105 protein-coding genes, 3 tRNA genes and 1 pseudogene (1 of these 109 cut by a window edge) are annotated in these 112111 nt (G+C 67.5%); 59 read left to right on the top strand and 50 right to left on the bottom strand.

All coding sequences use genetic code 11. The features are described from left to right. The 9 genes from DFS13_RS10625 to DFS13_RS10585 form a co-directional block, all read right to left on the bottom strand. Positions 1–76, bottom strand: the 5' end (the start) of a protein-coding gene (locus tag DFS13_RS10625) for an NAD(P)-dependent oxidoreductase (RefSeq protein WP_111441708.1). 809 nt of this gene lie to the left of the window's left edge; only the first 76 of its 885 coding nucleotides appear in the window; the start codon lies at positions 74–76; its stop codon lies beyond the left edge, outside the window. Positions 77–182: 106 nt separating this feature from the next. Beyond that, positions 183–461 (bottom strand): DUF971 domain-containing protein, encoded by a 279-nt coding sequence (locus tag DFS13_RS10620; RefSeq protein WP_048989274.1) that lies wholly within the window; start codon positions 459–461, stop codon positions 183–185. Further along, a complete protein-coding gene (locus DFS13_RS10615; RefSeq protein ID WP_060268551.1) occupies positions 458–1453 on the bottom strand; it encodes a HEAT repeat domain-containing protein in 996 nt (331 codons plus the stop codon). Before DFS13_RS10615 ends, DFS13_RS10620 begins: the two co-directional genes overlap by 4 nt. 36 nt (positions 1454–1489) lie before the next feature. After that, positions 1490–2278 (bottom strand): ABC transporter ATP-binding protein, encoded by a 789-nt coding sequence (locus tag DFS13_RS10610; protein ID WP_060211351.1) that lies wholly within the window; start codon positions 2276–2278, stop codon positions 1490–1492. Next, positions 2275–3150: an ABC transporter permease gene (locus tag DFS13_RS10605; RefSeq protein WP_006495577.1), complete on the bottom strand. Its 876-nt coding sequence runs from the start codon at positions 3148–3150 to the stop codon at positions 2275–2277. The genes DFS13_RS10610 and DFS13_RS10605 overlap by 4 nt, the downstream gene beginning before the upstream one ends. Positions 3151–3194: 44 nt before the next feature. After that, positions 3195–4619 carry an ABC transporter substrate-binding protein gene (locus DFS13_RS10600; RefSeq protein ID WP_034201595.1) on the bottom strand — a complete coding sequence of 475 codons (1425 nt, stop codon included), beginning with the start codon at positions 4617–4619 and terminating at the stop codon, positions 3195–3197. A 49-nt stretch (positions 4620–4668) separates the two neighbouring features. Next, positions 4669–4914, bottom strand: a complete 246-nt coding sequence (locus DFS13_RS10595; RefSeq protein ID WP_006490846.1) for a ferredoxin family protein — start codon at positions 4912–4914, stop codon at positions 4669–4671. An 11-nt stretch (positions 4915–4925) separates the two neighbouring features. Beyond that, positions 4926–6665, bottom strand: a complete 1740-nt coding sequence (locus DFS13_RS10590; protein WP_006490842.1) for a fumarate reductase/succinate dehydrogenase flavoprotein subunit — start codon at positions 6663–6665, stop codon at positions 4926–4928. Then, a complete protein-coding gene (locus DFS13_RS10585) occupies positions 6662–7432 on the bottom strand; it encodes a GntR family transcriptional regulator (protein WP_111441707.1) in 771 nt (256 codons plus the stop codon). Before DFS13_RS10585 ends, DFS13_RS10590 begins: the two co-directional genes overlap by 4 nt. A 316-nt stretch (positions 7433–7748) precedes the next feature. On the opposite strand from DFS13_RS10585, the gene DFS13_RS10580 reads away from it, so the two are divergent. The 11 genes from DFS13_RS10580 to DFS13_RS10530 all read left to right on the top strand — a co-directional run bounded on the left by DFS13_RS10580 (position 7749) and on the right by DFS13_RS10530 (position 17967). After that, entirely contained in the window at positions 7749–8966 is a 1218-nt protein-coding gene (locus tag DFS13_RS10580; protein WP_034201597.1) for an MFS transporter, read from the top strand. 300 nt (positions 8967–9266) lie between these two features. Continuing rightward, the gene (locus DFS13_RS10575; RefSeq protein WP_006490221.1) at positions 9267–9668 is read left to right on the top strand and encodes a DnaJ family domain-containing protein; all 402 of its coding nucleotides are present in this window, start codon (positions 9267–9269) and stop codon (positions 9666–9668) included. Beyond that, entirely contained in the window at positions 9665–10261 is a 597-nt protein-coding gene (tadA, locus tag DFS13_RS10570) for a tRNA adenosine(34) deaminase TadA (RefSeq protein ID WP_111441706.1), read from the top strand. The genes DFS13_RS10575 and tadA overlap by 4 nt, the downstream gene beginning before the upstream one ends. Before the next feature lie 101 nt (positions 10262–10362). Further along, complete coding sequence (gene ldcA / locus DFS13_RS10565) at positions 10363–11301, top strand: muramoyltetrapeptide carboxypeptidase (protein ID WP_006490211.1); 939 nt, start codon at positions 10363–10365, stop codon at positions 11299–11301. Positions 11302–11609: 308 nt separating this feature from the next. Beyond that, positions 11610–12314: a GntR family transcriptional regulator gene (locus tag DFS13_RS10560; protein WP_006490206.1), complete on the top strand. Its 705-nt coding sequence runs from the start codon at positions 11610–11612 to the stop codon at positions 12312–12314. A 149-nt stretch (positions 12315–12463) separates the two neighbouring features. Continuing rightward, positions 12464–13948 (top strand): NCS1 family nucleobase:cation symporter-1, encoded by a 1485-nt coding sequence (locus tag DFS13_RS10555; protein ID WP_006490228.1) that lies wholly within the window; start codon positions 12464–12466, stop codon positions 13946–13948. Between the two features lie 10 nt (positions 13949–13958). Then, the gene (locus DFS13_RS10550; RefSeq protein WP_006495586.1) at positions 13959–14750 is read left to right on the top strand and encodes an aspartate/glutamate racemase family protein; all 792 of its coding nucleotides are present in this window, start codon (positions 13959–13961) and stop codon (positions 14748–14750) included. Between the two features lie 160 nt (positions 14751–14910). Further along, positions 14911–15864, top strand: a complete 954-nt coding sequence (gene puuE, locus DFS13_RS10545; protein ID WP_006490231.1) for an allantoinase PuuE — start codon at positions 14911–14913, stop codon at positions 15862–15864. Next, positions 15861–16382 carry a 2-oxo-4-hydroxy-4-carboxy-5-ureidoimidazoline decarboxylase gene (gene uraD, locus DFS13_RS10540; RefSeq protein ID WP_006490235.1) on the top strand — a complete coding sequence of 174 codons (522 nt, stop codon included), beginning with the start codon at positions 15861–15863 and terminating at the stop codon, positions 16380–16382. The genes puuE and uraD overlap by 4 nt, the downstream gene beginning before the upstream one ends. Before the next feature lie 62 nt (positions 16383–16444). Then, positions 16445–17458 (top strand): allantoicase, encoded by a 1014-nt coding sequence (alc, locus tag DFS13_RS10535; protein ID WP_006490198.1) that lies wholly within the window; start codon positions 16445–16447, stop codon positions 17456–17458. Further along, on the top strand, positions 17455–17967 hold the full coding sequence (locus tag DFS13_RS10530; protein ID WP_006495587.1) for an ureidoglycolate lyase: 513 nt from the start codon (positions 17455–17457) through the stop codon (positions 17965–17967). The genes alc and DFS13_RS10530 overlap by 4 nt, the downstream gene beginning before the upstream one ends. 81 nt (positions 17968–18048) lie before the next feature. On the opposite strand, the gene DFS13_RS10525 is transcribed toward DFS13_RS10530, so the two are convergent. Beyond that, positions 18049–19014 (bottom strand): LysR family transcriptional regulator, encoded by a 966-nt coding sequence (locus DFS13_RS10525; protein WP_111441705.1) that lies wholly within the window; start codon positions 19012–19014, stop codon positions 18049–18051. Between the two features lie 150 nt (positions 19015–19164). Between DFS13_RS10525 and DFS13_RS10520 the strand changes: the two genes are divergently transcribed. Then, positions 19165–19569: a RidA family protein gene (locus tag DFS13_RS10520; RefSeq protein ID WP_111441704.1), complete on the top strand. Its 405-nt coding sequence runs from the start codon at positions 19165–19167 to the stop codon at positions 19567–19569. 33 nt (positions 19570–19602) lie between these two features. Here the strand turns inward: DFS13_RS10520 and DFS13_RS10515 are convergent, their stop codons facing one another. Further along, positions 19603–20418 carry an aminotransferase class IV family protein gene (locus DFS13_RS10515; protein ID WP_375667748.1) on the bottom strand — a complete coding sequence of 272 codons (816 nt, stop codon included), beginning with the start codon at positions 20416–20418 and terminating at the stop codon, positions 19603–19605. Between the two features lie 134 nt (positions 20419–20552). Here DFS13_RS10515 and DFS13_RS10510 point away from each other — a divergent pair, with 134 nt between their 5' ends. Next, positions 20553–21473, top strand: coding sequence for a LysR substrate-binding domain-containing protein (locus DFS13_RS10510; protein WP_006490229.1), 921 nt, complete (start codon positions 20553–20555; stop codon positions 21471–21473). 60 nt (positions 21474–21533) lie between these two features. Further along, a complete protein-coding gene (locus tag DFS13_RS10505) occupies positions 21534–21944 on the top strand; it encodes an ACT domain-containing protein (RefSeq protein ID WP_006495592.1) in 411 nt (136 codons plus the stop codon). Positions 21945–22045: 101 nt separating this feature from the next. Here DFS13_RS10505 and DFS13_RS10500 read toward each other — a convergent pair whose 3' ends face one another. Both DFS13_RS10500 and uraH read right to left on the bottom strand, forming a co-directional pair. Then, positions 22046–23239 (bottom strand): urate hydroxylase PuuD, encoded by a 1194-nt coding sequence (locus tag DFS13_RS10500; RefSeq protein ID WP_006490217.1) that lies wholly within the window; start codon positions 23237–23239, stop codon positions 22046–22048. A gap of 51 nt (positions 23240–23290) precedes the next feature. Next, positions 23291–23644 carry a hydroxyisourate hydrolase gene (gene uraH, locus DFS13_RS10495; protein ID WP_006490200.1) on the bottom strand — a complete coding sequence of 118 codons (354 nt, stop codon included), beginning with the start codon at positions 23642–23644 and terminating at the stop codon, positions 23291–23293. A gap of 507 nt (positions 23645–24151) precedes the next feature. Here uraH and DFS13_RS10485 point away from each other — a divergent pair. Further along, a complete protein-coding gene (locus DFS13_RS10485; protein WP_006490193.1) occupies positions 24152–25564 on the top strand; it encodes an 8-oxoguanine deaminase in 1413 nt (470 codons plus the stop codon). 95 nt (positions 25565–25659) lie between these two features. Here DFS13_RS10485 and DFS13_RS10480 read toward each other — a convergent pair whose 3' ends face one another. Further along, positions 25660–26589: a LysR substrate-binding domain-containing protein gene (locus DFS13_RS10480; protein ID WP_006490213.1), complete on the bottom strand. Its 930-nt coding sequence runs from the start codon at positions 26587–26589 to the stop codon at positions 25660–25662. Between the two features lie 221 nt (positions 26590–26810). Next, positions 26811–27020 (bottom strand): dodecin, encoded by a 210-nt coding sequence (locus DFS13_RS10475; RefSeq protein ID WP_006493215.1) that lies wholly within the window; start codon positions 27018–27020, stop codon positions 26811–26813. A 134-nt stretch (positions 27021–27154) separates the two neighbouring features. Between DFS13_RS10475 and DFS13_RS10470 the strand changes: the two genes are divergently transcribed. Then, positions 27155–28048 (top strand): NAD(P)-dependent oxidoreductase, encoded by an 894-nt coding sequence (locus DFS13_RS10470; RefSeq protein ID WP_006493213.1) that lies wholly within the window; start codon positions 27155–27157, stop codon positions 28046–28048. Positions 28049–28114: 66 nt separating this feature from the next. On the opposite strand, the gene DFS13_RS10465 is transcribed toward DFS13_RS10470, so the two are convergent. From DFS13_RS10465 to DFS13_RS10450, 4 genes are all read right to left on the bottom strand, one after another. Further along, complete coding sequence (locus tag DFS13_RS10465) at positions 28115–28561, bottom strand: hypothetical protein (RefSeq protein WP_006488003.1); 447 nt, start codon at positions 28559–28561, stop codon at positions 28115–28117. Positions 28562–28894: 333 nt separating this feature from the next. Next, on the bottom strand, positions 28895–29326 hold the full coding sequence (gene mscL, locus DFS13_RS10460; RefSeq protein ID WP_006487991.1) for a large conductance mechanosensitive channel protein MscL: 432 nt from the start codon (positions 29324–29326) through the stop codon (positions 28895–28897). 238 nt (positions 29327–29564) lie between these two features. Further along, entirely contained in the window at positions 29565–30743 is a 1179-nt protein-coding gene (locus DFS13_RS10455) for a M48 family metallopeptidase (RefSeq protein ID WP_006495595.1), read from the bottom strand. Positions 30744–30833: 90 nt separating this feature from the next. Further along, entirely contained in the window at positions 30834–31514 is a 681-nt protein-coding gene (locus tag DFS13_RS10450) for a PspA/IM30 family protein (protein ID WP_006487987.1), read from the bottom strand. A gap of 443 nt (positions 31515–31957) precedes the next feature. Between DFS13_RS10450 and DFS13_RS10445 the strand changes: the two genes are divergently transcribed. Beyond that, on the top strand, positions 31958–34480 hold the full coding sequence (locus DFS13_RS10445; RefSeq protein ID WP_006488026.1) for a penicillin-binding protein 1A: 2523 nt from the start codon (positions 31958–31960) through the stop codon (positions 34478–34480). 84 nt (positions 34481–34564) lie between these two features. On the opposite strand, the gene DFS13_RS10440 is transcribed toward DFS13_RS10445, so the two are convergent. The 4 genes from DFS13_RS10440 to mfd all read right to left on the bottom strand — a co-directional run bounded on the left by DFS13_RS10440 (position 34565) and on the right by mfd (position 41019). Continuing rightward, complete coding sequence (locus DFS13_RS10440; protein WP_060268532.1) at positions 34565–34999, bottom strand: DUF3574 domain-containing protein; 435 nt, start codon at positions 34997–34999, stop codon at positions 34565–34567. A 144-nt stretch (positions 35000–35143) separates the two neighbouring features. Continuing rightward, positions 35144–36163 carry a threonine/serine dehydratase gene (locus tag DFS13_RS10435; protein ID WP_006488009.1) on the bottom strand — a complete coding sequence of 340 codons (1020 nt, stop codon included), beginning with the start codon at positions 36161–36163 and terminating at the stop codon, positions 35144–35146. Positions 36164–36223: 60 nt separating this feature from the next. After that, complete coding sequence (gene argE / locus DFS13_RS10430) at positions 36224–37444, bottom strand: acetylornithine deacetylase (RefSeq protein WP_111441702.1); 1221 nt, start codon at positions 37442–37444, stop codon at positions 36224–36226. Positions 37445–37548: 104 nt separating this feature from the next. Next, positions 37549–41019 carry a transcription-repair coupling factor gene (mfd, locus tag DFS13_RS10425; protein WP_034201608.1) on the bottom strand — a complete coding sequence of 1157 codons (3471 nt, stop codon included), beginning with the start codon at positions 41017–41019 and terminating at the stop codon, positions 37549–37551. 107 nt (positions 41020–41126) lie between these two features. On the opposite strand from mfd, the gene ispD reads away from it, so the two are divergent. Together ispD and ispF are read left to right on the top strand one after the other, a co-directional pair. Then, the gene (gene ispD, locus DFS13_RS10420; RefSeq protein WP_034201609.1) at positions 41127–41837 is read left to right on the top strand and encodes a 2-C-methyl-D-erythritol 4-phosphate cytidylyltransferase; all 711 of its coding nucleotides are present in this window, start codon (positions 41127–41129) and stop codon (positions 41835–41837) included. Between the two features lie 28 nt (positions 41838–41865). After that, entirely contained in the window at positions 41866–42351 is a 486-nt protein-coding gene (gene ispF / locus DFS13_RS10415; RefSeq protein ID WP_006488015.1) for a 2-C-methyl-D-erythritol 2,4-cyclodiphosphate synthase, read from the top strand. Positions 42352–42476: 125 nt separating this feature from the next. Here the strand turns inward: ispF and DFS13_RS10410 are convergent, their stop codons facing one another. The 4 genes from DFS13_RS10410 to ompR form a co-directional block, all read right to left on the bottom strand. Then, positions 42477–43004 carry a carboxymuconolactone decarboxylase family protein gene (locus DFS13_RS10410; RefSeq protein WP_111441701.1) on the bottom strand — a complete coding sequence of 176 codons (528 nt, stop codon included), beginning with the start codon at positions 43002–43004 and terminating at the stop codon, positions 42477–42479. A gap of 76 nt (positions 43005–43080) precedes the next feature. Further along, positions 43081–43629: a peroxiredoxin gene (locus DFS13_RS10405; RefSeq protein WP_006478563.1), complete on the bottom strand. Its 549-nt coding sequence runs from the start codon at positions 43627–43629 to the stop codon at positions 43081–43083. A gap of 189 nt (positions 43630–43818) precedes the next feature. Further along, a complete protein-coding gene (locus DFS13_RS10400) occupies positions 43819–45180 on the bottom strand; it encodes an ATP-binding protein (RefSeq protein ID WP_006488007.1) in 1362 nt (453 codons plus the stop codon). Positions 45181–45221: 41 nt separating this feature from the next. Beyond that, positions 45222–45956 (bottom strand): two-component system response regulator OmpR, encoded by a 735-nt coding sequence (ompR, locus tag DFS13_RS10395; RefSeq protein ID WP_006478565.1) that lies wholly within the window; start codon positions 45954–45956, stop codon positions 45222–45224. 258 nt (positions 45957–46214) lie between these two features. On the opposite strand from ompR, the gene DFS13_RS10385 reads away from it, so the two are divergent. The 3 genes from DFS13_RS10385 to DFS13_RS10375 all read left to right on the top strand — a co-directional run bounded on the left by DFS13_RS10385 (position 46215) and on the right by DFS13_RS10375 (position 49418). Beyond that, the gene (locus DFS13_RS10385; RefSeq protein WP_012492681.1) at positions 46215–46493 is read left to right on the top strand and encodes a hypothetical protein; all 279 of its coding nucleotides are present in this window, start codon (positions 46215–46217) and stop codon (positions 46491–46493) included. A 134-nt stretch (positions 46494–46627) separates the two neighbouring features. Beyond that, positions 46628–48130 carry a DUF1800 family protein gene (locus tag DFS13_RS10380; RefSeq protein WP_111441718.1) on the top strand — a complete coding sequence of 501 codons (1503 nt, stop codon included), beginning with the start codon at positions 46628–46630 and terminating at the stop codon, positions 48128–48130. 67 nt (positions 48131–48197) lie between these two features. After that, positions 48198–49418 carry a DUF1501 domain-containing protein gene (locus tag DFS13_RS10375; RefSeq protein WP_034201610.1) on the top strand — a complete coding sequence of 407 codons (1221 nt, stop codon included), beginning with the start codon at positions 48198–48200 and terminating at the stop codon, positions 49416–49418. A 10-nt stretch (positions 49419–49428) separates the two neighbouring features. Here DFS13_RS10375 and hpnD read toward each other — a convergent pair whose 3' ends face one another. After that, complete coding sequence (hpnD, locus tag DFS13_RS10370; protein ID WP_006488013.1) at positions 49429–50262, bottom strand: presqualene diphosphate synthase HpnD; 834 nt, start codon at positions 50260–50262, stop codon at positions 49429–49431. Positions 50263–50497: 235 nt separating this feature from the next. Here hpnD and DFS13_RS10365 point away from each other — a divergent pair. Continuing rightward, positions 50498–50584 (top strand) — tRNA-Leu (locus tag DFS13_RS10365). A 191-nt stretch (positions 50585–50775) separates the two neighbouring features. Then, the gene (locus DFS13_RS10360) at positions 50776–51069 is read left to right on the top strand and encodes a hypothetical protein (protein ID WP_006496343.1); all 294 of its coding nucleotides are present in this window, start codon (positions 50776–50778) and stop codon (positions 51067–51069) included. Between the two features lie 107 nt (positions 51070–51176). Here the strand turns inward: DFS13_RS10360 and DFS13_RS10355 are convergent, their stop codons facing one another. The 5 genes from DFS13_RS10355 to DFS13_RS10335 all read right to left on the bottom strand — a co-directional run bounded on the left by DFS13_RS10355 (position 51177) and on the right by DFS13_RS10335 (position 55089). Next, positions 51177–51407, bottom strand: a complete 231-nt coding sequence (locus DFS13_RS10355; RefSeq protein WP_006487995.1) for a hypothetical protein — start codon at positions 51405–51407, stop codon at positions 51177–51179. Positions 51408–51518: 111 nt separating this feature from the next. Beyond that, the gene (locus tag DFS13_RS10350) at positions 51519–52628 is read right to left on the bottom strand and encodes a class II histone deacetylase (protein WP_111441700.1); all 1110 of its coding nucleotides are present in this window, start codon (positions 52626–52628) and stop codon (positions 51519–51521) included. A 14-nt stretch (positions 52629–52642) separates the two neighbouring features. Further along, positions 52643–53851 (bottom strand): MFS transporter, encoded by a 1209-nt coding sequence (locus DFS13_RS10345; RefSeq protein WP_006496344.1) that lies wholly within the window; start codon positions 53849–53851, stop codon positions 52643–52645. 21 nt (positions 53852–53872) lie between these two features. Next, on the bottom strand, positions 53873–54919 hold the full coding sequence (locus DFS13_RS10340; RefSeq protein WP_111441699.1) for a porin: 1047 nt from the start codon (positions 54917–54919) through the stop codon (positions 53873–53875). Next, positions 54916–55089 (bottom strand): hypothetical protein, encoded by a 174-nt coding sequence (locus tag DFS13_RS10335; protein WP_006496346.1) that lies wholly within the window; start codon positions 55087–55089, stop codon positions 54916–54918. Before DFS13_RS10335 ends, DFS13_RS10340 begins: the two co-directional genes overlap by 4 nt. Before the next feature lie 132 nt (positions 55090–55221). Here DFS13_RS10335 and DFS13_RS10330 point away from each other — a divergent pair, with 132 nt between their 5' ends. Next, on the top strand, positions 55222–56367 hold the full coding sequence (locus DFS13_RS10330; protein WP_048989286.1) for a helix-turn-helix transcriptional regulator: 1146 nt from the start codon (positions 55222–55224) through the stop codon (positions 56365–56367). A 107-nt stretch (positions 56368–56474) separates the two neighbouring features. Beyond that, positions 56475–57473: a 2-dehydropantoate 2-reductase gene (locus tag DFS13_RS10325; protein WP_006487983.1), complete on the top strand. Its 999-nt coding sequence runs from the start codon at positions 56475–56477 to the stop codon at positions 57471–57473. 190 nt (positions 57474–57663) lie between these two features. Here DFS13_RS10325 and DFS13_RS10320 read toward each other — a convergent pair whose 3' ends face one another. Further along, complete coding sequence (locus DFS13_RS10320; RefSeq protein ID WP_006478574.1) at positions 57664–58113, bottom strand: MarR family winged helix-turn-helix transcriptional regulator; 450 nt, start codon at positions 58111–58113, stop codon at positions 57664–57666. Positions 58114–58175: 62 nt separating this feature from the next. Continuing rightward, positions 58176–59321, bottom strand: coding sequence for a glycerate kinase (locus DFS13_RS10315; protein WP_111441698.1), 1146 nt, complete (start codon positions 59319–59321; stop codon positions 58176–58178). Positions 59322–59712: 391 nt separating this feature from the next. Between DFS13_RS10315 and tig the strand changes: the two genes are divergently transcribed. The 7 genes from tig (at position 59713) to DFS13_RS10275 (ending at position 68626) form a co-directional block, all read left to right on the top strand. Continuing rightward, positions 59713–61059, top strand: coding sequence for a trigger factor (gene tig, locus DFS13_RS10310; protein WP_006489335.1), 1347 nt, complete (start codon positions 59713–59715; stop codon positions 61057–61059). 140 nt (positions 61060–61199) lie between these two features. Next, positions 61200–61853, top strand: coding sequence for an ATP-dependent Clp endopeptidase proteolytic subunit ClpP (clpP, locus tag DFS13_RS10305; protein WP_006496351.1), 654 nt, complete (start codon positions 61200–61202; stop codon positions 61851–61853). A gap of 163 nt (positions 61854–62016) precedes the next feature. Continuing rightward, positions 62017–63288 carry an ATP-dependent Clp protease ATP-binding subunit ClpX gene (clpX, locus tag DFS13_RS10300; protein WP_006489345.1) on the top strand — a complete coding sequence of 424 codons (1272 nt, stop codon included), beginning with the start codon at positions 62017–62019 and terminating at the stop codon, positions 63286–63288. 197 nt (positions 63289–63485) lie between these two features. Beyond that, complete coding sequence (gene lon / locus DFS13_RS10295) at positions 63486–65909, top strand: endopeptidase La (RefSeq protein WP_006489349.1); 2424 nt, start codon at positions 63486–63488, stop codon at positions 65907–65909. 205 nt (positions 65910–66114) lie between these two features. Beyond that, positions 66115–66190 (top strand) — tRNA-Val (locus DFS13_RS10290). A 23-nt stretch (positions 66191–66213) separates the two neighbouring features. Next, positions 66214–66290, top strand: a tRNA-Asp gene (locus DFS13_RS10285). Positions 66291–66691: 401 nt separating this feature from the next. Beyond that, positions 66692–68626 (top strand): SurA N-terminal domain-containing protein, encoded by a 1935-nt coding sequence (locus tag DFS13_RS10275; protein ID WP_111441697.1) that lies wholly within the window; start codon positions 66692–66694, stop codon positions 68624–68626. Positions 68627–68698: 72 nt separating this feature from the next. Here the strand turns inward: DFS13_RS10275 and DFS13_RS10270 are convergent, their stop codons facing one another. Further along, positions 68699–69367 carry an arylesterase gene (locus DFS13_RS10270; RefSeq protein ID WP_111441696.1) on the bottom strand — a complete coding sequence of 223 codons (669 nt, stop codon included), beginning with the start codon at positions 69365–69367 and terminating at the stop codon, positions 68699–68701. On the opposite strand from DFS13_RS10270, the gene DFS13_RS10265 reads away from it, so the two are divergent. Continuing rightward, complete coding sequence (locus DFS13_RS10265; RefSeq protein ID WP_034201615.1) at positions 69366–70079, top strand: ABC transporter ATP-binding protein; 714 nt, start codon at positions 69366–69368, stop codon at positions 70077–70079. The genes DFS13_RS10270 and DFS13_RS10265 overlap by 2 nt on opposite strands. Before the next feature lie 68 nt (positions 70080–70147). On the opposite strand, the gene pgi is transcribed toward DFS13_RS10265, so the two are convergent. From pgi to DFS13_RS10250, 3 genes are all read right to left on the bottom strand, one after another. Then, complete coding sequence (gene pgi, locus DFS13_RS10260; RefSeq protein ID WP_034201616.1) at positions 70148–71770, bottom strand: glucose-6-phosphate isomerase; 1623 nt, start codon at positions 71768–71770, stop codon at positions 70148–70150. A 111-nt stretch (positions 71771–71881) separates the two neighbouring features. Then, positions 71882–73426, bottom strand: coding sequence for an NAD(P)H-hydrate dehydratase (locus DFS13_RS10255; protein WP_111441695.1), 1545 nt, complete (start codon positions 73424–73426; stop codon positions 71882–71884). 52 nt (positions 73427–73478) lie between these two features. Beyond that, positions 73479–74780, bottom strand: coding sequence for an FAD-dependent oxidoreductase (locus DFS13_RS10250; RefSeq protein WP_006492783.1), 1302 nt, complete (start codon positions 74778–74780; stop codon positions 73479–73481). Between the two features lie 328 nt (positions 74781–75108). On the opposite strand from DFS13_RS10250, the gene purL reads away from it, so the two are divergent. Beyond that, positions 75109–79173 (top strand): phosphoribosylformylglycinamidine synthase, encoded by a 4065-nt coding sequence (gene purL / locus DFS13_RS10245; RefSeq protein ID WP_006496355.1) that lies wholly within the window; start codon positions 75109–75111, stop codon positions 79171–79173. 5 nt (positions 79174–79178) lie between these two features. Then, positions 79179–79724, top strand: coding sequence for a GNAT family N-acetyltransferase (locus tag DFS13_RS10240; protein ID WP_043205355.1), 546 nt, complete (start codon positions 79179–79181; stop codon positions 79722–79724). A gap of 171 nt (positions 79725–79895) precedes the next feature. Here DFS13_RS10240 and DFS13_RS10235 read toward each other — a convergent pair whose 3' ends face one another. The 5 genes from DFS13_RS10235 to DFS13_RS10215 form a co-directional block, all read right to left on the bottom strand. After that, on the bottom strand, positions 79896–80678 hold the full coding sequence (locus DFS13_RS10235; protein WP_006483903.1) for a peptidylprolyl isomerase: 783 nt from the start codon (positions 80676–80678) through the stop codon (positions 79896–79898). An 18-nt stretch (positions 80679–80696) separates the two neighbouring features. Next, entirely contained in the window at positions 80697–81005 is a 309-nt protein-coding gene (locus tag DFS13_RS10230) for a BolA family transcriptional regulator (protein ID WP_006483904.1), read from the bottom strand. Between the two features lies 1 nt (position 81006). Beyond that, the gene (locus DFS13_RS10225; protein ID WP_006483893.1) at positions 81007–81537 is read right to left on the bottom strand and encodes a septation protein A; all 531 of its coding nucleotides are present in this window, start codon (positions 81535–81537) and stop codon (positions 81007–81009) included. 129 nt (positions 81538–81666) lie between these two features. Next, positions 81667–82098, bottom strand: coding sequence for a peptide-methionine (R)-S-oxide reductase MsrB (gene msrB, locus DFS13_RS10220; protein ID WP_006483891.1), 432 nt, complete (start codon positions 82096–82098; stop codon positions 81667–81669). A gap of 44 nt (positions 82099–82142) precedes the next feature. Then, complete coding sequence (locus DFS13_RS10215; RefSeq protein ID WP_111441694.1) at positions 82143–83711, bottom strand: YdiU family protein; 1569 nt, start codon at positions 83709–83711, stop codon at positions 82143–82145. 178 nt (positions 83712–83889) lie between these two features. Here DFS13_RS10215 and DFS13_RS10210 point away from each other — a divergent pair, with 178 nt between their 5' ends. The 5 genes from DFS13_RS10210 to DFS13_RS10190 all read left to right on the top strand — a co-directional run bounded on the left by DFS13_RS10210 (position 83890) and on the right by DFS13_RS10190 (position 91381). Then, positions 83890–85533 carry a 3-(methylthio)propionyl-CoA ligase gene (locus DFS13_RS10210; protein ID WP_111441693.1) on the top strand — a complete coding sequence of 548 codons (1644 nt, stop codon included), beginning with the start codon at positions 83890–83892 and terminating at the stop codon, positions 85531–85533. Positions 85534–85727: 194 nt separating this feature from the next. Then, positions 85728–87812, top strand: a complete 2085-nt coding sequence (locus DFS13_RS10205) for a 3-hydroxyacyl-CoA dehydrogenase NAD-binding domain-containing protein (RefSeq protein WP_111441692.1) — start codon at positions 85728–85730, stop codon at positions 87810–87812. Between the two features lie 44 nt (positions 87813–87856). After that, on the top strand, positions 87857–88489 hold the full coding sequence (pncA, locus tag DFS13_RS10200; RefSeq protein ID WP_006483895.1) for a bifunctional nicotinamidase/pyrazinamidase: 633 nt from the start codon (positions 87857–87859) through the stop codon (positions 88487–88489). Positions 88490–88539: 50 nt separating this feature from the next. Continuing rightward, complete coding sequence (locus DFS13_RS10195; protein WP_048985869.1) at positions 88540–89718, top strand: acetyl-CoA C-acyltransferase; 1179 nt, start codon at positions 88540–88542, stop codon at positions 89716–89718. Positions 89719–89980: 262 nt separating this feature from the next. Continuing rightward, a complete protein-coding gene (locus DFS13_RS10190; protein WP_006483889.1) occupies positions 89981–91381 on the top strand; it encodes a sensor domain-containing diguanylate cyclase in 1401 nt (466 codons plus the stop codon). Between the two features lie 91 nt (positions 91382–91472). On the opposite strand, the gene DFS13_RS10185 is transcribed toward DFS13_RS10190, so the two are convergent. Continuing rightward, positions 91473–93614, bottom strand: a complete 2142-nt coding sequence (locus DFS13_RS10185; RefSeq protein WP_034201622.1) for a hypothetical protein — start codon at positions 93612–93614, stop codon at positions 91473–91475. A 703-nt stretch (positions 93615–94317) separates the two neighbouring features. Between DFS13_RS10185 and DFS13_RS10180 the strand changes: the two genes are divergently transcribed. From DFS13_RS10180 to DFS13_RS39850, 5 genes and pseudogenes are all read left to right on the top strand, one after another. Further along, positions 94318–94713 carry a RidA family protein gene (locus tag DFS13_RS10180; RefSeq protein WP_034201623.1) on the top strand — a complete coding sequence of 132 codons (396 nt, stop codon included), beginning with the start codon at positions 94318–94320 and terminating at the stop codon, positions 94711–94713. 132 nt (positions 94714–94845) lie between these two features. Next, positions 94846–95199 carry a hypothetical protein gene (locus DFS13_RS39855; protein WP_134163136.1) on the top strand — a complete coding sequence of 118 codons (354 nt, stop codon included), beginning with the start codon at positions 94846–94848 and terminating at the stop codon, positions 95197–95199. Further along, on the top strand, positions 95196–95579 hold the full coding sequence (locus tag DFS13_RS10175; protein ID WP_111441691.1) for a hypothetical protein: 384 nt from the start codon (positions 95196–95198) through the stop codon (positions 95577–95579). The genes DFS13_RS39855 and DFS13_RS10175 overlap by 4 nt, the downstream gene beginning before the upstream one ends. 266 nt (positions 95580–95845) lie before the next feature. Further along, positions 95846–96264: pseudogene (locus DFS13_RS10170) on the top strand (phage baseplate assembly protein V); the annotation flags it as partial. A gap of 108 nt (positions 96265–96372) precedes the next feature. Further along, positions 96373–97188 carry a hypothetical protein gene (locus DFS13_RS39850; RefSeq protein ID WP_124674760.1) on the top strand — a complete coding sequence of 272 codons (816 nt, stop codon included), beginning with the start codon at positions 96373–96375 and terminating at the stop codon, positions 97186–97188. A gap of 169 nt (positions 97189–97357) precedes the next feature. On the opposite strand, the gene DFS13_RS39845 is transcribed toward DFS13_RS39850, so the two are convergent. Both DFS13_RS39845 and DFS13_RS39840 read right to left on the bottom strand, forming a co-directional pair. Then, positions 97358–97777, bottom strand: coding sequence for a hypothetical protein (locus DFS13_RS39845; RefSeq protein ID WP_006496364.1), 420 nt, complete (start codon positions 97775–97777; stop codon positions 97358–97360). Further along, a complete protein-coding gene (locus DFS13_RS39840; protein WP_077190694.1) occupies positions 97774–98166 on the bottom strand; it encodes an Arm DNA-binding domain-containing protein in 393 nt (130 codons plus the stop codon). The genes DFS13_RS39845 and DFS13_RS39840 overlap by 4 nt, the downstream gene beginning before the upstream one ends. Between DFS13_RS39840 and DFS13_RS10160 the strand changes: the two genes are divergently transcribed. The 4 genes from DFS13_RS10160 (at position 98155) to DFS13_RS10145 (ending at position 100565) form a co-directional block, all read left to right on the top strand. Next, complete coding sequence (locus DFS13_RS10160; protein WP_006483902.1) at positions 98155–98469, top strand: Dabb family protein; 315 nt, start codon at positions 98155–98157, stop codon at positions 98467–98469. The two genes, DFS13_RS39840 and DFS13_RS10160, sit on opposite strands and share 12 nt — an antisense overlap. Further along, a complete protein-coding gene (locus tag DFS13_RS10155) occupies positions 98466–98945 on the top strand; it encodes a PaaI family thioesterase (RefSeq protein WP_006483907.1) in 480 nt (159 codons plus the stop codon). The genes DFS13_RS10160 and DFS13_RS10155 overlap by 4 nt, the downstream gene beginning before the upstream one ends. A gap of 173 nt (positions 98946–99118) precedes the next feature. Continuing rightward, positions 99119–100078: an alpha/beta hydrolase gene (locus tag DFS13_RS10150; RefSeq protein ID WP_058901537.1), complete on the top strand. Its 960-nt coding sequence runs from the start codon at positions 99119–99121 to the stop codon at positions 100076–100078. Positions 100079–100118: 40 nt separating this feature from the next. After that, positions 100119–100565 (top strand): GNAT family N-acetyltransferase, encoded by a 447-nt coding sequence (locus DFS13_RS10145; RefSeq protein ID WP_006483905.1) that lies wholly within the window; start codon positions 100119–100121, stop codon positions 100563–100565. Between the two features lie 16 nt (positions 100566–100581). Here DFS13_RS10145 and DFS13_RS10140 read toward each other — a convergent pair whose 3' ends face one another. Then, positions 100582–101427, bottom strand: coding sequence for an NRDE family protein (locus DFS13_RS10140; RefSeq protein WP_034201626.1), 846 nt, complete (start codon positions 101425–101427; stop codon positions 100582–100584). 76 nt (positions 101428–101503) lie between these two features. Continuing rightward, positions 101504–102538, bottom strand: coding sequence for a folate-binding protein YgfZ (locus tag DFS13_RS10135; RefSeq protein ID WP_034201627.1), 1035 nt, complete (start codon positions 102536–102538; stop codon positions 101504–101506). 77 nt (positions 102539–102615) lie between these two features. On the opposite strand from DFS13_RS10135, the gene mltG reads away from it, so the two are divergent. The 9 genes from mltG to DFS13_RS10090 all read left to right on the top strand — a co-directional run bounded on the left by mltG (position 102616) and on the right by DFS13_RS10090 (position 111282). Next, entirely contained in the window at positions 102616–103635 is a 1020-nt protein-coding gene (gene mltG / locus DFS13_RS10130; RefSeq protein WP_006496368.1) for an endolytic transglycosylase MltG, read from the top strand. Continuing rightward, complete coding sequence (gene tmk, locus DFS13_RS10125; RefSeq protein ID WP_006483888.1) at positions 103635–104255, top strand: dTMP kinase; 621 nt, start codon at positions 103635–103637, stop codon at positions 104253–104255. The genes mltG and tmk overlap by 1 nt, the downstream gene beginning before the upstream one ends. An 18-nt stretch (positions 104256–104273) precedes the next feature. Continuing rightward, entirely contained in the window at positions 104274–105302 is a 1029-nt protein-coding gene (locus DFS13_RS10120; protein ID WP_006496369.1) for a DNA polymerase III subunit delta', read from the top strand. 141 nt (positions 105303–105443) lie between these two features. After that, positions 105444–106223 (top strand): TatD family hydrolase, encoded by a 780-nt coding sequence (locus DFS13_RS10115; RefSeq protein ID WP_059720652.1) that lies wholly within the window; start codon positions 105444–105446, stop codon positions 106221–106223. A gap of 43 nt (positions 106224–106266) precedes the next feature. Next, on the top strand, positions 106267–106977 hold the full coding sequence (locus DFS13_RS10110) for an ankyrin repeat domain-containing protein (RefSeq protein ID WP_006485954.1): 711 nt from the start codon (positions 106267–106269) through the stop codon (positions 106975–106977). Positions 106978–107095: 118 nt separating this feature from the next. Then, the gene (locus DFS13_RS10105) at positions 107096–107452 is read left to right on the top strand and encodes a Rap1a/Tai family immunity protein (protein ID WP_006485939.1); all 357 of its coding nucleotides are present in this window, start codon (positions 107096–107098) and stop codon (positions 107450–107452) included. Between the two features lie 89 nt (positions 107453–107541). Continuing rightward, positions 107542–108714, top strand: coding sequence for a mechanosensitive ion channel family protein (locus DFS13_RS10100; protein WP_006485950.1), 1173 nt, complete (start codon positions 107542–107544; stop codon positions 108712–108714). A gap of 43 nt (positions 108715–108757) precedes the next feature. Beyond that, entirely contained in the window at positions 108758–109933 is a 1176-nt protein-coding gene (locus DFS13_RS10095; RefSeq protein ID WP_006496371.1) for an AAA family ATPase, read from the top strand. A 284-nt stretch (positions 109934–110217) separates the two neighbouring features. After that, entirely contained in the window at positions 110218–111282 is a 1065-nt protein-coding gene (locus DFS13_RS10090) for a glycosyltransferase family 4 protein (RefSeq protein WP_006485945.1), read from the top strand. Between the two features lie 130 nt (positions 111283–111412). On the opposite strand, the gene DFS13_RS10085 is transcribed toward DFS13_RS10090, so the two are convergent. Continuing rightward, positions 111413–112000 (bottom strand): YSC84-related protein, encoded by a 588-nt coding sequence (locus DFS13_RS10085; RefSeq protein ID WP_006496373.1) that lies wholly within the window; start codon positions 111998–112000, stop codon positions 111413–111415. Positions 112001–112111: the final 111 nt, after the last annotated feature.

Raw genomic sequence — 112111 nt, 5'->3', positions numbered from 1 at the left:
TGCCGGCCCGCGCGAGATTGAGCGCCATCGGCGTGCCCATCACGCCAAGGCCGATGAATCCGACTGCGGTTTGCATGGTGCGGCTCCCACGGTAGGTGGCGACGATCGTGGGCGTCAGTATCGCAGCGTTTTCGCATGCCTGCCATCCGGCTCGCGCGAGCGCGCAAGCCGCGTCGTCGTCGCTACGCGAGGTCCGCCAGGTACGGCCACGGATAAATGCCGCGGGCATGGCCGTCGCCGAACACGAAGCGGATACCGTAGCCGAGCGCTTCCACGCCGTCGAGCGTCAGGTCGGGCCGCGCGTCGACGTGGCCGCCGTCGAGCCGGATCTTTCGGCATTCCGCGCATGGGCAACCGCCGCGCAATTGCGCATAGTCGATACGTTGCGACGCGCCGTCGGACCAGCGCAGCGTCAGTGTGCGCGCCGGGTGATCGAGTGCGATTTCGATCGGCGCGATCATCGCGACGCCTCGTCGACCTGGCCGATCGCTATCCGCACGGCCTTGCGGACTTCGGGGTCGCGATCGTCGAGCGCAGCGCTCAGCGCGGGCAGCGTCGCCCGGTCGCGCAATTCGCCGAGCGCGAGCGCGGCTTCCTTGCGCAGGTTGCTGATCGCATGCGAGAGCAGCGCGACGACGGCCGGCGCCGCAGCCGCATCGCGCAATTGCCCGAGTGCGCGCGCGGCGCGCAGGCGCACCTGCCAGTAGTCGTCGTCGAGCGCGGCGACGAGCGGCTCGCGTGCGGTCGCGATGCGCAGCTTGCCGAGCGTGGTCGCCGCTTCCTCGCGCACCTGCCATTCGGCGTCACGCAGCGCCGCGAGCAACGCGGTGACGACGGCGGCGTCGCCCGCCGCCGCAAACCCGATCGCGCCGACCGCGGCGCGCCGCACGTCCGCATCGGCGTCCGTGGTCGCGATGCGGGCGAGCGGCGCCAGCGCGCGGCCGTCCTTGAGCCAGCCGAGCACGACGACCGCCTCGGCGCGTACGGCCGCGGTGCACGCGTCGAGCGCACGCAGCGCGGGCGCGAACGCGCCGGGGTCGCGCAACTCGCGCAAGCCGCGCAGCACGGCGCCGCGTACGAACGGCTCGGGCCGGTCGGCCCATCGGCACAGCACGGCGCCCGATGCCGCGTCCTTCAGTTCGGACAGGCTTTGCGCGGCCGTCGCGCGCACGCTGTCGTCCGGATCGAGCAGCGCGTGGCACAGCGCGTCGACGACATCGGGCTGCTCCCACGCGTCGAGCACGCGCGCGGCCTCGCTGCGTACGTCGGCGGACGGATCGTCACGCAGCGCCGCGACGAACGACGGCACGAGTTCGGGCGTCTCGAGATCGGCGAGTTCGAGCAGCGCGATGCGGCGCACCGATGCATCGCCTGCGGCGAGGCGCGCGACGAGCGCGGCATGATCGGCGGCCGGCACGCCGGGCAGCGGGAAAGCGGAAGAAGAAGCGGTCATGGAAAAAGTCGGTACGGTGAATGGGCAGGCACGGGCTCAGGCGGCGTCGCGCAGCAGCGCGAGGCAGCGGCGCTTGATCTCGACGAACGCGGGCTCGGTCGTGCTGTCGTCGGTGCGGGGCCGCGCGAGCGGCACGCGGATGTCGGCGACGATGCGTGCGGGCCGCGGCGACAGCATCAGGATGCGGTCGCCGAGAAACAGCGCTTCCTCGATGTCGTGCGTGACGAACAGCACGGTCGTGCCGATGCGCGACCAGATGTCGAGCAGCAGCGTCTGCATCATCCGGCGCGTCTGCGCGTCGAGCGCACCGAACGGTTCGTCCATCAGCAGCACGCGCGGCCGGTTGATCAGCACGCGGGCGATCTCGACGCGCTGCTGCATGCCGCCGGACAGCTGCGAAGGGTAGTGCGCGCCGAAGTCGCCGAGCCCGACGAGTTCGAGCAGCTCGGCCGCCTCGCGGCGGCGCTCGTGCGCGGGCACGCCCTTCATCTTCAGGCCGAACGCGACGTTGTCGATCACGCGCTTCCACGGAAACAACGTGTGCTGCTGGAACACGAGCCCGCGATCGGGATGCGGGCGGTCGACCGGTTCGCCATCGACGACGATCTCGCCGTGCGTGGCCGCGACGTGGCCGGCGAGCGCGCCGAGCAGCGTCGATTTTCCGCAGCCGGACGGCCCGAGCACGCAGACGAATTCGCCGGGCGCGATATCGACGTCGAGCGCATCGAGCGCCGCGAAGCGCGCATGAGGCGGGCCGAGTTCGATCGTCAGCGCACGCACGCCGACACGGCCGGGAGCGGGTGCGGTAATCTCGGCGGTGCTCATGACCGGCCTCCACGCGGCGCGTACCACGGCGTGAGCACCGCGCCGATCCGCTTGACGAGCAGGCTGCTGCCCATCCCGAGCAGGCCGATCAGCGCCATGCCGACCACGATGTCCGGGTAGTTCTGCAGCGTATAGGACTCCCATGTGAAATAGCCGATGCCGTACTGGCCCGCGATCATCTCGGCCGTGACCAGGCAGAACCACGCGGTGCCCATCCCGATCGACAGGCCGGTGAAGATCGACGGCGCGGCGCCGGGCAGGATCACTTCCGCATAGAGCGCGAGGCCGCGCGTGCCGAGGCTGCGCGCGGTCGCGACGAGCCGCGGGTCGACGGCTTCGGCGCCGTGCACGGTATTGAGCAGGATCGGGAACAGCGCGCCGACGAACGTGATGAACATCATGCTCAGCTCGGACGATGGAAACATCAGGATCGCGAGCGGAATCCACGCGACGGCCGGAATCGGCCGCAGCATCTCGAGCGGCGGCAGCAGCGTGTCCTCGAGTGCGCGATAGCGGCCGATCGCGAGCCCGAGGCCGATGCCGGCGAACGCCGCCGCGACGAAGCCGGCCAGCACGCGCGTGATGCTCGCGAACAGATGCATCGGCAGCTTCGGCGATTGCAGGAACGAGGCCAGCGCGGGGCCCACGTCGGCCGGCGCGGGCACGTTCGCGAACGTGACGATGCCGAGCGACAGCCGCCAGTGGACGGCCGCCTGCCACAGCGCGATGCAGGCGGCGAGCGATGCGATGCGCCACGCGCGGCGGCGCATCGGTGTCGGGCGGCGGCGCGCGGCGGAATGCGGCGAGCGGGCGTCGGCGGCGCGCGGTGCGTCGGCGTGACGGCGTTTGACGAGGTCGAGGGTGGCAGCCATGCGGGAGTCCGGTGTCGACGAATGGAAAGAGAAGGGCGCGATGCTCAGCGCGCGGCGAGCGCCTGCGCGGTGACGGTCTTCGCGGCCGCGTAGTCGACCACCGCGCCCGATACCTGCTGCGCGTACGCATCGGCGCCCGACTTCAGCAGGAACGCGGTCAGCACGCCGTGTGCGTCTTTCACGTACCACGCCTGGTCGGCGAACAGCTTCAGGCCGCTGCCGTGGTCGTGCACGAACACCGCGCGCACCTTCGCGGACGGGCCGAGCTTGCCGAGCGCCGCAAAGGCGGCTGCGGGGCTCGCATAGTGACGCACGGCTTCGTCGCCGGCGAGCCAGACCTGCGCGACGTCGTTGAAATCGCGGATCGGCTTGCCGGTCGACGCATCGTTCGCGACGAGCGGCTGCTTGCCGTAGTGTTTCAGCGCCGCGTCGTAGTCGAGCCCGGACGCCTTGAACGCCGCGCGGATATAGCGATCGTCGACGAACGTCGCGGGGTCGGGCGCGGAGTCGGTCTTCTTCAGCAGCTTCAGCGTATCGATCGCCGTCGCGACCGCTTGCCGGTATTCGGGCTTCCACGTCAGGTCGCGGGTCTGGATGCCGAGCGGCCCGTGATACAGGTAGTCGACCGGCGCCTCGATGCCGGTGACTTTCTCGATCAGCAGGCTGTACTTTTCGGGATTCTGCGCGAGCAGGCGGTTCGCTTCGATCGCGGCGCGCAGATAGGCCACCACGATTTCCGGATAGCGCTGCGCGTAGTCCGCGTCAACGAGCGCGCCATGGAAAGTCGGCGCGTGGGTCTGCGCGCCATCGTAGACCTTGCGCGCGATGCCGCGGTACGGGAACAGGTCGGCGAACGGCACGAAGTCCGCATGCGCGTCGATCTTGTTCGCCTTCAGCGCGCTGCCGGCCACTTCCGGCGCCTGCGTGACGATGTTCACGTCGGTGTCGGGGTTCCAGCCCTGGGCCTTGATCGCGCGCAGCAGCATGCCGTGCGCGGTCGACGCGAACGGCACCGAGATCGTCTTGCCCTTCAGGTCGGCCAGCCCGCGCACCGTCGAATTCGTCGGCACGACGATCCCGTTGCCGCTGCCGTCGATGCTGCCGTCGAGCACCGTGATGAACACGCTCTTGCGGCCGGCCTTGCGAAACGCCGCGCCGTTCAGCGCGCCGGGGAAATCGGCCATCGCGCCGAAGTCGAGCTTGCCGGCGACCATCTCGTTGGTCAGCGGCGCGCCGGACGTGAAGTCCTTCCACTGCACGTCGTACTTCACGTCCTGGTACTTGCCGGTGCGCGGCAGGTACTTGTCGAGCAGATGCAGTTCGCGGATCAACAGGCCGCCGGTCGCGCAGTTGATCGTCGTGTCCTGCGTGCCGATCGCGACGCGGATCGTCTCCGCATGCGCGAAACCGGCGGTCGCGACCGCGAGCGACGCGGCGAGCAGGTGAAACATCCGTAGCGTGGTGTTCATGTGTCGTGAGTCCGGTAGGGGGAAGCGGGGCGCGGGTCGGCGCGCCGTGTCAGCGCAGCAGGTAAGGGATGTCGACCTTGACCGCGCCGGTCGGGCAGTCGCGTTCGCACGGCATGCAGTACCAGCATTCGTCGAACTGCATATAGGCCTTGCCCTTGGTGACGTCGATCGCGAGCAGGTCGAGCGGACACACGTCGACGCACACGGTGCAGCCCTTGTCGGCGATGCACAGCGACTCGTCGATCGTCACGGGCGCGCTGCTGCGCTGGAAGATGTCGTGCGGGGTATGGGGCATGGCAAGGTTCCTCAAAGGGCGGCCGCGAGCGGGGCCGGTTCGCGGATGCGCAACTGCGCATAGGCGCCGCGTTCGTCGTCGGCGAGTGGCACGACGTACGGTTCGACCGGCCGCTTCTCGCTGCGCATCGCGCCCGCGGCGTCCTTGCGCAGCCACGTGTGGCAGAACCATTCGGCATCGTTGCGGTGCGGAAAATCGACGCGGTGGTGGTACAGCCCCCAGCGGCTTTCGGTGCGGAACAACGACGCGCGTGCGGCCATTTCCGCGCAGTCGCGGATCGCGCGCACTTCGGCCGCGCGCATCAGCTCGTGCGGGTTGTCGGCCTTTATTTCTTCGATATCCTCAATAATTCCGTCAAAACGTTGCAGCCCGATTTCCATCTTGCGCGTCACTTTCGGCGGTTGCAGGTAGTCGTTCACCATGCGGCGCAGCTTGTACTCGACCTGCGCCGGCGCCAGCCCGCGCTCGCGCAGCAGCGGCGCGAGCACGCGGGTACGCTCGGCATCGACCTGTTGGTCGTCCACCGGCGCGTGGTCGCGGCCGGCCACGTCATCGGCCGCGTTTTGTCCGGCGAACCAGCCGTACGTGAATGCGCCGAGCATGTAGTTGTGCGGGACGGCCGCCATGTCGCCGGCTGCGTACAACCCCGGCACGGTCGTCTCCGCGCGTGCGTTCACGTACACGCCCGATGCGCTGTGGCCGCTGCAGAAGCCGATTTCGGAGATGTGCATCTCGACCATCTGGCTGCGGTAGTCGGTGCCGCGCCCGGCATGGAAGCGTCCACGGCTCGGCCGTTCGTTGGTATGCAGGATCTGCTCGATGGTTTGGATCGTTTCTTCCGCGAGATGGTCGAGCTTCAGGAACACGGGGCCGTTGCCGCTCTGCAGTTCCTGGTAGAACTCCCACATCATCTGGCCGCTCCAGTAGTCGCATTCGATGAAGCGCTCGCCCTTGCCGTTCGCGGTGAAGCCGCCGAGCGGGCCGGTCACGTACGCGCAGGCCGGGCCGTTGTAATCCTTGATCAGCGGATTGATCTGGAAGCATTCGAGGTTCGCGAGTGCGGCGCCCGCGTGATAGGCCATCGCATAGCCGTCGCCCGCGTTGGTCGGGTTCTCGTACGTGCCCATCAGGTAGCCCGATGCCGGCAGGCCGAGGCGGCCGGCCGCGCCGCAGCAGAGGATCACCGCCTTCGCGCGGATCACGTGGAAGTCGGCGGTGCGGCAGTCGAAGCCGAGCACGCCGCTCGCGCGGCCCTGCGCGTCGGTCAGCACGCGCGTCGCGACGATCCGGTTCGTGATCGCGATGCGGGCGCGCTTCAGTTGCCGGTACAGCACCTTCTTGATGTCGTGGCCTTCCGGCATCGGCAGCACGTACGAGCCCATGTGGTGAACCTTCTTCACCGCGTAATCGCCGGTGCCGTCCTTCTCGAACTTCACGCCCCAGCGGTCGAGCTGCTCGATCGTCGTGAAGCTGTGCGTCGCGTATGCGTACACGGCCTCTTGATCGACGATCCCGTCGTTGGCGATCGTGATCTCGCGCGTGTATTGCTCGGGCGTCGCATGACCGGGAATCACCGCGTTGTTCAGGCCGTCCATCCCCATCGAGATCGCGCCGCTGCGTTTCACGTTGGCCTTCTCGAGCAGCAGCACGCGCAGCGACGGATCGCGCTCCTTCGCCTTGATGGCCGCCATCGGGCCGGCCGTGCCGCCGCCGACCACGACGATGTCGTATTCATGCACATGGGTATTCATCGCGGGTTCCTTGCAGGTTTGCGCGCCTTCTGCCGGTCGACGCGCAACCGGTACTGGAAGGCGTCGCCGCGGAAGTAGAGGTATTCGTAGTCGATCGGCGCGCCCGACGCGTCGTGCGTGAGGCGTTCGATGCGCAGCACGGGGCTGCTTTCCTCGACGTGCAGCGCGTCGACGATTTCGTCGTCCGCGAGGATCGCGTCGATCGACACGTCGGCATAGCCGAGCGGGATGCCGCAGTCGTTCTCCAGGATCAGGAAGATGTCGCGGGTCGCGAGATCGGCGCCGGCGAGGCGCTTGCCGAGCGCTTCCGGCACCCAGGTCTGTTCGAGCGACACGGGTTCGCGGTTCAGCAGCCGCACGCGATGGATCTCGACGAGCGGCGCGCCTTCGGGCACGTTCAGCTTCGTCGCGAGATGGCGATCGGCCTTCACCGTGCGCAGGCTGCGCAACTGGTTGACGATCTCGTAGCCCATCGACGACATCGCCTCGGCGAACCCCTGCAGCGACGTCACGTTCTGGAACGCCTTCGGCTTCGACACGAACGTGCCCTTGCCGTGCAGCTTGAACAGCAGGCCTTCCTTCTGCAGGTCGCCGAGCGCCTGGCGCACCGTGATGCGGCTGACGTCGAACATCGCGCAGAGCTCGTGCTCGGACGGCATCCGGCTGTGCGGCGCGTAGGTGCCGTCGAGGATGCGCGCGCGCAGCGTGTCCTTGATCTGCACGTAGAGCGGGGCCGCGGACAGCGGCACGACGTTGGGTGGGGGCATCGGTCAACTTGTTATGACAAGATGGGACGAGTGTAGCCAGCGCGATGGCGCGCCCCAACCAACTATTTGTGATTTCGAATTTCCGGTTGCGGAAAAGCGGGGCGGCAGGCGGCGCGGCGGGCGGGTGATCCGGCCCTTGCGAGCCGTGCGGCATCGTCGACAATAAAAAAGCGCGGTTTCGTGCGCCGCGCGTGTCGATTTCCCGCTGCGTCGCCCGTCGTATCGATATCGACCGGGCAGTGCGCCGCGCCAGGCGGCCGCCACCCGGCTTCCGCGATTGGCGCAACGAACGAGGAGAGACCCCATGACACGCCACATGCCGGATTCCCGATACCGCTGGGTGATCGTCGCCGCGGGCGGCCTGATGGGCTGCGTCGCGATCGGCGCGATGTTTTCGTTACCGGTGTTCCTGCGATCCATTGCGCGCGATACGGGCTGGTCGATGACCGGTATTTCCGCCGCGATGACGCTCGGTTTCATCGCGATGGCGTTTGCGAGCATGGCGTGGGGCAGCCTGTCGGACCGCGTCGGCACGCGGCCGGTCGTGATCGCGGGCGCCGTGCTGCTGTCGGCGAGCCTGGCGCTGGCGAGCCGCGCGCCGTCGTTGCTCGTGTTCCAGTTGACCTTCGGCCTGGCCGTCGGCAGCGCGACGGCCGCGATATTCGCGCCGATGATGGCGTGCGTGACCGGCTGGTTCGACACGCACCGCAGCCTCGCGGTGTCGCTGGTGTCGGCCGGCATGGGGATGGCGCCGATGACGATGGCGCCGCTCGCCGCCTGGCTCGTGTCGGTGCGCGACTGGCGCACGTCGATGCTGCTGATTGCCGCGCTGGCGGCCGCCGTGATGATTCCGGTGTCGCTGCTGGTGCGCCGGGCGCCCGCGCTCGACGCGGCCCCCGCGCACGCGGCGCCTGCGGCCGGCGGCGCGCCCGCCGCGATGTCGGTCGCGGATGCGCTGCGCTCGCCGCAGTTCATGGTGCTGCTGCTGACCAATTTCTTCTGCTGCGCGACGCATTCCGGCCCGATCTTCCATACGGTCAGCTACGCGGTGACCTGCGGGATTCCGCTGATCGTCGCGGTGTCGATCTACAGCGTCGAAGGGCTGGCGGGGATGGGCGGCCGGATCGCGTTCGGGCTGCTCGGCGATCGCCTCGGCGCGAAGCGCATGCTGGTGGCGGGGCTGCTCGCGCAGGCGCTCGGCGCGCTCGGCTACTACTTCGTGCGCACGCTCGACGGCTTCTACGCGGTCGCGACGCTGTTCGGCTTCATCTATGCGGGCGTGATGCCGCTGTATTCGGTGCTCGCGCGCGAGAATTTCCCGCTGCGGATGATGGGCACCGTGATCGGCGGCTGCGCGATGGCGGGCAGCCTCGGGATGGCCACGGGCCCGGTCGCGGGCGGGCTGATCGTCGATGCGTTCGGCAGCTACGGCTGGCTGTACCTCGGGTCGTTCGCGATCGGGATCGGCGCGTTCCTGATCGCGACGATGTTCCGCCCGTTCGCGAAAGCGCGGCCGGAAACGGTGACTGCGTAATCGGGCCATGCCATCGGATGCGACGGCGGAAGTGGCGGCGGCGGGTGTTTTCGCCGGGTCGACAGGGGCCGATCGTCTCGTCGCGAATTAAAAAATGGGTCCGGGCAGCGCATGCGTTTGGAAGCGTGCGAACGGCGCTTAGCCTGCTGCGGCGCAGCAGAGCGGCAACTGACGGCGATCGGCGCGCATGCGCAGCGATTCGGCCCCTAAAAAACGCAATATCGAGCATATATTCGAAGGGCCTGTCATACCGGCGTCACCCTGCTAGAATTCGGCCTGCCGCATTGTTCCGATTGACTGATGAGATTGCTTGACGCCCTGGTCGAACAACGTATTGCCGCCGCCGCCGCGCGGGGCGAGTTCGACGATTTGCCGGGTACCGGCGCGCCGCAGGCGCTGGATGACGACCTGCTCGTGCCCGAGGAGGTGCGGGTGGCCAACCGTATCCTGAAGAACGCGGGCTTCGTGCCGCCGGCCGTCGAGCAACTGCGCGCGCTGCGCAATCTGCACGACGAAGTGCAGGCGGTCAGCGACCGTGCCGCGCGTTGCCGGCTGCAGGCGAAGATCCTCGCGCTCGACATGGCGCTGGAATCGCTGCGCGGCGGCCCGATGGTGATGCCGCGCGACTACTGCCGGCGCATCGCGGAACGCCTGTGCGAGCGCGGGCTCGACGACGCGTCCGCCGAAGCGGGGACGATGTGACGTCCGACGCGCTGCACGACGCAGCCCGCGCGGCAGCCGCCCCGGCCGCTGAACCCGTCGCCGATTCTGCCGTTCACGAAGCCGCGCCCATCTCGGCGCGCGACCTCCATTTCATGCGTCTTGCGCAAGCCGCCGCCGAAGAGGCGCGTGCGGCCGGCGAAGTGCCGGTCGGCGCGGTGCTCGTGCGCGGCGACGAAGTGATCGCACGCGGCTTCAACCATCCGATCGGCGGGCACGACCCGTCCGCGCATGCCGAAATGGCCGCGCTGCGCATGGCCGCGCAGCAGTTGCAGAATTACCGGATGCCGGGCTGCGAGCTGTACGTGACGCTCGAGCCGTGCCTGATGTGCGCCGGCGCGATCATGCACGCCCGCATCGCGCGGGTCGTCTATGGCGCGGCCGACCCGAAGACGGGCGCGTGCGGCAGCGTGATCGACGCATTCGCGAATCCGCAGTTGAACCACCACACCGAAGTGACGGGCGGCGTGCTCGCCGACGAATGCGGCGCCGCGCTGAAGTCGTTCTTCGCCGAGCGCCGTCGCGCGTTGCGCGAGGCACGGCTCGCCCGCGACGCCGAATCCGGCGCGTCATAGTCGCCGCCGCCGCGCCCGTCGTTCCGGGCGCGCACGGTTTCCGTGAACCGGACCCGGTTCGGACCCTCTAAGCAGGTTTGACGATCCCGATACCTTTCGCCATGTCCTTCCAGCCCGCCGCGTCCTACACCATCCGCCTGCTGGCGCCGTCCGGCTATCCGCACGACCCCGACGCGATCAACCGCGCGCTCGAGCGCCTCAGCACCGCGCAGCAGCGCATCGAGAACATCGAGGCGACGCAGCGGCGCTTCCAGCGCTTCGGCGGCACCGACGGCGAGCGCGCAGGCGACCTGAACCGCCTCGCGGATCCCGAGCGGCCGCTGCCGGACATCGCGCTCGCGGTGCGCGGCGGCTACGGCGCCGCACGCATCCTGCATGGGCTCGACTATCGCGGCCTCGAGCGCCGGCTGCGCGACCAGCCGGTCGCGCTCGTCGGTCACAGCGACTTCACGGCGATCCAGCTGGCGCTGTATGCGAAGGCGCGCATCAAGACGTTCGGCGGCCCGATGCTGTCGGCCGACTTCGGCGCCGAAACGCCGAGCGACTTCACGATGCGGCATTTCTGGCAGACGCTGACGCAGCCGAGCACGACGATCGTCGCCGACGCACCGCAGGTGCAGGCGGTGAACGTGACCGGCACGCTGTGGGGCGGCAACCTCGCGATCCTCACGTCGCTGGTCGGCACGCCGTACATGCCCGACATCGAGGGCGGCATCCTGTTCATCGAGGACGTCAACGAGCAGCCGTTCCGGATCGAGCGGATGATCTATCAGCTGCATTTGTCGGGGCTGCTCGCACGCCAGCAGGCGCTCGTGCTCGGCCAGTTCACCGGCGCGCGGCCGTTCGAGTACGACAACGGCTACGACATGCAGGCGATGATCGACCAGGTGCGCGCGGTGGTCGGGATTCCGGTCGTCACGGGGCTCCAGTTCGGCCACGTGCCCGACCTGCTGACGCTGCCGTTCGGCGCGCAGGCCCAACTGGTCGCGAATGCGCACGGGTTCCGGCTCACGGTGTCGGACTATCCGCATCTCGGCTGATGCCGGCGCGATCGATCGAAAGGCGGGTTTTCCCGCCTTTTTCTTCATGTAAACGCGCAACTAACGGTCCATATTTTTCGTCGACGTCCACGCGACTTTCGCCCGACTGTGCACCATTTTTGTCAACAAAATGGCCGGAAGGGTATACGACGAGAAGGGCCTCCGTATTGCCTGTCAGGCTTGTCGTGCATGGAATTCGTGCGCACTGCACCGAATGGAGACATGCCGGCGCACGCCGATTGTGCGGAATCCTGCAAAAGAATTGTTGACAATCTTTATGTCCGCCCTAGGATGAGGACCATCACACGATGCAGATCATGAACGAGCCCGATTCCTCTCCGTCCGGTGCAGCCGGTCCCGAAGCGATCGCCGAGCGCATCCGCACGGCGATCCTCGAGCATCGGCTCGCGCCCGGCGCGAAGCTGACGGAGGCGCAGCTCTGCGACGTGTTCGGCGTGAAGCGCGGGACGATCCGCCAGGCGCTCGCGCAGCTCGCGACCGACAAGCTGGTCGACCTCGAGCCGAACCGCGGGGCGTTCGTCGCGAGCCCGACGCTGCAGGACGTGCACGAAGTGTTCGAGATGCGCCGGATCATCGAGCTGGCCGTGGTCGAGCGGCTCGCCACCGGCCCCGGCGCCAGGCGCTTGAAGGGCGTCGCCGCGCTGATCGACAAGGAGCGCAAGGCGTTCGAGCGGCACGACTTCGCCGCGTGGATCCGGCTGTCGGGCGAATTCCATACGGCGCTCGCGACGCTGATGGGCAATGCGACGCTCAGCGAGTGCCTCGAAGGGCTCGTTGCACGCTCGACGCTGATGTCGGCGCTGTACGAATCGCACGGGCGCAGCCCGTGCTCGTGCGACGACCACGACGAGATCCTCGCCGCGCTGGAGGCGGGCGATCCGAAGCAGGCGGTGACGCTGATGGCGCGCCACCTGCAGCATGTCGAACTGAAGATGCTGGACCGGCCCGCGCAAGGGCAGGTCGATTTGCGCGAAGTGTTCGGCGGCGCCTGAGCGGCGACGCGAACCCGGCCGCGCGCCACAGAACGAGCGAAATGCGGGCCCGCGGTGTTTGCCGCGGGCCGCTGGTCCGACTCCGGGCGACGATCCGGAGCGATATCGATGACGGTGGAGCGGCCTTCCGGCCGCGTCAAGGAGAAGTCATGGCTCAGTTCAGTGTGGCGCACGACAGCGCCTATCCGGCGGAAGAAGGCGGCGAGGGCGGCGGTCCGGCGTTGCCGGATGGTTACAGCGAACGTCTGTACAACGAAGATTTGGCACCCCTTAAAAATCAGACATGGGGCTCGTACAACATCTTCGCGTTCTGGATGTCGGACGTGCACAGCGTCGGCGGCTACGTGTTCGCGGGCAGCCTGTTCGCGCTCGGGCTGACGAGCTGGCAGGTGCTGATCGCGCTGATCGTCGGCATCGGCCTCGTGAACGCGCTGTGCAACCTGATCGCGCGGCCGAGCCAGCAGATCGGCGTGCCGTATCCGGTCGCATGCCGCGCGACGTTCGGCGTGCTCGGCGCGAACGTGCCGGCTGTGATCCGCGGGCTGATCGCGATCGCGTGGTACGGCATCCAGACTTATCTTGCGTCGAGCGCGCTCGTGATCGTCGTGCTGAAATTCTTCCCGCAATGGCTGCCGTATGCGGACGTCCATCGCTACGGCTTCCTCGGGTTGTCGGCGGTCGGCTGGGCCGGCTTCATGCTGTTGTGGGTGCTGCAGGCGTTCGTGTTCTGGAACGGGATGGAGACGATCAAGAAGTTCATCGACTTCGCGGGCCCGGCCGTCTATGTCGTGATGTTCATCCTGGCCGGCTACATGGTGTGGCGCGCAGGCTGGCGCAACATCGGCATCAACCTCGGCGGCGTCAAGTATCACGGCGCGGAAGTGATTCCGGTGATGATCACCGCCGTGTCGCTCGTCGTGTCGTACTTCTCCGGGCCGATGCTGAACTTCGGCGATTTCTCGCGCTACTGCCGCTCGTTCGGCGAAGTGAAGCGCGGCAATTTCTGGGGGCTGCCGGTCAACTTCCTCGCGTTCTCGCTGGTCACGGTGATCACGACGGCCGCGACGCTGCCGGTGTTCGGCGAACTGATCACCGACCCGGTCGAGACGGTCGGCCGCATCGACCATCCGACCGCGGTGATCCTCGGCGCGCTGACGTTCACGATCGCGACGATCGGCATCAACATCGTCGCGAACTTCGTGTCGCCCGCGTTCGATTTCTCGAACGTCGCACCGCGCCTGATCAGCTGGCGCGCGGGCGGGATGCTCGCGGCCGTCGCGTCGATCTTCATCACGCCGTGGAACCTGTTCAACAACCCAGCCGTGATCCACTACACGCTCGACGTGCTCGGCGCGTTCATCGGCCCGCTGTACGGCGTGCTGATCGCCGACTTCTACCTCGTCAAGCGCGGCCGCCTCGTGCGCGACGACCTGTACACGATGTCGGAAAGCGGCAGCTACTGGTACACGGGCGGCGTGAACCGCCGCGCGCTCGCCGCGCTGTTGCCGGCCGCGGTGATCGCGGTGGCCTGCGTGATGGTGCCGGGCTGGCAGGGTGTCGCGAATTTCTCGTGGTTCATCGGCGCGGGGCTCGGCTTCGTGTTCTACCGGCTGCTCGTGAGCGCGAAGGCGTAAGGAGCGTGCGATGAAGATCCGACTGATCAATCCGAACACGACGCAGCGGATGACCGACGCGATGGGCCGCTGCGCGCGCGAGGTCGCGGCCGCCGGCACGGAGATCGTCGCCGTGAGCCCGCCCATGGGGCCGCCGTCGATCGAAGGGTATTACGACGAGGCGCTCGCGACGCCGGGCCTCCTCGCGGAGATCGCGCAGGGCGAGCGCGACGGCTGCGACGCATACGTGATCGCGTGTTTCGGCGATCCGGGCCTGTACGCCGCGCGCGAGCTCGCGCGCGGGCCGGTGATCGGCATCGCCGAGGCCGCGATGCATGCGGCGAGCGTGCTCGCGCCGGGCTTCTCGGTCGTCACGACGCTCGCGCGCACCTGCGGGATGGCGTGGCACCTCGCGGAGCGCTACGGGATGAAGCGGTTCTGCCGCAACGTGCGCGCGACCGACGTCGCGGTGCTCGAACTCGACCGGCCCGGCTCGGCCGCGCGCCGGATCATCGTCGACGAATGCCGGCGCGCGCTCGACGAGGATGGCGCCGATGCGATCGTGCTCGGCTGCGCGGGGATGGCCGAATTCGCGCACGAGGTCGAGCAGCAGATCGGCGCGCCGGTGGTCGAGGGCGTCACGGCGGCCGTGAAGTGGGCCGAGGCGCTGGTCGCGCTGCGCCTCGCGACCGCGAAACGCGGCGACTACGCGCGGCCGCTGCCGAAGCGCTACGACGGCGCGTTCGCCCGCTTCAGCCCGTCGGACGGGGATGCGACGGAACCGGTCCCGAATTTGCCGCAACCGCACATACACACCGTCTGACACGCACTATCTGCGCCGCTGTATGGGCGCGTATGAACCTTTTCGCTACACTGGGCCGTCATCGCATCGGCTTGTGCGGCCGGCCTCCGGCACCGCGCGGTCGATGCGAACCCATTATTTCAGCCCGCTCATTCAGCCCGTTTTCGTTGCACTTCGAACCATGTCACTCGATCCCAACTATCCTCGCGACCTGATCGGCTACGGCCGCCATCCCGTTCAGGCGAACTGGCCGGGGCGCGCCCGCGTCGCCGTGCAATTCGTGCTGAACTACGAGGAGGGCGGCGAGAACTGCGTGCTGCACGGCGATCCGGGCTCCGAGCAGTTCCTGTCCGAAATCGTCGGCGCGGCCGCGTATCCGGACCGCCACATGAGCATGGAGTCGATCTACGAATACGGGTCGCGGGCCGGCGTGTGGCGCATCCTGCGCGAATTCGAGAAGCGCGGGTTGCCGCTGACGGTATTCGGCGTCGGCATGGCGATCGAGCGGCATCCGGAACTCGCGCGCGCCTTCGTCGAGCTCGGCCATGAGATCGCATGCCACGGCTGGCGATGGATCCACTACCAGAGCATGGCGCCGGAGCTCGAAGCCGAGCACATGCGCCTCGGGATGGAGGCGATCGAGCGCGTGACGGGCGAGCGCCCGCTCGGCTGGTATACCGGCCGCGACAGCCCCAATACGCACCGCCTGGTCGCCGAATACGGCGGCTTCCTGTACGACTCCGACAACTACGGCGACGACCTGCCGTTCTGGATGGACGTCGAAGTGTCGGGCGGCCGCACGTCGCCGCAACTGATCGTGCCGTACACGCTCGACACGAACGACATGCGTTTCGCGACGCCGCAGGGCTTCAACACCGGCGACCACTTCTTCGACTACCTGCGCGACGCATTCGACGTGCTGTACGCGGAAGGCGACGAGGCGCCGAAGATGCTGTCGATCGGCATGCACTGCCGACTGCTCGGCCGGCCGGGCCGGTTCCGCGGGCTGCAGCGTTTCCTCGATCACATCGAGAAGCACGATCGCGTATGGGTGACGCGCCGTGTCGATATCGCGCGTCACTGGCGTGAACATCATCCGTATCAGCCCAATCATCGAAACGAAGGGAAAGCATGAAGGCGATGCGCTACACGTTGGAGCAACTGAACACGATGGCGCCGAGCGCATTTGTCGCGGCGCTGTCGGGGATTTTCGAACATTCGCCGTGGGTGGCCGAAGTCGCCGCGGGCGAGCGGCCGTTCGCGAGCATCGACGCGCTGCACAAGACGATGTCGGGCGCGGTGGAAAACGGCGGCGAAGTGCGCCAGCTCGCGCTGATCAACGCTCACCCGGAGCTGGCCGGCAAGGCCGCCGTGCGCGGCGAGCTGACGGCCGAGTCGACCCGCGAACAGAGCGGCGCAGGCCTCGACCAGTGCACGCAGGAAGAATTCGACAAGCTGCTGACGCTGAACCGCACGTATCGCGAGAAGTTCGGCTTCCCGTTCATCCTCGCAGTGCGCGGTTATGATCGCCACGGCATCATCGCGAATTTCGAGTCGCGCGTGAATCATTCGCGCACCGAGGAACTGCGCACGAGCCTCGACCAGATCTACCGGATCGCGCGCTTCCGCCTCGACGACCTGATCGACGCCTGACACCGCAATACGGCCTGCTGCGTCGCAGCGGCCTGATCGCCTCACTGAAACAAGGAAACATCATGGCTGTTCCGCTTCTCGATCCGAACGCACCCGATTTCACGCGGCGCTACGTGAATCTTGCCGACCCGCGTCTCGGTGCGCAGGCGCTCGAGGCCAGCGACGACTTCTTCGCGCCGAAGGACCGGATGCTGAACCCCGAGCCGGCCGTCTTCATTCCCGGCAAGTACGACGACCACGGCAAGTGGATGGACGGCTGGGAAACGCGCCGCAAGCGTACGACCGGCTACGACTGGTGCATCGTCAAGCTCGCGCGCCCGGGCGTGATCAAGGGCTTCGACATCGACACGAGCCATTTCACCGGCAACTTCCCGCCGGCCGCGTCGATCGAGGCCGCGTTCGTGGCCGACGGCGCGCCGACGCATGCGACCGAGTGGGTCGAGATCGTGCCGTCGACGACGCTGCAGGGCAACAGCCATCACTACGTCGAAGCGCACGACGCACGGGCGTTCACGCATCTGCGCGTAAACATCTACCCGGACGGCGGCATCGCGCGCCTGCGCGTGTACGGCCAGCCGCAGCTCGACTGGGCCGGCGCGAGCGCGACCGAGCAGTTCGACCTCGCGGCGATGGAAAACGGCGGTTACGTGGTGGCCGCGAACAACCAGCACTTTGGCGTCGCGTCGAACCTGCTGCTGCCGGGCCGCGGCGTGAACATGGGCGACGGCTGGGAAACCCGCCGCCGCCGCGAGCCGGGCAACGACTGGGCGATCATCGCGCTCGCGCAGCCGGGCGTGATCCGCAAGATCGAAGTCGATACCGCGTTCTTCAAGGGCAACTATCCGGATCGCTGCTCGATCCAGGCCGCGTACGTGTCGGGCGGCACGGACAGCTCGCTGATCACGCAGTCGATGTTCTGGCCGGTGCTGCTCGGCGAACAGAAGCTGCAGATGGACAAGCAGCACTACTTCGAACAGGACATCGCGTCGCTCGGCCCCGTCACGCACGTGCGACTGAACATCATTCCGGACGGCGGCGTGTCGCGCCTGCGTCTGTGGGGGACGCTCGACAAATGAAGACGCTTGCCATCGAACCGCTGACCAAGGAAGCCTTCGCGCCGTTCGGCGACGTGATCGAAACGGAAGGGGCGAAGCAGATCCCGATCAACCTCGGCACGACGATCCGCTTTCACGATCTCGCGAAAGTCGACGTGACCGATGAAGGCGGCCGCACGCTCGTCAACCTGTTCCGCGGCCAGCCGCGCACGCTGCCGTTCGAAGTGAAGATGCTGGAGCGGCACCCGCTCGGCAGCCAGGCGTTCGTGCCGCTGAACGACCAGCCGTATCTCGTCGTCGTCGCGCCCGCGGGCGATCTCGACCCGGCGAAGATCCGTGCGTTCGTGACGAGCGGCTGGCAGGGCGTCAACTACGCGAAGGGCGTGTGGCATCACCCGCTGATCGCGCTCGGCGGCGTCAGCGACTTCATCGTCGTCGATCGCGGCGGCGACGGCCTGAACCTGAACGAGCAGGATCTGCCGGAATCGCTGTGGCTCACCGAGGATGCACTGGATGCGGTGACGGCCTGAGTCAGGCCGATCCGATCGTCCTCCCGTCGAAACCCGCGCAGCCTGCGCGGGTTTTTTCATGGACGCTCACCTGCGCGTGAATCAGATGGACGAGGACTGGCGCATCGCGCGCGAACCCTGGCCGCCGCGCCGCCGGGTGGCGACCGGCGCATGCTGCGTCATCAGCTCGGCCACCCAGTCGACGAACACGCGCAGCTTCGCGCTGACGTGCCGGTTCGGCGGGAAGGCGACGTACATCGGCATCGGTTCGAGTTGCCATTGCGCGAACAGCGGCACCAGTTCGCCGTTCGCGCGATACGCGGTGGCCATGTAGTCGGGCAGCCACAGGATGCCGAGCCCCGCGAGGCCGGCTGCGAGGTACGCATTGCCGTCGTCGACCGCGAGCACGTAGCGCCCACGCACGTGGACCTGCTCGCCGTCGCATGTCATCGCGAACGGCAGCGTCTTGCCGGTGCGCGCCCACAGGAAGCCGACGACGCGATGATGCGTGTCGTCGAGTTCGGCCGGATGCGACGGCGTGCCGGCGCGCGCGAGATAGGCGGGCGATGCGTACACGCCGAGCCGCAGGTCGCCGATGTGGCGCGCGACCAGCGAGCGGTCGGTCGGCTCGCCGCCGCGCACGACGCAATCGACGTTCTCGCCGATCACGTCGACCACGCGGTCGCTCACGCCCATGTCGAGCTGGATGTCCGGATGGCGCGCATGAAACGCGGGTAGCGCGGGGATCAGGATCAGGCGCGCGAACGGGCTCGGCACGTCCACCCGCAGCCGCCCGCGCGGCGACGCCGACGCCGCGGACAGGCTCGTTTCGGCATCGTCCATGTCGGCCAGCAGCCGCACGACACGTTCGTAGTACGCGGCGCCGTCGGCCGTGACGACGACCTTGCGGGTCGTGCGGTTGAACAGCTTCACGCGCAGCCGCGCTTCGAGCTGCTGCACCAGTTGCGTGACGGTGGTGCGGCTCATGTGCAGCGTGTCGGCTGCCTTCGTGAAGCTGCCGGCTTCCACCACGCGGGCGAACGCCTGCATTGCGTCGAATCGATCCATCGGGTCGGGGCTCCGCGTCGGTCGCAGGATTGTTTGGGATGTGCAAACAGTGTTGGACAGGGTTGCCGGTTTATCCGCCACGCAACGGTCCTTAAAGTGCCTTCATCGTTGATGCACGGGCATGCCGCCCAAGACCGATGGAGGTGTCGAATGGCAAAGCGTAGCGCAGTTTTTCCGCCGGGTCGCCAGGCGCTGTACGACCGCAACCGTTATTCGCCGGCGCTGCGCGCGAACGGCTTCCTGTTCGTATCCGGGCAGGTGGGCAGCCGCGAGGACGGCTCGCCCGAGCCGGAACTGGGCGCGCAGGTGCGCCGTGCGTTCGACAACCTGAATGCGGTGCTGCGCGCGGCCGGCTGCACGTTCGACGACGTCGTCGACGTGACGGTGTTCCTCGTCGATCCCGAAGCGACGTTCGAGCGGGTCTGGGAGATCGTGCCCGAATACTGGGGCGACGCACCGCATCCGACGCTGACCGCCGTCGGCGCGACCTGGCTGTATGGGTTTCAGTTCGAGATCAAGGTGATTGCGCGGTTGCCGGAGACGGGCGACGCATGAGCATTCGGCGCCTGGGTTTCAGCTTGGCGTGCATCACGGCGCGACGGCCGGCTCGTGTTCATACGCGCGATGCAGCAGCGCGACGAACGACGACGAATCGGGCAGCGTCGCCGTGCCGAGCCGGCGCACCGCGATGGCCGGCGTCCATGAATTCATCACGACGGCGCCGGCCAGTGACGGCAGGTCGGCCGGCCTGACTTCACGGTCGTGCTGCGCGACGCCGAGGCGTGCCAGTTGCCGCCGCAGGATGCCCATCGTGACACCGCCGAGCATGCCGGCCACCGGCCACACGACCGCGTCGCCGGTCCAGAACGCCAGATTCCAGATCGAGCCTTCGCTGATGCGCCCGTGGCGATCGATGAACGCCGCATCGTCGAAATCCAGTGAGACCGCGCGGCGCAGAAAGTGCGTTTTCGCGACTTCGCCGACGTGCTTGATCGCCGGCAGCACGCGCTCGTAGTCGAACAGCGCGAGATCGAGCGGGCCTGCGGGCCCCGACGACGGCGCCGCGGTGCGCACCAGCACGTCGAGCGTTTCATCGGCGCGCGGCGCGACGAATTCGCCGCTCGTCGCATGAACGGTCGCGGTCAGCGACAGCGCCGATGGCGCGTGCTCGAGCGCGGCGTGCAGGAACGTGCGCATTCGTGCGTCGGGCAGCGCCTGTCCGAACAGTGCATTCGATGCTTCGCGCAGCCGGGCGAGATGCAGGTCGAGGCCGCGCACGCGCCCGTCGCGGACCTGCATCGCGGTGAAATGCGCGTGGCCCGCGAAGGCCAGCGCGGCGAGTGCATCCGGCGCGGCGGTCGTGCCGTTGAGTTGAGTGACGGACGGGAACGATACGGCGATCATCGGCAAATCTCCGGGTTCGGCCGCGGGCACGGGGCGGCGCGCGGCATCTTCAAGAACGGCTATTGTTTGCTCATTGATGGCGTCATGAAAAACGAGTAGTTTTCGGACGGTCATCAAATTCCTTTTGAAGATCGATGGAACGCATGTGGCCCGGTACGCGCGCGCTGAGGACGTTCGATGCAGCGGCGCGGCACCTGAATTTCTCGCGGGCGGCCGACGAGGTCGGGTTGACGCCGGCCGCGGTCAGTCACCAGATCAAGGAAATCGAAGCGCAACTCGGCATGGACCTGTTCGTCCGTACGAGCCGCAGCATCCGGCTGACGCCCGCCGGCGTCGTGCTGGCCGGCGCGGCCGCCGACGCGCTGGCGGGCCTGCAACGTGCGACCGCACGGGCGCGCCGCCTCGCACGCGAGCAGACCGAACTGCGCGTGTCGGTCGGCGCACGCTTCGCGACGCACTGGCTGCTGCCGCGCCTGCCGCGTTTCAGGGCCGCCCATCCCGCGCTCGAACTCACGTTCGACATCACCGATCGCCTGCGCGATTTCGCCGACGACGATGTGGACGTCGCGATCCGCTTCGGCACCGGGCGTTACCGCGATGCAGGTGCGCAGCGCCTGTTCGGCACGTCGGTCGTCGCGGTCTGCAGCCCGGCGCTGCTGTCGGCCGGGCAGCCGCCGCGCGTGCCGCGCGACCTGCTGCGCTACACGCTGTGCCACGCCGACTGCGAAGTCGACGGCGTGCGCTGGCCGCGCTGGTCGGCATGGATGACGGCAGCCGGGGTCGCAGGTTTCGACGACAGCCGGTGCGTCGCGTTTCCGGATTCCAGCCACGTCGTGCAGGCCGTGGCGGACGGCGCGGCGGTCGGGCTGGCCGAGCCGCACATGATCGTGCGCGATCTCGCGGACGGGCGCCTCGTGCGGCTGTTCGACGTGAGCGTCGACGTGGCGCCGGCGCTCGCGTATCACGTCGTATATCCGGCGCACCTGCAGGATGATCCGCGCATCGTCGCGTTGCGCGGCTGGCTCGCGGACGAAGTCGCGACGGTGCGCGTGTAGCGCGTGCTATCGTGCCCGCAGCGCCACTGCACGACGCCCGCTTCCGGGCGCGATCTTCCGATGAGCCAGCCTGAAAACGACCTCGCGGTCCTGCTGCGCACGATGCGGCCCGAACTGCATCCGGGCGCGTTCGCGTTCATCGCGCTGCCGCACGACGCCGACGTATCGGTATCCGACGTGATCGCGACGTTCCGCGAAGCGGAAGGGCTGACGGTCGTGGTCGACGAGCAGACGGCCGCCCGGCGCGGCTGGCCGGTGCTGTTCCGCGCCGCCTGGATCACGCTCACCGTGCATTCCGACCTCGCGGCCGTCGGCCTCACGGCCGCATTCGCACGCGCGCTCGGTGCGGCAGGCATCAGTTGCAACGTGATGGCCGCCGCGTACCACGATCACATCTTCGTGCCGTTCGACGACGGCCCGCGCGCCCGCGATGCACTCGTCGCACTGCAGCGCGACGCGATGCGCGGCTGACGCGCGCAGGGCATTCTGAGCGGGCAAAAAAACGGGCCCGTGACCGGGCCCGCGAACGGAGAGGATGGCGCCGGCGCATGACCGTGCCGGCGCCGGGCGGCTTACTTGACCGCGCCGCCCTCGAACCAGGCGGCGAGCTTGGTCCGCTCGTCGTCGGTCATGTGCGTGACGTTGCCGATCGGCATCGCCTTCAGGCGCACGGCCTGGTCGTAGATGCGCTGCGCGTTCTTCGACACTTCGTCCGGCGTATCGAACATCACGCCCGCGGGCGCGCTGCCCATCAGCGTCGGCTTGGCCGAGTGGCACTCGACGCAGCGCTGCTGCAGGATCGGCATGATGTCGTTGATCACGATCTTCGGTGCGTTGGCCGCTTGCGCTTCCGGGGCGACCGGCTTCGGCATCGTCCACACCAGCGCGCCCGACAGCAGCGCGACGCCGCCGATCGGCAGGTACCACAGCTGCTTGCCGCGGTGACGCATCACGAAGAACTGGCGAATCAGCGCGCCGGCCAGCATGATCAGCACGAGCACGACCCAGTTGAACTTGTTCGTGTACGTCATCGCATAGTGGTTCGACAGCATCGCGAACACGACCGGCAGCGTGAAGTACGTGTTGTGCACCGAACGCTGCTTGCCGCGCTTGCCGTAGATCGGGTTCGGCTCTTCGCCCTTGAGCATCTTGTCGACCATCTTGCGCTGACCGGGGATGATCACGAAGAACACGTTCGCCGACATGATCGTCGCGAGCATCGCGCCGACGATCAGGTAGGCGGCACGGCCCGAGAAGATGTGGCACGCGAGGTACGCCGCGACGACGACGTACAGGCCGACGCAGATGCCCAGCACGCGGTCGTTGGTGCCGAGGATGCGGCACAGCGAGTCGTAGACGATCCAGCCGGCGGCGAGGAAGCCGAGCGCGGACGCGACGGCGACGACCGGGCCCATGTCGAGCACGTTCTTGTCGATCAGGTACGTGTTCGGGGCGAGCAGGTACAGCACGAAGAACAGCGTGAAGCCCGACAGCCACGTCGTGTACGACGGCCACTTCGACCAGTGCAGGTCATCCGGCATTTCCGGCGGGGCGACCGTGTACTTCTGCATGTTGTAGAAGCCGCCGCCGTGGACGTGCCACAGCTCGCCGAACACGCCGCGCTTGCGCTGGTTCGGGTCGGTCGGCGGTTTCAGGCTGTTGTCGAGCGCGACGAAATAGAACGACTCGCCGATCCACGCAATCGCGACGATGACGTGCAGCCATCGCAGCGCGAGGTTCAGCCAGTCGGTGATGAAGCCTTCCATGAAACTCCTCCAGACTCAGATTTTGTCTTGATGCGGGCGCTGATGCGTATGTCAGCTGCCGCGATAGGTGCTGTACGACCACGGCGACACGAGCAGCGGCACGTGGTAGTGCGATGCGGTGTCGGCGATGCCGAAGCGGAGCACGACGCGGTCGACGAAGCGGGGTTCGGGCACCTTCACGCCGAGCGCCGCGAAGTAGTCGCCGGCATGGAATACGAGTTCGTATTCGCCGGCGGCGAGCGCCGCGCCTTCGAGCAGGGGTTCGTCGCAGCGGCCGTCGCTATTGGTCAGCACGGTCTTGATCGCGCGGCGCGATTCGCCGTCCAGCGCGTAGAGGTCCACCTTGATGGCGGCGCCGGGACGGCCGTGCGCCGTATCGAGTACGTGGGTAGTGAGCTTTCCCATTCGTTGTTCCTTGTGTGAATGCGAGGTTCGGCGGCGGCTCGATCCATGACTGTGCGGCGGATCGAGGCTCCACGTCACGTGGCTACATACCCGTCGGCGAGAGTGAAGCGAGCGCCGTGCAGGCATTGTAAAAAGGTTCCCCACGCAAATACGGGCGCGATATCAAAGATAATGCGCCGCGCATGAGCGGCTGTCGACGGCCCGCCGGATAGGGCTTCGAGCGGCGGTTGCGGGCGCCCGGCAGGGCGGCGGGCGGCGTACCATACCGAATCCCTGAAGGGCGGTATTCCGGATCGCGCATTGTGCGCGGCGCGCGCTTGGGCGATCCTCCCGCCGTGCGCGTCGGCCCGTGGCCCGCGCGTACCCCGAAGACGGCGAGCACGCCGGGTAACCGGGCCAGGGCGTTCGAACGGACGCAGGCACCGGGGCGTGCCGCGATTCAGCGTTCGAACGGCTGTGTGACCGCCTCCAGGACAGCCCCTGGAGGCAGACCGACGCGGAGAACGCATGAATCTCGAGCAGCACGCTGGCGCACGCGCGCCGAACCCCTCCTCATCCCGCCCGACGACCCTGCTGGTCAAGCACGCCGACGTGCTCGTGACCATGGACGACACGCGTCGCGAGCTGCGCGACGCAGGGCTCTACATCGAAGACAACCGGATCGTCGCGGTCGGCCCGAGCGCCGAGCTGCCGGACACGGCCGACGAAGTGCTCGACCTGCGCGGCCACCTCGTGATCCCGGGGCTCGTGAACACGCACCACCACATGTACCAGAGCCTCACGCGCGCGGTGCCGGCCGCGCAGAACGCCGAGCTGTTCGGCTGGCTCACGAACCTGTACCGGATCTGGGCGCACCTGACGCCCGAGATGATCGAGGTGTCGACGCTCACCGCGATGGCCGAGCTGCTGCAGTCGGGCTGCACGACGTCGAGCGACCATCTGTACATCTACCCGAACGGCAGCCGGCTCGACGACAGCATCGGCGCCGCGCAGCGGATCGGCATGCGCTTTCACGCGAGCCGCGGCGCGATGAGCGTCGGCCAGCGCGACGGCGGGCTGCCGCCCGATTCGGTCGTCGAGCGCGAACCCGACATCCTGCGCGACGCGCAGCGCCTGATCGAGACCTATCACGACGAAGGCCGCTACGCGATGCTGCGCGTGGTGGTCGCGCCGTGCTCGCCGTTCTCGGTGAGCCGCGAGCTGATGCGCGACGCGGCCGTGCTGGCGCGCGAATACGGCGTGTCGCTGCACACGCACCTCGCGGAGAACGTCAACGACATCGCGTACAGCCGCGAGAAGTTCGGGATGACGCCTGCCGAATATGCGGAAGATCTCGGCTGGGTCGGCCACGACGTGTGGCATGCGCACTGCGTGCAGCTCGACGATGCGGGCATCGGCCTGTTCGCGCGTACCGGCACGGGCGTCGCGCACTGTCCGTGTTCGAACATGCGGCTCGCGTCCGGCATCGCGCCGGTGAAGAAGATGCGGCTCGCGGGCGTGCCGGTCGGGCTTGGCGTCGACGGTTCCGCGTCGAACGACGGCGCGCAGATGGTGGCGGAAGTGCGCCAGGCGCTGCTGCTGCAGCGGGTCGGCTTCGGGCCCGACGCGATGACCGCGCGCGAAGCGCTCGAGATCGCGACGCTCGGCGGCGCGAAGGTGCTGAACCGCGACGACATCGGCGCGCTGAAACCCGGCATGGCCGCGGATTTCGCCGCGTTCGACCTGCGGCAGCCGCTGTTCGCGGGCGCGTTGCACGATCCGGTCGCGGCGCTCGTGTTCTGCGCGCCGTCGCAGACGGCGTACACGGTGGTGAACGGGAAGGTGGTGGTGCGGGAAGGGCGGCTGGCGACGCTCGATCTGCCGCCCGTGATCGAGCGTCACAATGCACTCGCGCACGCACTCGTCGAGGCATCGCGCTGAAGCCGCGCTGAAGCCGCGCGGCGGCGGCCAGGCCGGGCGCGCCGCCCCCGGCCATCGTCGCTCCGCGCCGTGAAAGCGCGGGCGCGTGCAGGCCGTTACGGCTCGATCAGCGTGCGGGTGGCTTCGGCGACGAGGCTGCGCAGCCAGCGCACTTCGTCGGAGTAATGGCAGCGTTCGTGCCACAGCTGGTAGTACTGCATCGGCGGGAAGTCGAGCGGCGCCGGCACGACGGACAGCGGCAGGAACTTCGCGTAGTGATCGGCGAACAGCCGCGTGGTCGTGAAGATCAGGTCCGACTTCACGAGCACGTACGGCGCGAGGTTGAAGTACGGCAGCGTGACGACCACGTGGCGCTTGAGCCGCTCGCGCGCGAGATGCACGTCGATCGCGCCGCGCTGGCCGACCGAGTACGGCGTCGGCGCGAGGTGCGGTGCGTTCAGGTACTGGTCGAGCGTGAGCCCGCCGCGCTTCGCGAACGGGTGCGTATTGCTCATCAGGCAGACGATTTCGTCGACGAACAGGTTCGACAGGTGCAGTTGCTCGGGCGGCTCGGGCCAGTTGCCAACGACGATGTCGAGCTTGCCGTCTTCCAGCGCGAGCTCGTAGTCGAACGCGGGGCCGAGCGAATGGAACTCGAGCGTCGCATTCGGCGCGGCCTGGCGGAAGCGTTCGACGACGGTCGGGACGAACAGCACGTTCAGGTAGTCGGGGCAGCCGATCCGGTAACAGCGGATCGACGTGGCCGGATCGAAGTTGTGCTGCTGGAACTTGATGCGCTCGATTTCACGCAGCGCGTTCTGCACGGGCTCGAGCAGGCGCAGCCCGTATTCGGTCGGCACCATGCCGGATTTGCCGCGCACCAGCAGCGGGTCGCCGGTGATGTCGCGCAGGCGCCGCAGCGCGGCGCTGATCGCCGGTTGCGACTGGTTCAGTTTGACGGCCGCGCGCGTGACGCTGCGCTCCATCAACAAGGTATGCAAGACGCGCAAGAGGTACGTGTCGATCGCCTCGCGTTGCTGACTCATGTTATCTCCGGTTTATATGGCTGGGCTGATCGAGGGGCAGGTGGGGTATATCGTTTTTAATATGAACGGAAATCAGCGTCAAGAGATGGATACCCGCAGGCACGCGGCGGCCGGGCCGCGACAAGGGGCCCGAACGGGATGCAATGCGGGGCGCGCGGCGCCGCACGGCTCCGCCTTGCGCGGATCCGGATCGCGGCGCGGCGGGTGCGGCGGTGCGCGCGTCAGTCGTCGATGCGCATGCCGACCTTCAGCGTGACCTGCCAGTGCACGACCTGGTCGCCTTCGATGTGACCGCGCGTTTCGGTCACCTGGAACCAGTGCAGGTTGTGCAGCGTCTTGCCGGCTTTCGAGATCGCGTTGCGAATCGCGTCGTCGCTCGATTGCCGCGACGAGCCGGTCAGTTCGATCATCTTGTACACGTGGTCGCTCATGATGCCTCCCTGGGACGTTCGCATGATGGGCCGGTGCAAGGCGCGCGCCCGCAACGGCGCCGTGCGTGCCCGGCTTCTTGAGTGATAGGTATGATGGGCGGCAAGTGCAACCCATATCGGAGACGAGGAACATCGTGGAAGTCGGATTTTGCGGACCGGGATTGATGGGCGCGCCGATGATTCGGCATTTGCTGGCGGCCGGGCATCGCGTCAGCGTGTGGAATCGCTCGCGCGAGAAGGCCGAGGCGCTCGTGAAGGACGGCGCGCAGGTAGTCGGCACGCCGCGCGAGCTGGCCGAGCGCGTCGATACGGTATTCGTGTGCGTGCTCGACGGTCGTGCGGTCGGCGACGTCGTGTTCGGCGAGCACGGGCTGCTTTCCGGTGGCGCGAATGCGCGTCGCCTGCAGCGCATCGTCGATCATTCGAGCATTCCGCCTGCCGCCACGCGCGACTACGCGGCGCGCGCGGCCGCGCTCGGGGTCGGCTGGGTCGATGCGCCGGTGTCCGGCGGCGTGCCGGGCGCGCAGGCCGGCACGCTCGCGGTGATGGCCGGCGGCCGCGCGGCCGATCTCGACGCGGTGCGCCCGCTGATCGATACGTACGCGTCGCGCATCACGCACATGGGCGACGCGGGCGCGGGCCAGACGGCGAAGCTGTGCAATCAGGCGATCGTGACCGCGACGGTCACCGCGATCGCCGAGGCGGTCGGCCTCGCGCAGGCGAGCGGCATCGACGCCGCGCGTCTGGCCGAGGCACTGGCCGGCGGCTGGGCCGATTCGGTGCTGCTGCAGACGTTCGTGCCGCGCATGACGTCGGGCGGGCATCCGTCGATCGGCGCGCTCGCGACGTTCCAGAAGGATGTCGATGCCATCGCCGACGCCGCGCGCGACACGGGCGCGGTGATGCCCGTGTCGGCCACCGTGCAGCAGGTGCTGAGGCTCGGCGCGGCACAGGGGCTCGCCGGCGCCGATTTCGCCGCGTTCATCGACATCGTGCGGCCGAACAACGGCCGTCAACAGGTGTCGTGACGGGCAAGCGGAGCGTGTGAATGGCAGATGGGCCGCCCAAAGGCGGCCCATCGAATGACTGGCGGATCAGCCGAGCGAGCGGGGTGTCGTGTCGCCCGCGTTCTGGCGGCCGAGGCCGCCGCGCAGGCTCGCTTTCGTGCCTGCACCAAACTCGGGCAGGATGCGCGCACGGGCGCGGCTCGCGAAGACGAGGAAGCCGAAGCCGTTTGCTTCGTACCAGTATCCGCCGTTCTCGAGGCCGTCGAGCGGCTGCTCGAGCGCGTTGGCGATCGATTCGATGCAGCGCTTGCGCAATTCGGCGATGGCCGGATAAGGCGGCTGTGCGCCGCGCACGCTGCACAGGAGCACGTCGAGGCCGGGCAGCACATGCGCATAGAGGACGGGTTCGTCCTGCGCGCGGGCGCGGGCAATCTTGGTGTCGAGCTGGGCAAACGGTTTCGAGTGACGCAGGACCGCGAGGAACGACTCCTGGCCATCCTGCGGCGCACGCCGACGTTTTTTCGGGAAGGACATAAACACTCGCCTCAAAAACAATTGCAAGAAATGCGGCACTTTCATGCGACCCACTCCCGGCTATGTACGCCGCATGTCGATCCTTTATAGCACACGAAAATGCTGCATTCGTGCAGTACGACGATCAATGTCTCCCGTCGACCTGCTCGCCATGATCGACACAGCCAGCGTCTTGGCGCCCGTACTGTCGTTTAGTCTCCATCATAGACCTGCTTTTCCCGCGCGTGCATTCGCTCGTCACAAAAAAATGAGATGGGCCGCATGCGGCGGTGCATCGTGTACGCAATAAAAAGGCCCGCACGAGGCGGGCCTGGCGGGCGGAGTGCGTGGCGATCAGCGCTGCTTGAGCGAATCGCGGATCTCGCGCAGCAGCACGGTGTCTTCCGGCGTCGCGGCCGGCGCGGCTTCTTCCGGCTTGCGCAGCTTGTTGATGAATTTCACCATCAGGAAAATGATGAACGCGAGGATAACGAAATTGATCGCCACGGTGATGAACGAGCCGTAGCCGAATGCGGCGACGCCCGCGGCCTGCAGGTCCTTGAACGAGTCGGGATTACCCTTGAACGTCGGGGGGATGGTGCCGAGCAGAACGAACTTGTTCGAGAAATCCAGACCGCCGGTCAGCACACCGATGACCGGCATGATGAGGTCCTTCACGACCGAGTCGACGATTTTCGAGAACGCGCCGCCGATGATCACGCCGACGGCGAGATCCATCACGTTGCCCTTGACGGCGAACTCCTTGAATTCCTTGATGATGCTCATGAGCGGCTTTCTCCTGGTTGGGGGCGAGAGGAGGCGTGCCGCGACGCGCAGGATTGCTTTGCGTCGAATCAGGGTCGGTGGCACGCCGATGGCCGCATGATAGCGAACGTGCCCCATTGCCGGTAGTCCATCTTGAAATGATTGACAAATCCGCGCGTCGGCGCGGCCGGTCATGCAACGGGGCGTGGCGTGCGTGTCAGGGCGTCGACATGCACGTCGACGCCCGGTGGGCAGGGGCTCAGGTGTTGTCGTCGGTCCAGCCGTCGTCGTTGCTGCCGAGGTCCATCCCGCCACCGCCGTTGCCGTCGCTCCAGTTCGAATCGTCGCCGCGGCCGAGGTCGAAGCCCGGGTCGGCTTCCTGCCGGCGGCGCTCGCCGTCGACGATCACGTCGTGTTCGACCACGCGATCGCGGCCGCCGGACATCGCCTGGCCGAGCAGCACGCCGGTCAGCAGTCCGCCCATCCCGCCGCCGAAACCGCCGCCTTGCTGGATCACGACGGGCGGCTGCTGTTGCGGATAGGGTTGTTGCGGCGGGTAGGGCTGCTGCTGATAGGGCTGGCCCTGGGCGCCCGTCACGCGATCGGCTTCCTGCGCGTACACGGAGCCGCTGCCGTTCGTCGGCGCCGCGGGCTGCGCGGCCGGGTCGGGGCGGCCCTCGACGCGCGCCTTCACGCTGGCGTGACGCTGTTCGAGTTCGTCGACGCGATACGGCGGCACCGGATTCTTGCCGTTCGACAGCGTTTCGACGAGCGTACGCGCGTCGTTCTCGATCGCTTCGAGTTCGCCGGTCAGCGCCGCGGCGCCCGGCGCCGTCGACAGCTTCGCATCGAGCTTGAGCGGCCGGATGTCGTTCAGCACGTCGGTCGCGCGCTTGAGCTGCGTGCGGCGTTCGTCGTCGGCGCGGCCGTTGTCGGCCGTGCGCGCGCGCCGCAGCGTCCAGCGCAGCACCAGCGCGATCACGGCGACGATCAGCCCGAGGCCGATCCACATGCCGGTCGACGGGCCGTGTTTTTCGGCCGGCGCGACGGCGGGGGCGAGCCCCGGCTGCAGCGTGCCGGCCTGCGTGGCCGACGGCGTGTTGCCGCTCACGCGCGCGGCGTCGGCGCGAATGCGCGACTCCGTTTGCGCGAAACGCGACGCGTCGGTGAAGCGCAGTTGCGGATCGAGCGATTTCGCGCGCTGCAGTTGCACGAGCGCATCGGACGCGCGGCCTTCGCGGTCCAGCACCTGCGCATACAGGTAGCGCGCGTGCGCGTTGTTCGGATGGGCGTCGATGACTTGCGACAGCTGCGTGTCGGCGCGTTGCCAGTCACGCTGCGCGATCGACTGCTCGACCTGCTGCAGCGACGGTACCGCGAACGCGGCGGACGACAGCAACATCAGCGAGAGGCCGAGTGCGGCGAGAGATTTCTTCATGGTCGAACCGGGCGCAGGCGCCCGTCTCCTGACGATCGGTTCGCGCCGCGCGCCCGGGCCGGGGCGCGGCGCGGTGGCCCGCGATGGCGGTTACTGCGCGGGCGTATCGAGCTGCTTCTTCAGCGCGGCGAGGCGATCTTCCACCGACGGGCCCTTGTTCAGCGCGGCGAGCTTGTCGTCGAGCGCCTTGCCGCTCGACGTGTCGGCCGAGTTGAGGCGCGCGTCCGAGCGCGCGTTCTGCAACGCGACCTTGTCCTCGAGCTTCTGGAAGTCCTCGGACAGGTTCTTGCCGCCGATGCCGCCCAGCGCGCTGGCGGCCACGTCCTTCGCCTGCGCGATTTCCTGCTTGGCCTGCAGGATGTTCGAGCGCGCATTCAGGTCGTTGCGGCGCTGGCGCATGTCGGCGATCTGCCCCTTCAGCTTGTCGACCGACGGCTCGAGCGTCGTCAGTTCGGCCGCGAGCGCATCGCGCTCGGCTTCCGCGTTCGACTGCGCCGCGAGCGCCTCGCGCGCGAGCGCTTCGTCGCCGCCCTGCAGCGCGCGCTTCGCGCCGTCCTCGTACTTCCTGACCTTGTCGTCGGCCGCATCGCGCTTGCTGCGCTGGGTCGCGACCTGTGCCTCGATCTCGATCAGCGAATTCTCGGCACGGCCGATGCTGTCGTCGAGCTCCCGCACGATCTGCCGTGCGTCGCGCGACGGATCCTGTACCGAATCGGCCGCATCGTTCAGCAGGCCTTTGATCGTGCGCGAAATAGAGTCGAAAAGCGACATGAAATCCTCCGTGGTTGAAAGGCGCCGCGTGACCGCGGCAATGCCCGTCGCGAGCCGGTTCCGGCCCGCGTGAGCCGGCGGATATTACACCACCGGTTCACTTAAATACGCCTTAAACGCGCGAGTTCAAGCGGCGCACGCATCAGGACGCCAAACCTTTCGCGACTGAAAGAAAAATGCCCGCGCGCGCCGTATCGCGTGTCCATCATAGGCCGAGGATGCCGACAATACGTTCCGCAAATCACGGCATTGCGGGAATTTTTACAAAAAATCGCGAAGGCCCCCGGGCGATTTCATTAAAATGCGCTGTCACGTCGCGGGAACGGATCGCCGCGCGGCGGGGTCTGTCGACGTGACAGCCGCATCTCGATGCACCCACTCTGATTCATCCGCTTGCATTTCCGCATGCGTCCGAGGGCGCCACGTACGCCCGCCATTCCGACATGCCAATTATCAAACGACCGCCTTCTTCTTCCGACAGGAACGAGCCCCACTACACGCTGCGCCGTTCGCCGTCCGGAGCCTATTACCCCGATGACGACGATCGCGACGACGGCCGCCGCGCGCAGCAGCGCAGCGGCGGTGGCGGAGGGCGCCGCCGTACGTTCGGCTCGCGCGTCGCGCTGTGGTTCGTCGGCTTGTTCGCGACCCTGGCGGTGGTCGGCGCGCTGATCGTCGGCTACGCGCTGGTCGTGATGGCGCCGCAACTGCCGTCGCTCGACGCGCTGACGAACTACCAGCCGAAGGTGCCGCTGCGCGTGTTCACCGCCGACCACGTGCTGATCGGCGAGTTCGGCGAGGAGCGCCGCAGCCTCGTGCGCTTCCAGGATATTCCCGACGTGATGAAGAAGGCCGTGCTCGCGATCGAGGACTACCGCTTCTACGAGCACGGCGGCGTCGATTTCGTCGGCATCCTGCGCGCGGGCGTGGCCGACCTGATGCACGGCGGCGCGCGCCAGGGCGCGAGCACGATCACGATGCAGGTCGCGCGCAACTTCTTCCTGTCGAGCGAGAAGACCTACACGCGCAAGATCTACGAAATGCTGCTCGCGTACAAGATCGAGAAGGCCCTGACGAAGGACCAGATCCTCGAGCTGTACATGAACCAGATCTATCTCGGTCAGCGATCGTACGGTTTCGCGGCCGCGGCGCGCGTGTACTTCGGCAAGGACCTGAAGGACATCACGCTCGCGGAAGCGGCGATGCTCGCGGGGCTGCCGAAGGCGCCGTCCGCGTATAACCCGGTCGTCAATCCGAAGCGCGCGAAGGTGCGTCAGGAATACATCCTGAAGCGCATGCTCGACATCGGCTACATCACGCAGCCGCAGTACGACGAAGCGATCAAGGAAGAGATCCACGTGCGCACGCCGGGCAACCAGTACGCGGTGCACGGCGAGTACGTCGCCGAGATGGTGCGGCAGATGATGTACCAGCAGTACAAGGACGAAACCTATACGCGCGGGCTGACCGTCACGACGACGATCAACTCGGCCGACCAGGAAGCCGCGTACCAGGCCGTGCGTCGCGGCATTCTCGACTACGAGCGCCGCCACGGCTATCGCGGCCCCGAGGCATCGATCAACCTGCCCGCGGCCGGCGACGAACGCGACGAGGCGATCGACGATGCGCTCGCCGATCACCCGGACAACGGCGACCTGCAGTCGGCGGTCGTGCTGTCGGCGTCGCCGAACGCGGTCGAGGTGCAGTTCGTCGGCGGGGCGACCACGACGATCGGCCCGGCCGGGCTGCGTTTCGTCGCGGCCGCGCTGGGCGCCCGTGCGAACAACACGCTGCGCATCAAGCCGGGCTCGGTCGTGCGCGTGCTGAAGGACGGCAAGACGGGCTGGCAGGTCGTGCAGCTGCCGCAGGTCGAAGGCGCGCTCGTCGCGATTGCGCCGCAGGACGGTGCGATCCGCTCGCTCGTCGGCGGCTTCGACTTCAACAAGAGCAAGTTCAACCACGTGACGCAGGCGTGGCGGCAGCCGGGCTCGTCGTTCAAGCCGTTCATCTATTCGGCGTCGCTCGACAAGGGGCTCGGGCCGGCGACGATGATCAACGACGCGCCGCTGTACTTCCCGCCGAGCGTGCCGGGTGGCACCGCATGGGAGCCGAAGGACGACGACCAGCCGGACGGCCCGATGACGATGCGCACCGGCCTGCAGCGTTCGAAGAACCTCGTGTCGATCCGGATCCTCGCGTCGATCGGCACGCAGTATGCGCAGCAGTACGTGACACAGCGCTTCGGCTTCGATCCGGCGAAGACGCCGCCGTACCTGCCGATGGCGCTCGGCGCGGGCCTCGTGACGCCGCTGCAGCTCGCGACCGGCTACGCGGTGTTCGCGAACGGCGGGTACAAGGTCGACCCGTACCTGATCGCCGAAGTCGACGACGCACGCGGCCAGCCGCTGCAGAAGTCGCAGCCGGTGGTCGCGGGCGGCACGGCGCCGCGCACGATCGAAGGCCGCAACGCGTACGTGATGAACAGCCTGCTGCATTCGGTCGCGACGGCCGGCACGGGCGCGGGCACCAACGCGCTGGGCCGCAACGACCTGCAGGGCAAGACGGGTACCACGAACGATGCGAAGGACGGCTGGTTCGCCGGCTACCAGCAGTCGCTCGTCGCGGTCGCGTGGATGGGCTTCGACCAGCCGAAGAGCCTCGGTAGCCGCGAATTCGGTGCGCAGCTCGCGTTGCCGATCTGGGTGAACTACATGCGCACCGCGCTGAACGGCGTGCCCGAGCAGCAGATGCCGATGCCGGACGGCCTGACCACGATCGACGGGGAGCTGTACTACGCCGATCGCACGCCGGGCAACGGCTTCGTCGCGAACGTCGACATCAACCCGGCGGAGAACGCGATCAGCGCGAACGACGCACTGGGTTCGGCCGGCGCGGCCGGGCTGGCGCCGCCGCCCGTCACGCCGCAGGAGAAGCAGCAGATCATGGACATGTTCGAGAACAGGTAAGCGGTACGCCGTGCTTCAGACATGCCGACGGGCGCCTTCGGGCGCCCGTTTTGTCGTGCGCGGCCGGCAGTGGAACGCGGTGAATCAGAACGACGCGCAGGCCGGCACGATGGCGATGCCGACCGATTGCTGATGGAACCGCTGGACGTATGCCTGCCGGATCGCGGCGAGCCGTGCGCGCGTGTCGGGCGTATCGTCGGCGATGATGCGGATCACGAAGCTGTCTTCGTGCGTGATCCTGTCGGTCGAGCGGTCGCGCCATTGGCCGTGCGTGTCCCAGTAGGTGAGGCCGTCGGGGAAGCGCGGCGTGACCGTGTCGGCGAGGAAGGCCGCGCGTTCGGCATCGGTGACGGGGCCGCGCCCGGCGACGTCGCGCCCGAACAGCAGGTCGGCCTGCAGCATGCGGCTTTCACCCGGTTGCGTGCAGGACGCGGATTGCGCGCCGGCGGTGGACGAGGCTGGCGCCGCGCAACCGGCGAGCAGCGCGAGCACCGCCGTGCATGCGGCCAGCCGCCGCATCTGCCCATTTCGTGACGATCGACCTTCGCGCGCGCAAAACGCTGCGCGCTCAACCACTTGCGTGCGGGTCCGGCGGGTTATCAACAGGGCTGTCAACATAATCTGGGGATAACCCTAGGTTGGTTTGCACGCGCCGAGTCGGGATCAGTGCTGCAGTTTCGCGTGCGCGAGATGCATGCCGAGCGTGGCGGGGTCGGTATTCGTGCCCGACAGCAGCACGCCGACGCGCTTGCCCTGCAGCGTTTCGCGCAGCGGGCCGAGCAGCGCGGCGAGCGCGGCCGCGCAGGCCGGCTCGACCGACAGTTTCAGGTGCGAGAACAGGAACAGCATCGCGGCGCGCAGCGCATCGTCGGAGACGGTGACGATGCGGTCGAGGTGGCGCCGGCACAGCTGGTAGCTGTATTCCTCGGTATGCGGCGCCATCAGCGAATCGGCGATCGTCTGCATCGCGCTCATCTTGATCGTGTGATTGGCCGCGAAGCTGCGGCTCATCGCGTCGGCGCCGTCCGGCTCGACGCCGTACACGTGCACGCGCGGATTCGCGAGCCGCAGCGCGGTCGCCATGCCGGCCGCGAGCCCGCCGCCGCCGATCGGCACGATCACCGCGTCGAGGTCCGGCGTCTGCGTCGCCCATTCGTAGCCGAGCGTCGCGGTGCCGAGGATCGTGTGATAGCCGTTGAATGGATGAATGAAGAAGCGGCCTTCCTCGGCCTCGATGCGCCGCACGAGGTCGAATGCCTGCGATGCGCTGCCCGCCAGCACGACTTCCGCGCGGTACTGCTTGCATTGCGCGATGCGCGTCGGGCTCGCGGTATGGAACATCACGACCTTCGCGCTGCTGCCGAGCCGCATCGCCGCATACGCGACGGCCGCCGCATGATTGCCGGCCGACACGCAGGTGACGCCGGCGTTCTTGCGGGCTTCGTCGAGCGCGAGCAGGTGCGTGAACGCGCCGCGCGCCTTGAAGCTGCCGCTCGCCTGCAGCAGCTCGAACTTGAAATTGACGTGCGTGCCTTCGAGGGAGGGCAGGTCGGCGCGCTCGAACACGGGCGTGCGCGCGACCCACGGCGACAACGCGAAATGCTGCGCGGCGATTTCGTCGAGCGTCGGAATCGGCTCGCCGTCGATCGTCGTATGGGCAGTGCCCTGTTGTTCAGTCGACATGACGTGGCGGGTGGCGGAGTGGGCCGACCCGCACACGCGGGCCGGCGTGGCGGGAGGCAGTCAGTGCGCGTCGACCGACATGCTGCGGATGAACTTGCGCAGGAACTGCTCGCAGCCGGCGAGCTGCGCGAGCTCGACATATTCGTTCGGCTTGTGCGCCTGCTCGATGTTGCCGGGCCCGCACACGACGCTCGGGATGCCCGCGCGGGCGAACAGGCCGGCCTCGGTGCCGTACGCGACCTTGCGCTTGTCCTGGTCGGCCGTCAGCGCGCGTACGAGCTGCGTGATCGCGGCTTGCTCGGTCGCATCGAGGCCGGGCGCCGCGGCGATCTTCGAGAATTCGATCGCGGCGTTCGGATGCTCGCGCAGCATCTGCGGCAGCAGCGTTTCCTGCGCATACGCTTCGATGCGCGTGAAGATCTGCTCGGGATCGAGGGTCGGCAGGTTGCGGAATTCGAAGTCGAAGCGGCACTCGGCCGGCACCGTGTTGATCGCGTTGCCGCCCTGGATCGTGCTCGTCTGCGCGGTGGTGAACGGCACGTCGTACAGGTCGTCGAACGGGCCTTCGGCGCGAAAACGCTCGGCGATGTCGCGGATGTGGCAGATGAGGCGCGCCGCATACTCGATCGCGTTGAGCCCCTTCGGCGTCAGCGACGAATGCGCGGCGTGGCCGCGCACGCAGCAGCGGTACGCGTTGATGCCCTTGTGCGCGATAATCGGCCGCATGCTGGTCGGTTCGCCGACGATGCAGCCCGACGGTTGCACGCCGCGCTTCACGAGATCGGCGATCATCAACGGCGCGCCCGCGCAGCCGATTTCCTCGTCGTAGGACAGCGCGAAATGGATCGGCTTCGCGAGCTTCGTCGCCTGCATCTCGGGCAGCAGCGCGAGCGCCGCGCCGATGAAGCCCTTCATGTCGCAGGTGCCGCGGCCGTACAGGCGGCCGTCGCGGATTTCCGGCGCGAACGGGTTGCTGTCCCACTGCTGGCCGTCGACCGGCACGACGTCGGTGTGGCCCGACAGCACGATGCCGCCGTTCGTCGAGCCGTCGTGCGCGGGCACGGTGGCGAACAGGTTCGCCCAGCCGTCGCGCGGATCGTGCGTGATCGTCGACACGATGCCCTTCGCGGCGAGCGCGTCGCGCACCGTTTCGATCAGGCCGAGGTTCGGCACGCGGCTCGTCGTGTCCATCGACACGAGTTGCTTGACCCAGGGCAGGCTGACGAGCGATGCGTCGCCTTCGGTTGCGGCGGACGGCGCCGGCGCGTCGAGAGTGGACATGGCAAAACTCCGTCTGATGAATGGGAAATCATACTCAAAAACGCGCGCGCCCGCCTTCGTCGGGCGCGATGCGGTGCAGCAACGTCGCGCCCGTCAGGATTGCATCAGCGGGCCGCGACGGCCGCCCCCTGTTTCGGGCCGAGCGCGCGCAGCGTTTCCTTGATCGTCGACACGCGGATCGCGAGATCGGGCGAGCGCGTCTCGATGCGCAGCTTGTCCTGGCCCGCGAGCTTGATGTGGCGATGCTTCTGCACCATCTCGATGATCCGCATCGGATCGATCGGCGGATTCGGCTCGAACTGCAGCCCGATCGCGACCTCGCTCGCATCGATCTTCACGATGCCGAGCGGCTTCGCGGCGATCCGCAGCCGGTGCGTCTCGACGAGCGCGTGCGCCTGCGGCGGCAGCTTGCCGAAGCGGTCGATCAGCTCTTCCTGGATGCCGTCGATCGCGTCGCCGTGCTCGCAGTTCGCGAGCCGCTTGTACAGCGACAGCCGCTCCTGCACGTCCGCGCAGTAGTCGGCCGGCAGGATCGCGGGCGCATGCAGGTTGATTTCGGTCGTCGCGGCGAGCGGGGCGGTGAGGTCGGGCTCCTTGCCGTTCTTCAGCGCCTTCACCGCGTCGTTCAGCATGTCCGTATAGAGCTGGAAGCCGATCTCGTGGATTTCGCCCGACTGCTTGTCGCCGAGCACTTCGCCGGTGCCGCGGATCTCGAGGTCGTGCATCGCGAGATAGAAGCCCGAGCCGAGTTCCTCCATCTGCTGGATCGCTTCCAGGCGGCGCTGCGCCTGCTTGGTCAGCGACTGCGGATCGTGGACCAGCAGGTACGCGTAGGCCTGGTGGTGCGAGCGGCCGACGCGGCCGCGCAACTGGTGAAGCTGCGCGAGGCCGAACTTGTCCGCGCGGTGCATGATGATCGTGTTCGCGCTCGGCACGTCGATGCCGGTCTCGATGATGGTCGTGCACAGCAGCACGTTCGCGCGCTGCGCGACGAAATCGCGCATCACGCGTTCGAGCTCGCGCTCGTGCATCTGGCCGTGCGCGATCACGATGCGCGCCTCGGGCACGAGCGCCTCGAGCATCGCCTTGCGGTTCTCGATCGTCTCGACTTCGTTGTGCAGGAAGTACACCTGGCCGCCGCGCTTGAGCTCGCGCAGCATCGCCTCGCGGATCACGCTTTCCTCCTCGCGGCGCACGAAGGTCTTGATCGCGAGCCGCTTCTGCGGTGCGGTCGCGATCACCGAGAAATCGCGCAGCCCTTCGAGCGCCATCCCGAGCGTACGCGGGATCGGCGTCGCGGTGAGCGTCAGCACGTCGACTTCCGCGCGCAGCGCCTTCAGCGCTTCCTTCTGGCGCACGCCGAAGCGGTGTTCCTCGTCGATGATCACGAGGCCGAGACGCTTGAACTGCACGTCCGACGACAGCAGCTTGTGCGTGCCGATCACGATGTCGACGCTGCCTTCGTTGATCTGCGCGATCGCCGCGTTCACTTCCTTCGCGGTCTTGAAGCGCGACAGCTCGACGATGCGCACCGGCCAGTCCGCGAAGCGGTCGGCGAAGGTCTGCGTGTGCTGCTCGGCGAGCAGCGTGGTCGGCGACAGCAGCGCGACCTGCTTGCCGCCCAGCACCGCGATGAACGCCGCGCGCAGCGCGACCTCGGTCTTGCCGAAGCCGACGTCGCCGCACACGAGGCGGTCCATCGGCTTGCCGCTCGTCATGTCGCCGATCACGGCCGCGATCGCCGCGGCCTGGTCGGGCGTTTCCTCGAAGCCGAAGCTTTCCGCGAATTTCACGTAGTCGCGCGGGTCGAGCGAGAACGCGTGGCCTTCGCGGGCCGCGCGGCGCGCGTACAGGTTCAGCAGTTCGGCGGCCGTATCGCGGATCTGCTGGGCGGCCTTGCGCTTCGCGCGCTCCCACTGGCCGGAGCCGAGCGCGTGCAGCGGCGCGCTGTCGGGATCGGCGCCGCTGTAGCGCGAGATCACGTGCAGTTGCGCGACCGGCACGTAGAGCTTGCTGTCGCCCGAGTATTCGAGATGCAGGAATTCGGTTTCGCCTTCGCCGAGATCCATCGACACGAGGCCCATGTAGCGGCCGATGCCGTGCTGCGCGTGGACGACCGGGTCGCCGACCTTCAGCTCGGACAGGTCGCGCACCATCGCGTCGACGTTGCTTGCCTGCTCCTGCCGACGACGGCCCGCGCGGCGGCCGAGCGCGCCGTACAGCTCGGTCTCGGTGACGACCGCATAGCCTTCGCCCGGCACCGCGAAGCCGTTCGCGAGCGGCGCGACGCCGAGCGCGAAGCGTTCGTCGCTTGCAAGCCAGCTCGCGAAGTCGTCGTTCGACGCGGGGCGCAGGTGGTGTTCGGCCAGCAGTTGCAGGATCGTCTCGCGGCGGCCGGCCGATTCGACCGTCAGCAGCACACGCTTGCCCGACGATTCGACGAACGTGCGCAGCGACGCGAGCGGATCGTCCGCATGGCGGTCGACGGTGAGCTCGGGCAGGGCGGTCGCCCAGCCGCCGGCCGGCTGCGCGGGCAGCACGACGCGCGCGAACGGCTTCGCGAACGCGAAGAAATCCTCGTCGGACAGGAACAGGCGCTGCGGCTCGAGGATCGGCCGCTCGCGATCGTGCGCGAGGAACGCGTGACGCTGCTTCGTGTCGGCCGTGAAGCGGCGGATCGACGCCTCGAGGTCGCCGGTGAACACGAGGTGCGCGTCCTGCGGCAGGTAGTGGAACAGCGTGGCCGTCTCGTCGAAGAACAGCGGCAGGTAATACTCGATGCCGGCCGACGGCACGCCGTTGCCGATGTCCTTGTAGATCGGCGCGCGGCTCGGGTCGCCTTCGAAGGTTTCGCGCCAGCGGCTGCGAAACGCCGTGCGCGCGGCTTCGTCGAACGGAAACTCGCGGCCGGGCAGCAGCCGCACGTCGCGCACCGGGTAGAGGCTGCGCTGCGTATCGGGATCGAACGCGCGGATCGAATCGACCTGGTCGTCGAACAGGTCGATCCGGTACGGCAGCGGCGAACCCATCGGGTACAGGTCGATCAGCGAGCCGCGCACGCAGTATTCGCCGGGCCGCACGACCTGGCTCACGTGCTCGTAGCCGGCCAGCGTGAGTTGCGCCTTCAGCTTCGCCTCGTCGAGCCGCTCGCCCTGCGCGAACGCGAACGTGTACGCGGCCATGAACGACGCGGGCGGCATCCGGTACAGCGCGGTGGTCGCGGGCACGAGCAGGATGTCGCAGCGGCCCTCGCCGAGGTCGTGCAGCGTCGCGAGCCGCTCGGACACCAGGTCCTGGTGCGGCGAGAAGGTGTCGTACGGCAGCGTTTCCCAGTCGGGCAGCAGGCGCACGCGCGCATCGGGCGAAAAGTAGCGGATTTCCTGCGACAGCCGCTGTGCATCGACCGCGTTCGCGCAGATCACCGCGAGGAGCGGCACGTCCTGGCGGTTGTCGGCGAGATAACGGGCGATGGCGAGCGCGTCGGCGGAGCCGTGCGCGCCGTCGAAGGCGAAACGCTGGCCGGGCTTGACGCGGGCAACGGGTGAAGCGGACGGGGTGGAAGCGTTATCTGGCATAGGGACGACAGGGGTGGCGTGCACGGGCGCAGCGCGGTGCGCCGGTCGAGACGAAAGACCTATTATAAAATCCGCTTCTCGATTTCACCTTTCCGGCGTTTCCTTTCGTGACTCCCCGACTTTTCGCCCTGATTCCCTGCGCCGGCACGGGCAGCCGTTCCGGTTCGGCCGTGCCGAAGCAATACCGGACGCTGGCCGGCCGCGCGCTGCTGCACTACACGCTCGCCGCGTTCGACGCGTGCAGCGAATTCGCGCAGACGCTCGTCGTGCTCGCGCCCGACGATTCCCATTTCGACGCCCGCCGTTTCGCTGGCCTGCGTTTCGCGGTGCGCCGCTGCGGCGGCGGCTCGCGGCAGGCGTCGGTGCTGAACGGGTTGCTGGAGCTGGCCGAATTCGGCGCGACCGACCACGACTGGGTGCTGGTGCACGACGCCGCGCGCCCGGGCATCACGCCGGAGTTGATTCGCACGCTCGTCGCGACGCTGAAGGACGACCCGGTCGGCGGCATCGTCGCGCTGCCGGTGGCCGACACGCTCAAGCGCGTGCCGGCCGGCGGCGACGCGATCGCGCGCACGGAATCGCGCGACGCGCTGTGGCAGGCGCAGACGCCGCAGATGTTCCGCATCGGCATGTTGCGCGAGGCGATCCTGCGCGCGCAGCGCGAAGGGCACGACCTGACCGACGAAGCGAGCGCGATCGAATGGGCCGGCCATACGCCGCGCGTCGTGCAGGGCAGCCTGCGCAACTTCAAGGTCACGTACCCGGAAGATTTCGCGCTCGCGGAGGCGATCCTCGCGCGTCCCGCGAACGCTTCCTGACTTTCACCCCATCTCAATCGGAACACGCATGGATTTCAGAATCGGACAAGGCTACGACGTGCACCAGCTCGTCGAAGGGCGCCCTCTCATCATCGGCGGCGTGACGATTCCGTACGAGCGCGGCCTGCTCGGCCACTCGGACGCGGACGTGCTGCTGCACGCGATCACCGACGCGCTGTTCGGCGCGGCGGCGCTCGGCGACATCGGCCGCCATTTCTCCGACACGGACGCGGCGTTCAAGGGTGCGGACAGCCGCGTGCTGCTGCGCGCGTGCGCGGAGCGCGTGAAGGCGGCCGGGTTCACGATCCAGAACGTCGACAGCACCGTGATCGCGCAGGCGCCGAAGCTCGCGCCGCATATCGACGGGATGCGCGCGAACATCGCGGCGGATCTCGGGTTGCCGCTCGAGCGCGTGAACGTGAAGGCGAAGACCAACGAGAAGCTCGGCTATCTCGGCCGCGGCGAGGGGATCGAGGCGCAGGCGGCCGCGCTGCTGGTGAAGCAGGGCGGCTGACGTCCGGCCGTTGCGGCGTGCGGTTCGTGCGGCGCGCCGCGCAGCCGGAATGAAAAATGCCACGCGAATGCGTGGCATTTTCGTTTGCAGCCGGCGCGCGGCTCATGGCCGCGCGGCCGGCTCGCTCATTCGCCTTCGGCGGCGATCACCTGCGCGGCGGCGTTGATCACCGACGCGATGCGGCCCACGTCGCGCAGTTGCGTGACGGTCATCCCTTGCTCGTTCTTCAGCAGCGCATAGTGCGACTTCACGCAGAAGTGGCACTTGCCGACGATCGATGCGGCCAGCGCGTACATCTCGAACTTGCGCTTGTCGACACCGCCGTGCGTCGCGTACGCGCCCATCCGCAATTCGGCGCGCTGCGTCTTCAGGTCGGCGTCGTCGGCCATCTCGACATACGGATACCAGGTGTTGTTCATCCCCATCAGCGCGGCCGCCGTCAGCACGGCGTTCGTCTCTTCGGGCGACAGGACGCCGGCTTCGCGAATCGTCTTGACGAGCACCGTGCTCTTCGCCGCGATGGCCGCCGCCAGCGCCACGCCGACCGCGTCCGTGCCTTCGAGCGACGAGCGCGAGATCGTGCCGTCGAGGTTGAGGCGAATGTCCTTCGCGTAGTCGGGGATATGTGCCTTAATCGAGTCGATGAATTCCATTGATATCTCCTATGGGTTGGCCGTTAAAAAAGCCCGCAGGCAGAACGCGCGCCGCGGGCTTCGTGCATTGCTGCGCTTACAGCGTTGCGCCGCCGACTGCGCGGTTGCACGGGCAGAGTTCGTCCGTTTGCAGGCCGTCCAGAATGCGCAGGACTTCTTCCGGGCTGCGGCCGACGTTCAGGTTGTTCACCGAAACGTGCTGGATCGTGTTGTCCGGATCGACGATGAACGTTGCACGCAGGGCCACGCCGGCTTCCTTGTCGCGCACGCCGAGCTGGTCGATCAGTTCGCCCTTGACGTCGCCGAACGAGTAGTGGTTCAGCTTGTCCAGGTCCTTGTGCTCACGGCGCCATGCGAGCTTGACGAATTCGTTGTCCGAGCTGCCGCCGAGCAGGACGGCGTCGCGCTCTTCGAACTGCTTCGTGAGCTTCGCGAATTCGACGATTTCCGTCGGGCACACGAACGTGAAATCCTTCGGATAGAAGTAGATGATCTTCCACTTGCCCGGGAACGACGCTTCGGTGACGGTCTCGAACGCCGACTGGCCGTTTTCCTCGTGATTGTTGAAGCCCGGCTTCGCGGCTACGACGGTGAAAGCTTCGAGTTTATCGCCCACGGTTTTCATGCGGATACTCCTGTGTGAGTTGGGAAGAAGACTGAGTCAAGCTACCTCGGTGCTGCAACGATGATGTGACAGCATGGGCAAAACTATAACACTATTAGCAAGACGCTTCAATAGATTTTAACTAACCACCCTCATAGCTTTTGTCAACCGCCGCGATAGTGTGACGCGCAAGATGCGTGCGTGCGCGTGTCACGCGGTCGCACGCGCCTTGCCGGCGCCGGGGAATTCGAGCGTGACTTCGAGGCCGGCTTCCGGCTGGCGATTGCGCAGGCGCAGCGCGCCGCGGTAGCGGCCGACGAGCCGCAGCACGATCGCCATCCCGAGGCCCGTGCCGTCGGCCTTGGTGCGCGCGGTGTCGACGCGGTAGAACGGCCGCATCACGAGCGGCAGTTGATCCTCGGGGATGCCGGGGCCTTCGTCGCTCACCGACAGCTCGACGCGCGCATGCGACACGCGCGTCTCGAGCGTGATGCGCGAGATGCCGTCCTGCTTGCTCTGGCCGTACTTGCGCGCGTTCTCGACGAGGTTGCCGATCACGCGGCGCATGTCGGTCTCGTCGGCTTCGATGATCGCGCTCGGCGCGAGCCGCGTGCGGATCTCGACGCCGTCCTCGCCCGACACGCGCGCGGCGACTTCGTGCGCGATCGACGACAGGTCGACGGGTTCCGGCTTGCGCTGCGACGGGCGCGCGTAGTCGATGAAGGCCGCGATGATGCGGTCCATCTGTTCGATGTCGTCGACCATCGCGTCCTTGGTCGCCTGGTCGGACGGGCTCATCTCGGTTTCGAGCCGCAACCGCGCGAGCGGCGTGCGCAGGTCGTGCGAAATGCCCGCGAGCATCAGCGCGCGATCGGCTTCGAGCTGTTCGAGGTCGCGCACCATCTGGTTGAAGCTGCGGTTGGTCTCGGCCGCGACGCCCATCCCGCGCTCGGGCAGCGGCTCGGGCGCCTGGCCCGAACCGACCTGGCGCGCGGCGAGCGCGAGCCGCGAGAACGGCCGGTTCACGAGACTCGTGATGAACGCGGAGCCGAACAGCGACAGCGCGAGCGCGAACAGCCCCCAGCCGGCCCACTGCAGGCCCGTGACGTTGTCGAGCTGATCGCGGTCGAGCGCGACCCAGTAATCGTCGTCGTCGATCTTGAAGCTGATCCACACGCCGGGAATGTCGTTGACCGACTGCGCGATCACGGTATCGTCGCCGAGGCGGCTGCGGATGTCGTGTTCGATCAGGCGGTTCAGCGATTCGTCGGGCTGCAGCTTGAATTTGTCGGTTTTCTCGCGCGGGTACACGCGCACGCCCTCGTTGCTCTCGAGATCCTGCAGCAGCGCGCGCCGCAAATCGGGATCGGAATAGAGCAGGGCGGTGCGCGTGAGCTTCACGACCGCGACGAGCTGGAGCGCGACGCGCTGCGCACGCGGCTCGCGCTCGATCACGCGAAAGCTCTGGAACCACGCGGCGAGACTGACCGAGATCAGCAGCGCGATCAGCAGGAAGGTGCGCCAGAACAGCCCGCCGAACGCGAGCTGCAGAAGGCGCCGGTCGATACGCATGGGACGGGCCGTGGACGGGGCGAAACCGGAAAGGAAAAAGCTCAGGCGGCGCCGTCCGGGATGAACACGTAGCCGAGGCCCCAGACCGTCTGGATGAAGCGCGGGCTGCCCGGATCGGGTTCGATCAGCTTGCGCAGGCGCGAGATCTGCACGTCGAGGCTGCGGTCGAACACTTCGTATTCACGGCCGCGTGCGAGTTCCATCAGCTTTTCACGTGACAGCGGCTGGCGCGGATGACGCGCGAATACTTTCAGCACCGAGAATTCGCCGGTGGTCAGCGGAATTTCCTGGCCGGACTTCGTCAGCGTGCGCGTGGCGAGATTCAGCGAGAATTCGCCGAACTCGAACACCTCGGTGGTTTCGGACGGGGCGCCCGGCAGTTCGGCCGGCGCCTGGCGACGCAGCACCGCATGAATGCGCGCGACCAGCTCGCGCGGGTTGAACGGCTTCGGCAGGTAATCGTCGGCGCCCATCTCGAGGCCGACGATGCGATCGACGTCCTCGCCCTTCGCGGTGAGCATGATGATCGGCGTGCGGTCGTTGCTGCCGCGCAGCCGGCGGCAGATCGACAGGCCGTCTTCGCCGGGCAGCATCAGGTCGAGCACGAGCAGGTCGAAACGCTCGCGTACCCAGAGCTTGTTCATCGCGGTCGCGTTTTCCGCGACATAGACGTTGAAACCCTGTTCGCCGAGGTAACGGCGCAGCAGATCGCGCAGGCGAGGGTCGTCGTCGACGACGAGAATCTTGGAGGGGTTTTTCGTTTCCATGATCGGCATCTTATCGCGAATGGGAATTGACGCACGGCCGCGTATTTTCGTGCGTTACAGTCGGTTACAAAATTTACCCGTAGTGTCGCGCCGAGTAAAGGCAGGCTATAGAGATTCCTTTACTCGAAGCCGAAATTCGGTAGATACTCCCCTGCACTCCATCTTTCATCTTTGCACACCCGAATTCCGCAGGGTTTTTCAAGTACCAGAGGTAGCCGGTTGCCGCGTGACGAAGGGAACAAATCGACCAAAGAAGCGAGGACGGTCATGCGATCTGCCCGGATTGCACTGATGCTGACGATCGCGCTTGCCGGTCCATATGCGTCGAACTTCGCGTATGCGCAGCGCCCCGAGCAGGGCGCATCGTCGCGCAAGCTGCCGCGCGGCAAAGCGCCGCAGTCCGATCGTGCCGCCGATATGACGGTCCGTTCCGCCGTGCCTCCCGATCTCGAACAGCGCCGCCGCGACGGGCACATGACGCCCGAAGAGCGGCACCTGTTGCGCCAGCACATCGAAGACGCCGTTCGCGAGCTGTACAAGCGCTGACGCGTGTCGTCGTTCGTCTTGCGCGGAAATCTCCGCGCGGAAAAAATTCGTAGCACTTTTGCCGTCAACTTTCAGGCGCCGAATGCCGTTGTACGGGCATCCGCACCGCCGGTGCGTTCCGGGAGTCCATGACGATGAAAGCGAACGCTGCCGCACCGGCGCCGTCGCCTGCGATGCAGGCGACGCTCGATGCCGACGACGCGCTGTTTTTCCTCAGTCGCACCGGTTTTTCTCCCGCGCCCGCCGAGGTCGCGCGCATCGTCGGCATGACGCGCGCGCAGGTCGTGGCCGACGCGCTCGGCAATGCGCGACACGAACCCGTCACGACGTGGCCCGACTGGCTCGGCGAGTTGCCGCCGACGCGCGCGCAGCGCCAGGCGCTGACGCCCGACATGCGGCGCGACGAGCAGCGCGAGCGCAATCGCCGCTACGATGCGTTGCGCGCGGCCTGGGTCCACGAGATGGTCGCGACGCCGTCGCCGCTCACCGAGCGCATGACGCTGTTCTGGCACGGGCATTTCACGTCCGGGCAGGACAAGGTGCCGTACCCGCAGACGATGGCCGCGCAGAACGCGCTGTTTCGCCGCGAGGCGCTCGGCAACTTCGGCACGCTGCTGCACGCGGTCGCGAAGGATCCGGCGATGCTCCAGTATCTCGACGGCGCGAGCAATCGCAAGGGGCGGCCGAACGAGAATTTCGCGCGCGAGGTGATGGAGCTGTTCACGCTCGGCGAAGGGCACTACACGCAATCCGACGTGACCGAAGCCGCGCGCGCGATGACCGGCTGGACGGTCGATCCCGACACGTTGCGCTTCACGGTGCGGCCCGAGTGGCACGATACCGGCGACAAGACGATCCTCGGCGAAACCGGGCCGTTCGACGGCGACGGCTTTCTCGACATCCTGCTGAAGCGGCCGGGCACCGCGCGCTTCATCGCCGGCAAGCTGTGGCGCGAGTTCGTGTCCGATACGCCGGAACCGGACGCACTCGATGCGGTGGCCGAGCGGTTTCGCGCGAGCGGCTACGACATTCGCGCCGCGCTCGCCGCGCTGTGGTCGACCGACGCGTTCTGGGATCCGCGCAACCGCGGCGTGCTCGTGAAGTCGCCGGCGGAATTCGTCGTCGGGTCGGTGCGGCTGTTCGACGTCGCGTACGGCGATCCGCAGCTGCTCGCGAACACCGTGCGCACGCTCGGGCAGAACCTGTTCTATCCGCCGAACGTGAAGGGCTGGCCGGGCGGCGCGCTGTGGATCAACAGCACCACGCTGCTGTCGCGCAAGCAGTTCGTCGAGCAGTTGTTCCGCGCGACCGAAACGGTCGGCATGCGGCCGCCGGCTCGCGCGACCGCGCAGCCGCCGAACGCGCGGGCGCATGCGATGCCGGCGGCCGATGCGGCGTCCGCCGCCGGCCTGCGGGGCACGCCCGCGAAGCCGGCGCGCGGCGGCCTGCGCTTCGACCTCGAGCGCTGGCTGGCGCAGTATCGTGCGCGGCCGCAGGCGATCGCGGGATTGTCGACCGAGCTGCAGTTGCAGCATGCGGTGCTGCAACTCTCGCCGGTCGCGGCGATCGACACGGATTCGACCGGCAGCGCGTATCTCGAGGCGCTGCTGATGGATCCGGCCTATCAACTGAAATGATGCGAACGACGACGAAGCGGGCAGCCGCCGCGGCAAAGGTGCCCGGCGGCGAACCAAAGGATGTGCGATGAACCGACGTGATTTTCTGACGCTGACCGGCGCAGCGGCGGCGGCCGGCGTGTCGATGTGGCAAGCCCCCGCGATGGCGGCCACCGTGCCGCAGGCCGGGCGAAAGCCGGCGGCCGGGTATGCGAACGTGCTGATCCTCGTCGAGCTGAAGGGCGGCAACGACGGCCTCAACATGGTGGTGCCGTATGCCGATCCGCTGTACTACCAGTTCCGGCGCAGCATCGGCATCAAGCGCGACCAGGTGCTGCAGCTCGACGCGCAGACGGGGCTGCACCCGTCGCTCGCGCCGTTGATGCCGCTGTGGCGCGACGGGCAGGTCGCGGTCGTGCAGGGCGTCGGCTATCCGCAGCCGAACCTGTCGCATTTCCGCTCGATCGAGATCTGGGACACCGCATCGCGCTCGGATCAGTACCTGCACGAAGGCTGGCTCACGCGCACCTTCGCGCAGGCGCCGGTCCCGCCCGGTTTCGCGGCGGACGGCGTCGTGCTCGGCAGCGCCGAGATGGGGCCGCTGTCGAACGGCGCGCGCGCGATCGCACTCGTCAATCCTGCGCAGTTCATCCGGGCGGCCCGGCTCGCCGAGCCGTCGTCGCTGCGCGAGCAGAACCCGGCGCTCGCGCACATCATCGACGTCGAGAACGACATCGTGAAGGCGGCCGACCGGCTGCGCCCGCGCGGCGGGATGCGCGAATTCAGGACGGCCTTTCCGGCCGGCGCGTTCGGCACGTCGGTCAAGACCGCGATGCAGGTGCTGGCCGCGTGCGAAGCGTCCGGGCCCGGCGCGCAGGATGGGGTCGCGGTGCTGCGCCTGACGCTCAACGGCTTCGACACGCACCAGAACCAGCCGGGGCAGCAGGCCGCGCTGCTCAAGCAGTTCGCGCAAGGGATGAGCGCGATGCGCGCGGCGTTGGTCGAACTCGGGCGCTGGAACGAGACGCTCGTGATGACCTATGCGGAATTCGGGCGGCGCGTGCGCGAGAACCAGAGCAACGGCACCGATCACGGCACGGCCGCGCCGCATTTCGTGATGGGCGGCCGCGTGGCGGGCGGCCTGTACGGTGCGCCGCCGGCGCTCGGGCGGCTCGACGGCAACGGCAACCTGCCGGTCGCGGTCGATTTCCGCCAGCTTTATGCGACCGTGCTTGGGCCGTGGTGGGGGCTCGATGCGACGCGCGTGCTGCAGCAGCGTTTCGACACGCTGCCGTTGCTGAAGGCGTGATGCGCGCGGCTCAGCGGCGGCGCGCGGCGCGCCACGCGATCCACAGCTTGCGGATCGGCGTCAGCGCAATGCGCTGGTGCAGCACCTGGTAGCCGTCGCGCGCGATTTCGTCGAGCAGCGCGCCGGCCAGCGCGATCTGCGCGCGCAGCGTGCGCTGTGCACGGCGTTCGGCGGCGGGAATCGCCGCACCGGCCGCCGCGAGCGCGTCGCGCGCGCGGGTCGTCTGGAATTGCAGCAATTCGGTGAAGGCCGGGCTATAGCGACGGTTCAGCAGATCGGCGGCGGTCACGTTGTAGCGCTGCAGTTCGTCGATCGGCAGATAGATGCGGCCGTGGCGTGCGTCGTTGCCGAGTTCCTGCACGAATTGCGCGAGCATCAGCGCGCGGCCGACGTCCTCGGCCCACGGCTGCGGGTCGGTCGGGTCCGCCGAGCTGGCGCGCGCAACCAGCGACGCGAAGGTGCCGCCGACCTGCGCGATATAGCGCTGCAGGTTCGCGAAGTCGAGGTAGCGCGCCTGTTCGAGGTCCATCCCGTAACCGTTGACGAGCGTGCGCAGCGCATCGGCCTCGGCGGCGATCGCCGGGTGATGCTGTGCGAGCGCCTTCGTGACCGGGTGCGACGGTTGCCCGTCGGCGAGTGCCGCGAGTTCCTTGTGCCACCACGCGAGTTTCGTGTGTCCGACGGTCGGATCGCTGGTTTCCTTGACGGTTTCCTCGAGTTCGCGGCGCAGCGCGAACAGCGCGGTCAGGCGCGGCTGCGTGGCGAGCGGCGCCTGGCGCAGCGCGTAGTAGACGCTGGAGCCTGCGGGGGCGGCCTTTTGCTGACAGTAGTCGTCGAAGTTCACGGGCGAAATCGTGTGGGGCGGGTTCGGGGGACGCGCGGCGGCGCGCTGCCGAAACGTCGAGCGCGGCATTCTAGCACCGCGGCACGACGGGTGCCGGCAGGGCGAGACAAGGCCGCACGGATCGGGTAGAATCTCGCGCTCGCCTGATCGGGCGTGCCGGTTTTCGGGCCGGCGTGAAGTCCCGGGCGCGTGGAGCACGCATCTTGCGTCCCGCGCGGTCAGGCGACGGAAATGCGCGTGAGTGGCGAAATTGGTAGACGCACCAGGTTTAGGTCCTGACGCCCGCAAGGGTGTGCCGGTTCGAGTCCGGCCTCACGCACCAGAAGTCGAACGAGCCCCCGTCAGGGTCTCGTTCGCGAAAAAGCGCTGCCGGTCGGCTGACCGCAGCGCTTTTTTATCGTCCATTGATGCCGGTTTTCTCGCCAGGCGTCCGCATTCGCCCGAAAAAACGGCCGCGTGTAATATCGTGCTCACTTTTCATACAAGAAGCACCACGACACCGAGGGGTCGCCGATGAAACACACCGTCCGCAGTCCGATTTTCGTTCTGGCGCTGATGCTCGCCGCGCCGGCCGTCGCCAATACGCCCGCCGACAATGTCGTCTGGAGCGCCAAACCGGTGAAGACGGTCGCATCGTCGTCGGCGTGCACGGCGTACTCGGGACGGGCGATGTCGAGCGGCGAGCCGCTGTCGACGGAGGGTGTGCTCAAAGCGCTCGGCACGTCGCTGGCCGGCGCCGCGCTGGGCGCCGTCGCCGGCGGATATCAGGGCGCAGTCCCCAATCCGTGCCAGCGTCCGGGCCTGTGACGCGCGTGCAGTCGAATCGCCGGGCGCACCGCTTCAACTGACATGCCCGGCTCGACAAACCTCCCCGCGCGTCGCACGACCGCTGCGCTTCGTCGTTTCCGGCGCGCCTATTCCCAGAAGCTGCGGATCGCGACGGCCACGATCACCGGTACCGAGAACACCAGCGGAATCGCGAAATACTGCGCTTCGCGATCGACGACCCAGCTATAGATCACCCACGCCGCACCGATTGCGAACGTGATGAGGCCGACCGTCACGGCGGCGATGTTCAGGGCCAGCTTCGACGGCTGGCGGCGCGTTTTGGCGTTGTCGTTGTTATCGCGCGGGGACGATTTCATCGGAAGAGTGTGGCCTCGGGCCGGAACAGGGGTAAAGCCACAGGAAACCCCATCCGCACGGATCGCGCAAGGGCCGGCGCGGGCCGGCCCCGTCACGCCCGTTCCCGCGCGTTACAACCCGAACGACGCGGCCAGTTCGTCGAGCAGTTCGCGCTGGAACGCGACGAACCGCTCGCCCGGCTGTTGCGCGATCGCCAGGTCGAGCATCGGATCGGCGACCTCGGTGCGCACGCCTGCCAGTTCCTCGACGATCGCGAGCCCGCAGAACGGCACGTACGCCTCCGAATAACCGCCTTCGTGAACGATCACGAGCCGCCCGCCGCAATGGCGCTGCGCGGCTTGCTTCACCGCGCGCGTCATGAACCGGTAGCTGTCGGTATGCAGCTGCATGCGCGCGAGCGGATCGACCGCGCTCGCGTCGAGGCCGCTCGCGATGACGATCAGCTCGGGGCGGAAGCGCGCGAGCGCCGGCAGCACGATCCGCTCGAACGCATACCGGTACGCGTCGTCGCCGCTGCCGGCGAGCAGCGGCACGTTCAGGTTCGCGCCGATGCCCGCGCCTTCGCCGCGATCGTCCGCGCCGCTGTAGCCGGGCGGGAAACAGCGGTCCTGGTGCAGCGAGATCGTCAGCGTATCCGGATCGTCGTAGTAGATCGACTGCGTGCCGTTGCCGTGATGCACGTCCCAGTCGATCACCGCGACACGCTCGATGCCGTGCTTCGCGCGTGCGGCCTCGATCGCGATCGGGATGTTCGCCAGCATGCAGAAGCCCATCGGGCGGTCGCGCAGGCAGTGATGGCCGGGCGGTCGCGACAGCGAGAACGCATTCGCCGCGCGCTCGCCGACCACCGCATCGACCGCCGCGATCGCGAGGCCGGCCGACAGCGCGGCGATCTCGTAGCTGCCCTTGCCGAATGGCGCGAGATCGCCGAGGTCGCCGCCGTTTGCGTCGCTGAGGGCGCGGAACGCGTCGAGATAGTGCGCCGGATGAATGCGCAGCAGGTCGGCCGTCGTCGCGGGCGCGGCGCCGCGCAGGTCGAGCTGCGCGGCGAGGCCCGACGCCTGTACGAGCGACAGGAAGCGGCGCTTCGAATCGGGCGATTCCGCGTAGCCGGCGCTCGACGGCGGCTGGACCCAGCCGCCGACCGGGAAGAACAGCGCGTGCGTGCCGCCGGTATGCCAGAAAGTGCGTTCGTCGGTGAAAAAGGTAGTGCGATTCATGGAGGCGTGACCTGTCACGGTTGGGAGGAAACGGAAGGGCGTGCGCGGCGATCGATGTGGCGCAGCGCGGCGAACGACACGATCGCGACGGCCGTCGCGGCCACGAACAGCGTGCGCATCGTGCCGCCGGCGTCGAGCATCAGGCCGGCCAGCAGCGGGCCGGCGGCGAGACCCGCGCCGATCACGAAATTGAGCGTCGCGACGAGGCGGCCCGACGTGTCGATCTGCGCGACCGTCGCGAGAATGAACGGCAGCACGAAGGTCCATGCAAACTTGAACGCGAAGATCGCCGCGCTGTAGCCACCGGTATGACGCATCGCGGCGAGTGCGACGAGCGACGCCGCGAGCAGTGCGTAGCCGGCCGCCAGCATCGCGCGGCGCGCAAGCCGGCCGCCCGCGCACGAGGCAAGCGCCGCGCCGGCGATCCCCATCACGCTCGCGATCGCGAGCACGTTGCCGGTCGACTGCGGATCGAGCCCGGCCTCGGCCGCCGCGCGGCTCGCGAACGTCCATACGCTGCCGATCGCGAGATAGAACGTCAGCACCGCGCCGATGGCGAGCACGACGAAGTGTCGCGGCGTTTGCGGCGCGTCGCCGCGTGCGCTGGTCGCAGCCGCGGCTCGCGTGCCGAGCGACGGCGAAAAGCCGCGCGACAGCGGCGCCGCGAGCAGCGCGAGCCCGGCGAGCGCGACGTACAGCGCACGCAGCCCGAACGCGGCGAACACGTGCGGCAACACGAACAGGCCGATCGCGCCCGCGATCAGCTGGCCGACGACCCACAGGCCGTACACGCGGTCGCTGTTGCTGCTCGTCGCGGCGCTCGTCATGCAGAGCACCATCAGCGAACCGCCGCCGAGCGCGGTGACGGCGCGCAGCGCGAGCAGCACGGCAAAGCCTGGCATCCACAGCGCGGTCAGCAGGTTGCCCGCGCCGAACAGCGCGATGGCGAGCGCCGCGATGTGGCGCGCGTCGACACGGCCGAGCCACAGGTACGACGGCACGGTCGCGAGGCTGAACGCGCCGAGTTCGACGAAGAAGTAGGTGCCGATCTGCGACGCGGACAAGCCGAGCTGCGTCGCGAGCTGACCGGCGACGGCGGGCGCCACGAGCAGCAACAACGGTGTGATGGCCGCGAACACGACGAGCGCGACGAGCGTCGAGCGCGCGAACGGCGACGCGTGGCCGTCGGGCGAGAGGGCGGCATCCGGGGACAAGGTCTTCATGGCGGGGTCTCGTGGAGGGAATCAGAACAGGTGGTACATGCCGACCATCGCGCCGAACTGCGACGCGCCGGCAAGCGGTGTCGGGTCGTATTCGTAGACGGTCTGCGAGCTCTGGCCGCTGTTGCGCGCATAGCCGAGGTTCACGTACGCGACGGTGCGTTTCGACAGCGCGTAGGTGGTGCTCGCGATGAACAGCGTCGGGTGGCCGATCGCCGGCGTGCGCGAATCGGTGTGGTACACGCCCGCGTTCAGGCCGATCCCGTTCGACGCCAGGTAGCGCGCGCCGCCCCAGACGATCGTGCGCGCCGCGTCGAGGTCGCCGGTCAGGCGTTCGACGCCGGCATAGACGGTGAGCGGCAGCGTGGCGAACGCATAACGCGCGGCGAGCGTGCCGAGTTCGCGACGCCGCGCGGACGCGTCGTCGGCTGCCGATACCTCGCCGTGCGCCTGGTGCAGCACCGCGCTGACCGACAGGCCATTGCTCGTGTACTGCCCGCCGAGCTCGAGCACGCGTCCGGCGCGCGTATTGCCGGCGACGCCGGAGGTCGCGGCGAGCGCTTCGACGTCGAAGCCGGCGAACGTCGGCGACTGGTATTTGACCGAGTGATCGATGAAGTTCGCGTACATCGGCACGAGCACGCCCTGGCCGCTGTACGACCCGTACCAGAGCGGGTCGTAGAACAGCGTCTTGTCGAACAGCACGCTGAACTGGCGGCCGAGCGTGACGGTGCCGACCGGCCCCGCGAGGCCCACGTATGCGCCGCGGAAGAACGCGTAGCCGGGCACGGTCGCGGTGCCGTCGTTGAGGTTGAGGCCCTGTTCGAGCTTGAACAGCGCGCGCCAGCCGCCGCCGAGATCCTCGTGGCCCTTGATCCCGACCTGCGAAGGCAGGATGCCGTAGTTCTGCAACCGCACGGCCGAACGATGCCCGTCGGCGTGCGTCAGGTATTGCACGCCGGCGTCGAGCGCGCCGTACAGCGTGAGGGCGGACTGCGCGTGCGCGGCGGCGCTGCAGGCGGCCAGCGTCGCGGCGGCCGCGGCCGCGCGGATGAAGCGGAGTGTCGTCACGTGGGGTTCTCCATACCATGCTGCATCGGTTTGTCGTTGGTGTTGTCGCGACGCAGTGTCCGCAGCGGGAAAACGGTCGAACAGTCGTCCAGATGAACGGTGCGGAAAACCCGCGGTGCACGGCATGTGCGCCGCGCGATGCCGTCGCGCGCCGTGCTGCGCAGCAGCAACGGGCGGCGCACCGTTCAAATGGATGGGGCTGGCGCGCGTTCCGGCGCCGTGGCCCGCCAAAAAAGCCGCTGGCTATAATCGGCCGGTGTCGTTGCGCACATCAGCAGCCCGACCGGGCAGGGGAGCGGAAGGTGAGGATCACGACGGATATCGGGCAGGATCTCGACGCGCTGCGCGACGTGCCGGCCGCCATCGTCCTCGACGAATTCGCGTGGCCGCCTCTGCCGTCCCGGCGCGCCGACTTCGACGGCGTCACGCGCGGCGACGCAGCGCAGCGCGAACTCGGGCTGATGCTGCTCGACCTGTACGCGGTGGCCGCGCAGTCCGGCATCGGCGAATTCGAATGCCGGTTCTTTTCGCTGCTGCAGGCGCTCATGCCGTTCGATGCGGCGTGGACGGGCGTCGCGACCCATGTGCCGACCGGCCCGGTGATGCACAACAGCTTTTTGTACCGGTTGCCGCATGCGTTCTTCACCGACTGGAAGCGCGTGCGCGATTGCGACCCGCTGGCGCACCGCACGTTGCATGGCGCGCACGGCCGCGCGGTGCGGCTGACGGTCGTCGAGCCGGGGCTCGATGCGCGGTTTCGCGACTGGTGCGTGAAGTACGGGCTCGCGCAGCTGATGTGCGTGTGTACGCTCGATCGCCGCTTCGGCCTGACGACGTTCATGTCGATCTACCGCCAGGGCCTGAACCGGCCGTTCAGCGACGACGACGCGCGACGTTTCGAGGAAGTGATCCCGCATCTGGCCGCCGCGCTGACGATCAATCGCGCGGCTCAACTCACGCGCGAGCGCGCCGACACGGTCGCGCCGGCAGCGCGGGCGCTGTGCGACAACTTCGGGGTGCTGCACCATGCCGATCACGGTTTCGACGACGTGCTGCGCACCGAATGGCCGTCGTGGGCCGGCGCGCGCGTGCCGGAGCCGCTCGTCGCACACCTGCGGCGCCAGTCGGGCCAGCCGTTCGTCGGCGACGCGCTGCGCATCCAGTGCGTGCCGGTCGCGGGGCTGTTCCAGATCGAGGCGCGGCCGCGCTCGCTGCTCGACCGGCTGAGCCCGCGCGAACTCGCGGCGATCCGCTATTACGGCGCCGGGCGTTCGCACAAGGAGGTCGCGCAGCAGATGGCGATCTCGCCGACGACCGTGCGTCACTACCTGCGCTGCGCGTACCGCAAGCTCGGGATGCATGACAAGAGCCAGATCGCCGGCGTGCTGGGCGCGACGGGCGGCGCAACCGACGACGAGGCGGTGGAAGCCGGCGGCGTGCCGCGCTGAGGCGAACGAACGCGTGGGCCGCGTGGTGCGCGGTATGCTGCCCGAATGGTTGTGCCCGCAACCATTGAGCGTTATGCTCGTCAGCTTCCAGGAGACGGAATGCCATCATGAACGACACGAATTCAGGGTCGGTGCGCGCGGCGGTGGTCGGCGTCGGCGCGATCGGCGGTCTGCTCGCGGCCGCGCTGTCGCGAGCCGGCATGACCGTGAGCGCGTACGCGCGCGGCGCGACGCTCGATGCGCTGAATACGCACGGCGTGCGCGTGATCGACGAGGCGGGCGCAATCTCGTCGGTGCCGGTGCGCGCCAGCGACGATGCGGCCGCGCTCGGCGTGCAGGACTACGTGGTGATCGCGCTGAAGGCGCAGGCGCTGCCCGCGCTGGCCGGGCGCATTGCGCCGCTGGTCGGGCCGGACACCGTGATCGTCGCGGCGATGAACGGGCTGCCATGGTGGTTCACGCACGGGCTCGGAGGCGCGATCGACGGCGTGCCGCTCGATGCGGTCGATCCGGCCGGCGCGGTGTCGGCCGCGTTGCCGCCGGCGCAGGCGATCGGCTGCGTCGTGCACCTGTCGTCGAGTACCGACGCGCCCGGCGTCGTGCGTCGCGGGCGCGGCAACCGGCTGATCGTCGGCACGCCCGATCCGCGGCTCGACATGGCCACGGCGCGGTTCGCCGCGGCGCTCGCGGCGGGCGGTTTCGACGTCGAGTCGACGCGCGCGATCCGGACCGAGATCTGGACGAAGCTGTGGGGCAACATGAACATGAACCCGTTGAGCGCGCTGACCGGGTCGACGGCCGAGCAGTTGCTCGACGATCCGTTCACGCAGGATCTCGCGCTGCGGATGATGGAGGAGGCGGCCGCGATCGGTGCGAAGCTCGGCCTGTCCACCGGGATGAGCGGCCCCGAGCGGATCGCGGTCACGCGCAAGCTCGGCGCGTTCAAGACGTCGATGCTCCAGGATTTCGAGGCGGGGCGCTCGCTCGAGATCGGGCCGATCCTCGGCGTGTTTCCGGAGCTCGGCCGCAAGCTTGGCGTGCCGACGCCGTATTGCGACGCGGTGCTGGGGTTGTTGCGCCAGCGCGCGACGAACAGCGGGTTGTAGCGCGACGAGGCCGCTGAATGCGCGGCCGCCGCCGGTAACGTGGCAACACGCGCTTCACGCGATGCCGCCGCATGATGCAAAACGGGCCGCCCGGATTGCGCGTGACGCGACCCGGGCGGCCTGTCTGATTCGTCGGATCAATGCTGCGCGCAGCACCCGGCCATCGCGCGATGCCGGGCCGGCGCGCGGCTCAGTCGTCGCGTTCGGTCGCGTGCGCGACGACCTTGTCGAGCAGCCGCTCGAACGTCTGGCGCTCGCTGTCGGACAGGCACGCGAGCAAGCCGTCGTTCCACTTGCGCACGATCGGCATGATCTTGCGATGCAGCGCCCGGCCGTCGGTGGTCAGCGCGATCAGCACGATCCGGCCGTCCTCGTCGCTCGCGCTGCGCTCGAGCAGCCCCTGGCGCAGCAGTGCTTCGGCCGCGCGGCTCGCCTGGCTCTTGTCGAGGTTGGTGTGGCGCGCGAGATCCATGATCGAGAACGGGCCGAATGCGCCGACGGCGGCGATCACGCGCGCCTCGGGCAGCGAGATGTCGAGCTTGTGCCGGTACACCTCGCCGATCCCGCGGTCGGAGCGCTTCGTGAGCGCATGGAGGCGATAGGTCAGAAACTGATCGAGCCCGGCTTGACGGCCTTTCATGTCGAATCCTGAAGAAAAAGGGCGGGCCCGATTGTTCCTGTATCGCGCGCTCGGGTCAACGGTCAGTGTGCACCGTACTTCAGGCGTGTCAACTGTTCCGCTTCGTTCGCGAGCAGATCGGCCGCATCGCGGATCGCGACGTCGAGCGCGATCGGCCCGGGGGCCGGCGAAAAGCAGCCGGAGAAATGCTCGGACAGGCGCGGCAGCGCGGCCGGGTCGACCGCGCCCGACAGCAGCGAGGCGGGGACGCCAGCGGCCTGCGCGTGCCGGCACGCGATGAACGGCGCCTTGCCGTGCAGCGTCTGAACGTCGGAGCGGCCTTCGCCGGTGATCAGCCAGTCGGCGCCGGCGAGCGCGGCGTCGAGCCCGACCTGGCGCGCGACGACTTCGGCGCCGGCCTCGAACCGCGCGCCGAGCATGTGCAGCGCGAAACCCAGGCCGCCGGCGGCGCCCGCGCCGGGCAGATCGCGGCCGCGGCGGTCGAGCGCGGCTTCGAGCAGATCGGCGAAGTGGCCGAGCGCGGCATCGAGGGTCGCAACCTGCGCGGCCGTCACACCCTTTTGCGGACCGAACACGGCAGTGGCGCCGTGGGCGCCCGTCAGCGGGTTGTCGACGTCGGACATGCCGACGAATTCCGTTTCCTCCAGGCGCGCATCGAGCCCCGACGCGTCGATGCGCGCGATGTCGGCGAGCCGCGACGGCACGGGCTCGACCGGCTGGCCGCTCGCGTCGAAGCATTGCAGGCCGAGGCCCGCGAGCAGCCCGGCGCCCGCGTCGTTGGTGCTGCTGCCGCCGAGCGCGACGAAGAAGCGGCGCACGCCGTCGTCGAGCAGCGCGCGGATCGCCTCGCCCATTCCGCGCGTGCTGCGCGCGTCGACCGGCACGCTCATGCCGACCGGATCGGTAATGCCGACGATCTCGGCCGTTTCGACGATCGCGGTGCGCGCATCGATCACGCCGACCGCCGCGTCGCGTGCCGCCAGCGACGCGCCGGCCACCCGCAGCGTGCGCCGCGTACCGCCGCCCGCCAGCATCGCGTCGAGCGTGCCTTCGCCGCCGTCGGCCATCGGGCAGCAGCGCACCACGGCGTCGGGCCGGGCGCGGCGGATGCCGGTGGCGATCGCGTCCGCGACCTGCTCGGCGGAAAGCGAGCCTTTGAACGAATCGGGCGCGATGACGACGACAGGCGCGGACGGGTGTTGCGGCATGGTGTCTCCGGAAGGCGTGATTGGTGTGAAGAATGCACGGTGAGGCGACGAGCGGGCTCACACGCAATCGGAGCTTACAGGATGGCGGGCCCGTGGTGGATACGCCGTTCGGCATAGCGGCGATCTGCATGCATCGCCGTGCAACGGGCCGTCGACGTGGCGGGGACACACGCGTGTCGCGCTGATCTGGCGGTACGAGGAAAATTGTTTGCTAGAATAGTCGATTCTTCCGGCCAAAGCCGTGCTCCGAGCCGCTTGCGCTAGCCATCCGGCGCGTGCAGGGATGGCGTGGCGCTCCGGCGCGGCGTGCGAGTGCGACGCACCGCACGCTGCAGGCAGGCACGGCAAGGAAAAACCGATTCGCTCGAATAATTTTAGGACGATTGAAGCCATGGCTAACGTTGTTGAGAACCTCGGCAAGCTTGAACGCCGCGTGACGATTTCCCTGCCGAAAGACACCGTGCAGAAGGAAATCGACGCCCGTATCCAGAAACTCGCGAAGAACGTGCGCATGCCGGGTTTCCGCCCGGGCAAGGTGCCGCTCAAGATGGTCGCGCAACAGTACTCGGGCCAGGTCGAAGCGGAAGTGCTGAGCGACAAGATCGGCCAGGAATTCTTCACGATCAGCCGCGCGGAAAACCTGCGCGTCGCCGGCCAGCCGAGCTTCGAGCCGAAGCAGGAGCAGGCTGAAGATGCATACGCGTTCGACGCGACGTTCGAGGTTTACCCGGAAGTGAAGATCGGCGATCTGGCGACGGCTGAAGTCGAGCGCTCGACGACGACGATCGGCGACGCCGAAATCGACCGCACGCTGGACATCCTGCGCAAGCAGCGCGTGCACTTCCACGCACGTGGCGAAGCCGGCGAGCACGGCGACGGCGGCGCGGACACCGCAGCGAAGAACGGCGACCGCGTGACGGTCGACTTCGTCGGCAAGATCGACGATGTCGCGTTCCAGGGCGGCACGGCCGAAGATTTCCCGTTCGTGCTCGGCGAAGGCCGCATGCTGCCGGAATTCGAGACGGCGGCGCTGGGCCTGAAGGTCGGCGAACAGCGTACGTTCGACCTCAAGTTCCCGGATGATTACCACGGCAAGGACGTCGCCGGCAAAACGGCACAGTTCACGGTCACGATGAAGAAGATCGAGTGGCCGCACCTGCCGGAAATCGACGCTGAATTCGCGAAGTCGCTCGGCATCGAAGACGGCGACCTCACGAAGATGCGCGCCGAGATCAAGGAAAACCTCGAGCGCGAAGCGAAGCGTCGCACGCAGTCGATCGTCAAGAACCAGGTGATGGACGCGCTGCTGAAGATTTCCGAACTCGACGTGCCGAAGGCGCTGATCGAGCAGGACCAGCAACGTCTCGTCGAAATGGCTCGCCAGGATCTGGCGCAGCGCGGCGTGCCGAACGCGAAGGACGCACCGATCCCGGCCGAGATGTTCGCCGAGCAGGCCGAGCGCCGCGTGAAGCTGGGCCTCGTGCTGGCTGAACTCGTGAAGGCGAACGGCCTCGAAGCGAAGCCGGAACAGATCCGCGCGGAAGTCGACGAGTTCGCGAAGAGCTACGAAGACCCGAAGGAAGTGGTCCGCTGGTATTATTCCAACCAGCAGCGCCTCGCCGAGATGGAAGCGTTCGTCGTTGAAAGCAACGTCGTCGACTTCGTGCTGGGCAAGGCAAAGGTGACGGACAAGGAAGTGAGCTTCGAGGCACTCGCGAGCGCATCGGCGCAAGCGTAAGTGTTGCTCTAGCGGCGTGCCGGCTGTCGGAGCGACGGCCCGCACGCCGTTTTTACGTCAAGCGCACGGTTGCCATTAATATGGCGATTGAGCGGGCGGCTTCCTTCCGTTCAATTTTCCATTCGAACAAGGTTCATTGAATGATCACTCGCGCTGAATTGCTGGACATGCTTGCTTCGAACGCGCCGCAGGGTTTCGAGGCGCAAGCGCTGGGGCTGGTGCCGATCGTCGTCGAAACGAGCGGCCGCGGCGAGCGTTCGTACGATATCTATTCGCGTCTCCTGAAGGAGCGCCTGGTGTTCATGGTCGGCGAAGTGAACGACCAGACCGCCAATCTCGTGGTCGCGCAATTGCTGTTCCTCGAGAGCGAGAATCCCGACAAGGACATCAGTCTCTACATCAACAGCCCGGGCGGCTCGGTGTCGGCCGGGATGGCGATCTACGACACGATGCAGTTCATCAAGCCGGACGTGTCGACCCTGTGCATGGGCCTCGCGGCCAGCATGGGCGCGTTCCTGCTCGCGTCGGGCGCGAAGGGCAAGCGCTTCGCGCTGCCGAATTCGCGTGTGATGATTCACCAGCCGCTGGGCGGCGCGCGCGGCCAGGCATCCGACATCGAGATCCAGGCACGCGAGATCCTCTACCTGAAGGAACGGTTGAACAACCTGCTCGCGCAGCACACGGGCCAGGACGTCGAGCGCATCGCGCGCGACACCGACCGTGATAACTTCATGTCGAGCGAGGACGCGAAGGCGTACGGGCTGATCGACCAGGTGCTGTTGAAGCGCCCGTGAGCTTAAACGGGGTGCCGCCCCGATTCGCGCGGCGCCCCGCAACGTCCCGAGTGCCCTGAGCATCTGCGGCAAGCGCATCCAGCCGGCTCCGGTCGCGCCCTAGGCGCGGCGTTCGGAGCAATCGGCGTATCATGTCATTTACCTGTCCGGAGGCTCTACATTCATGGCGGACAAAAAAGGTTCGAACAGCGAGAAGCTGTTGTATTGCTCGTTTTGCGGGAAGAGCCAGCATGAGGTGAAAAAACTCATCGCGGGCCCGTCGGTGTTCATCTGCGATGAATGTATCGACCTCTGCAACGAAATCATTCGCGACGAGGCGGCTGCCGCCGGCGTCGAGGCCAGCCTGTCCCGGTCGGATCTGCCGAGCCCGCAGGAGATTCGCGACATCCTCGATCAGTACGTGATCGGCCAGGAGCGCGCGAAGAAAATCCTCGCGGTGGCCGTGTACAACCACTACAAGCGCCTGAAGCATCTCGACAAGAAGGACGACGTCGAGCTGTCGAAGAGCAACATCCTGCTGATCGGCCCGACGGGCTCCGGCAAGACGCTGCTCGCGCAGACGCTCGCGCGGTTGCTCAACGTGCCGTTCGTGATTGCCGACGCGACGACGCTGACCGAAGCCGGCTACGTCGGCGAGGACGTCGAGAACATCATCCAGAAGCTGTTGCAGAACTGCAACTACGAGGTCGACAAGGCTCAGCGCGGGATCGTCTACATCGACGAAATCGACAAGATCAGCCGCAAGTCGGACAACCCGTCGATCACGCGCGACGTGTCGGGCGAGGGCGTCCAGCAGGCGCTGCTGAAGCTCGTCGAGGGCACGATGGCGTCGGTGCCGCCGCAAGGCGGCCGCAAGCACCCGAACCAGGATTTCATCCAGGTCGACACGACCAACATCCTGTTCATCTGCGGCGGCGCGTTCGACGGTCTCGAGAAGGTGATCACCGATCGCACCGAGAAGACCGGCATCGGCTTCGGCGCGACGGTCAAGAGCAAGCAGGAACGCGACGCGGGCGAAGTGCTGCGCGAAACGGAACCGGAAGACCTGATCAAATTCGGTCTGATCCCCGAATTGATCGGCCGCCTGCCGGTGGTCGCGACGCTCGGCAAGCTCGACGAAGCCGCGCTGATGAAGATCCTGGTCGAGCCGAAGAATGCGCTCGTCAAGCAGTATCACAAGCTGTTCGCGATGGAGCGTGTCGAGCTGGAAATCCGGCCGGGCGCGTTGCAGGCAGTCGCCCGCAAGGCGATTCGCCGCAAGACCGGCGCGCGCGGTTTGCGTTCGATCATCGAACAGGCGTTGCTCGACGTGATGTACGAGCTGCCGACGATGAAAGGGGTCAGCAAGGTCATCATCGACGAGAACGTCATCGATGGGGACGGCAAGCCCTTGCTGATCTACGAGGACACGCCGAAGGTGGCGGGTTCGAACTGACCGGCTTGCCGACGATGTTCAGCGAAAAAGGCCGTTCATGAGTCCGTGGGCGGCTTTTTTTCGTTTATCTTGTGGGTAACTCTGACTCGACACGCGGTGGTTACTTTCTTACCGAATATTTCCCGCACTTGAAGGCTTGCAATTCGTTGTGGCGGCCTCAATTACCGAACAATTGATTCCACTCATGGGGAAATGAAATGTCAGGCACCCAACTTCTCCCGCCGGAACGCATCACGCTCCCGCTGCTGCCGCTGCGGGACGTCGTCGTTTTCCCGCACATGGTCATTCCGCTCTTCGTGGGCCGGCCGAAATCGATCAAGGCCCTCGAAGCAGCGATGGAAGGCGGCAAGCACATCATGCTCGTCGCCCAGAAAACCGCGGCCAAGGACGAACCGACCGAAAAGGACATGTACGAGGTCGGTTGTATCGCCAACATCCTGCAGATGCTGAAGCTGCCGGACGGCACCGTGAAGGTGCTCGTCGAGGGCCTGCAGCGTGCGAAGGCGTTGTCCATCGAAGAACAGGAGACCCAATTCTCCTGCGAAGTGATGCCGCTCGAGCCCGATCACGCCGACAGCGCCGAAACGGAAGCGCTGCGCCGTGCGATCGTGTCGCAGTTCGATCAGTACGTGAAGCTGAACAAGAAGATCCCGCCGGAGATTCTCACGTCGCTGTCGGGCATCGACGAAGCAGGCCGCCTCGCCGACATGATCGCCGAGCGCCTGCCGCTGAAGCTCGACCAGAAGCAGCACATCCTCGAGATGTTCCCGGTCATCGAGCGCCTCGAGCACCTGCTCGCGCAACTCGAAGCCGAGATCGACATCCTGCAGGTCGAAAAGCGCATCCGCGGGCGCGTGAAGCGCCAGATGGAAAAGAGCCAGCGCGAGTACTACCTGAACGAACAGGTCAAGGCGATCCAGAAGGAACTGGGCGAAGGCGAAGAAGGCGCGGATCTCGAGGAACTCGAGAAGCGCATCAACGCCGCGCGCATGCCGAAGGAAGCCAAGAAGAAGGCCGACGCCGAGCTGAAGAAGCTGAAGCTGATGTCGCCGATGTCGGCGGAAGCCACCGTCGTGCGCAACTACATCGACACGTTGATCGGCCTGCCGTGGCGCAAGAAGAGCAAGGTCAACAACGACCTGTCGAACGCCGAGCAGGTGCTCGACGAGGATCACTTCGGCCTCGAGAAGGTCAAGGAACGGATCCTCGAGTACCTCGCGGTGCAACAGCGCGTGGACAAGGTCAAGGCGCCGATCCTGTGCCTCGTCGGGCCTCCGGGCGTCGGCAAGACCTCGCTCGGCCAGTCGATCGCCCGTGCGACGAACCGCAAGTTCGTCAGGATGGCGCTCGGCGGCGTGCGTGACGAAGCCGAGATCCGCGGCCACCGCCGCACGTATATCGGTTCGATGCCGGGCAAGATCCTGCAAAGCCTCGCGAAGGTCGGCGTGCGCAATCCGCTCTTCCTGCTCGACGAAGTCGACAAGATGGGCATGGATTTCCGCGGCGATCCGTCGTCGGCGCTGCTCGAAGTGCTCGATCCGGAACAGAACCACACGTTCGCCGACCACTACATCGAGGTCGACTTCGATCTGTCGGACGTGATGTTCGTCGCGACGTCGAACTCGCTGAACATCCCGCCGCCGCTGCTCGACCGGATGGAAGTGATCCGTCTGTCGGGCTACACGGAAGACGAGAAGGTCAGCATTGCCCAGCGTTACCTGCTGCCGAAGCAGAAGAAGAACAACGGGCTGAAGGAAGGCGAGATCGACGTCACCGAGCAGGCGATCCGCGACATCATCCGCTACTACACGCGCGAAGCCGGTGTGCGTTCGCTCGAGCGGGAAGTGTCGAAGATCTGCCGCAAGGTCGTGAAGATGCTGCTGCTGAAGAAGGCATCGGGCGCGATCAAGGTCGATGGCGAAAATCTCGACACGTTCCTCGGCGTGCGCAAGTACGACTTCGGCCTCGCGGCGAAGGAAAACCAGGTCGGTCAGGTGACGGGCCTCGCGTGGACGGAAGTCGGCGGCGATCTGCTGACGATCGAAGCCGCGGTGATGCCCGGCAAGGGCAACGTGATTCGTACGGGTTCGCTCGGCGACGTGATGAAGGAGTCGGTCGAGGCCGCACGTTCGGTCGTGCGCTCGCGTTCGCGCCGTCTGGGCATCAAGGACGAAGCGTTCGAGAAGCAGGACATCCACATCCACGTGCCGGAAGGCGCGACGCCGAAGGACGGTCCGTCCGCCGGCGGTGCGATGACGACCGCGCTGGTATCGGTGCTGACGGGTATCCCCGTGCGTGCCGATGTCGCGATGACGGGCGAAATCACGTTGCGTGGCGAAGTGCTGCCGATCGGCGGGCTGAAGGAAAAGCTGCTGGCTGCGCATCGCGGCGGCATCAAGCTCGTGCTGATCCCGGAAGAAAACGTGAAGGATCTCGCGGACATTCCGGACAACGTGAAGAACGCGATCGAGATCGTGCCGGTCCGCTGGATCGACAAGGTGCTGGAGCTCGCGCTCGAGCGTTCGCCGACGCCGCTGCCGCCGGAAGAAGAAGCGAAGGCAGCAGCGCCGGTCGGTGAGGCGGCGAAGGATGCCGGCTCGACCGAAGTGGTCAAGCACTGAAGCCCTGAACGCCATCGTTGCTGACGGTCGTTCACGAAACCCGCGGCGCTGTCCGCGGGTTTTTTTATGCGTATCGGAATCGTGCGCGCGCGCGTTAAAAAAATTCGCGTGCGGGCTTGGCAAAATGATCGGGGATGAATTAAACTTGCGGGCTCGCTGATTGTTGATGCGGAAACGCAGATCGCAGTCAGAACGAATCGGAAACGGGTGCTTAGCTCAGCTGGTAGAGCGGCGCCCTTACAAGGCGTAGGTCGGGGGTTCGAACCCCTCAGCACCCACCAGTTTCCCGATTCAGCCAGACCAAGGAGCGGTAGTTCAGTCGGTTAGAATACCGGCCTGTCACGCCGGGGGTCGCGGGTTCGAGTCCCGTCCGCTCCGCCAGAAAATGAAGAAGCCCGCCTCGTGCGGGCTTTTTCATTTGCATCGTGCGTCGTGCCCGCTTGCGGGCAGTGTGACGGCGGGGCGGAGGAAGCCGCTTGCGCGGCTTGCGGCGGGACGAGAAGGGATGCGCGTGTACGCGTATCCGCGGCCTGCGGGATGCAGGCGAGTCTCGTCCGCTCCGCTAAACAAACGACAGTGCCCGCGTCGTGCGGGCATTGTCGTTTGTGCATTCGGTTTTGCGCCCGCTGGCGGGTGCGTGAAGAAGCCCGTCTCTCGTGCCGGCTTTTTCATTTCCCGTGTCCCGTTGTCGCATCCCGCTCGCGCACGGTACGTCTGCGTTTTTTCCCGTCCCACCCCGTATGTTGTAATATCGGACGTTTTGTCCAATTTTCCCGTCACGCATGCTCGATTTCTTCCGTAATCACCAGCGCCTGATGATGGCGCTCCTGCTCCTGATCGTGTTGCCGGGGCTGGGTTTCGTCGGGATCCAAGGCTTCCGCGGCTTCTTCGACGACAGTGCGAACGTCGCGGCAGTCAACGGGCACAAGATCACGCGGGTCGAATTCGACGGCGCGTTTCGCCAGCAGATCGACCAGGCGCGCCAGGCGCTCGGCGGGCAGTTCGACATCAAGATGTTCGACACGCCCGAGCATCGCAAGCAGGTGCTCGACGGCCTGATCCAGCAACGCGTGCTGGCCGACGAGACGCAACGTCTGCACCTGACCGCGTCCGACAACGCCGTGCGCGACGCGCTGATGAGCGACCCGATGATCGCGTCGCTGAAGAAGCCCGACGGATCGATCGACGTCGAACGCTATGCACAGCTGCTGTCGTTCCAGGGAATGACGCCCGAGCAGTACCAGGAGCGCGTGCGTTACAGCCTCGCGCTGCAGCAGATTCCGGCGAGCATCGTGTCGAGCGCGTTCACGCCGAAGAGCCTCGCGCAACGCCTGTCCGAACTCGCCGCGCAACAGCGTGAAGTGCAGGCACTCGTGCTGAAGACGAGCGACTTCGCAGCGAAGGTGCAGCCGACCGACGCGCAGCTCGTCGCGTACTACGACGCACACAAGCAGAGCTTCGCGACGCCGGAAACCGCGACGATCCAGTACCTCGTCTATTCGCCGGCCGCAGCGGCCGCGAGCGCGCAGCCGACCGAAGCGGACATCAAGAAGTTCTACGACGACAATCCGACGCACTTCCGTACCGAAGCGCAGGTGCGCGTGAGCCACATCTTCATCGCCGCGCCGGGCAGCGCCAGCGCGGCCGACAAGGCGGCCGCGAAAGCGAAGGCGGAGCAATTGCTCGCCGACGTGAAGGCGCATCCGGACCAGTTCGCGCAGATCGCACAGAAGAGCTCGCAGGACGCGCCGTCGGCGGCGAAGGGCGGCGACCTCGGCTTCATCGCGCGCGGCTCGACCGCGGGCGGCAAGGCGTTCGACGATGCCGCGTTCTCGCTCAAGCAGGGCGACGTGAGCGGTATCGTGCAGTCGGATCTCGGTTTCCACATCCTGAAGGCGACCGAAGTGAAGCCGGCGGTCGTCAAACCGTTCGCGGAAGTGAAGGACCAGATCGCGATCGACCTGAAGCAGCAGTACGCATCGAAGGCGTTCTCGGACAACGCGGAAGGGTTCACGTCGACCGTCTACGAGAAGGCGAAGACGCTGCAACCGGCCGCGGACAAGTACAAGCTGACGATCCAGACGGCCACCGTCACGCCGACGCCGAATCCGCAACTGCCGGCGACGAGCCCGCTGAACAACGCGAAGTTCCTGGCCGCCGTGTTCGCGAACGACTCGGTGAAGAACCAGAACAACACGCAGGCGATCGACGTCGGCAACAATACGTTGATCTCCGCGCGCGTGACCGACTACAAGCCGGCTGCCGTGCCCGCACTCGATGCGATCAAGGACGTCGTGCGCCAGAAGGTCATCGCCGAGCAGGCCGCGGAACTCGCGAAGAAGGATGGGGCGGCGAAGCTGGCCGAGCTGCAGAAGTCGAAGTCGACCGACGGCTTCGCGGCCGCGCAGAAGGTGTCGCGCACGCAATCGCAGGGCCTGACGCCGGCTGCGCTGAGCGCCGTCTACAAGGTCGATGCGAAGACGCTGCCGGCGTACGTCGGGGTCGATCTTGGTGCGGACGGTTATGCGATCTATCGCGTGAACGCGGTGATCCCGGGTTCGGCGGTCGATCCGCAGCAACTGGCGGCCGCGCAGCAGCAGATGGCGCAGGTCGACGCGCAAAGCGAAGGCGAGGCGTATCTCGCCGCGCTGCGCGATCGCTCGAAGGTGAAGCTGTACGGCACGACGGCCAGCCAGCAGCAAGACGGCGACAACTGAACGTCGTTTCGCCCGCAACCATCAAAAAGCCCCGCTCGAAGCGGGGCTTTTTTTTCCGGTGCGCGGCTGCGCTCAGCCGTGCGGCTTGCCGAGCAACGGCTTCAGCGCCGGCCACACGTTGTCGAGCAGAATGCCCTGGGCTTGCTGCGCGGGATGCATCTGGTCGGCCTGGAACATCTCCGGCTTGTTCTCGATGCCGGCCAGCAGGAACGGCACGAGCGGCACGGCGAGGTCCTTCGACAGCCGCGTATAGACCGCGTGGAACTTCTGCGTGTAGTCGGGGCCGTAATTGGGCGGCACGTACATGCCGACCAGCACGACCTTCGCCCGCGCACGCTGCGCGCTGGCGATGATGTCGCGCAGGTTCTGCTCGGTCGTCGCGAGCGGCACGCCGCGCAGCGCATCGTTCGAACCGAGTTCGACGACGACGATCGACGGCTTGAGTCGCTGCAGCACCGCGGGCAACCGCGCACGGCCGCCGCTCGTGGTGTCGCCGCTGACGCTGGCGTTCGCGACGCTATAATCGATTCGCTCGGTCGTGAGCCGTTGCCGCAGCAGTGCAACCCAGCCTGTGTCGCGCGGCAGTCCGTATTCGGCCGAGAGACTGTCGCCGAGCACGACGATCACGGGCTGGCTCGATGCCGACGCCGTCGAGGCGCGCGCGGGTACGGTGACGGCCAGCAGGGTGCCCAGCAGCGCGGCGGCCGCCGCGCGTCTTTTCCAGCGAAATGTCGTGTCCATGTTCAAGATTACCGATCCGATCATCGAAGTCCATGACGTGTGCAAGCGGGTTGCCGATGCAACGGGCGAGCTGACGATCCTCGACGGCATCACGCTCGCCGTGCAACCGGGCAGCAGCCTCGCGATCGTCGGCGCGTCGGGGTCGGGCAAATCGACGCTGCTCGGCCTGCTTGCGGGGTTGGACAGCGCGACGAGCGGCACGGTTCGCCTGCTCGGCCGCGCGCTCGACCAGCTCGACGAGGACGAACGCGCGGCGCTGCGCAACGGCGCGGTCGGATTCGTGTTCCAGTCGTTCCAGTTGATGCCGCACCTGACGGCGCTCGAGAACGTGATGCTGCCGCTCGAACTGCAGGGTGGCATCAGCGCGCGCGAGGCGGCCGAGCGTGCCCGGGCGCTGCTCGTGCAGGTCGGTCTGGGCGAACGCACTGCGCATTATCCGAAGCTGCTGTCGGGCGGCGAACAGCAGCGCGTCGCACTCGCACGCGCGTTCGTCACGCGTCCGGCGATCCTGTTCGCCGACGAGCCGACCGGCAGCCTCGACGCGGCCACCGGCCACGCGGTCATCGACCTGATGTTCGAACTGAACCGCGCGCACGGCGCGACGCTCGTGCTCGTCACACACGATGCCGAACTCGCGCGCCGCTGTGCGACGACGGTGACGATCGACGCGGGGCGCATCGTCGCGCCGCACGCGGCATCGCGCAACGCGTGAAGGGTCGTGCGGGCCGCGCAACTGAGTGGCGCGGCCCGCACGGGCATGGGCGTTGATGCGTCAGTGCTTCAACGCTTGAGCGCCGCACGGGCGCGCTCGATCAGCGCGGTGGTCGACGAGTCGTGCTTCGCCGGGTCGACCGATTCGGCGGACAGGTCGGCTTCGACGACCTTGCCGAGAATCTTGCCGAGCTCGACGCCCCACTGGTCGAACGGATTGATGTCCCACACCGTCGCCTGCACCAGCACCTTGTGCTCGTAGAGCGCGATCAGCGCGCCGAGCGCGCGCGGCGTCAGCGCATCGACGAGCAGCGTCGTGGTCGGGCGGTTGCCGGGGAACGTCAGGTGCGGCGCGAGCGCTTCCTTGCCGGGCCCGGCGACCTGGCGCGCTTCTTCGAGCGTGCGGCCGAGCATCAGCGCCTCGCTCTGCGCGAAGCAGTTCGCGAGCAGCTTCGGATGGTGGCTCGCGAGCGGATGCTCGGGCGTCAGCACCGCGATGAAGTCGATCGGCACGATCGTCGGCCCCTGGTGCAGCATCTGGAAGAACGCATGCTGGCCGTTGGTGCCCGGCTCGCCCCACGTGACGGCCGACGTCGGATAGTCGACGAAGGTGCCGTCCAGCCGCGCGGATTTGCCGTTGCTCTCCATTTCGAGCTGCTGCAGGTACGACGGCAGGTAGTGCAGCGCTTCCGAATACGGCGCGACGAGATAGCTCTGCGAGCCGAAGAAATTCCGGTACCAGATGCCGATCAGGCCGAGCAGCACCGGCAGGTTGCGCTCGAGCGGCGCTTCGCGGAAGTGGCGGTCCATGTCGTTCGCGCCGGCCAGCAGCTCGTCGAACTGCTCCGGGCCGACCGCGATCATGATCGACAGGCCGACCGCCGACCACAGCGAATAGCGGCCGCCGACCCAATCCCACATTTCGAACACGTTGTCCGCGGCGATGCCGAACTTCACGACTTCGGCCGGGTTCGCCGACACGCCGACGAAGTGCTTCGCGAGCGCGTCCTCGGGGCAGCCGCGCGCGACGAACCAGTCGCGCAGCGAGCGTGCGTTCGTCATCGTCTCGAGCGTCGTGAAGGTCTTCGACACGATGATCGCGAGCGTTTCCTCGGGATCGACCTGTTCGAGCACGCGCGCGAGGTCGGCGCCGTCGACGTTCGACACGAAGTGGGTCGAGATCTCGGGTGTCGCGACGTGGTGCAGCGCATGCACGACCATCTTCGGCCCGAGATCCGAGCCGCCGATGCCGATGTTGATCACGTGGCGGATCCGCTTGCCCGTATAGCCCGTCCACGTGCCGCTGCGCACGGCGCGCGCGAACGTCGCCATCTTCGCGCGCTCGGCGCTCACCTGCGCGTGGAACGGCGCTTGCGGGTCGGTCGCGCGCAGCGCGGTGTGCAGCGCGGCGCGGCCTTCGGTCGGGTTGACGATCTCGCCCGCGAACATCGCGTCGCGGCGCGCTTCGACGCCCGCGTCGCGCGCGAGTTGCACGAGCAGGCGCACCGTTTCGTCGTCGATGCGGTTCTTCGAGAAATCGGCCGCAAGACCGCCGCCCGGAATCGTGAAGCGTTCGGCGCGGGTCGGCGCGCGGTCGTTTTCCGGCGCGAACCAGTCGCGCAGCCGCGCGTGGCGGATCTGTTCGAAGTGGGATTGAAGGGCAGTCCAGGCGGGGAGCGATTTCAGCGTCATGACGGTTCGAGTGAAGCGTGAATCGGGAGGAATGCCGCGCCGGCTCATCGGGATCGGAAAGCCGGCGGACGAGAAGGCCCGCCGTGCGGCGGGGCAGTCAGTATAGCGGCGTTACGTGTCGGCGCGCGGCGACGGATAAAAAAGGCGATTGATCAGCGTGCGCATCATCGGCGCGAGCTCGCCCGCGGTGAGCCCGGCCGGGCCGGTGCCGTTCGCGGTCAGCGTGTCGGCCGCGAGGCCGTGCAGGTAGACGCCGGCCAGTGCGGCTTCGTATGGCGCGACCCGTTGCGCGAGCAGCGCGCCGATCAGGCCGCCGAGCACGTCGCCGGTGCCGCCGGTGGCGAGCGCCGCGTTGCCGGTCGGGTTGATCGCTACGCGTCCGTCGGGCGCGGCGATCACCGTGCCCGAGCCTTTCAGCACGACGATGCCGGCGTAACGGGCGGCGAGCGTCTGCGCGGCCGCGACGCGATCGCGCTGCACCGCGGCCGTGTCGCTGCCGTGCAGGCGCGCGGCTTCGAGCGGATGCGGCGTCAGCACGCACGGCTTGCCGCGTGCGCCGCGCGCGGCGACGGCGGCCGCGAGGTCCGCGTGCGTCGCGACGAGGTTCAGCGCGTCGGCATCGAGCAGCGTCGGGAGGTCGTGCGCGAGCACGTCGCGCACGAGCGTCGCCGCGGCCTCGCGCGTGCCGAGCCCGCAACCGGCCGCGATCGCGGTCATCGCGCCGAGGTCGAGCGTGTCGGCCGGATGCAGCATCAGTTCGGGGAACGGCGGGTCGTACGGCGGCGCGCCCGCGCCAAGGAAGCCGACGTGCACCTTGCCGGCGCCCGCGAACAGCGCGGCGCGGGCGGCGAGGATCGGCGCGCCGCACATGCCCGTGTCGCCGCCGAGCACCGCGAGGCTGCCGTACGTGCCCTTGTGGGACGCGAAGGCGCGCGCGGGCAGCGCCGCGGCGAACCGCGCGGGCGCATTCAGCACGATGGCCGGCGCGGCGGGCGGCCCGACGTCGAGCGACGCGACGTGGATCTCGCCGGCGAGATCGCGGCCGTCGCCCGTGTAGAGGCCGGGCTTCGCGCCGATGAAGGTGAGCGTGTGGGTGGCCGCAACGGCGACGCCCGCGCCGACGATCCGGCCCGTATCGCTGTCGAGCCCGCTCGGCACGTCGAGCGCGAGTACGCGGCCGCCGCTGCGCGCATGGGCGGCGATGCGTGCGGCCTGCTCCGCGAACGCGCCGTCGAGCGCACGGCCGAGGCCGATGCCGAACAGCCCGTCGACGACCCACGCGTAGCCCTCCAGCGACGCGGGCGCGGTGGCCGACAACGGCACGCCGGCGGTGCGCGCGAGGCCCAGCGCCCATTGCGCGTCGTCCGGCTTGACCGGCACCGGCATCCACGCATGCGTGGCGACACCGAGCTGCTGGAGCTGCGCGGCGGCCACCAGCGCGTCGCCGCCGTTGTTGCCGGGGCCGACCGCGAACCAGACGGGGCGATCGTCGCCGGCGACGCGTTTGGACAGCCAGTGCGCGGCGGCGGCGCCGGCGCGGCCCATCAGCGTGTGCGGCGGCAGCGCGGCGGCGGCGTCGGCTTCGGCCGCGCGCAGGTCGGCGACGCGCAGCAGTGCGATCGGATCGGAATCGGGAAGCGGGCGGGTAACGGTCATCGCGGGATCGTGGCGGCGGGCAAGGAGGCCGCCACGGGTCGGCCCGCGGCGGTCAGGTCGTGAAGCGGCCGGCGCTCAGCGCGGCGAGCGTGTCGGCGGGCCAGTGCTGGACGTTGCCGCCCAGATAGTCGGTCACCACTTTAGCAGACCCGCACGCGAGGCCCCAGCCGGCCGGGCCATGGCCGAAATTGACGAACACGCGTGGATGCGGGGTCGGACCCACGACGGGCAGGCCGTCCGGCGACAGCAGTTGCATGCCTCGCCACGGCAGGGCGGCGGAGATCTTGGCGGCGCCGGGCACCCAGTCATGGACGGCCTGGCCGAGCAGCGCGAGCGCGGCCTCGGACAACGGCTCGGCAAGCGGTTTCGCGGTATCGGCGACGCTCTGCAGCACGGCGGCGCCGCCGACGCGCAGCCGCTGGTGGGTGCGCGTGATCGAGATCCGCTTGATCGAATCGACGACGCAAAGGTGCGGCGAGTGTTCTTCGTACGCGACCGGTGCGGTGAGCGTATGGACGCGCGCGGGGTGCAGCGGCAGGCGCCAGCCGAGCCGTTCGAGCAGCGGGAGGCTGCCGGCGCCGGCGGCGACCACGATCGCGTCCGCGGAAATCACGTCGACCTCGCGCGCCTGCGCCGCGCGCCGGTTGCCCGGCGGCACGAGCTCGACCGCGGCGCGGCCGCTGTCGACGCGGATCGCGGCGACGTCCGCGCCGAACCGGAACTGCACGCCGTGCTCGTCCAGCGTCTGCTTGATCAGTTTCGCGAACAGCGGGCAATTGCCGGTGCGCTCGGTTTCGAGCAGCACGCCGCCGGCAAAGCCGGGTTCGGCCGGCACCGACGGTTCGAGCGCCGCGCATTCGTCGGCGGTGAGGGTGCGGTACGGCTGGTCGAGCGTGCGCAGCAGGTCGAGCGCCGGTTGCAGCGCATCCCAGTCGCGCGGATCGCGCACGACGTGCAGGATGCCGGGTTTCTGTTCGAATTCGAGCTCGAGACGCGCGTCGATATCGGCGAGCGCGTCGCGCGACGCGTCGATCAGCGGACGCAGCCGCGCGTACTGCGCGGCGAACGCGTCGGGCTCGCGCAGCGTGCCGAGTTGCTTGACGAAGCGGCGCACGCCGCCGTTGAAGCCCGGCTTGTAGACGATGCCGCTGTCGCGCGGCTGGCGCTGGCGCATGAAAGTCGGGCCGAACCAGACGTCGAGCGGGCTCGGCAGCAGCGCGCCGCCGTCGCCGTAGGTCGCACCTTGCGCGACGGTCGCGTGGCGTTCGACCACGCACACGCGATGGCCGGCCGCGCGCAGCTGGTAGGCGGTGGCGACGCCGCTGATTCCGCCGCCGATGACGATGACATCCATGGAGTGCTTCGATGACGGGCGGCGCGCACGCCGCCCGGTGAGAATTCGCTGAGGGCCGGGCCCGGTGAACCCGGAATGATAGCGCCAAAAGTGCGCGAGCCGGCGCCGGCCGAGCATGGGTCGTGCGGTCGGGCCACGGCGGCGGGCATCCTGGGCCCGCGCAGGCCGGCCCGGCGGGCGGCCGTGCGCGCCACGCGTCCCGGCACCGTCGCGGTGCATGCGGACTACCGATCGGCCGGTCTTGGGCGGCCGACTTCCGGGTATAATTACGGCCTTCCTTTCGCCCCACGTCGCCACCTCGCGCGACTCATCGACGTCAGTCCAGCCCATGGCTCACTTCTCGTGTTTTCCCGGCGCTTCGGCCCTCTCCGATTTCCGTCAAACCCGTCTGCTCGATACGCTCAGGCAAATCGACGCCAACATCGTCGCGGTACGCGGCCAGTTCCTGCACTTCGTCAATGCGGCCGAGCCGCTGTCGGCCGACGACAGCGCGCGCATCGATGCGCTGATGCACTATGGCGAGCCGTTCCAGCCGGCGGGCGAGAAGGGCACGACCGAGACCTTCGTCGTGCTGCCGCGCTTCGGCACGGTCTCGCCGTGGGCGAGCAAGGCGACCGACATCGCGCAGCACTGCGGCCTCACGCAGGTGCGCCGCATCGAGCGCGGCGTCGAATTCACGGTCACGCTGAAGTCGGGCCTGCTCGGCGGCAAGAAGGCGCTGTCGGACGACGCGCGCGCGGCCGTCGCGGCCGCGCTGCATGACCGGATGACCGAAAGCGTGGTCGCGGCGCGCGACGACGCGAAGCACCTGTTCGACGAACTGCCGGCCAAGCCGCTGTCGACCGTCGACGTGCTGGGCGTCGGCCGCGGCGCGCTGGAGCGCGCGAACGTCGAGCTGGGCCTCGCGCTCGCCGACGACGAGATCGACTATCTGGTCGACGCGTTCCGCAAGCTCGAACGCAACCCGACCGACGTCGAACTGATGATGTTCGCGCAGGCGAACAGCGAGCACTGCCGCCACAAGATCTTCAACGCGCAGTGGACGATCGACGGCGAAGCGCAGGACATGTCGCTGTTCGCGATGATCCGCAACACCGAGAAGCTGAGCCCGCAGGGCACGATCGTCGCGTATTCGGACAACTCGTCGATCATGGTCGGCGCCGAGGCCGAGCGCTGGTTCCCGCGCAAGGCCGGTGCGCCCGGCGAGCCGGGCGAGCGCTACGGCCGCCACACCGAACTCACGCACACGCTGATGAAGGTCGAGACGCACAACCACCCGACGGCGATCTCGCCGTTCCCGGGGGCGGCGACCGGCGCGGGCGGCGAGATTCGCGACGAAGGCGCGACGGGCCGCGGTGCGCGCCCGAAGGCCGGCCTCACGGGCTTCACCGTGTCGAACCTCGACCTGCCGGACGCCCGCCAGCCGTGGGAAAACGCGCGCGACGCCGCGCAGCCGGTGGCCGAGCGCAACCCGAACGAGCAGCACGGCCCGTACGGCCGCCCGGACCGCATCGCGTCGCCGCTGCAGATCATGATCGACGGCCCGCTCGGCGGCGCCGCCTTCAACAACGAATTCGGCCGCCCGAACCTCGGCGGTTACTTCCGCGTCTACGAGCAGAACGTCGGCGGCACGGTGCACGGCTATCACAAGCCGATCATGATCGCGGGCGGCCTCGGCAACATCGCGGATCAGCACACGCACAAGCACGACGTGCCGGCGGGCTCGCTGCTGATCCAGATCGGCGGCCCCGGCATGCGGATCGGCATGGGCGGCGGCGCCGCGAGCTCGATGGCGACCGGCGCGAACACGGCCGAACTCGACTTCGACTCGGTGCAGCGCGGCAACCCGGAAATCGAGCGGCGCGCGCAGGAAGTGATCAACGGCTGCTGGCAGCTCGGCGCGGAAAACCCGATCCTGAGCATCCACGACGTCGGCGCGGGCGGCCTGTCGAACGCATTCCCCGAAATCGTCGACGGCGCGGGCAAGGGCGCGCGCTTCGAACTGCGCAAGGTCGCGCTCGAGGAATCGGGCCTGTCGCCGCGCGAAATCTGGTCGAACGAGGCGCAGGAGCGCTACGTGCTGGCGATCGCGCCGGCCGACCTGCCGCGCTTCGAGGCGATCTGCGCGCGCGAGCGCTGCCCGTTCGCGGTGGTCGGTGTCGCGACCGACGAACGCCAGCTGAAGCTCGTCGACGACGAAGCGACGGGCGCCGACGAATACCCGGTCGACATGCCGATGGAAGTGCTGCTCGGCAAGCCGCCGCGCATGCACCGCGACGTCACGCGCGTGAACACCGAGCGTGCGCCGGTCGACGTGACCGGCATCGCGCTGTCGGCGGTCGCGCTCGACGTGCTGAAGCACCCGACGGTCGGCAGCAAGTCGTTCCTGATCACGATCGGCGACCGTTCGGTCGGCGGTACGTCGGTGCGCGACCAGATGGTCGGCCCGTGGCAGGTGCCGGTGGCCGACTGCGCGATCACCGCGCTCGACTACGCGGGCTTCAAGGGCGAGGCGATGACGATGGCCGAGCGCACGCCGCTCGCCGTGATCGATGCACCCGCATCGGGCCGCATGGCCGTCGGCGAAGCGATCACGAACATCGCGAGCGCGCCGATCGCGTCGCTCGACAAGCTGAAGCTGTCCGCGAACTGGATGGCCGCGTGCGGCACGGCCGGCGAAGACGCCGCGCTGTTCGACACGGTCAAGGCGATCGGCATGGAGCTGTGCCCGGCGCTCGGGATCGGCATCCCGGTCGGCAAGGATTCGCTGTCGATGAAGACGAAGTGGGACGAGCAGGGCGTCGCGAAGGAAGTGGTGTCGCCGGTGTCGCTGATCATCTCCGCGTTCGCGCCGGTCGAGGACGTGCGCCGCCATCTCACGCCGCAACTGCGCCGCGTGGCGGATGCGGGCGACAGCGTGCTGATCGCGATCGACCTCGGCCGCGGCAAGAACCGGATGGGCGGCAGCATCTTCGCGCAGGTCACGCAGCAGGTCGGCGACACGACGCCGGACGTCGACGACGCGGAAGACCTGAAGCGCTTCTTCAACGCGATCCAGTCGCTCAATGCGCAGGACAAGCTGCTCGCGTACCACGACCGCTCGGACGGCGGCCTGTGGGCGACCGTGTGCGAAATGGCGTTCGCGGGCCACGCGGGCGTATCGCTGAACGTCGACATGCTGACGCTCGACCCGAACCACGAATCCGACTACGGCGACGCGAAGGACTGGGCGAAGCAGACGAGCGGCCGTCGCGACGACCGCACGCTGCGCGCGCTGTTCTCCGAAGAGCTCGGCGCCGTCGTGCAGGTGCGCGCGTCCGACCGCGACGCGGTGCTCGGCGCGCTGCGCGAATTCGGCCTGTCGACGTGCTCGCACGTGATCGGCTCGGTCAACGATCGCGACGTGATCGAGGTGTACCGCGATGCGAAGAAGATCTTCGACGCGCCGCGTACCGAGCTCCATCGCGCCTGGAGCGAAGTGAGCTGGCGCATCGCGCGCCTGCGTGACAACCCCGCCTGCGCGGATGCCGAATACGACGCGCTGCTCGACGCGGCCGACCCGGGCCTCTCGCCGGTGCTCACGTTCGATCCGGCCGACGACATCGCCGCGCCGTTCATCGCGACGGGCGCACGGCCGCGCGTCGCGATCCTGCGCGAGCAGGGCGTGAATTCGCATCTGGAAACGGCGTATGCGTTCGACCGCGCCGGCTTCGATGCGCACGACGTGCACATGAGCGACCTGCTCGCGGGCCGCGCGACGCTGGCCGATTTCGCGGGTGCGGTCGCGTGCGGTGGCTTCTCGTACGGCGACGTGCTGGGCGCGGGCGAAGGCTGGGCGAAGACGATCCGTTTCAACGCGAACCTCGCCGACATGTTCTCGGCCTTCTTTGCGCGTTCCGATACGTTCGCCCTCGGTATCTGCAATGGCTGCCAGATGCTGTCGAGCATCGCGTCGATGATCCCGGGCGCGCAAGCGTGGCCGAAGTTCACGCGCAACAAGTCCGAGCAGTTCGAGGCGCGTTTCTCGTTCGTCGAAGTGGAGAAATCGCCGTCGATCTTCTTCGCGGGAATGGAAGGCTCGCGGATTCCGGTCGCGGTCGCGCACGGCGAAGGCTATGCGGACTTCTCGCAGCAAGGCGACATCGACCGCGTCGCGGTCGCGATGCGTTACGTCGACCACCGCGGCGAAGCGACCGAGCGCTATCCGTTCAACCCGAACGGGTCGCCCGCCGGCATCACGTCGGTCACGACGGCTGACGGCCGCTTCTCGGTGCTGATGCCGCACATGGAGCGCGTGCATCGTACGGTGACGATGAGCTGGCACCCGGAAGGTTGGGGTGACGCGAGCCCGTGGATGCGGGTGTTCCGCAACGCACGTCGCTGGATCGGCTGATCCGGATGATGTTCGACCCGAACGCGCCGGTCGAGGTCGTCACGCTGCGTGACGAGCGTGCGAGCGAGGCCGACGCGATCGGCCGCGTGATCCGTGCGGCGTTCGCGGGCGAGCCGCAGGGCGGCGCGTTCGAGCAGCGCATCGTCGACACGCTGCGCGCGGACGGTGCGCTGAGCGTATCGCTCGTCGCGGAGCGCGACGGGCGCATCGTCGGGCACGTCGCGTTCTCGCCGGTCGCGATCGGCGGCGAGCCGGCCGGCAGTCAGCAGTGGTACGGGCTCGCGCCGCTCGCGGTGCGGCCCGATTGCCAGCGGCAGAGCATCGGCGCGGGGCTCGTGCGCACGGGGCTCGACGCATTGCGCCGGCTCGGCGCGCGTGGCTGCGTGGTGCTCGGCGAGCCGGCGTATTACGCGCGTTTCGGATTCGAACCGTACGGCGACATCGTGTTTGCGGGCGTGCCGGCCGAGTATTTCCTCGCGCTGTCGCTCGATGATTCCGCGCCGCTGCCGGCAGGCGACGTGCGTTACCACGACGTGTTTTATCCCGCGTAGCGAACGCTGCGGGCGGGTGACGCCTGGCACGGGAAAAACCGCTCCCCGGAGCGGTTTTTTGTTGTGCGTCGGCTAAGCCCCATCGCATCGCGGCACCCCTGTTCGTGCGCGCCAAAAGAAAAAGCCGCTCCGAAGAGCGGCTGATCGATGCGCGTGTGACGCGCGCCGGCGTTACTGGATCTTGGCCTGCTGGCGCAGACCTTCCTCGAACGCCTGCAGCTTCTGCTGCACGAGCTGCTGCGCGATCTGCGCCTTCACCTGGTCGAACGGCGGCGGCGCGATGTCGCGGATGTCGTCGACGCGGATGATGTGCCAGCCGAACTGCGTCTTCACCGGCGTGTCGGTCATCTGGCCTTTCTGCAGCTTCTGCGCGGCCGCCGCGAATTCCGGCACGTACGCCTTCGGATCGGACCAGTCGAGATCGCCGCCGTTCTTGCCCGAGCCTGGATCCTTCGAGTATTGCTTCGCGAGATCCTCGAACTTCGCGCCGCCCTTGATCTTCGCGATCAGGTCCTTCGCCTGCTGCTCGTTGTCGACGAGGATGTGGTGCAGGTGATACTCGCGGTTGCCGCCCACGCCCTTGACGAGCTCGTCGTAGCGCGCCTTCACTTCGGCGTCGGTCGGCTGGTTCTTCTTCAGGAAGCCCTCGATCATCGAGCGCAGCACGACGGTCTGCTGCGCGACGGCGACTTGCGCCTTCACGTCCGGACGGTTCGGGATGCCTTCGCGAATCGCTTCCTGCATCAGGATTTCGCGGTTCACGAGCTCCTGGCGCACGGCCTGCTGCAGTTGCGGGCCGTCGGTCTGGCCTTGCTGGACGAGCTGCGCGACCATCGCGTCGGCGCGCGACTTCGGAATCGGCGTGCCGTTGACGACGGCGATGTTCTGGGCGAATGCCGGTGCCGCTGCAAATGCAGCCGCCGCGACCCACAGGCGGGGGGATGTCAGGATCATCGGGAATTCCTAATGAGACTAGATTGAAGATTCGTTGAATTCTTCGGGCGTGTAAGCCACGATCGCGAGCGCGTGAATGCCGCGCTGCATCGCATCAGCGAGCGCATCATACACCAGCCGGTGCCGCGCGACGCGCGGCTTGCCCGCGAACGCGGACGACACGATCGTGACCGTGAAGTGGCCGCCGGCGGCCGCGCCGGCGTGGCCTGCGTGCTGCGCGCTGTCGTCGCGCACGGTGAGCGACAGCGGCGCGAGCGACGCGGTGAGGCGCGCTTCGATCAGCGCGATGCGTTCGTCGGCGGAGGCGTGGAGAAAGGCGTCGGTCATGTCACTCGTCCTTCAGGTACTTCGTGAGCCACAGGCTCTGCAGGATGATGAATACGACCATCGCGCCCGTCGTCCCGAACAGCTTGAAGTTCACCCATTGCGATTCGGTGAAGTTGTGCACCACGTACAGGTTCGCGACGCCGAGCACCGCGAAGAACAGCGCCCATGCGAGGTTCAGCTTGTCCCACACGGGGGACGGCAGCGTGAGCTGCTTGCCCATCATCTTCTCGATCAGGTTCTTGCTGAACGCATAACGCGCGGCGAGCAACCCGATCGCAAACAGCCAGTACAGCACAGTCGGTTTCCATTGAATGAATTTCTCGTCATGCAGGACGAGGGTGGCGCCACCGAACACGACGATCACGCCGAGGCTGACCCACAGCATCGTGTCGACCTTCCGGTGCCGGAAGGCGACCCATGCGACCTGGGCCAGCGTCGCGACGATCGCGACGGCGGTGGCGGTAAAGATGCCCCAGACCTTGAAGGCGACAAAAAACAGGATGATCGGAAACAGATCGAACAGAAATTTCATGGCGCTCGCAGCTGCGTGACGGGCCGCGGGCGCGGCCTGTCACCGTTGTAGGGACCCGCCAGGCATCGCCGTCGCGGATCGGGGCGGCCAGCCCGGGGCTGGCTGCCGCGGCGATCCGCCCGGCGCCGCTCATTCGTTTTCGGGTCGGGACTCGAAGTTTAACGCAGCCGAATTGATGCAGTACCGCAAACCGGTCTTGTCGCGCGGGCCGTCCTCGAAGACGTGGCCCAGATGCGCGCCGCAGTGGTTGCAGCGCACCTCGACGCGCACCATTCCGTGCGAGTAGTCGATTTTCTCGTCGATCACCTCGCCGTTGAGCGGCTTGAAGTAGCTGGGCCAGCCGCAGCCCGAGTGGAACTTGGCGCCGGATTCGAACAGCGGCGTGCTGCAGACGACGCACTTGTAGATGCCGGCATCCTCGGTGTCGGTGTATTCGCCGGTGAACGCGCGCTCGGTCGCCGCGTGCTGCGTGACCTCGTACTGCATCGGCGTGAGCCGGCGGCGCAGCTCGGCGTCGTCTTTCTGGTACGGGAAGGTCTTGTCGTCGGAATCGTGGGACATGGGGGTTCTCCTGATCGGTCGGTCGAGATGCGCGGGTTGCGGGCTCAGGACGAGCAGCTCACTTCGAGCGAGCCGGCCCAGTCGGGCGGCAACGCCGCATACGCTTCATGCTCCGGTTGTTCGTCGAACGGGCGGCGCAGGATCTGCGCGAGCCGCTCGACTTCCGAAAAATCCTTTTCCTTCGCGCGCCGGATCGCGACTTCGGCCAGATGGTTGCGAAGCACGTATTTGGGGTTCGCGCGGTTCATTGCAACCGCGCGTGCCGCGTCGTCGCGCGTTTCCTCGGACAGCCGCGCGCGATAGAGGTTCGCCCATGCGTCGAACGCTTCACGGTCGATGAAGAGGTCGCGCACGGGCGCGTCGCGGCTCGCGTCGTGCTTCGAGATCTGCGCGAGCCGGCGGAACGTCAGCGTGAAATCCGCGTGGCTCGCATGCATCGTCTCGAGCAGCTTGTTCGCGAGTTCGGCGTCACCCTCGCGTTCGAGTTCCAGACCGAGTTTCGCGCGCATTGCGCGTTCGAGCGCGGGGCCGAAGCGCTCCGGAAACTTCGCGAGCACGGCCTGTGCGTCGTCCACCGCGCGCTCGGCGCGCGCATCGTCGTCGGCGATGCCGTGCTGCAGCCCGATCAGCGGCAGCAGCGCCTGCGCGAGGCAGTAGCAGTTCCAGTGCGCGATGCGCGGCTGCATCCGGTACGCATAGCGGCCGCCGGTATCGGAGTGGTTGCAGATATGGTTCGCATCGAACGCGTCGACGAAGCCGAACGGACCGTAGTCGATCGTCACGCCGAGGATCGACATGTTGTCGGTGTTCATCACGCCGTGGCAGAAACCGACGGCCTGCCATTGCGCGACGAGGTCGGCCGTGCGCAGCGTCGCGGCCTCGAGCAGCGCGAGGTACGGATCGTCCGCGTCGCGGCAGGCCGGATGGAAGCGGTCGATCACGTGATCGGCAAGCTGGCGCAGCAGGTCGGGGCGATCGTTCGAGAAGAAGTGCTCGAAGTGGCCGAAGCGCACGAAGCTTTCCGACACGCGCGTGACGACGGCCGCCGTCTCGATCTCCTCGCGCACCACCGGCTGGTCGGAGCCGATCACCGTCAGCGCGCGCGTGGTCGGGATGCCGAGGTGATGCATCGCTTCCGAGCACAGGAATTCTCGGATCGACGAGCGCAGCACCGCGCGGCCGTCGCCCATTCGCGAATACGGCGTGCGGCCGCCGCCCTTGAGCTGCAGTTCGTAGCGCCGGCCGTCGGTGCCGGGCAATTCGCCGATCGTCAGCGCGCGGCCGTCGCCGAGCTGGCCGGCCCACACGCCGAACTGGTGGCCGGAATAGACCGACGCATACGGCATCGCGTTCGCGGGCCAGTCGCGCGTCGGGTTGCCGGCGAACAGCTCGGCGAAGCCGGGCTGCGCGGCGAGCGTGGGCGGCAGATCGAGCAGCTGCGCGACTTCGTCGGAAAAGCCGACGACGTACGGCGCGGCAAGCGGCGCGGCCGGCAGCCGCGTATGAAACGCGTCGCCGAGCGTGACGAACGCGCCCTCGGCGGGCGCGCCGAGCGTCGCGGCGAGGTCGGGGAGGGTGTCAGCCGCATCGGCTGCGCTTCGGGAAAACGACATGTTGAGCGCCTCTGGGTAAGCCGATATTGTAAGGCGGCGCCGCGCCGCCCGCATGGCGGCCCGCGCGCCGTGCGCCACGCCCGTCCGGGGCCGCTGACGGGCGCACACCAGGGCTGCTTCGCTACGGAAACAGCCCCCAGGCTGGTCACCGATTCGCATCCTCAGGGAGAACAAGACGATGGGTAAGCCGTTGCTGGGCCAGATGATGGATGTGCCGTTGCTCGTGTCGTCGCTGATTTCGCATGCCGCGCGGCACGCCGGCGACACGGAGATCGTGTCGAAGCGCGTGGAAGGCGACCTGCATCGCTACACGTACCGCGATTGCGAACGCCGCGCGAAGCAGCTGGCGCAGGCGCTGGCGCGGCTCGGCGTCGAAACCGGCGGCCGCGTCGGCACGCTGGCGTGGAACGGCTACCGGCATCTGGAAGCGTATTACGGGATCGGCGGGATGGGCGCCGTGTGCCACACGATCAATCCGCGCCTGTTTCCCGAACAGATCGCGTACATCGTCAATCACGCGGAAGACCGCTACGTGCTGTTCGACATCAATTTCGCGCCGCTGGTCGACGCGATCGCGCCGCAATGCCCGCACGTGAAGGGCTGGATCGCGATGACGGACGCCGCGCACCTGCCGTCCGCCGCCACGCCGCTGCTCTGCTACGAAACGCTCGTCGAAGCGGAAGACGGCGACTACGACTGGCCGCGCCTCGACGAGCAGCAGGCGTCGGGGCTCTGCTACACGTCCGGCACGACAGGCAACCCGAAGGGCGTGCTGTATTCGAATCGTTCGACCGTGCTGCATGCGTACGGCGCCGCGCTGCCCGACGCGATGAACCTGTCCGCGATGGACGCCGTGCTGCCCGTCGTGCCGATGTTCCACGTCAACGCATGGGGGCTGCCGTACGCGGTGCCGCTGACGGGCGGCAAGCTGGTGCTGCCGGGCAAGGATCTCGACGGGAAATCGCTGTACGAGCTGATGGAGGCCGAGCGCGTGACGTTTTCCGCGGGCGTGCCGACCGTGTGGCTCGGGCTGCTGAACTACATGCGCGAAGCCGGTGTCCGTTTCTCGACGCTGAACCGCACGGTGATCGGCGGCTCCGCGTGCCCGCCCGCGATGCTGCGCACGTTCGAGGACGAATACGGCGTACGCGTGATTCATGCGTGGGGGATGACCGAACTGTCGCCGCTCGGTACGCTCGCGAAGCTCAACTGGGCGCAGTCGCAGCGGCCGCTCGACGCGCAGCGCCGGCTGCTCGAGAAGCAGGGGCGCGTGATCTGCGGCGTCGACATGCGCATCGTCGGCGACGATGGCCGCGAGCTGCCGTGGGACGGCGTCGCGTTCGGCGAACTGCAGGTGCGCGGGCCGTGGGTGATCGACCACTACTTTCGCGGCGACGCGTCGCCGCTCGCGGACGGCTGGTTCCCGACCGGTGACGTCGCGACGATCGACCCCGACGGCTTCTTGCAGATCACCGACCGCAGCAAGGACGTGATCAAGTCGGGCGGCGAGTGGATCAGCTCGATCGACATCGAGAACGTCGCGATCGCGCATCCGGGCGTGGCCGAGGCCGCCTGCATCGCCTGCGCGCATCCGAAATGGACCGAGCGGCCGCTGCTCGTCGTGGTGCCGCGCGAAGGCGCGAACCTGAGCCGCGACACGCTGCTCGCGTTCTACGAGGGCAAGGTCGCGAAATGGTGGATTCCCGACGACGTCGTGTTCGTCGAATCGCTGCCGCACACCGCGACCGGCAAGCTGCAGAAGCTGAAGCTGCGCGAGACGTTCCGCGATTACGTGTTGCCCACGGCGGTGTGCGCGCCGTAAGGCCCAGGCCCGGGCCGCCGCCGCTTCAACCTCCGCATCGGTCGCCCGATCCGTCCCCGGATCGGGAACAAAATTCAAATTGAACGACCGTGCTTTTTCGTTGTATGCTGCCTCCGTTCATCCGGACATGCGGCTGTTCGACCGCGCACAATGAAGCGCAGCCAATCCGGCGCGCGATGCATGGAGGCAGGCAGATGGCAGTGGATTACTCGACTCGCGACGGCGTGGCCGTCATCACGCTCAACAATCCGCCCGTCAACGGGCTCGGCCTGTCGACCCGCCAGGGCGTCATGGACGCGCTCGATCGCGCCGCGCAGGACCCGTCGGTCACGGCCATCGTGCTGACCGGCGCGGGCCGCGCGTTCTCGGGCGGTGCCGACATCACCGAATTCAATACGCCGAAGGCGCTGCAGGAGCCGACGCTGCACACCGTGATCCGCGCGGTGGAGGTGAGCGCGAAGCCGGTCGTCGCGGCGCTGCACAGCGTCGTGATGGGCGGCGGCCTCGAGCTCGCGCTCGGCGCGCATTACCGCGTCGCGGCGCCGGGCGCGCAGGTCGCGCTGCCCGAGGTGAAGCTCGGGCTGCTGCCGGGCGCGGGCGGCACGCAACGCCTGCCGCGCGCGGTCGGGCTCGAAACCGCGCTGAACATGATCGTGTCGGGTGCGCCGGTGCCGTCGGAGCAGCTCGCGAAGAGCGGGCTGTTCGACGAAATGGCCGACGGCGACCTGCTCGACGCGGCCGTGGCGTTCGCCCGCAAGGTCGGCGCGCAGAAGGGGCCGCATCCGCGCGTGCGCGATCGCAAGATCGTCCACGACAACGCGGCCGGTTTCATCCAGTTCGCGCGCAATTCCGCGCGGGCCGCCGCGCCGAATTACCCCGCGCCGCACAAGTGCATCGACGCGATCGAGGCCGGCGTGCTGAACGGTTTCGACAAGGGCAGCGTCGCCGAGCGCGAGGGTTTCGTCGCGCTGATGATGACGCCGGAAAGCCGCGCGCTGCGCCACGCATTCTTCGGCGAGCGGGCGGCGAGCAAGATTCCCGACGTGCCGGCCGACACGCCGCTGCGCGAGATCCGCCGGGTCGGCGTGATCGGCGCGGGCACGATGGGCGGCGGGATCGCGATGAACTTCATCAACGCCGGGCTGCCCGTCACGCTGCTCGAGACGAAGCAGGACGCGCTGGAGCGCGGCCTCGCGACGATCCGCAAGAACTACGACGCACAGGTGAAGAAGGGCAAGCTCACGCAGGAGAAGCTCGATGCGCGCATGGCGCTGATCACGCCGACGCTGTCCTACGACGACCTGAAGGACGCCGACCTGATCGTCGAAGCCGTGTTCGAGGAACTCGGCGTGAAGGAGCAGGTGTTCAAGAAGCTCGACGAAGTCGCGAAGCCCGGCGCGATCCTCGCGTCGAACACGTCGACGCTCGACGTCGACAAGATCGCCGCGTTTACGAAGCGTCCGCAGGACGTCGTCGGCATGCACTTCTTCAGCCCGGCGAACGTGATGAAGCTGCTCGAGGTCGTGCGCGGCGCGCAAACCGCGAAGGACGTGCTCGCGACCGTGATGGCGGTGGCGAAGAAGATCCGCAAGACGGCGGTCGTGTCGGGCGTGTGCGACGGCTTCATCGGCAACCGGATGATCGAGCAGTACATCCGCCAGGCACTGTTCATGCTCGAGGAAGGCGCGCTGCCCGCGCAGGTCGATCGCGCGATCGAGAAATTCGGCTTCGCGATGGGGCCGTTCCGGATGAGCGACCTCGCCGGCAACGACATCGGCTGGGCGATCCGCAAGCGGCGCTACGTCGAGCAGCCCGGCCTGCAGTATTCGAAGATCGCCGACCGTCTGTGCGAACAGGGCCGTTTCGGTCAGAAGACGGGCGCCGGCTGGTACGACTACGTGCCGGGCGACCGCAAGGCGAAGCCGTCGTCGCTCGTCGACGAGATGGTCGTCGCGTACTCGAAGGAGCGCGGCGTCGAGCGGCGCAAGATCGGCGACGACGAGATCGTCGAGCGGCTCGTGTTCGCGCTCGTCAACGAAGGCGCGAAGATCCTCGAAGAGAAGATCGCGTCGAAGGCGTCCGACATCGACATGGTTTACCTGACAGGCTATGGCTTCCCGCTGTGGCGCGGCGGCCCGATGCTGTACGCGGATACGGTCGGTCTCTACAACGTCGAGCGCGCGATTCGCCGTTATGCGGCCGCGCCGAACGGCGACGCATGGCAACTCGCGCCGTCGATCGCGGAACTGGCGAAGGCCGGCCGCGGGTTCAACGGCTGACGCCGCCGTATCGCGGCGCGACCGATCCTGTCTGGAGACACGCAATGAAACGCACCGACGACGTCCTGCTCGTGATCGACGTGCAATACGACTTCATGCCGGGCGGCGCGCTCGCGGTGCCCGACGGCGATGCGGTCGTGCCGGTGATCAACGCACTGGCGCAACGCTTCGACCAGGTCGTGCTCACGCAGGACTGGCATCCGCGCGAACACGTGTCGTTCGCGGCGAACCATCCGGGCCGCGAGCCGTTCTCGACGCTCGCGCTGCCGTACGGCGAGCAGGTGCTGTGGCCCGTGCACTGCGTGCAGGACACCGACGGCGCGGCGCTGCATCGCGACCTCGACATTCCGCACGCGCGGCTCGTGATCCGCAAGGGCGGCGACGCGCAGGTCGACAGCTATTCCGCGTTCGTCGAAGCCGACCGCACGACGCGTACCGGGCTCGCGGGCTATCTGCGCGAACTCGGCGCGAAACGCGTGTGGTGCTGCGGGCTCGCGACCGACTATTGCGTCGCGTGGTCGGCGCTCGATGCGCGCGCGGCAGGCTTCGAAGCCGCGGTGATCAACGATGCGTGCCGTGCGATCGACCTGAACGGGTCGCTCGCGCACGCATGGCAGCAGATGCAGGCAGCGGGTGTCGCGCATGCGACGTCCGCGGGCGCGCGCCCGGCGGCGTAGCGCATTTCCCATCCGATTCAGGACATGAAGCAGGACCGAAGGAGACTCGCATGACCGAAGCCGTAATCGTATCGACCGCACGCACGCCGCTGGCGAAATCCTGGCGCGGTGCATTCAACATGACGCACGGCGCGACGCTCGGCGGCCACGTGGTCGCGGCCGCGCTCGAGCGCGCGAAGCTCGACCCCGCCCGCGTCGAGGACGTGATCATGGGCTGCGCGAACCCCGAAGGCGCGACGGGCGCGAACATCGCGCGGCAGATCGCGTTGCGCGCCGGCTTGCCGGTGAGCGTGCCGGGGATGACGGTGAACCGCTTCTGTTCGTCAGGGCTGCAGACCATTGCGCTGGCCGCGCAGCGGATCATCGCGGGCGAAGGCGAGATCTATGTGGCCGGTGGCGTCGAGTCGATCTCGTGCGTGCAGAACGAGATGAACCGGCACATGATCCAGGAAGGCTGGCTCGTCCAGCACAAGCCCGAGATCTACTGGAACATGCTGCAGACCGCCGAGAACGTCGCGAAGCGCTACGGTATCTCGAAGGAGCGGCAGGACGCGTACGGCGTGCAGTCGCAACTGCGCGCGGCGGCCGCGCAGGAAGCCGGGCTGTTCCGCGACGAGATCGTACCGATCACCGTGCTCGCGGGCATCGCCGACAAGGCGACGGGCCGCCTGTTCACGCAGGAAGTGACGGTGTCGGCCGACGAAGGCATCCGGCCCGACACGACGCTCGAAGGCGTGTCGAAGATCCGTTCGGCGGTGCCGGGCGGCGTGATCACCGCGGGCAACGCGAGCCAGTTCTCGGACGGCGCGTCGGCGTGCGTCGTGATGAGCGCCGACGCCGCGCAGCGCGAAGGGCTGCAGCCGCTGGGTGCGTTCCGCGGCTTCGCGGTGGCCGGCTGCGAGCCGGACGAAATGGGCATCGGCCCGGTGTTCGCGGTGCCCAAGCTCCTGAAGCAGGCGGGGCTGAAGGTCGACGACATCGGCCTGTGGGAGCTGAACGAGGCGTTCGCGGTGCAGGTGCTGTATTGCCGCGACACGCTCGGGATCCCTGAGGATCGCCTGAACGTGAACGGCGGCGCGATCGCGGTCGGCCACCCGTACGGCGTGTCGGGCGCACGCCTGACGGGCCATGCGCTGATCGAAGGCAAGCGGCGCGGCGTCAAGTACGTGGTCGTCACGATGTGCATCGGCGGCGGGCAGGGCGCGGCCGGCCTGTTCGAAATCCTCTGATCTTTGACCGGCGGCGGCCGCGGTTGCGCTTTCGCGTCACCGCCCGCCGCCGTGGTGAATCGGCGCGGCGCACCCGCCATTCGCAACGATCGGGAAGTAAAAGGCATGCACCCGGCAATGCCGTTTCCCCTGACTTGTCAAACGAATTGCCCCACCTATACTTGCTCTGACATTTGCCTTTCGGCACGATGGGCCAGATCGTGCGTCGTGCGATCCGTGCCGCGAAGAATCGAACCAACGCAGCAGACCGACCGGGGACCGAATGAGTACGACCTATGCAGCCGGGGAACCGCCGCGCGTCGTCAGCGCGGCCGCGAGGCTCTACGCGAAATGCCTGCTGGTCGGATTCGCGTTGCTGCCCGCCTATCTGATTGCCTATCTGTGGTTCTTCAGCGACCCGGGCGTCGTGTTCGAGAGCCACGCTTTCCATGAAATCGCGATCGCGGCGGCGACGGTCGAAGGCGCGTTCGTCACCTACGTGACGTGGGTGTGCTACCGGTCGTCCGGCGAGCCGCTGTTGCGCTGGCTCACGCTCGGCTTCCTCGGCTTCGCGATGATCTATGCGCTGCACGGGGCGTTCACCGGGATGGCGCACCACAATATCTGGCTGTTCCTGCTGTACGGGCCCGCGTCGCGGTTCGTGATGTCGGCGCTGCTGCTCACGGGCCTGCTGTCGTATTCGCGGCCGCCCGACCGGCTCGACAAGCGCACGAGCGTGCGCACCTGGCTGCCGTGGATCGTGTTCTTCCTGATCGTCAACGTGGCGGTCGCGTACATCGCCTATTCGCCGGTCGCCGGCGCGCCGGGCACGCGGCTGTCGATGGAAGGCGGCGCGCTGGTGTTTTCGCTGCTGAACGTGTGCCTGCTGCTCGCGCGGCGGATCCGCTCGCCGCTGATGGTGATCTACGGCGTGTCGATCATGGCGTTCGCGCTGTCGTCGCTCGCGTTCATCCTCGGCAAGCCGTGGAATCACATGTGGTGGCTCGCGCATGCGATCTTCGCGGGCGGATTCTTCCTGCTCAGTTACGGCGTCGTGCAGGCGCTGCAGACGACGCGCTCGTTCTCGGCGATCTACAGCCAGGAAGACCTGATGAGCCGGCTGTCGGAATCGATGGCGCGCACCGAAAGCGCGCTGCAGGAGCTGCGGCGCACGAACCAGAAGCTCGAATACATGGCCGCGACCGATCCGATGACGGGCGCGTCGAACCGCCGGCAGTTCATCGCGCAAGTCGAGCGCGAGATCGTGCGGGCCGAGCGCGACGGCACGCCGTTCTGCCTGCTCGCGCTCGATCTCGACAATTTCAAGAACATCAACGATGCGTACGGGCACCAGATCGGCGACGAGGTGCTGCGCGGCGTCGTGCGCCAGTGCCTCGAGGCGATTCGTCCGGCGGGCGCGCTCGCGCGGGTCGGCGGCGAGGAATTCATGGCGCTGTTGCCCGAGATGCCGCTCGAAGGTGCGCGGATGACGGCCGAGCGCGTGCGTTCGTCGATCTCGAGTTCGCCGTTCGGGCTCGACTTCAAGCGCGTGCAGGTGACGGTCAGCGTCGGCGTCGCGCAGTACGGGGTCGACGGCAGCACGGTCGATACGCTGCTGCGGGTGGTCGACGAGCGGCTGTACCAGGCGAAGCGGGAAGGGCGGAATCGCGTGGTGTCGCGGTGATCCGGATTCCTTCGACGTCCCGGCGGCGGGCGTGCCGCCGGGTTTTTTGCATGCCGATGCCGTTGCCCGTCGGTATGCGTGCGGCGACGCGCTAGCGCGCCGCCACCGCCGTCGCCTGTTTCGGCTGTGCGTCCTGCGTCGGCTGCGACGCCTGCCACCAGTACTTGCCCGCGCGCTGCTGCGGATCGCGGATCGCGAGATACGTCGTACTCCAGAGCTGCGCCGCGTTGGCTTCGGTCGCATCGGCGCTGCGCGTGCCGAATGCGTCGGTCTGGTACTTGCCGTTCACGTACGACCACGTCCACATTTCCGACGTGCGCATGTCGCGCCCGTTCGAGATCACCTGCCAGATCGTCTGCCGCGCTTGCGTGAGCAGCGTGCGGGTCGTGGCCGACAGGTCCTGACGCGCGAGCTGGCGATCGAGCCCGGCCACCCACATCGCCTGCTGCCACGACCAGATCACCGTGCCGTGATACGCGGAGCTCGTGAACTTCGGCCACAGCGTCTGGCTTGCATACGCGGGGTTCGCGATCAGCATCCCGGCATCGGTCACGAGCCCGGTCGGGAACGGCCGCGTGACGTCGCTGACGATCCGCTGGAGCTGATCGTCCGGCGGCGTGCCGAACAGCAGCGCGAAGCCGCCGTCCGAATTCATCACCGGAATCGGGTTGCCCTGCTGATCGAGCGACAGCGCGTAGAAGGCCAGCGGGGCGTTGGGCGCGGCGCCGGCCGGCACGCCGGCAGACGGCGCATAGGCCGACACGTCGGTGGCCGCCTGTGCGGCCGGCACGCTGACCTGGAACAGCGGCGGCGCCTGCGTTTCCCAGGTGGCCGCCTGATTCGCCGTGTTGGCGAGCGTCGCACGCTGCCCGGCATCGAGGTACGGATCGAGCAGGCCGCGGGCGAGGAACGCGTTCGCCGCGCGCAGCGCGGCCGGCACGAGCACCGCGTTCACGTCGTACGGGTAGACGCCGCCGCCGAGGCCATCGGTGCTGTCGCGCCAGTTGCCGACGATTTCGCCGGGCCGCAGGTGGATCAGGTTCGCGACCGACGGCTGCTGCGCGAACGGCTGCGCGGTCGTCGCGACGTGCAGCAGATTGACGACGAGGCGGCTGCCGTTGGTCTGCCCGTCGCTGCCGCGCTGCGCCAGATACGCGGCCGCGCGGGCCTGGCCGCGCGTATCGTCGATCAGCCACGCGGCCGCGATCGGCGCGAGCAGGTAGTCGCTGTCGATCATCTTGTAGTCGTAGGTCGGCGTCGCATCGTTAGGCCGCCCGTTCTTCTGGTTGTCGATCAGCGCGAATTCGCCGATGCCTTCCTCGTGCGCGACCTTGCCGTCCGCCGACAGGCGGCTGAGCACCGACGACAGGCCGGCCTCGATCGCCGCGGGTTCGAGCACGGGCATCAGCATGCGGACCGAAATCAGCGTGTCGCGGCCGAAGTACGTGTCGTATTGCCACGAACCGGCCAGCAGCTTGTCGTTGAAGCTCAGGAATTCGAGCACGTTCTGGCTGACCGGGTCGGGATTCACGGCGGGCGCGAACAGGTCGGCGTGCGTGATCGGCGACAGCGGCGTCTCGCCCGACAGCGCATCGATGTGCAGCTTCAGCGTGCGTGCGCCCGCCGGCGCGTTCAGCACCAGCTTGCCACCCGCAGCCGGCGCGATGCTGCCGCCGTCGCGCAGCGTGATGCGCAGCGCATAGCCCGGTGCGCCGTCGATGCGGTCGCGTTGCCATTGCGCGGTGCTGCCCTGGACCGTCGGCGCGGTGAGGATCTGCGGCGGAATCGTGGCGCCGCCGTTGAAGTCGCGCAGGAAGCGCACGTTGCTGAGCACGCCCTGGCGGATCGTCAGCGACGTGGTGTCGACCGACACGTCGGCGCCGATGCCGTACAGCGGGCGGCCATGCGTGTCCGGGGCCGACAGCGCGGACGGCGGCGTGTCGAGGCTCCAGTTTACCGGCTGCGCGGTGTCGTCGAACCATAGTCCGGTGCCGCTGTTGCCGGCGGGGAAGACCACCAGCAGGCGCGGCTTCGTCGACGAGCGCACCAGCAGGTGTGCGGCGACCTTGTCCTGCCGGTAGAACGCGTTGATCTGGCCGCCGGTATCCATGCGGAACGACAACGCGGCGGTGTTCGATGGCGGGGTGTTCGACTGGACGTCGTCGTCGTTGCAGGCCGACAGCAGGCCGGCACAGACGAGCCCGAGACACAGCGACTTCGCAAGGCGATGCATGTTGATGTCCCTCCTGATGATTGGCGATTTTTTATCCGGATGTTCTAATCGGCGGATCTTGAGTCCGTTTGATCCCGTCTTGTATTCATTCTGGCGAATGGCGGGAATTAATCGAGGTGCTGCGATTCGTCGAAAGGAAAATGGGTTGGCAAATAACCGAGTGGCCGATAATGCCGAAAGCTGAAAACCACAGGGATGCGCGTCGATGTCCCGCGGGAAAGGCTATGCGACGGGCCTTCGCGCGGGTGGTGGCGAATCCGGGGCGGCGCAGAAAATGATGCGTAAGCCGTCGTAGGCGATTCTAAATTTGCGGGAAAGCCGAAGTCAATAATGTTTTGGTTTTTGAATATTGAATTGAAAAGTGGTCGCAATTATTACCCGCCGCCCCGGTAAAATGTGCGATTTAATGGATGCCGATTAATGTGCTGCAGCTGTCCGAGAGCGAAACAATTGGCAATGGCATGCCACGCCGGCGATTGTTGCCGGACAGCGAACGAATCGCCGCGTGGTGTCGGTCAATGCCGTGACATGCCGACATGCTGAAACGGCGCGCGCGAAGCCGAGCAAGCCGCGTTCCTGCGCATGCTTTCCACGACGACGGATCGCTGACGAAAGCGGAAAGAACTGCGACGTCTGCTAGCATCGGATGGTTCCGACAAGCCTGTCGGGATGCTGGCATCTGATCATCGCAGGAGACTCGTCAATGACGCTCGAATGCATCAATCCCAAGGATCTGCCCACACCGCAAACGTACACGCAGGTCGTCGTTGCGACGGGAAGCAGGATGGTATTCATCTCGGGCCAGGAGCCCGAGGACATCGACGGCAAGCTGGTGGGCCACGGTGATCTCGCGGCCCAGGCGCGTCAGGTATTCGGCAATCTCGGTCGCGCCCTTGCCGCTGCCGGTGCGCGGCCCGAGCAGGTCGCGAGGATCACCATCTACGTCGTGAACTACGAGCGCGATGCATGCTTGCCGATCATCGAAAGCGCCCGGGTGGCGCTGTTCGGCGATCACAAGCCCGCGGACGTGGTGCTCGGCGTGGCCGCGCTGTCGCCCGGTTATCTGATCGAAGTGGATGCGATCGCGGTCATCGATTGATCGTTCGGCAGTCGCAGCCATTGCATCGCGGGCACGCTCGCTACGTGCCTTTTTCTTTATCGGCCACCAGTTGCGTTGTGAAACCAGGTTGCATCAGCCTGGTCTCGAGCGAGCCACCTGCGGTTGTTGCCCATGATCCGCCTTTGGCGCCCCAGGCTCCTGTTTCAGGGTTCACGAGCGTCGCGTTTCAACGTTCTTGATAGTCATCCGGCAATTATCGATCGCTTTTTTCACTCGTTGGTGGAGCCCGTGATGCCTGCAAACAATCTCAAAGTTCGTCCTTTGGTCGGCGGGATCAAAATTGTGACCCGCAGCAAGATTGGCACTTTAGGTTTGGTCGTGAAATACAACGGCAACATGTGCTTTGTGACGGCGGGCCATGTGTTCGGAAAGGGAGATGCGAGGGTGGGGCAGCCCGATGACGCAAACCCGGTGGGTGACCTGCTTGAAAACTCCTGGAGGACAACCAGGATATCGCCATCATGAAGGTATCGTCGGGAGTCGACGCAACGCCCAACGAGATATGGACGGACAGCGGTATAAAACAGGTGGCGTTCGGTTCAGACGTGCGTCCCACGAAGGACCAGCGTTTGTGGTTGCAGGGTGCGTTCTCTGGTCTCGTGAATTGCTCGGTTGCCGGGACAGATGTCGATATCACGGTGCCGGACACCAACGATCAAGTCAAGAATGTCGTCCTGCTCAACCTGGACGGAGAGGCTCGGACCCAACCAGGTGACAGTGGCGCGCCCGTGGTGGGGAAAGTGGGTGGCAAGGACGTCTGCTACGGTGTGTACGGCGGGAAAGTCGTGGTCGGCGCAGATACGTACGGGTGGTTCACGCCATTCGAGAACCTGTTTTGGGACTAGTCCGGCGTGATTGGATGTGACGCTGTCAAAGCCCTGGGTGCGAGAGCGCTCGGGGCTGTTGCATTGGGGCACCGAAACGTGAACCGGGTCGACCTGCGCGGGAGCGTACTCGGGGTCGGCGGGGCACGGTCCAGACTCTCCCCGCCGTTGTACCAAGGACGCCGGTTTCAGGGGCAAATCCCCATCCGCCGCTCGGCGCTCGAGCAGGCAATCGAAACCCGTTTTGAACTGCGAGACGATTTCTGTCTACATGTGTTTCGGAAAAGAAACGTGACGGCGGATCCGGGCGGTCGAGTCCTGACGAGACCGCGACCGACTTCCCGGACGGCGCATTCGAGCAGTACAACCATGCGAGCCATGAATACGTGCTGCCGGTGCCGGCCGGTGGTCGAATCGTGTTCCGCATCGGTGGCACGGAGTTCGAGCTGAAGGCGGACGGCGCAACACTACGCAGCGCGAAGCTGCTGGCGGATGTTCCTGACTCAACGTTCACAGGGAACACGACGACCGAACAACTGCTGACGTTCAACGGAGGCATGTAGGGCAAGCCGGGCGACGGTGACGGTGTCGCGATGAAGGTAGTGGGCGGTGCGGAATTCGCCGACGATGTTATTACGACCGGTAAATCAGCCAGCACCGTCATCGGGAGCAGGGTGATGGAGAGTTGGTAAGTAAGCCAATCTAGGATCAAGCTGACAGATTTGTCAGGTGCTCGCGTGCCGCGAAGTGATGTAGCTTTTCTTCGCAGCATTTTGCTGTGCTGGAAACGATATTCGCGAAACGGGGCGCTTGCATGAGCACGGTTGAGTCGGACCAAAAATCAGAGAAAACGGACGGGAAGCACTCCGTGGAACGACGCGAGAGTGATCTCGGAAAGCTGCCCGAGCCGAAGTCCATGCTCGATTGGCCGTGGCCGGTGATCGTATCGATAGTCGGTTTGGTGTCGCTAGGTGTGGCGTATTCCTTGGGCGATGCATATTACAACGCGTATCTAGCGAAATTTTCGATTGAGCCTACTGCGTTCCCAATCGATAAGGCGCGGCATCTTGTACTGTCGCTATACGGCGCTCTAAACACGGTCGCAAATGTACAGGCCTGGCTCACCGAGAATACGGTTCCAATCCTGAAATTCGTGGCAATGATTCTGTTCGGTGTTGCCGTTTGGGTCTTGATTGAAAAAGGATTGCTTTGGGCGGTCGAGCGCGCAAGTAGGCGGGCAGACGGAACGACAAGGTCTATAAAGCTCTGGCCGATCGTAGTTCGATTCTTCACTATCGTGTTTTGGATATGGACGACTGTCGGGATTGGCTCGATTCTCGGAATGTCCGTTCCTACAGTGATGGCAATTCCTTCCGTAATCGGCGAATCCGCGGGAAACGGCGTCGCCACGGATCAGATGCGAGATTTTGACCGTGGATGCTGGGTGTCTGAAGCGCGATGTCAGATAGTAATCAAAAGCGGAAAGGAAGTTGTGCGTGGTTACATCGTTGCACAGTCAGCGACACACGTTGCGCTCTACTACGAACGTAATACCGTACAAATGCCTCTTGATGGCGCAGAAATCAGGACAGTCGAGCGACCGAATTTCGATCAGGCTCTACCCCGTTGAGCCGGCCTGCTTGGTCAATAACTTTGCCCCGCCACGAGCGGGGCTTTTCATTTCTAGAGAGCGATATGGCGAAAGACGCACAGCAAGGCGGGGAATCGAATCGCAATCGCGGTTCGTCTGCTCTTGTAGGTAGGAAGCTGGCGAAAAAGCCTCTTCAGTTCTTCACGGCTCAACGCCCGAGCATTCTCCGTCGGAGGTTCAGGACCGAGCCACACAGCACCGATGCGGGATCTGTATCGGCTCGCAGCGTGATCACCGCATACTGGAACACGTTGGACACGTACTGGCGCAGTTTGATCGCTACGGAAGGGGAGCCGCGCTCTTCAACCCGCCGCATCAAAGCAAGCACGTCATGAGCGGTAACTGACCGCATGGGGCGGCTCCCGATGTACGGGTACGCATCGGCTTCGAGCATGCGCAGAATCTCGCCAAAGTGCCGCTCGGTCCAAGTCTTCCGCTTCTTCCCCAGCCACTCGTCGCTGACTGCGCGAAAAGTTGCTTTGCCTTCGTTGATACGCGCCGACAGCACTTCCTGCCGCGCATGTGACGGATGCCAGTCCCTTCTTGACGAGTTCACGGGCGTCGTCACGCGCTGCGTGCGTCTTGAAGGCTGATCGTCGGATATTCGCCGATCGCGAAGAGATTCTCCTTTCCGGCAATTCGGTACTTGTATCGCCAGAGTTTGGAGCCGGATGGTTTTACTAACAGATACAGTCCATTGCCATCGGTAAGTTTGGTAGGCTTGTCGCCTGCCTTCGCTTGTCGGATCTTGATGTCGGTAAGTGGCGCGGTGAAAAAGGGGGTATCGTCTCGGGACGGTCGAAATGGTACCCCCTTATACCCCCTTTTTTTGTCAGCTGGACACGATTTCCGGCGAACGTAAGCGAACAGTGGAAAGGCATAAAGCGGCCGACTGGCAAGGGTTTGCGGCAAATTTTCGAACGAGCACGAACAGGAGCAACCGAAGTGATCAGACATATCGTGATGTGGAAGTTGAAGGAATCGGCCGAAGGCGCGACGCGTGCGCAGAACGCGCTGAAGCTGAAGGAAAAGCTCGAAGGCTGCCGCGACCTCGTGCCGGGCACCCTGCAGATCGACGTCGGCGTGGCGACGCCCGGCCTCGATGCGACCGCCGACATCGTGCTCGTCTCCGATTTCGCCGACAAGGCCGCGCTCGACGCGTACCAGGTGCATCCGGTTCACCAGGAAGTGAAGAAATTCGTCGTCGCGGTGGCCGAATCGCGCGAATGTGTCGACTACATCGTCGACAACGCACGATGAGCGACGCGGCAACCCCGACGGAAGGCCCGTCGATCGAAAGCCCGTTCGTCGATCTGCTCGGCGTGCAACTGGTGTCCGCGAAGGATGGCGCGAGCGAGATCGTGCTGCCGCTCGAGGAGCGGCACATGAACACGTGGAGCATCGCGCACGGCGGCGTGACGATGACGCTCGCCGATATCGCGCTCGCGATGGCGGCGCGCAGCCTGACCGACGACGGCGTCGGCGTCGTCACGGTCGAGATGAAGGTGAATTTCATGCAGCCGGGGCGCGGCGAACTGCGCGCTTACGGGCGCGTGATGCACCGCTCGACGACGATGGCCTACTGCGAAGGCGAAGTGCGCGACAGCGACGGCAATTTCGTTGCGAAGGCGCTCGGCACGTTCAAGTACATGCGGCGGCTCGCGGTCGGCCGCGACATCAAGCGGCAACGTTCGCGCACCGCGCCGGACGCCCAGCCGGGCCCGAGCGACGCGTAAACGCACCGGCCATGCACGGCCTTGCCTTTTCGATGAGGCAGGGCCGTTTTGTTTGGCAGCACGGGATGGCGGCACACGGCGCGGCGCGTACGCCGGTCCGGCCGCCGCGTGGCATCATGTCACGCTTGTCCGCTTTGTCCGTTCACGGCGCCACGCCGGCGCCGTCCATACCGATGCCGCTGAATCCGAAGATCGCCCAGGTGCTCGACATGATCGAGCGCGCGAAACGTCCGTCGTATCACCATCAGACGCCGCAGCAGGCGCGCGCCGCGTACGAGAAGAGCGCGCCGATCCTCGACGTCGCGCCGGCGCCGATGCATTCGGTGGAGGCGTGCGTCGTGCCGACGCGCGACGGCCGCACGATCGGTGCGCGGCTGTATTTACCGGTCGCGCCGAGCCTGGCGGAACCGCTGCCCGCGCTCGTGTACTACCACGGCGGCGGCTTCACGGTCGGCAGCGTCGACACGCACGATGCGCTGTGCCGGATGTTCGCGCACGATGCGCAATGCGCGGTGCTGTCGGTCGGTTACCGGCTCGCGCCCGAACACCAATTTCCGACCGCGGTGAACGATGCGGACGACGCGTTGCAATGGCTGCATCGCGAGGCCGCCGCATTCGGCATCGACGCCGCGCGGCTGGCGGTCGGCGGCGACAGTGCGGGCGGGACGCTCGCGACGGTCTGCGCGGTGCTCGCGCGCGACGCGGGCATTCGCCTTGCGCTGCAGATGCTGATCTATCCGGGCGTGACGGGCTACCAGGACACCGAATCGCACGCGCGGCTCGCCAACGGCTACCTGCTGACGCAGGACACGATCCAGTGGTTCTTCGCGCAATACGTGCGCGATCGGGCGGATCGCGACGACTGGCGGTTCGCGCCGCTCGACGGCACGCGCGATGCACCGTCGTTCGCGGGCGTTGCGCCGGCGTGGATCGCGACGGCCGAATACGATCCGCTGAGCGACGAGGGCGCCGCGTACGCGGACAAGTTGCGTGCGGCCGGCAACGCGGTCACGCTGGTCCGCTATCCGGGGATGATCCACGAATTCTTCAAGATGGGCGGCTACGTGCCGGAGGTGCGGGCCGCGCATGCCGATGCGGTCGCGGCGCTGAAGGCTGCATTCGACGAGGTTTGACGGCGGGCGGCCGAAGGCCGCATGCCGTGGGAGGACTGCGATGACGAACGGCGTGGGCGGAGTGGAAACGGGCGACTGGACGGTACTGGGCGGCGACGCAGCCAGGATCCGCGACGCGGTATTCGTGCGCGAGCAGCAGATTCCGCCGGAATGGGCGCTCGACGACGACGATCCGCTGTCGCTGCATGCGGTCGCGTACCGGACCGACGCGGCGACCGGGTTGCGCCGCGCGGTCGCGACGGGGCGGTTGCTGCCGTCCGGCACGATCGGCCGCGTCGCGGTACTGGCCGACATGCGCGGGCAGGGCGTCGGGTCCGCCGTGCTGAATGCGCTGCTGGATGCCGCGCGGCGCCGCGGCCAAGCCGTCGTGCGGCTGTACGCGCAGGATTCGGCGGTGTCGTTCTATCTGCGGCACGGCTTCGCGGCGGTCGGCGAACCGTTCGTCGAAGCCGGCGTGCCGCACGTCGAGATGGCGCGCGCGCCGTAGCGCGCAACGCGTGCGTTCAGCGCGGCCGCGTCGCGTCGATATCGAACGTGAACGCGCGCTCGAACGCGCCCGGCCGGACGGTGCGGTGCGAGCCGTCGTCGTCGCTGCGCTCCTTGACCTCCACCGTCAGCCGCACGCCTTCCTTCATCGTTACGCGCAGCGCGGTGGTGCCGCGTGTGCCGTATTCGGGCGTCTCGATGAAGGCGGCCGACAGCGCGCGCTCGCGCTCGATCGGAATGCCCGTGTGCGGCAGCGCGTCGTCGTCCGCGACGTGCGGGTCGCGCATCAGCGCGATCAGTTCGTCGAGCGACGGGGTCGGATTGTCGGTGAGCAGCGTGCCGAGCTCCGCGCGCTTGCGCACCACTTTGGGCCAGGGCGTGTCGAGCCGCGCATTCGACAGCGCATGCACGCCCGGCGCGATCGCGACGGGTGCGGCGACACGGCTTTCGCCCTCGGGCGCGCGGTTGCAGAACCACGCGAGTTCGCGCCGGCGCCAGTCGCCGACGAGCAGGTTGAAGCCGTTGTACACGGCTGCATGCTCGGCCAGCTGCGCGAGATAGTCGAGCGGTGCGACCGATGGTCCGCCGAGAAAGTCGGATACCAGCTTGCCGCGGGTCGGCGCGCCCGCGCGGATGTCGAACGGCGCGCGGTAGTTGGTCAGCGCGGCGAAGCGGCCGTCGCGCGATACGCCGAGCCACGTGCCGCCGGCTTCGAGATCGCGGCCGGCCAGTACGCCCGGCACGTCCTCCCACCACGAGAGCGGCGCGCTGGTCCGGCGGAAGAACTCGTCGCGATTGGCGGCGAGGGTAAAGACGGGACCGGCGGCGGCATCAGGCTGCCAGTCGAAGGCAATCAGACACATCGGGCGAATCTCTCGCAGGAAACATCGGGCGCCGGCTGCGACTCGCGAGCCGGCGCGCGAACGGGTTGTCAGTGCATCACGCTTCGGTCGGCCACGCGTACGGCAGCGCGTCGAACGCGAGCGCCGGGCCGTCGGCCGAACCGAGGTGCACCGTGCCGCTGTCGAGCGCGGCGAGCTTGATCTCGACCAGCGCGTCGACGCCGCCCGCCGGCGCGGCCGCCGCGTTGACGATCATCCCGCACGGCTGGCCCGGGTCGTCGCTGTGGAACAGCTCGACGCCGGCATGCACGGTATCGGTCTCGCCGGCGACGTGCGCGAGCGCGGTGCGGCGCTTGATCGTGCCGCGGTACTGGCTGCGCGCCACCACTTCCTGGCCCGGGTAGCACCCTTTCCTGAAGTTAACGGCGCCGATCACGTCGAAGTTGACCATTTGCGGTACGAACTGTTCGACGGCCGGCTGCGTGATGCGCGGCTCGCCCGCGCGCACGTCGAGCCAGTCCCACACGGCGGGCGACACGACCGGCAGCGTGCCGGCGAGCGCGGCGAGGCGCGCGTCGACCTCGGCGCGCGGGCCGATCCACAGATAGCGCTTGCGGCCGGCCGCATCCGGCACGCGGATCAGCGTGCCGGCCGGGCCGTCGACCTTCACGTGCACGCCATCGGGCAGCGCATCGAAGATGCCCGACAGCGCGTCGCGCACGTCGCCAGCGAAACCGGCCACCGCGAGCGTGTCGCTCGCATCCGTCAGCTTCGCCTTCGCGCGCAGCACGAACATCGACAGCCGCTTCTGCACGGCAGGCTGCACGTCCTTCGACACGAGCAGGCGCACACCGTGGCCGGCGCGCCACGTGAGGAACGACGCGAGCAGGCGGCCCTTCGGCGAGCAGTACCCGGACAGCCGCGCGCTGCCGGCATCGAGATGTTCGATGTCGTTGGTGAGCTGGCTGTGCAGGAACGTCGCGGCGTCGTCGCCGGCCACGTCGATCACGCCGAACTGCGGCAGCGGCATGCAGGCGCCCGGCGCATCGAAATCGGCGGCGGACGGGCGGGGGAAAACGGGGAGCGAGGCAGATGCGGCCTGGGCAGCCGGTGAAGCGAACGGTGTGCTCATGGAATGAGGGAACAGTCAACCCTGACTTTGACGAAGGCGAGCAAGTATTATATGGGTCTTACCTGAGTCACGTTTCCATGTCCCTACTGAAGAAATGCGCCGCGACGATCGTGGCGCTGGCCGTCGTTGTGGCCGCTGCCGGCGCGGGCGGCGGGTATTACTGGGCGACCCGGCCGCTGTTGCTGGGCTCGGCATCGCTCGACGTCACGATCAAGCCGCGCAGCAGCGTGAAGAGCGTCGCGCTGCAGCTCAAGCGCGGCGGCGTGCCGGTCGAGCCGTTCGCGTTCGTCGCGATGACGCGCGTGCTCGGGCTGTCGAGCCGGCTCAAATCGGGCAATTACGAATTCAAGACCGGCATCACGCCGTACGACGTGCTGCAGAAGATCGCGCGCGGCGACGTGAACGAATACGTCGCGACGGTCATCGAGGGCTGGACCTTCAAGCGGATGCGCGCGGAGCTCGACGCGAATCCCGATCTGGCGCACGCGACGGCCGGCATGAGCGACGCCGAGCTGCTGCGCGCGATCGGCGCGCCGGACGGCGTGGTGCAGCGCGGCAGCGGCGAGGGGCTGTTCTTCCCCGATACCTACCTGTTCGACAAGGGCACGAGCGACCTGAACATCTACCGGCGCGCCTATCGCCTGATGCAGACGCGCATCGACGAGGCATGGGCCGCGCGCACGCCGGGGCTGCCGTACAAGACGCCTTACGAGATGCTGACGATCGCGTCGATCGTCGAGAAAGAAACCGGCCACGCGGCCGACCGCGCGTTCGTCGCGGCCGTGTTCGCGAACCGGCTGCGCATCGGCATGCCGCTGCAGACCGATCCGTCCGTGATCTACGGGCTCGGCGACGCGTACGACGGCCGGCTGCGCAAGCGCGACCTGCAGGCCGACACTCCTTACAATACCTACACCCGACGCGGGCTGCCGCCCACGCCGATCGCGTTGCCGGGCGTCGCCGCACTGCAGGCGGCGATCAATCCGGCCCCGACGAGCGCGCTCTATTTCGTCGCGAAGGGCGACGGCACGAGCGTGTTCTCGGACACGCTCGGCGACCACAACAAGGCCGTGGACAAATACATACGAGGTCAATAATGGCGAGCGGTAAATTCATCACGTTCGAGGGCATCGACGGGGCGGGCAAGACCACCCACCTGGCATGGTTCTGCGAACGCCTTCAGGGCCGGCTGGCTGCGGCCGGCCGGCAGGTCGTCGTGACCCGCGAGCCGGGCGGCACGCAGCTCGGCGAGAAACTGCGCGAGATCCTGCTGAACCAGCCGATGGATCTCGAGACGGAAGCGCTGCTGATGTTCGCCGCGCGGCGCGAGCACCTCGCGCTCGTGATCGAGCCGGCGCTCGCGCGCGGCGACTGGGTCGTGTCCGACCGCTTCACCGACGCGACCTTCGCGTACCAGGGCGGCGGCCGCGGGCTGCCGCGCGACAAGCTCGAGACGCTCGAGCGCTGGGTGCAGGGCGGTTTCCAGCCCGACCTCACGGTGCTGTTCGACGTCGCGCCGCAGGTCGCGAGCGAGCGTCGCGGGGCCGCGCGCATGCCGGACAAGTTCGAAAGCGAGTCCGACGCGTTCTTCTCGCGTACGCGTGCCGAATACCTGCGGCGCGCGGAAGAGGCGCCGCACCGCTTCGCGATCGTCGATGCGACGCGATCGATTCCCGAGATTCGCCAGCAGCTCGAACGCGTGCTCGCCGCGCTGTAACCCGCAAGGACGCACCCCATGATCTATCCGTGGCAAACCGACGACTGGAACCGCCTGCAGCAACTGCGCGCGCAATGGCCGCATGCGCTGCTGCTGCACGGTCAGGCCGGGATCGGCAAGCTGCAGTTCGCGCAGCATCTCGCGCAGGGTTTCCTGTGCGAATCGCCGCAGCCGAACGGCGAGCCGTGCGGCGCCTGCGCGGCCTGCAACTGGTTCTCGCAGGGCAACCACCCGGACTACCGGATCGTGCTGCCTGAGGCGCTGGCGGGCGAGGCGCCGGGCGCCGCGGACGACGCGAAGCCGGCCGACGCGGACGAAGGCGGCAAGAAGACCCGGGCGCCCAGCAAGGAAATCAAGATCGAGCAGGTGCGCGCGCTGCTCGACTTCTGCGGGGTCGGCTCGCACCGCGGCGGCGCGCGCGTCGTCGTGCTGTATCCGGCGGAAGCGCTCAACGTCGCCGCGTCGAACGCGCTGCTGAAAACGCTGGAGGAGCCGCCGCCCGGCGTCGTGTTCCTGCTCGTGTCGGCGCGCATCGACCGCCTGTTGCCGACCATCATCAGCCGCTGCCGCCAGTGGCCGATGACCGTGCCGGCACCGGAGGCCGCCGCCGCGTGGCTGGCGGCGCAGGGCGTCGACCAGGCCAGCGCGCTGCTCGCGGAAGCCGGCGGCGCGCCGCTCGCCGCGCTGGCGCTCGCGAGCGACGAGAATCGTCCGCTGCGCGACTACACGTTGGGGCAACTGGCCGCCGGGGCGGCCTGCGACCCGTTCGCGTGCGGCGAGACGCTGCAGAAGCTGCCGGTGCCGCTGGTGCTCGGCTGGCTGCAACGCTGGCTGTACGATGTGCTCGCGCAGCGGATGGCCGGCGCGCCGCGCTACTTCCCGATGCACGCGGCGGCCCTGGCGCGCTGCGCGGAAGCGGTCGACGCGAACGCATTCGCCCGCTTCATGAAAGCCGTGACGCGGCAGCGGACCGTCGAGAACCATCCGCTCAACGCGCGGCTCGTATTCGAGGAATTGTTTCTCGGCTATCGGGAAATGTTTGCTTGATCCGGCATTGTTTCCGATGGGTTGCGAAACGATGAACGGATCACGCGACGGCGCGACCGTGGCCGGCCGGCCCGCCCACGTCGCCCGCTGCCGCATGCCGGCGGGCGCATGAGCGTCCGTCTCACGTATTCAGGAAACACGATGTTCGTCGACTCTCACTGCCACATCAATTTCAAGGGCCTGGCCGACCGCCTGCCGGCCGTTCTCGAGAACATGCGCGAGCACGACGTCACCCACGCGCTGTGCGTGTCGGTCGATTTGGAGACGCTGCCCGACGTGCTCGCGATCGCCGAAGCGCACGACAACGTGTACGCGTCGGTCGGCGTGCATCCCGATCACGAGGACATGCGCGAGCCGACGCTCGCGGAGCTCGTCGAGCTGGCCGCGCACCCGAAGGTCGTCGCGATCGGCGAAACCGGCCTCGACTACTACCGTCTCGAAGGCCGCTCGATCGCCGACATGGAATGGCAGCGCGACCGCTTTCGCACGCACATCCGCGCGGCGACCGCGACGATGAAGCCGCTGATCATCCATACGCGTTCGTCGTCGGAAGACACGCTGCGGATCATGGCCGAGGAGCGCGCGGACGTGCCGGGCGGCGTGATGCACTGCTTCACCGAGCCGTGGCCGGTCGCCGAGCAGGCGCTCGCGCAGAACTTCCATATCTCGCTGTCGGGCATCGTCACGTTCAAGAACGCGACCGACGTGCAGGACGTCGCGCGGCGCGTGCCGCTCGACCGGCTGCTGATCGAGACCGACTCGCCGTACCTCGCGCCGGTGCCGTATCGCGGCAAGCCGAATGAACCTGCGTACGTCAGCCATGTCGGACGCTTTATCGCATCCGAGCGCGGGATCGCCGTCGAGGCGCTCGCGGATGCGACGACGCAGAACTTTTTCCGGCTGTTCAGGATCGCCCGCTAACGACGGGCGCGCAGCCGACAACCCAGGGAAGGAGCCCACAACAATGACGAAGCCGACCAACCATCTGCCCAAACGCGCACTCGTTGCGGCCGCATTCGTCGCGAGCGGGCTGTTCGCCGCCGCCGGCGCGCATGCCGAGTCGCTCGACGCGATCGTCAAGGCCGTCAAGTTCGACGACATCGCCGATATCGGCAAGCAGCTCAAGAGCGGCAAGCTCGATCCGAACACGCTCGCGCCGAACGGCGACCCGATCCTCGTGATCGCCGCGCGCGAGAAGTCCGACAAGGTCGCGGCCGCGATCGCGACGACGCCGAACGTCGATCTCGAAAAGGAAGACAAGGCCGGCGAAAACGCGCTGATGCTCGCGTCGCTGAACGGCGACCTCGGCCTCGTCAAGCTGCTGATCGACAAGGGCGCGGAAGTCAGCAAGAAGGGCTGGGCGCCGCTGCACTACGCGGCGACCAACGGCCAGGACGCGGTCGTCAAGGTACTGCTCGACCACGACGCGTACATCGACACCGCATCGCCGAACGGCACGACGCCGCTGATGATGGCCGCGCGCGGCAACCATGCGTCGACGGTCACGCTGCTGCTCGACCAGGGCGCCGATCCGCAGGTGAAGAACCAGCTCGGCATCACCGCGCTCGAGTTCGCGAAGCACTACAACGCGCCGGACGCGATCGAGATCCTGAGCAAGCGGACGACGCGTATCGGTGCGTCGACGCCGGCAGATGCACAAAAGAGTGCAAAATAACGGTTTTTGGTGCGGCGCCGCCTGTCCGCCCGGCCGGCTTCCGGCCGCGGCAGGGCAGCCGGCGACGCACCGGCCAACGCAGCAGGCGGTCACCGGCCGCATTGACATAAGGAACACCATGTTGCGCGCAATGTTTTGTGCCGCGGCGTTTGCCGTGCCGTTGTCGGCGGCGGCTTTCACGGGCGCGGATCTCGACCGGCTGTGCGCGAAGACGGACGTCAAGTCGCGGGCGTCGTGCGCGGCCTATATCGAAGGCGCCGCCGACGGCGTCTACAACACGATCGATGCGATCGGCGGCACCACGGGGCCGCGCGTCGGCCAGTACTTCTGCCTGCCGCCCGACATCCGGGCGCAACAGATGACGGACGCGGTGCGCAAGTACATCGCCGAAAATCCGAAGCTGGCCGACTACAACGCGAGCACCGCGGTGTCGCTCGGTCTCGGCAAGGCGTTTCCCTGCAGGAGCGGCAACTGATCTGACGCCGTGTCCGGGCGCGTGCGTGGCCCGGACGTCGCCGACGCATCCAGGACGAAGCCTGCGCGCTTCATCACTCGAGGGCGCCGATGATTTCAATCGAGGAACTGCAGCGCATCGCCGATGCGCCGTTGCATTCGTGGCTCGGCACGCTGGTCGTGTCGGTCATCGTGATACTGGTCGTCACGGTCGTGCACCGCCTCGGCGCACGCATCGTCAAGCGCATCGCGCAGCCGTATCCGCTGATGAGCGCGATCCTGCGCTACATCGACAAGCCGTCGCTCGTCGTGCTGGCGTTGCTGGCGCTCGAATTCGTGTGGGTCCAGGCCGACGACGGCATGTCGTTCGTGCGCGGCATGCGCACCGCGGCGGCGGTCGGCTCGATCGTGTCGCTCACGTGGCTGCTGGTGCGGCTCGCGGCCGGCGTCGGCGACGCGATCATCCAGGCCCATCCGATCGATACGGCCGACAACCTCCACGCGCGACGCGTCCATACGCAGGCCAAGGTGCTCGTACGGACCGTGATGGTGCTGATCGTGATCATCGGTACCGGCGCCGCGCTGATGACGTTTCCGAACGTGCGCCAGATCGGCGCGAGCCTGCTGGCATCGGCCGGTGTCGCGGGGCTGGTCGCCGGTATCGCCGCGCGGCCGGTGCTGGGCAACCTGATTGCCGGGTTGCAGATCGCGCTCACGCAGCCGATCCGGCTCGACGACGTGGTCGTGATCCAGGGCGAGTGGGGGCGCATCGAGGAAATCACCGGTTCGTTCGTGTCGGTGCGGCTGTGGGACCAGCGGCGCCTCGTCGTGCCGCTGCAGTGGATCATCGAGAACCCGTTCACGAACTGGACGCGCAGCAGCGCGGAGATCATCGGCACGGTCTACCTGTCGGTCGATTACCGTACGCCGCTCGCGCCGCTGCGCGAGGAGCTCGCGCGGCTCGTCCACGCGGCGCCGGAATGGGACGGCCGCGTGCAGGTGCTGCAGGTGACCGACGCGACGGAGCGCACGATGCAGTTGCGCGCGCTCGTCAGCGCGGCCGATTCGTCGTCGTGCTGGGACCTGCGCTGCCGCGTGCGCGAAGGATTGATCGCCTATCTGCAGGACCGTTATCCGCAATGCCTGCCGCGCAGCCGGATGGAGCTGTATCCGCACGAATCCGCGCCCGATGCGCCGAATCCCGAGCGGCCGCACGCGCGGTCGCCTGCGGCCAGCACGGCGGCCAACACCGCGGCCGATCCGCAGGCCGTCGACGGCCGCTGAACGCGGCCCGGCGCCTGCCTGCCATTCCCCGTCGCCCAATTCCATGACCGCGCTGAAGACGCTCGCCATCGCCAATTACCGCTCGCTGCGCGAGCTGATCGTGCCGCTCGCGGCGCTCAACGTCGTCACGGGGCCGAACGGCAGCGGCAAGTCGAGCGTGTACCGCGCGCTGCGGCTGCTCGCCGACACCGCGCAGGGCCGCGTGATCCCGTCGCTCGCCCGCGAGGGTGGCTTGCCGTCGACGTTGTGGGCCGGCCCCGAGCGTTTCTCGCGCGCGATGCTGGCCGGCGACGTGCCGGTGACGGGCACGGTGCGCAAGGGCCCGGTGAGCCTGAAGCTCGGCTTTGCGTGCGACGATTTCGGCTACTCGATCGATCTGGGCCTGCCGCTGCCGAGCAGTTCGCAGTTTGCGCTCGATCCGGTGGTCAAGCGCGAATGCGTCTGGGGCGGCGCGTTGCTGCGCCCGTCCACGCTGCTGGTCGACCGGCAGGGCGCGCAGATCCGCGTGCGTACCGCATCGGGCGACTGGCAGACGATTCCGCAGCCGGTCGCGAGCTTCGACAGCATGATGACCGAGTTCGCCGATCCGACCGGCGCGCCCGAGATGATCGCGGTACGCGAACGGATCCGCTCGTGGCGCTTTTACGACCATTTCCGGACCGATGCGCAGGCGCCGGCGCGCCAGTCGCACATCGGCACCCATACGCCGGTGCTCGCGGACGACGGGGCCGACCTCGCCGCCGCGCTGCAGACGATCCGCGAAATCGGCGACGCGGCGGCGCTCGACGCGGCGATCGACGACGCGTTTCCCGGCGCGTCGGTGGAGATCGACAACCCGGGCGGCCGTGGCCGCTTCGACGTGCTGATGCGCCAGCCGGGGCTGCTGCGGCCGCTGGCGGCGGCCGAGCTGTCCGACGGCACGCTGCGCTACCTGCTGCTCGCGGCCGCGCTGCTGACGCCTCGGCCGCCGGCGCTGATGGTGCTGAACGAACCGGAGACGAGCCTGCATCCCGATCTGCTGCCGGCGCTCGGCCGCCTGATCGCGCAGGCCGCCCGGCGCTCGCAGGTGCTGGTCGTGTCGCACGCGGCGCGGCTCATCGCGACGCTCGAGCGCGAGGCGGGCTGCGAATCGCTGGTGCTCGACAAGCAGCTCGGCGCGACCGCGCTCGTCGATGCCGACTCGCGCGACCTGCCGGCATGGAAGTGGCCGTCGCGTTGACGGCCTGATCGCGATCGTTGGCATGTGTTCGACGCCCGGCCGCGCCGAATCCGCGCCAGCCGGGCCCGAGCGACGCGGCGAGCCCGATCGGTCGAATGTATCCGGTCTGTAACAACCCCCAAAAAATGCAAGACCTGCGGTTCCGCTCATCGGGATCGCGAATAATAATGAGATATCCGGTTGGCGCCATGCCGGCCGGCGCGGCATGGACGCAGGGCGGGGCGCGCGCAAGCGCGGACTCCGCCGGCCGTGCCGCAACGGACAGGACACAGGAGACGTGGACCATGAGAATTGCCCAGATCGCCCCGCTGACCGAATCCGTGCCGCCGAAGCTGTACGGCGGCACGGAGCGCGTCGTGTCCTACATCACCGAGGCGCTCGTCGACCTCGGCCACGACGTGACGCTGTTCGCGAGCGGCGATTCGACGACGCGGGCGAAGCTCGAGCCCGTGTGGCCGCGCGCGCTGCGGCTCGATTCGTCGATCCGCGACCGGGTCGCGCCGCACATGCTGCTGATGGAGACGGTCGCGCGCCGCGCGAAGGATTTCGACGTGCTCCATTTCCACATGGACTACTACTCGTTCTCGGTCTTCAACCGGCAGGAAACGCCTTACGTGACGACGCTGCACGGCCGGCTCGACCTGCCCGAGCAGCAACCGGTGTTCGACACGTTCAACACGGCGCCGGTAATCTCGATTTCCAATTCGCAGCGCCAGCCATTGCCGCAGGCGAAATGGCTGACGACCGTCTATCACGGGCTGCCCGATACGCTGTACATGCCGCAGCCCGTCGAGCCGCGCTATCTCGCGTTCCTCGGCCGCATCTCGCCGGAAAAACGCGTCGATACCGCGATCCGCATCGCCCGCCAGTGCGGGTTGCCGATCCGGATCGCCGCGAAGATCGACGCGGCCGACCAGGAATACTTCGACCGCGAGATCAAGCCGCTCTTCGCGTTGCCGCACGTCGAATACATCGGCGAGATCGCCGATCACGAGAAGGCCGAATTCCTGTCGGGTGCGCATGCGCTGCTGTTTCCGATCGACTGGCCGGAGCCGTTCGGCCTGGTGATGATCGAGGCGATGTCGTGCGGCACGCCGGTGATCGCGTTCAACCGCGGCGCGGTGCCCGAAGTGGTGGACGAGGGCGTGTCCGGTTTCATCGTCGAGGACGAAATCAGCGCGGTGGCCGCCGTGAACCGGCTGCACCTGCTGCCGCGTGCGCGCGTGCGGCAGCGTTTCGAGGAGCGCTTCACGTCGCGCCGGATGGCGCAGCAGTACGTCGACGTGTACCAGTCGGTGATCCGCGCGCAGAAGCGCTCGCGCTTCAAGGTGATCGATTCGACGACCTGAGCGGCCTGAACGGCCCGAGCAGTCCGACCGACCCGGCGCCGCGCCGGCGGATAAAAAAACGGCGATGCCCGCAAGGACATCGCCGTTTGCGCATGACCCGCGCGCGGCACGCGCGGGCAGTGCGTCAACGTCAGATCTTGAGCTTGGTGACCTTGGTGCCGTTGATCGACACGTCGCCCATCAGGCCGGCGTTGGTCAGCACGACGACCTGGATCGGCGCGGTAGCCGTGTTGGAGTCGACCGCGCCGTTCGCGCCCATCTTCACGAGCGCGACCGATGCGCCGGCGCCGGCTGCCCAGCCGTCCGAGCCGCGGAATTCGTCGAGCGCCTGCTGCGTCATGAACAGGAACACGATCGCCTTCGACTGCGCGCCGGCCTGCAGGCCGACCGACAGCGACGACGTGTTGTAGTAGCCGACCGTGCTGCCGCCGACGCGCAGCGCGCCATTGCCGGACTGGCCGCCGACGATGAAGCCGGCCTGGATCACTTCGGGGAACACCAGCACGCCGCGCGATTTCGCGACGAGCTCGCGCGAGCCCTTGACCGTGGAGTACATGCGCGACAGCGTCGCGTCGACGCTCGCGTCGATCGACTGACGCTTCGACGCGTTGGTCGCGGCGTTGTCCGGCTTGTCCGGGGTGGTGGTGCAACCGGTGAGCGCGAGGCTACCGACGATGAGCGCAGCGGCGGCTTTCAGCACAAGATTCCGTTTTTGCATCGTTGTTCTCCATCGGATGATGTTCGGAGTGAGTCTCGCTCAAGGAGCGGATCACGTCGGCAGTTATATCACAGCGGATTACGGCCTCTTTTCGTTGCCACGTGAAAAAGC

This window comes from Burkholderia sp. 28_3, from assembly GCF_003253915.1.
Lineage (GTDB): Bacteria > Pseudomonadota > Gammaproteobacteria > Burkholderiales > Burkholderiaceae > Burkholderia > Burkholderia cenocepacia.
The sequence above is the reverse complement of the archived record's forward strand: the minus strand, read 5'-3'. Positions and strand labels throughout refer to the sequence as shown.

What these genes read in the sequence shown, in the direction of transcription:
- DFS13_RS10620 (WP_048989274.1), bottom strand. Translation starts at nt 461, where the DNA reads ATGATCGCGCCGATCGAAATCGCACTCGATCACCCGGCGCGCACACTG.
- DFS13_RS10615 (WP_060268551.1), bottom strand. Translation starts at nt 1,453, where the DNA reads ATGACCGCTTCTTCTTCCGCTTTCCCGCTGCCCGGCGTGCCGGCCGCC.
- DFS13_RS10610 (WP_060211351.1), bottom strand. Translation starts at nt 2,278, where the DNA reads ATGAGCACCGCCGAGATTACCGCACCCGCTCCCGGCCGTGTCGGCGTG.
- DFS13_RS10605 (WP_006495577.1), bottom strand. Translation starts at nt 3,150, where the DNA reads ATGGCTGCCACCCTCGACCTCGTCAAACGCCGTCACGCCGACGCACCG.
- DFS13_RS10600 (WP_034201595.1), bottom strand. Translation starts at nt 4,619, where the DNA reads ATGAACACCACGCTACGGATGTTTCACCTGCTCGCCGCGTCGCTCGCG.
- DFS13_RS10595 (WP_006490846.1), bottom strand. Translation starts at nt 4,914, where the DNA reads ATGCCCCATACCCCGCACGACATCTTCCAGCGCAGCAGCGCGCCCGTG.
- DFS13_RS10590 (WP_006490842.1), bottom strand. Translation starts at nt 6,665, where the DNA reads ATGAATACCCATGTGCATGAATACGACATCGTCGTGGTCGGCGGCGGC.
- DFS13_RS10585 (WP_111441707.1), bottom strand. Translation starts at nt 7,432, where the DNA reads ATGCCCCCACCCAACGTCGTGCCGCTGTCCGCGGCCCCGCTCTACGTG.
- DFS13_RS10580 (WP_034201597.1), top strand. Translation starts at nt 7,749, where the DNA reads ATGCCGGATTCCCGATACCGCTGGGTGATCGTCGCCGCGGGCGGCCTG.
- DFS13_RS10575 (WP_006490221.1), top strand. Translation starts at nt 9,267, where the DNA reads ATGAGATTGCTTGACGCCCTGGTCGAACAACGTATTGCCGCCGCCGCC.
- ldcA (WP_006490211.1), top strand. Translation starts at nt 10,363, where the DNA reads ATGTCCTTCCAGCCCGCCGCGTCCTACACCATCCGCCTGCTGGCGCCG.
- DFS13_RS10560 (WP_006490206.1), top strand. Translation starts at nt 11,610, where the DNA reads ATGCAGATCATGAACGAGCCCGATTCCTCTCCGTCCGGTGCAGCCGGT.
- DFS13_RS10555 (WP_006490228.1), top strand. Translation starts at nt 12,464, where the DNA reads ATGGCTCAGTTCAGTGTGGCGCACGACAGCGCCTATCCGGCGGAAGAA.
- DFS13_RS10550 (WP_006495586.1), top strand. Translation starts at nt 13,959, where the DNA reads ATGAAGATCCGACTGATCAATCCGAACACGACGCAGCGGATGACCGAC.
- puuE (WP_006490231.1), top strand. Translation starts at nt 14,911, where the DNA reads ATGTCACTCGATCCCAACTATCCTCGCGACCTGATCGGCTACGGCCGC.
- uraD (WP_006490235.1), top strand. Translation starts at nt 15,861, where the DNA reads ATGAAGGCGATGCGCTACACGTTGGAGCAACTGAACACGATGGCGCCG.
- alc (WP_006490198.1), top strand. Translation starts at nt 16,445, where the DNA reads ATGGCTGTTCCGCTTCTCGATCCGAACGCACCCGATTTCACGCGGCGC.
- DFS13_RS10530 (WP_006495587.1), top strand. Translation starts at nt 17,455, where the DNA reads ATGAAGACGCTTGCCATCGAACCGCTGACCAAGGAAGCCTTCGCGCCG.
- DFS13_RS10525 (WP_111441705.1), bottom strand. Translation starts at nt 19,014, where the DNA reads ATGGATCGATTCGACGCAATGCAGGCGTTCGCCCGCGTGGTGGAAGCC.
- DFS13_RS10520 (WP_111441704.1), top strand. Translation starts at nt 19,165, where the DNA reads ATGGCAAAGCGTAGCGCAGTTTTTCCGCCGGGTCGCCAGGCGCTGTAC.
- DFS13_RS10515 (WP_375667748.1), bottom strand. Translation starts at nt 20,418, where the DNA reads ATGATCGCCGTATCGTTCCCGTCCGTCACTCAACTCAACGGCACGACC.
- DFS13_RS10510 (WP_006490229.1), top strand. Translation starts at nt 20,553, where the DNA reads ATGGAACGCATGTGGCCCGGTACGCGCGCGCTGAGGACGTTCGATGCA.
- DFS13_RS10505 (WP_006495592.1), top strand. Translation starts at nt 21,534, where the DNA reads ATGAGCCAGCCTGAAAACGACCTCGCGGTCCTGCTGCGCACGATGCGG.
- DFS13_RS10500 (WP_006490217.1), bottom strand. Translation starts at nt 23,239, where the DNA reads ATGGAAGGCTTCATCACCGACTGGCTGAACCTCGCGCTGCGATGGCTG.
- uraH (WP_006490200.1), bottom strand. Translation starts at nt 23,644, where the DNA reads ATGGGAAAGCTCACTACCCACGTACTCGATACGGCGCACGGCCGTCCC.
- DFS13_RS10485 (WP_006490193.1), top strand. Translation starts at nt 24,152, where the DNA reads ATGAATCTCGAGCAGCACGCTGGCGCACGCGCGCCGAACCCCTCCTCA.
- DFS13_RS10480 (WP_006490213.1), bottom strand. Translation starts at nt 26,589, where the DNA reads ATGAGTCAGCAACGCGAGGCGATCGACACGTACCTCTTGCGCGTCTTG.
- DFS13_RS10475 (WP_006493215.1), bottom strand. Translation starts at nt 27,020, where the DNA reads ATGAGCGACCACGTGTACAAGATGATCGAACTGACCGGCTCGTCGCGG.
- DFS13_RS10465 (WP_006488003.1), bottom strand. Translation starts at nt 28,561, where the DNA reads ATGTCCTTCCCGAAAAAACGTCGGCGTGCGCCGCAGGATGGCCAGGAG.
- mscL (WP_006487991.1), bottom strand. Translation starts at nt 29,326, where the DNA reads ATGAGCATCATCAAGGAATTCAAGGAGTTCGCCGTCAAGGGCAACGTG.
- DFS13_RS10455 (WP_006495595.1), bottom strand. Translation starts at nt 30,743, where the DNA reads ATGAAGAAATCTCTCGCCGCACTCGGCCTCTCGCTGATGTTGCTGTCG.
- DFS13_RS10450 (WP_006487987.1), bottom strand. Translation starts at nt 31,514, where the DNA reads ATGTCGCTTTTCGACTCTATTTCGCGCACGATCAAAGGCCTGCTGAAC.
- DFS13_RS10445 (WP_006488026.1), top strand. Translation starts at nt 31,958, where the DNA reads ATGCCAATTATCAAACGACCGCCTTCTTCTTCCGACAGGAACGAGCCC.
- DFS13_RS10440 (WP_060268532.1), bottom strand. Translation starts at nt 34,999, where the DNA reads ATGCGGCGGCTGGCCGCATGCACGGCGGTGCTCGCGCTGCTCGCCGGT.
- DFS13_RS10435 (WP_006488009.1), bottom strand. Translation starts at nt 36,163, where the DNA reads ATGTCGACTGAACAACAGGGCACTGCCCATACGACGATCGACGGCGAG.
- argE (WP_111441702.1), bottom strand. Translation starts at nt 37,444, where the DNA reads ATGTCCACTCTCGACGCGCCGGCGCCGTCCGCCGCAACCGAAGGCGAC.
- mfd (WP_034201608.1), bottom strand. Translation starts at nt 41,019, where the DNA reads ATGCCAGATAACGCTTCCACCCCGTCCGCTTCACCCGTTGCCCGCGTC.
- ispF (WP_006488015.1), top strand. Translation starts at nt 41,866, where the DNA reads ATGGATTTCAGAATCGGACAAGGCTACGACGTGCACCAGCTCGTCGAA.
- DFS13_RS10410 (WP_111441701.1), bottom strand. Translation starts at nt 43,004, where the DNA reads ATGGAATTCATCGACTCGATTAAGGCACATATCCCCGACTACGCGAAG.
- DFS13_RS10405 (WP_006478563.1), bottom strand. Translation starts at nt 43,629, where the DNA reads ATGAAAACCGTGGGCGATAAACTCGAAGCTTTCACCGTCGTAGCCGCG.
- DFS13_RS10400 (WP_006488007.1), bottom strand. Translation starts at nt 45,180, where the DNA reads ATGCGTATCGACCGGCGCCTTCTGCAGCTCGCGTTCGGCGGGCTGTTC.
- ompR (WP_006478565.1), bottom strand. Translation starts at nt 45,956, where the DNA reads ATGCCGATCATGGAAACGAAAAACCCCTCCAAGATTCTCGTCGTCGAC.
- DFS13_RS10385 (WP_012492681.1), top strand. Translation starts at nt 46,215, where the DNA reads ATGCGATCTGCCCGGATTGCACTGATGCTGACGATCGCGCTTGCCGGT.
- DFS13_RS10380 (WP_111441718.1), top strand. Translation starts at nt 46,628, where the DNA reads ATGAAAGCGAACGCTGCCGCACCGGCGCCGTCGCCTGCGATGCAGGCG.
- DFS13_RS10375 (WP_034201610.1), top strand. Translation starts at nt 48,198, where the DNA reads ATGAACCGACGTGATTTTCTGACGCTGACCGGCGCAGCGGCGGCGGCC.
- DFS13_RS10360 (WP_006496343.1), top strand. Translation starts at nt 50,776, where the DNA reads ATGAAACACACCGTCCGCAGTCCGATTTTCGTTCTGGCGCTGATGCTC.
- DFS13_RS10355 (WP_006487995.1), bottom strand. Translation starts at nt 51,407, where the DNA reads ATGAAATCGTCCCCGCGCGATAACAACGACAACGCCAAAACGCGCCGC.
- DFS13_RS10350 (WP_111441700.1), bottom strand. Translation starts at nt 52,628, where the DNA reads ATGAATCGCACTACCTTTTTCACCGACGAACGCACTTTCTGGCATACC.
- DFS13_RS10345 (WP_006496344.1), bottom strand. Translation starts at nt 53,851, where the DNA reads ATGAAGACCTTGTCCCCGGATGCCGCCCTCTCGCCCGACGGCCACGCG.
- DFS13_RS10325 (WP_006487983.1), top strand. Translation starts at nt 56,475, where the DNA reads ATGAACGACACGAATTCAGGGTCGGTGCGCGCGGCGGTGGTCGGCGTC.
- DFS13_RS10320 (WP_006478574.1), bottom strand. Translation starts at nt 58,113, where the DNA reads ATGAAAGGCCGTCAAGCCGGGCTCGATCAGTTTCTGACCTATCGCCTC.
- DFS13_RS10315 (WP_111441698.1), bottom strand. Translation starts at nt 59,321, where the DNA reads ATGCCGCAACACCCGTCCGCGCCTGTCGTCGTCATCGCGCCCGATTCG.
- tig (WP_006489335.1), top strand. Translation starts at nt 59,713, where the DNA reads ATGGCTAACGTTGTTGAGAACCTCGGCAAGCTTGAACGCCGCGTGACG.
- clpP (WP_006496351.1), top strand. Translation starts at nt 61,200, where the DNA reads ATGATCACTCGCGCTGAATTGCTGGACATGCTTGCTTCGAACGCGCCG.
- clpX (WP_006489345.1), top strand. Translation starts at nt 62,017, where the DNA reads ATGGCGGACAAAAAAGGTTCGAACAGCGAGAAGCTGTTGTATTGCTCG.
- lon (WP_006489349.1), top strand. Translation starts at nt 63,486, where the DNA reads ATGTCAGGCACCCAACTTCTCCCGCCGGAACGCATCACGCTCCCGCTG.
- DFS13_RS10275 (WP_111441697.1), top strand. Translation starts at nt 66,692, where the DNA reads ATGCTCGATTTCTTCCGTAATCACCAGCGCCTGATGATGGCGCTCCTG.
- DFS13_RS10265 (WP_034201615.1), top strand. Translation starts at nt 69,366, where the DNA reads ATGTTCAAGATTACCGATCCGATCATCGAAGTCCATGACGTGTGCAAG.
- DFS13_RS10270 (WP_111441696.1), bottom strand. Translation starts at nt 69,367, where the DNA reads ATGGACACGACATTTCGCTGGAAAAGACGCGCGGCGGCCGCCGCGCTG.
- pgi (WP_034201616.1), bottom strand. Translation starts at nt 71,770, where the DNA reads ATGACGCTGAAATCGCTCCCCGCCTGGACTGCCCTTCAATCCCACTTC.
- DFS13_RS10255 (WP_111441695.1), bottom strand. Translation starts at nt 73,426, where the DNA reads ATGACCGTTACCCGCCCGCTTCCCGATTCCGATCCGATCGCACTGCTG.
- DFS13_RS10250 (WP_006492783.1), bottom strand. Translation starts at nt 74,780, where the DNA reads ATGGATGTCATCGTCATCGGCGGCGGAATCAGCGGCGTCGCCACCGCC.
- purL (WP_006496355.1), top strand. Translation starts at nt 75,109, where the DNA reads ATGGCTCACTTCTCGTGTTTTCCCGGCGCTTCGGCCCTCTCCGATTTC.
- DFS13_RS10240 (WP_043205355.1), top strand. Translation starts at nt 79,179, where the DNA reads ATGATGTTCGACCCGAACGCGCCGGTCGAGGTCGTCACGCTGCGTGAC.
- DFS13_RS10235 (WP_006483903.1), bottom strand. Translation starts at nt 80,678, where the DNA reads ATGATCCTGACATCCCCCCGCCTGTGGGTCGCGGCGGCTGCATTTGCA.
- DFS13_RS10230 (WP_006483904.1), bottom strand. Translation starts at nt 81,005, where the DNA reads ATGACCGACGCCTTTCTCCACGCCTCCGCCGACGAACGCATCGCGCTG.
- DFS13_RS10225 (WP_006483893.1), bottom strand. Translation starts at nt 81,537, where the DNA reads ATGAAATTTCTGTTCGATCTGTTTCCGATCATCCTGTTTTTTGTCGCC.
- msrB (WP_006483891.1), bottom strand. Translation starts at nt 82,098, where the DNA reads ATGTCCCACGATTCCGACGACAAGACCTTCCCGTACCAGAAAGACGAC.
- DFS13_RS10215 (WP_111441694.1), bottom strand. Translation starts at nt 83,711, where the DNA reads ATGTCGTTTTCCCGAAGCGCAGCCGATGCGGCTGACACCCTCCCCGAC.
- DFS13_RS10210 (WP_111441693.1), top strand. Translation starts at nt 83,890, where the DNA reads ATGGGTAAGCCGTTGCTGGGCCAGATGATGGATGTGCCGTTGCTCGTG.
- DFS13_RS10205 (WP_111441692.1), top strand. Translation starts at nt 85,728, where the DNA reads ATGGCAGTGGATTACTCGACTCGCGACGGCGTGGCCGTCATCACGCTC.
- pncA (WP_006483895.1), top strand. Translation starts at nt 87,857, where the DNA reads ATGAAACGCACCGACGACGTCCTGCTCGTGATCGACGTGCAATACGAC.
- DFS13_RS10195 (WP_048985869.1), top strand. Translation starts at nt 88,540, where the DNA reads ATGACCGAAGCCGTAATCGTATCGACCGCACGCACGCCGCTGGCGAAA.
- DFS13_RS10190 (WP_006483889.1), top strand. Translation starts at nt 89,981, where the DNA reads ATGAGTACGACCTATGCAGCCGGGGAACCGCCGCGCGTCGTCAGCGCG.
- DFS13_RS10185 (WP_034201622.1), bottom strand. Translation starts at nt 93,614, where the DNA reads ATGCATCGCCTTGCGAAGTCGCTGTGTCTCGGGCTCGTCTGTGCCGGC.
- DFS13_RS10180 (WP_034201623.1), top strand. Translation starts at nt 94,318, where the DNA reads ATGACGCTCGAATGCATCAATCCCAAGGATCTGCCCACACCGCAAACG.
- DFS13_RS39855 (WP_134163136.1), top strand. Translation starts at nt 94,846, where the DNA reads ATGATCCGCCTTTGGCGCCCCAGGCTCCTGTTTCAGGGTTCACGAGCG.
- DFS13_RS10175 (WP_111441691.1), top strand. Translation starts at nt 95,196, where the DNA reads ATGAAGGTATCGTCGGGAGTCGACGCAACGCCCAACGAGATATGGACG.
- DFS13_RS39850 (WP_124674760.1), top strand. Translation starts at nt 96,373, where the DNA reads ATGAGCACGGTTGAGTCGGACCAAAAATCAGAGAAAACGGACGGGAAG.
- DFS13_RS39840 (WP_077190694.1), bottom strand. Translation starts at nt 98,166, where the DNA reads ATGTCTGATCACTTCGGTTGCTCCTGTTCGTGCTCGTTCGAAAATTTG.
- DFS13_RS10155 (WP_006483907.1), top strand. Translation starts at nt 98,466, where the DNA reads ATGAGCGACGCGGCAACCCCGACGGAAGGCCCGTCGATCGAAAGCCCG.
- DFS13_RS10150 (WP_058901537.1), top strand. Translation starts at nt 99,119, where the DNA reads ATGCCGCTGAATCCGAAGATCGCCCAGGTGCTCGACATGATCGAGCGC.
- DFS13_RS10145 (WP_006483905.1), top strand. Translation starts at nt 100,119, where the DNA reads ATGACGAACGGCGTGGGCGGAGTGGAAACGGGCGACTGGACGGTACTG.
- DFS13_RS10140 (WP_034201626.1), bottom strand. Translation starts at nt 101,427, where the DNA reads ATGTGTCTGATTGCCTTCGACTGGCAGCCTGATGCCGCCGCCGGTCCC.
- DFS13_RS10135 (WP_034201627.1), bottom strand. Translation starts at nt 102,538, where the DNA reads ATGAGCACACCGTTCGCTTCACCGGCTGCCCAGGCCGCATCTGCCTCG.
- mltG (WP_006496368.1), top strand. Translation starts at nt 102,616, where the DNA reads ATGTCCCTACTGAAGAAATGCGCCGCGACGATCGTGGCGCTGGCCGTC.
- tmk (WP_006483888.1), top strand. Translation starts at nt 103,635, where the DNA reads ATGGCGAGCGGTAAATTCATCACGTTCGAGGGCATCGACGGGGCGGGC.
- DFS13_RS10120 (WP_006496369.1), top strand. Translation starts at nt 104,274, where the DNA reads ATGATCTATCCGTGGCAAACCGACGACTGGAACCGCCTGCAGCAACTG.
- DFS13_RS10115 (WP_059720652.1), top strand. Translation starts at nt 105,444, where the DNA reads ATGTTCGTCGACTCTCACTGCCACATCAATTTCAAGGGCCTGGCCGAC.
- DFS13_RS10110 (WP_006485954.1), top strand. Translation starts at nt 106,267, where the DNA reads ATGACGAAGCCGACCAACCATCTGCCCAAACGCGCACTCGTTGCGGCC.
- DFS13_RS10105 (WP_006485939.1), top strand. Translation starts at nt 107,096, where the DNA reads ATGTTGCGCGCAATGTTTTGTGCCGCGGCGTTTGCCGTGCCGTTGTCG.
- DFS13_RS10100 (WP_006485950.1), top strand. Translation starts at nt 107,542, where the DNA reads ATGATTTCAATCGAGGAACTGCAGCGCATCGCCGATGCGCCGTTGCAT.
- DFS13_RS10095 (WP_006496371.1), top strand. Translation starts at nt 108,758, where the DNA reads ATGACCGCGCTGAAGACGCTCGCCATCGCCAATTACCGCTCGCTGCGC.
- DFS13_RS10090 (WP_006485945.1), top strand. Translation starts at nt 110,218, where the DNA reads ATGAGAATTGCCCAGATCGCCCCGCTGACCGAATCCGTGCCGCCGAAG.
- DFS13_RS10085 (WP_006496373.1), bottom strand. Translation starts at nt 112,000, where the DNA reads ATGCAAAAACGGAATCTTGTGCTGAAAGCCGCCGCTGCGCTCATCGTC.